The 99524-nt window shown below is 69.0% G+C and carries 87 protein-coding genes and 4 pseudogenes; 33 read left to right on the top strand and 58 right to left on the bottom strand.

Translation table 11 applies throughout. The features are described from left to right. Positions 1-89 precede the first annotated feature (89 nt). Both ACWEO7_RS16105 and ACWEO7_RS16100 read right to left on the bottom strand, forming a co-directional pair. Positions 90-6005: an aminotransferase class III-fold pyridoxal phosphate-dependent enzyme gene (locus tag ACWEO7_RS16105; RefSeq protein WP_452424043.1), complete on the bottom strand. Its 5916-nt coding sequence runs from the start codon at positions 6003-6005 to the stop codon at positions 90-92. Further along, positions 6002-6271, bottom strand: a complete 270-nt coding sequence (locus ACWEO7_RS16100; RefSeq protein WP_452424041.1) for an acyl carrier protein — start codon at positions 6269-6271, stop codon at positions 6002-6004. Before ACWEO7_RS16100 ends, ACWEO7_RS16105 begins: the two co-directional genes overlap by 4 nt. Before the next feature lie 795 nt (positions 6272-7066). Here ACWEO7_RS16100 and ACWEO7_RS16095 point away from each other — a divergent pair. From ACWEO7_RS16095 to ACWEO7_RS16080, 4 genes and pseudogenes are all read left to right on the top strand, one after another. Then, positions 7067-7750 carry a hypothetical protein gene (locus ACWEO7_RS16095; protein ID WP_452424039.1) on the top strand — a complete coding sequence of 228 codons (684 nt, stop codon included), beginning with the start codon at positions 7067-7069 and terminating at the stop codon, positions 7748-7750. Positions 7751-8010: 260 nt separating this feature from the next. Beyond that, positions 8011-8181: pseudogene (locus tag ACWEO7_RS16090) on the top strand (zinc-binding dehydrogenase); the annotation flags it as partial. A gap of 166 nt (positions 8182-8347) precedes the next feature. Beyond that, complete coding sequence (locus ACWEO7_RS16085) at positions 8348-8494, top strand: hypothetical protein (RefSeq protein WP_452424038.1); 147 nt, start codon at positions 8348-8350, stop codon at positions 8492-8494. Positions 8495-8533: 39 nt separating this feature from the next. Continuing rightward, complete coding sequence (locus ACWEO7_RS16080) at positions 8534-9511, top strand: NAD-dependent epimerase/dehydratase family protein (protein ID WP_452424036.1); 978 nt, start codon at positions 8534-8536, stop codon at positions 9509-9511. 130 nt (positions 9512-9641) lie between these two features. On the opposite strand, the gene ACWEO7_RS16075 is transcribed toward ACWEO7_RS16080, so the two are convergent. Further along, positions 9642-10046 (bottom strand): MerR family transcriptional regulator, encoded by a 405-nt coding sequence (locus tag ACWEO7_RS16075; protein ID WP_452424034.1) that lies wholly within the window; start codon positions 10044-10046, stop codon positions 9642-9644. 67 nt (positions 10047-10113) lie between these two features. On the opposite strand from ACWEO7_RS16075, the gene ACWEO7_RS16070 reads away from it, so the two are divergent. Further along, on the top strand, positions 10114-10935 hold the full coding sequence (locus ACWEO7_RS16070; protein WP_452424032.1) for an LLM class F420-dependent oxidoreductase: 822 nt from the start codon (positions 10114-10116) through the stop codon (positions 10933-10935). Positions 10936-11103: 168 nt separating this feature from the next. Next, positions 11104-11964, top strand: coding sequence for a TIGR03619 family F420-dependent LLM class oxidoreductase (locus ACWEO7_RS16065; protein ID WP_452424030.1), 861 nt, complete (start codon positions 11104-11106; stop codon positions 11962-11964). Positions 11965-11989: 25 nt separating this feature from the next. Here ACWEO7_RS16065 and ACWEO7_RS16060 read toward each other — a convergent pair whose 3' ends face one another. Further along, positions 11990-12379 carry an RICIN domain-containing protein gene (locus ACWEO7_RS16060; RefSeq protein WP_452424028.1) on the bottom strand — a complete coding sequence of 130 codons (390 nt, stop codon included), beginning with the start codon at positions 12377-12379 and terminating at the stop codon, positions 11990-11992. A 299-nt stretch (positions 12380-12678) separates the two neighbouring features. On the opposite strand from ACWEO7_RS16060, the gene ACWEO7_RS16055 reads away from it, so the two are divergent. From ACWEO7_RS16055 to ACWEO7_RS16045, 3 genes are all read left to right on the top strand, one after another. Beyond that, positions 12679-13035, top strand: a complete 357-nt coding sequence (locus tag ACWEO7_RS16055; RefSeq protein WP_452424026.1) for a hypothetical protein — start codon at positions 12679-12681, stop codon at positions 13033-13035. A gap of 209 nt (positions 13036-13244) precedes the next feature. Continuing rightward, complete coding sequence (locus ACWEO7_RS16050; RefSeq protein WP_452424024.1) at positions 13245-14702, top strand: flavin-containing monooxygenase; 1458 nt, start codon at positions 13245-13247, stop codon at positions 14700-14702. A gap of 47 nt (positions 14703-14749) precedes the next feature. Continuing rightward, the gene (locus tag ACWEO7_RS16045) at positions 14750-16492 is read left to right on the top strand and encodes an FAD-dependent oxidoreductase (protein ID WP_452424022.1); all 1743 of its coding nucleotides are present in this window, start codon (positions 14750-14752) and stop codon (positions 16490-16492) included. A 35-nt stretch (positions 16493-16527) separates the two neighbouring features. Here the strand turns inward: ACWEO7_RS16045 and ACWEO7_RS16040 are convergent, their stop codons facing one another. From ACWEO7_RS16040 to ACWEO7_RS16030, 3 genes are all read right to left on the bottom strand, one after another. Continuing rightward, complete coding sequence (locus ACWEO7_RS16040) at positions 16528-17304, bottom strand: DUF1206 domain-containing protein (RefSeq protein ID WP_452424020.1); 777 nt, start codon at positions 17302-17304, stop codon at positions 16528-16530. Positions 17305-17738: 434 nt separating this feature from the next. Beyond that, positions 17739-18680, bottom strand: coding sequence for an alpha/beta fold hydrolase (locus ACWEO7_RS16035; protein ID WP_452424018.1), 942 nt, complete (start codon positions 18678-18680; stop codon positions 17739-17741). Between the two features lie 183 nt (positions 18681-18863). Beyond that, positions 18864-19724: a TetR family transcriptional regulator gene (locus ACWEO7_RS16030; RefSeq protein WP_452424016.1), complete on the bottom strand. Its 861-nt coding sequence runs from the start codon at positions 19722-19724 to the stop codon at positions 18864-18866. A 157-nt stretch (positions 19725-19881) separates the two neighbouring features. Between ACWEO7_RS16030 and ACWEO7_RS16025 the strand changes: the two genes are divergently transcribed. Both ACWEO7_RS16025 and ACWEO7_RS16020 read left to right on the top strand, forming a co-directional pair. Next, positions 19882-21096, top strand: coding sequence for an acyl-CoA dehydrogenase family protein (locus ACWEO7_RS16025; RefSeq protein ID WP_452424051.1), 1215 nt, complete (start codon positions 19882-19884; stop codon positions 21094-21096). 245 nt (positions 21097-21341) lie between these two features. Further along, positions 21342-21569, top strand: a complete 228-nt coding sequence (locus ACWEO7_RS16020; protein ID WP_452424014.1) for a hypothetical protein — start codon at positions 21342-21344, stop codon at positions 21567-21569. Between the two features lie 240 nt (positions 21570-21809). Here the strand turns inward: ACWEO7_RS16020 and mbp1 are convergent, their stop codons facing one another. From mbp1 to ACWEO7_RS15990, 6 genes are all read right to left on the bottom strand, one after another. After that, positions 21810-22055: a microaggregate-binding protein 1 gene (gene mbp1 / locus ACWEO7_RS16015; RefSeq protein ID WP_450015688.1), complete on the bottom strand. Its 246-nt coding sequence runs from the start codon at positions 22053-22055 to the stop codon at positions 21810-21812. A gap of 580 nt (positions 22056-22635) precedes the next feature. Next, entirely contained in the window at positions 22636-23859 is a 1224-nt protein-coding gene (locus tag ACWEO7_RS16010; RefSeq protein ID WP_452424013.1) for an NADH:flavin oxidoreductase, read from the bottom strand. Then, complete coding sequence (locus tag ACWEO7_RS16005) at positions 23856-24434, bottom strand: TetR/AcrR family transcriptional regulator (protein ID WP_450015684.1); 579 nt, start codon at positions 24432-24434, stop codon at positions 23856-23858. Before ACWEO7_RS16005 ends, ACWEO7_RS16010 begins: the two co-directional genes overlap by 4 nt. A 371-nt stretch (positions 24435-24805) precedes the next feature. Further along, positions 24806-25813 (bottom strand): esterase/lipase family protein, encoded by a 1008-nt coding sequence (locus ACWEO7_RS16000; RefSeq protein WP_452424011.1) that lies wholly within the window; start codon positions 25811-25813, stop codon positions 24806-24808. 60 nt (positions 25814-25873) lie between these two features. After that, positions 25874-26527, bottom strand: coding sequence for a PadR family transcriptional regulator (locus ACWEO7_RS15995; protein ID WP_452424009.1), 654 nt, complete (start codon positions 26525-26527; stop codon positions 25874-25876). 103 nt (positions 26528-26630) lie between these two features. After that, a complete protein-coding gene (locus ACWEO7_RS15990; protein ID WP_452424007.1) occupies positions 26631-27209 on the bottom strand; it encodes a TetR/AcrR family transcriptional regulator in 579 nt (192 codons plus the stop codon). A 73-nt stretch (positions 27210-27282) separates the two neighbouring features. Between ACWEO7_RS15990 and ACWEO7_RS15985 the strand changes: the two are divergent. Then, positions 27283-27405, top strand: a pseudogene (locus ACWEO7_RS15985) (NAD-dependent epimerase/dehydratase family protein); the annotation flags it as partial. Further along, positions 27377-28126 carry an NAD(P)H-binding protein gene (locus tag ACWEO7_RS15980; RefSeq protein ID WP_452424006.1) on the top strand — a complete coding sequence of 250 codons (750 nt, stop codon included), beginning with the start codon at positions 27377-27379 and terminating at the stop codon, positions 28124-28126. The pseudogene ACWEO7_RS15985 and the gene ACWEO7_RS15980, both read left to right, overlap by 29 nt. 314 nt (positions 28127-28440) lie before the next feature. Here ACWEO7_RS15980 and ACWEO7_RS15975 read toward each other — a convergent pair whose 3' ends face one another. From ACWEO7_RS15975 to ACWEO7_RS15910, 14 genes are all read right to left on the bottom strand, one after another. Beyond that, the gene (locus ACWEO7_RS15975; RefSeq protein ID WP_452424049.1) at positions 28441-30804 is read right to left on the bottom strand and encodes a primosomal protein N' family DNA-binding protein; all 2364 of its coding nucleotides are present in this window, start codon (positions 30802-30804) and stop codon (positions 28441-28443) included. Positions 30805-30886: 82 nt separating this feature from the next. Next, positions 30887-32098 carry a methionine adenosyltransferase gene (metK, locus tag ACWEO7_RS15970; RefSeq protein WP_379250955.1) on the bottom strand — a complete coding sequence of 404 codons (1212 nt, stop codon included), beginning with the start codon at positions 32096-32098 and terminating at the stop codon, positions 30887-30889. A 229-nt stretch (positions 32099-32327) separates the two neighbouring features. Further along, positions 32328-33551 (bottom strand): bifunctional phosphopantothenoylcysteine decarboxylase/phosphopantothenate--cysteine ligase CoaBC, encoded by a 1224-nt coding sequence (gene coaBC, locus ACWEO7_RS15965; protein WP_355070638.1) that lies wholly within the window; start codon positions 33549-33551, stop codon positions 32328-32330. A gap of 44 nt (positions 33552-33595) precedes the next feature. Beyond that, positions 33596-33871 carry a DNA-directed RNA polymerase subunit omega gene (gene rpoZ, locus ACWEO7_RS15960; RefSeq protein ID WP_355070636.1) on the bottom strand — a complete coding sequence of 92 codons (276 nt, stop codon included), beginning with the start codon at positions 33869-33871 and terminating at the stop codon, positions 33596-33598. 172 nt (positions 33872-34043) lie between these two features. After that, positions 34044-34628 (bottom strand): guanylate kinase, encoded by a 585-nt coding sequence (gene gmk, locus ACWEO7_RS15955; protein ID WP_450015673.1) that lies wholly within the window; start codon positions 34626-34628, stop codon positions 34044-34046. 8 nt (positions 34629-34636) lie between these two features. Then, complete coding sequence (gene mihF / locus ACWEO7_RS15950; protein ID WP_028476708.1) at positions 34637-34957, bottom strand: integration host factor, actinobacterial type; 321 nt, start codon at positions 34955-34957, stop codon at positions 34637-34639. 569 nt (positions 34958-35526) lie between these two features. After that, positions 35527-36351: an orotidine-5'-phosphate decarboxylase gene (pyrF, locus tag ACWEO7_RS15945; protein WP_452424004.1), complete on the bottom strand. Its 825-nt coding sequence runs from the start codon at positions 36349-36351 to the stop codon at positions 35527-35529. A 25-nt stretch (positions 36352-36376) separates the two neighbouring features. Then, positions 36377-39685 (bottom strand): carbamoyl-phosphate synthase large subunit, encoded by a 3309-nt coding sequence (gene carB, locus ACWEO7_RS15940; protein ID WP_452424002.1) that lies wholly within the window; start codon positions 39683-39685, stop codon positions 36377-36379. Next, positions 39685-40797, bottom strand: coding sequence for a glutamine-hydrolyzing carbamoyl-phosphate synthase small subunit (gene carA / locus ACWEO7_RS15935; protein ID WP_452424000.1), 1113 nt, complete (start codon positions 40795-40797; stop codon positions 39685-39687). The genes carB and carA overlap by 1 nt, the downstream gene beginning before the upstream one ends. Further along, on the bottom strand, positions 40794-41315 hold the full coding sequence (locus ACWEO7_RS15930) for a PH-like domain-containing protein (RefSeq protein ID WP_452423998.1): 522 nt from the start codon (positions 41313-41315) through the stop codon (positions 40794-40796). Before ACWEO7_RS15930 ends, carA begins: the two co-directional genes overlap by 4 nt. Positions 41316-41353: 38 nt before the next feature. Then, a complete protein-coding gene (locus ACWEO7_RS15925) occupies positions 41354-42676 on the bottom strand; it encodes a dihydroorotase (protein ID WP_452423996.1) in 1323 nt (440 codons plus the stop codon). After that, positions 42673-43632: an aspartate carbamoyltransferase catalytic subunit gene (locus ACWEO7_RS15920; RefSeq protein ID WP_397076811.1), complete on the bottom strand. Its 960-nt coding sequence runs from the start codon at positions 43630-43632 to the stop codon at positions 42673-42675. Before ACWEO7_RS15920 ends, ACWEO7_RS15925 begins: the two co-directional genes overlap by 4 nt. A gap of 40 nt (positions 43633-43672) precedes the next feature. After that, positions 43673-44305 carry a bifunctional pyr operon transcriptional regulator/uracil phosphoribosyltransferase PyrR gene (pyrR, locus tag ACWEO7_RS15915; RefSeq protein ID WP_379250969.1) on the bottom strand — a complete coding sequence of 211 codons (633 nt, stop codon included), beginning with the start codon at positions 44303-44305 and terminating at the stop codon, positions 43673-43675. A 130-nt stretch (positions 44306-44435) separates the two neighbouring features. After that, on the bottom strand, positions 44436-44768 hold the full coding sequence (locus ACWEO7_RS15910; protein ID WP_452423995.1) for a class I SAM-dependent methyltransferase: 333 nt from the start codon (positions 44766-44768) through the stop codon (positions 44436-44438). Positions 44769-44911: 143 nt separating this feature from the next. Between ACWEO7_RS15910 and ACWEO7_RS15905 the strand changes: the two genes are divergently transcribed. After that, on the top strand, positions 44912-45538 hold the full coding sequence (locus tag ACWEO7_RS15905; protein WP_452423993.1) for an alpha-ketoglutarate-dependent dioxygenase AlkB: 627 nt from the start codon (positions 44912-44914) through the stop codon (positions 45536-45538). A gap of 95 nt (positions 45539-45633) precedes the next feature. Continuing rightward, positions 45634-46347, top strand: a complete 714-nt coding sequence (locus tag ACWEO7_RS15900) for an HD domain-containing protein (protein WP_452423991.1) — start codon at positions 45634-45636, stop codon at positions 46345-46347. A 96-nt stretch (positions 46348-46443) separates the two neighbouring features. On the opposite strand, the gene ACWEO7_RS15895 is transcribed toward ACWEO7_RS15900, so the two are convergent. After that, on the bottom strand, positions 46444-47019 hold the full coding sequence (locus tag ACWEO7_RS15895) for a TetR/AcrR family transcriptional regulator (RefSeq protein WP_452423988.1): 576 nt from the start codon (positions 47017-47019) through the stop codon (positions 46444-46446). An 83-nt stretch (positions 47020-47102) separates the two neighbouring features. On the opposite strand from ACWEO7_RS15895, the pseudogene ACWEO7_RS15890 reads away from it, so the two are divergent. Both ACWEO7_RS15890 and ACWEO7_RS15885 read left to right on the top strand, forming a co-directional pair. Further along, positions 47103-47423 (top strand): annotated as a pseudogene (locus tag ACWEO7_RS15890) (alcohol dehydrogenase catalytic domain-containing protein); the annotation flags it as partial. Positions 47424-47632: 209 nt separating this feature from the next. Continuing rightward, positions 47633-48799, top strand: a complete 1167-nt coding sequence (locus tag ACWEO7_RS15885; protein ID WP_452423987.1) for a serpin family protein — start codon at positions 47633-47635, stop codon at positions 48797-48799. 3 nt (positions 48800-48802) lie between these two features. On the opposite strand, the gene ACWEO7_RS15880 is transcribed toward ACWEO7_RS15885, so the two are convergent. The 4 genes from ACWEO7_RS15880 to ACWEO7_RS15865 form a co-directional block, all read right to left on the bottom strand. After that, a complete protein-coding gene (locus ACWEO7_RS15880) occupies positions 48803-50029 on the bottom strand; it encodes an FAD-dependent oxidoreductase (protein WP_452423985.1) in 1227 nt (408 codons plus the stop codon). 108 nt (positions 50030-50137) lie between these two features. Next, positions 50138-50671: a DUF4334 domain-containing protein gene (locus ACWEO7_RS15875; RefSeq protein WP_452423983.1), complete on the bottom strand. Its 534-nt coding sequence runs from the start codon at positions 50669-50671 to the stop codon at positions 50138-50140. An 89-nt stretch (positions 50672-50760) separates the two neighbouring features. Beyond that, on the bottom strand, positions 50761-51267 hold the full coding sequence (locus tag ACWEO7_RS15870; RefSeq protein ID WP_452423981.1) for a DMT family transporter: 507 nt from the start codon (positions 51265-51267) through the stop codon (positions 50761-50763). A gap of 65 nt (positions 51268-51332) precedes the next feature. Next, positions 51333-51965 carry a DMT family transporter gene (locus tag ACWEO7_RS15865; RefSeq protein ID WP_452423979.1) on the bottom strand — a complete coding sequence of 211 codons (633 nt, stop codon included), beginning with the start codon at positions 51963-51965 and terminating at the stop codon, positions 51333-51335. Positions 51966-52035: 70 nt separating this feature from the next. On the opposite strand from ACWEO7_RS15865, the gene ACWEO7_RS15860 reads away from it, so the two are divergent. Then, the gene (locus ACWEO7_RS15860; protein ID WP_452424047.1) at positions 52036-53286 is read left to right on the top strand and encodes an SLC13 family permease; all 1251 of its coding nucleotides are present in this window, start codon (positions 52036-52038) and stop codon (positions 53284-53286) included. A gap of 277 nt (positions 53287-53563) precedes the next feature. Here the strand turns inward: ACWEO7_RS15860 and ACWEO7_RS15855 are convergent, their stop codons facing one another. The 4 genes from ACWEO7_RS15855 to ACWEO7_RS15840 are packed head-to-tail and all read right to left on the bottom strand — an operon-like array spanning position 53564 to position 56107. Further along, a complete protein-coding gene (locus tag ACWEO7_RS15855; protein ID WP_452423977.1) occupies positions 53564-53827 on the bottom strand; it encodes a YciI family protein in 264 nt (87 codons plus the stop codon). Then, entirely contained in the window at positions 53824-54333 is a 510-nt protein-coding gene (nusB, locus tag ACWEO7_RS15850; protein ID WP_364425835.1) for a transcription antitermination factor NusB, read from the bottom strand. Before nusB ends, ACWEO7_RS15855 begins: the two co-directional genes overlap by 4 nt. A 34-nt stretch (positions 54334-54367) precedes the next feature. Then, positions 54368-54931 (bottom strand): elongation factor P, encoded by a 564-nt coding sequence (efp, locus tag ACWEO7_RS15845; RefSeq protein ID WP_355070592.1) that lies wholly within the window; start codon positions 54929-54931, stop codon positions 54368-54370. A 48-nt stretch (positions 54932-54979) separates the two neighbouring features. Then, positions 54980-56107 carry a M24 family metallopeptidase gene (locus ACWEO7_RS15840; RefSeq protein ID WP_452423975.1) on the bottom strand — a complete coding sequence of 376 codons (1128 nt, stop codon included), beginning with the start codon at positions 56105-56107 and terminating at the stop codon, positions 54980-54982. Between the two features lie 224 nt (positions 56108-56331). On the opposite strand from ACWEO7_RS15840, the gene ACWEO7_RS15835 reads away from it, so the two are divergent. The 5 genes and pseudogenes from ACWEO7_RS15835 (at position 56332) to aroB (ending at position 61205) form a co-directional block, all read left to right on the top strand. After that, positions 56332-56805, top strand: coding sequence for a prepilin peptidase (locus ACWEO7_RS15835; RefSeq protein ID WP_452423973.1), 474 nt, complete (start codon positions 56332-56334; stop codon positions 56803-56805). 211 nt (positions 56806-57016) lie between these two features. Then, positions 57017-57898, top strand: a complete 882-nt coding sequence (locus ACWEO7_RS15830) for a universal stress protein (protein WP_452423971.1) — start codon at positions 57017-57019, stop codon at positions 57896-57898. A 96-nt stretch (positions 57899-57994) separates the two neighbouring features. Then, entirely contained in the window at positions 57995-59203 is a 1209-nt protein-coding gene (gene aroC, locus ACWEO7_RS15825; protein ID WP_452424045.1) for a chorismate synthase, read from the top strand. Further along, positions 59200-59718, top strand: a pseudogene (locus ACWEO7_RS15820) (shikimate kinase); the annotation flags it as partial. The gene aroC and the pseudogene ACWEO7_RS15820, both read left to right, overlap by 4 nt. Positions 59719-60083: 365 nt before the next feature. Beyond that, on the top strand, positions 60084-61205 hold the full coding sequence (aroB, locus tag ACWEO7_RS15815) for a 3-dehydroquinate synthase (RefSeq protein WP_355070584.1): 1122 nt from the start codon (positions 60084-60086) through the stop codon (positions 61203-61205). Between the two features lie 64 nt (positions 61206-61269). On the opposite strand, the gene ACWEO7_RS15810 is transcribed toward aroB, so the two are convergent. The 7 genes from ACWEO7_RS15810 to ACWEO7_RS15780 form a co-directional block, all read right to left on the bottom strand. Beyond that, a complete protein-coding gene (locus ACWEO7_RS15810; protein WP_450015628.1) occupies positions 61270-61749 on the bottom strand; it encodes a B-4DMT family transporter in 480 nt (159 codons plus the stop codon). Positions 61750-61799: 50 nt separating this feature from the next. Beyond that, positions 61800-62054, bottom strand: a complete 255-nt coding sequence (locus ACWEO7_RS15805; protein ID WP_452423969.1) for a hypothetical protein — start codon at positions 62052-62054, stop codon at positions 61800-61802. Between the two features lie 92 nt (positions 62055-62146). After that, on the bottom strand, positions 62147-62965 hold the full coding sequence (locus ACWEO7_RS15800) for a shikimate dehydrogenase (protein WP_452423967.1): 819 nt from the start codon (positions 62963-62965) through the stop codon (positions 62147-62149). Then, the gene (gene mltG, locus ACWEO7_RS15795) at positions 62955-64457 is read right to left on the bottom strand and encodes an endolytic transglycosylase MltG (RefSeq protein ID WP_452423965.1); all 1503 of its coding nucleotides are present in this window, start codon (positions 64455-64457) and stop codon (positions 62955-62957) included. The genes ACWEO7_RS15800 and mltG overlap by 11 nt, the downstream gene beginning before the upstream one ends. Then, positions 64454-65017 carry a Holliday junction resolvase RuvX gene (ruvX, locus tag ACWEO7_RS15790; protein WP_452423963.1) on the bottom strand — a complete coding sequence of 188 codons (564 nt, stop codon included), beginning with the start codon at positions 65015-65017 and terminating at the stop codon, positions 64454-64456. The genes mltG and ruvX overlap by 4 nt, the downstream gene beginning before the upstream one ends. After that, the gene (gene alaS / locus ACWEO7_RS15785; RefSeq protein ID WP_452423961.1) at positions 65017-67686 is read right to left on the bottom strand and encodes an alanine--tRNA ligase; all 2670 of its coding nucleotides are present in this window, start codon (positions 67684-67686) and stop codon (positions 65017-65019) included. The genes ruvX and alaS overlap by 1 nt, the downstream gene beginning before the upstream one ends. Positions 67687-67865: 179 nt before the next feature. After that, entirely contained in the window at positions 67866-69248 is a 1383-nt protein-coding gene (locus ACWEO7_RS15780) for a replication-associated recombination protein A (protein WP_452423959.1), read from the bottom strand. Between the two features lie 83 nt (positions 69249-69331). Between ACWEO7_RS15780 and ACWEO7_RS15775 the strand changes: the two genes are divergently transcribed. Beyond that, positions 69332-71002, top strand: coding sequence for an alkaline phosphatase D family protein (locus ACWEO7_RS15775; RefSeq protein WP_452423957.1), 1671 nt, complete (start codon positions 69332-69334; stop codon positions 71000-71002). Positions 71003-71054: 52 nt separating this feature from the next. On the opposite strand, the gene ACWEO7_RS15770 is transcribed toward ACWEO7_RS15775, so the two are convergent. Then, on the bottom strand, positions 71055-72224 hold the full coding sequence (locus ACWEO7_RS15770) for a phosphotransferase family protein (protein WP_355070564.1): 1170 nt from the start codon (positions 72222-72224) through the stop codon (positions 71055-71057). Positions 72225-72414: 190 nt separating this feature from the next. Between ACWEO7_RS15770 and ACWEO7_RS15765 the strand changes: the two genes are divergently transcribed. Continuing rightward, positions 72415-73386, top strand: a complete 972-nt coding sequence (locus tag ACWEO7_RS15765) for a hypothetical protein (protein ID WP_452423956.1) — start codon at positions 72415-72417, stop codon at positions 73384-73386. Between the two features lie 7 nt (positions 73387-73393). Here the strand turns inward: ACWEO7_RS15765 and ACWEO7_RS15760 are convergent, their stop codons facing one another. Both ACWEO7_RS15760 and aspS read right to left on the bottom strand, forming a co-directional pair. Next, positions 73394-74362 carry a DUF389 domain-containing protein gene (locus ACWEO7_RS15760; RefSeq protein WP_452423954.1) on the bottom strand — a complete coding sequence of 323 codons (969 nt, stop codon included), beginning with the start codon at positions 74360-74362 and terminating at the stop codon, positions 73394-73396. A gap of 62 nt (positions 74363-74424) precedes the next feature. Continuing rightward, entirely contained in the window at positions 74425-76218 is a 1794-nt protein-coding gene (gene aspS / locus ACWEO7_RS15755; RefSeq protein ID WP_452423953.1) for an aspartate--tRNA ligase, read from the bottom strand. A 190-nt stretch (positions 76219-76408) separates the two neighbouring features. Between aspS and ypfJ the strand changes: the two genes are divergently transcribed. Continuing rightward, positions 76409-77332 (top strand): KPN_02809 family neutral zinc metallopeptidase, encoded by a 924-nt coding sequence (ypfJ, locus tag ACWEO7_RS15750; RefSeq protein WP_452423951.1) that lies wholly within the window; start codon positions 76409-76411, stop codon positions 77330-77332. Between the two features lie 117 nt (positions 77333-77449). Next, a complete protein-coding gene (locus ACWEO7_RS15745; RefSeq protein ID WP_450015602.1) occupies positions 77450-77986 on the top strand; it encodes a hypothetical protein in 537 nt (178 codons plus the stop codon). A 71-nt stretch (positions 77987-78057) separates the two neighbouring features. Here ACWEO7_RS15745 and ACWEO7_RS15740 read toward each other — a convergent pair whose 3' ends face one another. Then, complete coding sequence (locus ACWEO7_RS15740) at positions 78058-79677, bottom strand: hypothetical protein (RefSeq protein ID WP_452423949.1); 1620 nt, start codon at positions 79675-79677, stop codon at positions 78058-78060. Then, positions 79674-80003 carry a type VII secretion target gene (locus ACWEO7_RS15735; protein ID WP_040867626.1) on the bottom strand — a complete coding sequence of 110 codons (330 nt, stop codon included), beginning with the start codon at positions 80001-80003 and terminating at the stop codon, positions 79674-79676. Before ACWEO7_RS15735 ends, ACWEO7_RS15740 begins: the two co-directional genes overlap by 4 nt. Positions 80004-80215: 212 nt before the next feature. On the opposite strand from ACWEO7_RS15735, the gene ACWEO7_RS15730 reads away from it, so the two are divergent. From ACWEO7_RS15730 to ACWEO7_RS15715, 4 genes are all read left to right on the top strand, one after another. Continuing rightward, a complete protein-coding gene (locus tag ACWEO7_RS15730) occupies positions 80216-81220 on the top strand; it encodes an NAD-dependent epimerase/dehydratase family protein (RefSeq protein WP_452423948.1) in 1005 nt (334 codons plus the stop codon). A gap of 31 nt (positions 81221-81251) precedes the next feature. Next, positions 81252-82268 carry an Rv2578c family radical SAM protein gene (locus tag ACWEO7_RS15725; protein ID WP_452423946.1) on the top strand — a complete coding sequence of 339 codons (1017 nt, stop codon included), beginning with the start codon at positions 81252-81254 and terminating at the stop codon, positions 82266-82268. A gap of 110 nt (positions 82269-82378) precedes the next feature. Then, positions 82379-84367 (top strand): 2-oxoacid:acceptor oxidoreductase subunit alpha, encoded by a 1989-nt coding sequence (locus ACWEO7_RS15720; protein WP_452423944.1) that lies wholly within the window; start codon positions 82379-82381, stop codon positions 84365-84367. Beyond that, positions 84364-85443 carry a 2-oxoacid:ferredoxin oxidoreductase subunit beta gene (locus tag ACWEO7_RS15715; protein WP_452423942.1) on the top strand — a complete coding sequence of 360 codons (1080 nt, stop codon included), beginning with the start codon at positions 84364-84366 and terminating at the stop codon, positions 85441-85443. Before ACWEO7_RS15720 ends, ACWEO7_RS15715 begins: the two co-directional genes overlap by 4 nt. 47 nt (positions 85444-85490) lie before the next feature. On the opposite strand, the gene ACWEO7_RS15710 is transcribed toward ACWEO7_RS15715, so the two are convergent. The 3 genes from ACWEO7_RS15710 to hisS form a co-directional block, all read right to left on the bottom strand. Continuing rightward, positions 85491-86495 (bottom strand): malate dehydrogenase, encoded by a 1005-nt coding sequence (locus tag ACWEO7_RS15710; RefSeq protein ID WP_452423940.1) that lies wholly within the window; start codon positions 86493-86495, stop codon positions 85491-85493. A 133-nt stretch (positions 86496-86628) separates the two neighbouring features. Continuing rightward, positions 86629-87276, bottom strand: a complete 648-nt coding sequence (locus ACWEO7_RS15705; protein WP_452423939.1) for a hypothetical protein — start codon at positions 87274-87276, stop codon at positions 86629-86631. Positions 87277-87429: 153 nt separating this feature from the next. Next, complete coding sequence (gene hisS / locus ACWEO7_RS15700; RefSeq protein ID WP_452423937.1) at positions 87430-88701, bottom strand: histidine--tRNA ligase; 1272 nt, start codon at positions 88699-88701, stop codon at positions 87430-87432. A gap of 139 nt (positions 88702-88840) precedes the next feature. Here hisS and ACWEO7_RS15695 point away from each other — a divergent pair, with 139 nt between their 5' ends. Both ACWEO7_RS15695 and ACWEO7_RS15690 read left to right on the top strand, forming a co-directional pair. Beyond that, the gene (locus ACWEO7_RS15695) at positions 88841-89719 is read left to right on the top strand and encodes a peptidylprolyl isomerase (RefSeq protein ID WP_452423935.1); all 879 of its coding nucleotides are present in this window, start codon (positions 88841-88843) and stop codon (positions 89717-89719) included. Between the two features lie 407 nt (positions 89720-90126). Then, a complete protein-coding gene (locus ACWEO7_RS15690; RefSeq protein ID WP_452423933.1) occupies positions 90127-90675 on the top strand; it encodes a hypothetical protein in 549 nt (182 codons plus the stop codon). Between the two features lie 90 nt (positions 90676-90765). On the opposite strand, the gene ACWEO7_RS15685 is transcribed toward ACWEO7_RS15690, so the two are convergent. The 7 genes from ACWEO7_RS15685 to ACWEO7_RS15655 form a co-directional block, all read right to left on the bottom strand. Further along, entirely contained in the window at positions 90766-91149 is a 384-nt protein-coding gene (locus ACWEO7_RS15685) for a DUF4913 domain-containing protein (RefSeq protein ID WP_355070531.1), read from the bottom strand. Next, positions 91146-92981 carry a type IV secretory system conjugative DNA transfer family protein gene (locus ACWEO7_RS15680; protein WP_450015581.1) on the bottom strand — a complete coding sequence of 612 codons (1836 nt, stop codon included), beginning with the start codon at positions 92979-92981 and terminating at the stop codon, positions 91146-91148. The genes ACWEO7_RS15685 and ACWEO7_RS15680 overlap by 4 nt, the downstream gene beginning before the upstream one ends. A 42-nt stretch (positions 92982-93023) precedes the next feature. Then, a complete protein-coding gene (locus ACWEO7_RS15675; RefSeq protein ID WP_452423931.1) occupies positions 93024-93587 on the bottom strand; it encodes a hypothetical protein in 564 nt (187 codons plus the stop codon). A 65-nt stretch (positions 93588-93652) separates the two neighbouring features. Further along, positions 93653-95317 carry a peptidoglycan DD-metalloendopeptidase family protein gene (locus ACWEO7_RS15670; RefSeq protein ID WP_452423929.1) on the bottom strand — a complete coding sequence of 555 codons (1665 nt, stop codon included), beginning with the start codon at positions 95315-95317 and terminating at the stop codon, positions 93653-93655. A gap of 37 nt (positions 95318-95354) precedes the next feature. Next, complete coding sequence (locus tag ACWEO7_RS15665) at positions 95355-95663, bottom strand: transposase (RefSeq protein ID WP_039798972.1); 309 nt, start codon at positions 95661-95663, stop codon at positions 95355-95357. Beyond that, positions 95660-97804, bottom strand: a complete 2145-nt coding sequence (locus ACWEO7_RS15660; protein WP_452423927.1) for a hypothetical protein — start codon at positions 97802-97804, stop codon at positions 95660-95662. The genes ACWEO7_RS15665 and ACWEO7_RS15660 overlap by 4 nt, the downstream gene beginning before the upstream one ends. Positions 97805-97811: 7 nt before the next feature. After that, the gene (locus ACWEO7_RS15655) at positions 97812-99302 is read right to left on the bottom strand and encodes an SCO6880 family protein (protein WP_450015572.1); all 1491 of its coding nucleotides are present in this window, start codon (positions 99300-99302) and stop codon (positions 97812-97814) included. Between the last annotated feature and the right edge of the window lie 222 nt (positions 99303-99524).

Here is a 99524-nt window from a genome sequence, read left to right as displayed (position 1 = left end):
TGCCTGACCCGCGGCACCGCCTACAACGAAGAAACCCACGTCAGCAACCGCCAACGCGTACTCGCCGCCTGAGGTTGACAGAAGGTGTCTCATCGGTCGTCCTCGCGCAACTGGGTCAGCACCGCGCTGGTGATCTCGGCCTGCGCCGCCGTGCCGTCGAGCCGGATCCAGCCCAACTCGTCCGACAGCGCGTCGAGCGCCTCGTGGCTGCGCTGCTGGAAGGCCAGGAACGACTCCTCGTCGCCGTAGCCGCTCTCGTAGTCGCTGCGCAACCGTTTGCGGCTCAGCGCGTCCTGCGGCCGCACCGCGAGGTAGAAGGTGCGATCGGGTTCCGGGAACCCCGCCGCCAGGCTGCGCAGGACGGCCGGATCGCCGCCGTGGGCGACTTCGGTGGCGTAGTACTTGTACCAATACGCGTTCGCGAGCATGATGTCCGCGCCACGCTCGGCGGCCAGGTCCAGTGCCAGCTGCATGGCGTGGAACAGGAAGTGCGCGCGGCTGAGCGGAGTGAGCAACTGGAGGTAACCGTAGATCTCCGCGGGACTCCCCCAAGGGAGTTTCGAGGAGACCTTCGGGTCGAGGAAGGCGTCCCAGATCGTCACCGCTGCGACACTGTGGCCCTGCGCCTCGAATTCCGCGGCGATCCTCGCCACCTGGGTGGTCTTGCCCGAGCCGTCACCGCCCGCGAGACAGATCAGGCGTTTACGTGCGGTCAGTGTCGTGTCCTTTCCGGAGCCGCGCGTCACGCGAGGTGATGCGACAGGATCTGCCACCTCCGTGGAGGTTTCGGGGAGAGCGGGGGGCGGCGGTGCGTCCTCCTCCGGTCGCGCGCGAGCGGCGGCGTCCGCTCGCCGGTGATCCGCGGACGGTTCGCCGCCCACGGGGGCCGCGACGGAGTCCGCGTCCAGGATCCGCACCACTCCCGCGCTGCCGTCGATTCGGATCCGCTGACCCGATCGCACGACACTCGTGGCGCCCGCCACATTCAGTACGGCGGGGATGCCGTACTCGCGTCCGATCACGGCGGCGTGCGACAGCATGCCGCCCACCTCGGTCACCACACCCGCCACCAAGCCCAGCGCGGGAGTCCAACCCGGGTCGGTGAATCTCGTGACGAGGATGTCGCCGTCGCGCAATTGGTCGATGTCGGTGAGCGCGGTGATCACCCGCGCCGTTCCCTCTGCGACACCGGGACTGCATCCGAGGCCGGACAGGTCGCCGTCGGCGACGGCGCGCACCGCGGCCACGGTCACCCCGCCACCGAGTTCGTGCGGCGGCGTGAGATCGCGATAGGCCGCGTACATCGCGCGGCGGTAGGCGATCACGGGCGCGAGGTCCGCCGCGTCCGCGCGGCCCACGACCAAGTCGGTGAGCTCGTGGATGGTCAGCTGGAACGCGTCGTCGGCGTGCTCGAGCGCGCCGGCGGCGGTCAAGCGCGTGCCCGCCTCCACCACGTAGGCGCGCACGACGGCGTAGCACTGCGACGAGAATTCCCGCATCCGTTCCCTGGCCACGAGGTAGCGGCGCATCCGGTCGATCTGCTTGTCCAGCGCCTTGGCGTAGCGCACCCGTGTCGTCGGACGGGCCCGGACCCGGGCTCGGACCGCCGCCGACTCGGACTCGTAGCGCTTGCGCTGCTCCACCAGCGTGGCCGCCGGGTCGGCAGGCGCGGTGCCGTGTTCGAGCATCACCGCGATCATCGATCGCACCCGCTGCGGGTCCTCCGACCAGCGCGGGCAGGTGAGGTCGAGTTCGGCGTCGGCGTGGAAGCCCTGCTCGGCGAGGAAGGCCGCGAGCGCCATTTCCCACTCCGGGCGGTCCATGCCGAATTCTCGTGCGACACGGTGCAATTCGACGATCCCGCGTTGCAGCGCCATGTGGCTGATCTCGGCGAGACCACCCATCAGGTCGATGGCGGAGCTGGTCGCGCCGGTGGCCGCGTCGACCTTGTCCAGCAGCTGTTTGAAGTCGGTCTGCACGCTCGAGTTGTGATAGATCGTCGTGAAATAGGTGCGCTCGGTCGTCGCGTGCAGGGTGAGCAGGCAGTCGGCGAGGTCGGCGGCGAAGGTCGCCTGGTCGGTCCGGGGCAGCGCGCGCACCCGCTCGCGCCACGCTGCGTACTTGGCGGGCCAGCTCTCGGCGAACGCGTCGACGGCGGCGAGCTGTTCGCGATAGCTGCGCTGCACCGCCAGCGCGACGGGAAGCGCGCGGGCGATGGTCAGCGGCGTGTTCGGCGTGCGGATCGGCCCCTCGGGGCCGTACTCGTTGAGGACCCCCAGGTCGTCGTCGAAGTGCTGTTCGTCGAAGCCGGGTATGCGCTGGAAGCACTGCTTCACCGCGCTCACGTTCCAATAGGCCCGGCCGTAGTACATCGCCATCCAGTCCGGCTCTTCGCCCGCCGCGGCCAGGCCCAGACCCTCGAAGAATCGCTGCATCGAGTACTGGAAGGCGTTGTCGTACAGCGAGAACATCATGGGTGTGCACACACGGGCCGAGACGCCGCCGTCGCGCAGGTCCGCATCGGAGAACTGGTCGATGTCGGTGCGCCAGCTGATCGCGGTGACCGCACGCGACTGCAGCAGCCACAGTGCGCCGTCGCCATCGATCGCCCATTCGATGTCCTGCGGCCGATGCCTGCGGGCCTGCACCGCGAGCAATAGCGCCGCCAGTGCTTCGGTGTCGGCGCCGCCGAGCCGGACGTCCTCGTCGCCCGCCTCGCGCGCGACCACGCCGCCGTCGGACAGCCGCAGTGTGTAGCGAGTGGGGGTGACCTGCCCGGAGACCAATCGCTCGCCCACGCCGTGACAGGTCTCCAGCACCGCGTGCTCCTCGATGCCGGTGAGCACATCGATGCTGAAACCGACCCCGGCGCAACGTGCCTCGACCATGCGCTGCACCAGGACGGCCACCGTCGCCTCGGCGTCGGCCATGCCGCGGCGGGACAGATACGCCCGCACCCGCTCGTTGCGTACCGAGGCGCGGCACCGTTCGATGTGCGTCCGCAGCGCGTCCGCGTCCGCGATGTCCAGATAGGACTCGTACTGGCCCGCGAAACTGGCGTCGTCGAGATCCTTGAGGACGCCGCTGGAGCGCACGGCCACCGGGAACCCGCCGATGGCCCGTACCCAGCCGGACAGATCGTCGTCGCCGACGCCGTCGAGGTCCAGCTCAGCGGGCACGACGAAACCGGCTGGGACGGCGAATCCATCGGTCAGCAACTCGTGCAGAGTGGCGGCCTTGCCGCCCGCCCGAGCGGGGGCGAAATCGGCCGCGCCCAGGAACATCGGGGCGGACGCGGTAGTCGGAGTGATCACGGTGGTGGCTCCTGTCGGCAGCAGAACCGGGCGCAGGTCGTGACGAGCGGCCAGACTTCGTGCCGCGCGGACACCGGCCACGGTGAGCACGCCGTAGGACGGGCTCGCGGTGCGCGGCTCGAAGCCGAGCAGCAGCGTCTCGGCCATGCACGCGTAGACGATTCCGGCGGGCAACCCGGTTTCGGGTAGGGACGGGGTCTGGCCGAGCGGCAGCGCCATGCGGCCGCCGTCGACCAGGGTGAGATGCGGATGCTCGGCGACCGCCGGGTCCACGTCGCCCGGTACGGCCAGATCGCAGACGAGCACCGGGTGGTGCGCGGCGAGATGTCGCGCGGTGATCAGCGGCCGCGCCGAGTTGGTGGCGGTCACGACCACCCGGCAGTCACGCAGTGCGGCCAGGTCCTCGCTCACGACCACCTCGCCGGGCAGCCCGGCGGCCACCCGGCGCAAGCGCGTCCCCGCGCCCGGCCTGCCCACCAGGACCAGCGAATCGGCCAGCGGAGCGACTAGTTCGGCCATGACCGCGCCGATGTTGCCGAGTGCGCCGAGGATGCCGACCCGCCGCTGCCCCGGCGGCAGCGCGGCCAGTTCGGCGCTGAGCACCTCGTAGGCGCAGGCCGCGGTGAGCGAATTGCCGGAGGTGACCGTAACGGCGTCCTCCGTCACCTCGCGTGCGGCATCGGTGACGATCGAGGTGTAGCCGCCGAGCCCGATCACCGTGGCGCCGGCCGCGATCGCCTGTTCTACCGCGTGCCACACCAATTCGCGCACGTAGGTCCGCTCGCCGGCACGCTGATGCGCCACGATCTGTTCGGCGGTCAGCGGCAGCGCGAACACCATCATCTCGGCCTCGGCGCCGGTGGGCGAGGAGATCGTCCGCCTGGTCAGTTCGAAGGGATCGGCGACGGGGCGCAGACGTTCGAGCAAGGCGGCGAATTCCGAGTCGCTCCAGCCATCCAGCTCGGGGGCGAGCCTGCGCAGGTCAGCGGACTCGGGCAGGTTCGCCAGGAACGCCACCTTGGTCGGCGCGTGCGGGTCGCGCGCCGGTGGCATATCGGCGCGCCGTGGCAACGGAGCCCGCTCCGTCACCGTGGGCTTCGTGGTGACGGGAGCGGCCAAGTGCGCCAGCAGTACGTCGTATCGCCCACGGTGCAGCAGTGCCGCGACGTCGTCCAGCGCCGCCGCCAGCCGCGCCATGTCGCCTTGGGTGATGAACGCCGAGGGCTGGACGCGCAGGGTGGTCGGTGCCGAGAGGGTGGGCAGCACGCGGATCGCGTGCCGGTGCAGGAGGTATCCGGCGACCACGTAGCCGAACATGTCGGGCGCGCAGATCTCGCGCAGCAGCGCCGATTCCGGCTCCGGCGCCCGCAGCTGCACGCCCTGCAGGAGCCCGTGCCCACGCACCGCCACGATTTCTCGCGGCCAGCGGCGGGCCACCTCGTCCAGCTGCGACCGCAATCGCGCTCCCGCATCGCTGATCCGGAGTTGGTTGTCGCGCACCAGGTCCAGCGCCGCGTCGGCGACCGTCGCCGACAGCTCGTCGTCGGCGAAGGTGGAGGTGTGGTAGCGACCGAAGTCGGTCACGGCGTGCGCACGGTCCACCAGCAGCGCGGCGATCTTCACCAGTCCGCCGCCGAGCGATTTCGACATCAGGTAGTAGTCCGCGCGCACACCCGAGGGAGCCGACGCCAGGAACGTGCCGGTCCGGCCCATGCCGCACTGGATCTCGTCGAAGACCAGCGCCGCGGTGTGCCGATCCGCGAGTTCCCGCAGGGCGCGCAGGGTGTCGGCGGGAACCTCCCGCACACCGCCTTCACCTTGGACGGGCTCGGCGAACACCGCCGCGACGGGCGACAACCGCCGCCACGTGCGCACGGGCGCGCCGTCGGCGCCGAAGCTGATGACACCCACGGTGCACAGCTCGTCGGCGAACGCGCCGGCCACCTCGTCCGGCGCCCAGGTGCCGAGCCGCCACCGCGGCGGGCCGGGCACCACCAGGTCGGCCGGGGTATCGGCCTGTTCGGTCAGCGCGAAGGCGCCGGCACTCTTTCCATGGAATGCGCCCGCGAGCGAGACGAACACCGGCCCGCGCTCACGCAGCCGCGCGATCCGGCCCAGCGATTCGGTGAGCACGACCGCGGCGGTCCGCGATTCGGCGTCCCCGGCGGGCGCGGACGGGCGCACATCGTGCAAGCGGTCGCGGCGCAGCCGGCGCAGCGTCCGGCGTAGCTCGGCGTCCAGTTCGCTCAGGGCGCGCGCGTGCGCGACCGCCGCGTGCCGGATCGCCGCCTCGACCGCGTCGGCTCCGGTGGAACCCAATGTCACCACGTACTCCCGGCCGGTAGACGCACCGACCGACTCGGACAGCCGCCGCGCCAACCGTGCGGCGCCGGGCCGGACACTGCCCTGCGCCACGAATGGCACCTGCTGGTTCAGTGTCGCGGTCGCGGCACGTACCAGCGCCGGATGGTTGTGACCGAACAATGCCGCGCCGAAGCCGCCGACGAGATCCAGCACCCGGGTCCCGTCCGCGCGGACGAGATGGTCGCCCTCCGCGCCGGTGTACATCACGTCCAAGTGGCAGGCTCGCAGCAATCCGGCCAGGCCGGGTCGGTTGTAGTCGGCGAAATCGCCGAACGAGTCGGATTCGGTACGCGGCAACTGTTCTTGCCACCCCGCGCCCGTGGTCACGCGCGCGCCTCGGCCCGGGTGTGCCGCGTACGGGTCGTCTTCGCCGAAACGCACGCGATCACATCGCGCGCGGTGTGCAGCATGGCCGCCTCCTCGTCGGAGATCGCGATGCCGAACTCCCGCTCGAGCTCGATCACCAACTCCACCGACCGAACCGAATCCAAGCCATAATCCAGCAACGGTGTGTCCGGTGCTATTTCGACCACGTGCAGACCACGCGAGAACATCATGAGAACTCGTTCGGTCAGGGCATCGAATTCATTCATTCAGCGCCTCCTTCGTCGCGCGCCAGACCTTTCCACCGGCGCGGAACATCTGTGCCGATCGACGGCCAGCGGGCCGTTCGAGACCGGATATACACAGTTCATCGCAGGTTTTTGCACCCGCAGATTCCGCGCCCACTTGCCCTCCGATATCCGCGAACGGGACTGTCGATTCTCGCCGCTCGTCTTACCCGTGCGGCGTGCCACGACACCGTCCCGCGTTCTCACAATCTGTACACCCGCACTATGCGGGCTGCAATCCGAAACCCGTTGCAGAAAAGCATGTTTCGCCGGAAGGCAATTTTTCAGACAACTTCCTCGACTATGTTTCCGGAAACAAAGCCACGCACCACGGAAACCAGGCCGAGAAACGCACTGTCCCAGACGACTTGACAGCAGGGCGAGCGCAGTGGATTTACGTCACCTGTCACCGCTCGACACAATAAAGTGCCCGTTTTTGGAAACTGTGCAGTTCATGCGGCATTCATCCACTGGACAAGCGGGAATAAATACCAACCTATCGGTATTTAATACGCGAACTCCCCTTACCCCATCGCGGCCAGAACATGAAGTCACGTAACGACGTTTTTACGCTGCCCGCCAACGTGTTTCACCCATCGGAAGACCAGCTAACTCCTGGACCGCCACCGGCGTGTGACGCCTCTCATTAGCGGCGGACAGTATGCGTAAATGCTGTGACCGACCACAATCGGCTCACGCGCCCTCTAGGGCGGTTCATACCGAGTGCAGTCCCGGTGGGCTGCCGTCGTGTCGGATATCGCGATTAATCTGCCGGGCATGGTCAACCCCGATACGGCACTGCGCCGCCTGCTGCGCGAAACAGGAAAACTGCTACAGCCGTATGGGTTCCACGGCATCGAGCCCACCTGGACACGAGTCGAGGCGCGCGGCGTCGCGTCCGTCGGCCGTACCCGCGTGACCCGCACATGGACCGACGGACAACAGGTCCTCGGCTTCGGGCTGACCTGGAGGGCCACCCCCACCCCGTGGTGGGAGTACTGCAACTGGCGCAACACCCGACTGGGCCTGCCCCACCTACCGCTGGAATCGGCCACCGGCCCCGACCTGATCGACACTCGCTCGCTGTCCGATGAACTGACCACGCCGTGGATCCTGCGGCTCGACCCAGCCCAACCGGGCCAGCAAGCGTTGCAATCCGACATCGACGCCATCCGCGGCCAACTTCCCCGCCGCGTGCACGCCTACGCTCGCAGAGCGCTACGGCTGCTGGAAGCCGATCACTACCTCGACGAGTTGTCCTCCCAACCGGATCCGGGCATCCGGACCTGGGAAGCGATCGTCGTCCTCCTCGCCGACCGCGGACCAGGACCGCGCCTCGATGAGGCCATACGCCGCTTCCAACAGTGCACCACGGGACCGGACGCCTCGGCCTACGCGGACGAAGTCGTCACTTACGCACGCACCCGAACAGCGGTCGGCGAAATCGCCTGCGAGCGCTGAGTATGCGGATCGCGCCGGTGATCCGGCGATAATCGCGCCGATCAGGCTGGGGCCCATCTTCGGCTCCCGGCGGCGCGGGCGAGGTCGCCCCGGCCGGCGCGGCCACTTCGGAGCGGCGCAGTCCGGGGACACGACGGTTCGGCCCGGCGGGAGACCGGCCCGGTCCGGGGGTCGACCGGGCATTGCCACTTCGACAACGGCATCTGGTCGCCGAGGTGTGAGCCGAACCGTCAGCGGTATCCCGGCGCCGAGCCGTGCACGGCGGACCCGCACCCGTGCGCCGCTTCCTGCCCGAATTGATCGACCTCATCCTCCGCGGCGACATCCATCCCGGCGAGGTCTTCGACCGCACCCTGCCCCTCGAGGAAGCCGCCGAAGGCTACCGCGCGATGGACCAGCGCCGCGCCACAAAGGTCCTGCTCACCCTCTGACACCTCGGGCCGCGCGCGATGCTTGCTCGGGATCGACGGCACCGCGCTGGTGGTGTGCGGAGAGGATGCGCGTCCTCGGCGCCGGCCGCACGGCGACTCGAAGCTCTCGGGTGGATTCCGATACCGCACCGCGCGTGAAGACGACATCGGTGGGTAGGCCACGAACGTGACCGAACCCGGAAACAAGAAGGCACCCGAACTGGGCGACCAGACCGATACCTCCCACCCCGACGACTTGGACCTCGAAACCTACGAAACCCCGCGGGATGAAGACCGCAACGAGGAGGAGGGCGCGATGGAGCCGCCCGACTGAGCACCGTTTCGCCCATGGCGACAGGGGAATTCCGGCCCCATGGGTATTACCGTCGCCGTCACCGGACCGACCGGTGAGATCGGCATCTCCGCCGTCACCACACTCGAGCGCGACCCGGGAGTGGGCCGGATCCTCGGCATGGCCCGCCGCCCCTTCGACCCCGCCGCGCACGGCTGGACGAAGACCGAGTACCGGCGCGGCGACATCCTCGACCGCGCCGCCGTGGACGCCTTGGTCGCCGACGCCGACGTGGTGATCCACCTGGCATTCGTGATCATGGGCTCACGGCAGGACAGCGCACGCGTCAATCTCGAGGGCACCCGCAACGTCTTCGAGGCGACGGTGGCCGCCGAACGAGCCCGCCGCCTCGTCTATACCTCCTCGGTCGCCGCCTACGGCTACCACCCGGACAATCCTTCGCCCCTCACCGAGGACGTTCCGCCGGAGGGCTCGACCGAGCACTACTACTCCCAGCAGAAGGCCTCCTGCGAGGCCGCGCTCACCGAGATCACGGCGGGCTCCGACCTCGAGGTGTTCGTGCTGCGGCCGTGCATCGTGGCGGGTCCGAAGGCACCGGCCCTGCACGACCTGCCGTGGGCGAAACTTCCCGGCCCGGTGCGCGCTCTGGCCCGAGCCAATCCGCTGTTCAAGCCGATCGTTCCCGACCCTGGACACCCCCTGCAACTCGTCCACCACGACGACATGGCCACCGCCATCGCACTGGCCGCCACCGCGGACGCTCCGCCCGGCGCGTACAACATCGCGGGCGACGGCACCCTCAGCCTGTCCGACGTGGTGACCGCGCTGGGTGGCAGACCGGTGCGCGTCCCCGCCTTCGCCGCCACGGCGACCTCGACGGCCCTCACCTATCTCCCCTTCGTGCCCGCCACCCTCGAGTGGTTGCACATCGTGCGCACCCCCGTCGTCATGGACACCAACCGCGCGAAGCAGCATCTCGGCTGGAAACCGGCGTACACATCGGCCGAAACCCTCGCGGCGCTCGCCGCCACCCGCTGACCCCGGACGCGATTCGCCTGCTGTGCGCTCAGACGGAAGTTCCCAGCCGTCGTCGGAACTACGCAATTCGGCGTTGGCCGAGCAAGCCGTCGGCCTTCTGCTCGGGCTGGGCCGAAAGCGCCGCAGCGAGTCAGGATTCGGTCGCTTGCAGATCCCGACGCCGCTGTAGGCGACTCGTGTGTGTGCGCACCGCGTCGAGGTATTCGGCGATGGCCTCCCGGTTGCGGGTGAGGCAGTCGATGCGCCGGGACATACGGGTCAGTTCGTCCTCGAGCAGGGTGAGCATTTCCGGCGTCGCCTCGTCGAACATGATGGAGCAAGGCTGGTCGAGACAGGGCAGGATCTGCTTGATGATGCGGGTGGGCAGGCCGGCGTCGAGCAGTCCCCGGATCTGGCGAACGCGGTCAACCAGACGCTCGTCGTAGGTGCGATAGCCGTTGCCACAGCGCTGCGCGGCGATCAAGCCCTGCTCTTCGTAGTAGCGCAGCAGTCGCCGAGACGTGCCGGTTCGCTCGGACAGTTCTCCGATACGCATATGTGTTCCACCTCATACCGACCCGGGTTGACCATCACATAGATGTGAAGGTTCGAGCATAGGGCTCATGAAGATTGGCATCACCACCTTCGTCACCGACGAAGGGATCAGCGGTCCGAAACTCGGTGTGGCACTGGAGGAGCGGGGGTTCGAGTCGATATTCTTGGCCGAGCACTCCCATATCCCCGCGAGCCGCAAGTCGCCCGCCCCGGGCGGCGGCGAGCTGCCGCGGCCGTACTACCGCGCGGTGGATCCGTTCGTCGCCCTCGCCGCCGTCGCGGCCGTCACCGAGCGGCTGATCCTCGGAACCGGCGTGACCCTGCTGATCCAGCGCGACGTCATCCACACCGCCAAAGAGGTCGCGACGCTCGACCTGATCTCCGGCGGGCGCTTCGTCTTCGGCGTCGGCACGGGCTGGAATCGCGAGGAGATGGCCGATCACGGCACCGATCCACGCACCCGCGGCGCACTGCTGGACGAGCAACTCGCCGCCATCCGGGCGATCTGGACCGACGAACTCGCCGAATTCCACGGCAGATTCCTGGATTTCGAGCCGATGTACGCCTGGCCGAAACCCGTGCAGCAGCCGCATCCGCCGATCTTCCTCGGCGGCGCGGAGGCGGCGGCCGAACGCGCGATCCGCCACGGTGTCGGCTGGATCCCCGCCGCCGTGACCGATCCCGCCGAAATCCCCGCTCAGCTGTCCCGGCTCCACGGGCACGACCTGCCGGTCACGGTCGCATTCGTCGCGACGGATCCCGCCCTGATCGAGGGCTATGCCGAGGCCGGAGTACAGCGGTTGCTCTTCGGCCTGCCGACCCTTCCGGAATCGGAAACACTGCACGCCCTCGACGAGATCGCGAAGGTGGCCGACCGGTTCCTGGTTTGATCCCGCCACGCTCAGACTTGCCTTGACGTCGGCGGCAAGGTCTACCGTTGCGACGCCGGTGTGGTGCGGAGATCGCGAGTACGGCGATGCGGGATCACACCGGCTCCGCTCTCCATCCGAGATGCTCCTCCGCTGGATTCGCGCCGACGCGCATACGAAGGGATGTCTGTGAAATTCGCGATCAGTTACAGCACGCCGTTCAACGGGACCGACCCCGATCGGCTCATCAGGTTTGCCCAGCATGCCGAGGAATGTGGTTTCGAGGCCCTGTACGTGCAGGATCACATCGCGTTGTACCCCCGCGCGTCCTACGGCGCTGGAGAACTGCCCGCGACACTGCCCTACTTCGATCCACTCGACTGTCTGGGTTTCGTCGCCGCGGCCACGCGACGACTGCTGCTCGGCACCGGTGTCCTGTTGCTGCCGTATCGCCACCCCGTGGTGCTCGCCAAGCGCCTGGCCACCGTCGATGTCTTGTCCAAGGGCCGCATGCGGCTGCTCACCGTCGGAATCGGGGCCCTGCCCGGCGAGGCGCAGGCGGTGGGGGTGGACTTCCACACCCGCGGTCGCCGCGCCGACGAGGCGATCGACGTGCTGCGCCTGCTGTGGTCGGGCGGTCCCGACGGCGTCGGCTATCACGGCGAGTTCTTCGACTTCGACGCTCTCTGCAGTTATCCGAAGCCGCTCGAGGCGGCCGGACTTCCGATCCACGTCGGCGGATCGAGCCGGGCTGCCGCCCGCCGCGCCGGACTGCGCGGCAACGGCTACTTCGCCGGCGGAATGCTGGAGGAGGCCGAGCGCGATCTGCAGATCGAGGTGGCGCGCAAGGCGGCCGCGGAAGCGGGCCGTGACCCGGCCGCCTTGGAGTACACGCGCTGGGGCTCGTCCGATCTGTCGGCCGAGCAGGTCGGGCAACTCGAAGAACACGGTGTGACCCGGATCGTGGTCAACCTGACCACGGCGAGCGCCGAAGAGCAGCACGACAAGATGTCGGAATTCGCCGAACGGTTCGGTCTCGCAACGAAGTAGCGGGCGGCAGCCGATCCGCGAACGCTCACACCTTCCGGAAAATCCACCTCTCCCGGTCGCTTTCCCGGTTGATCAACAGCTGCGGTCGATTGTTCTGGATCACCCCGACGACGAATTCGTCGTCGCTGGTCGCGATCGGAGAAATCTCCGGGAAATCCGGCAGGTCCCAGCCGTAATGCTCCTCGCTGCACACCAGGTGCCCATTCGCACGGATGGCCGCGAGATGGCCGCCCGTTTTCTTGTTGACGATGTCGAAATCGCCCTCTTCGGGATTGGCCGGACAGGTCCACAGCTGCGCGTCGTCGTCGGCGGCACGCTGGCGCATGGTCACGCTGTCCGCGGTGCCGTCGACCGCGAGTGCTTGGCCGGTCTCGTAATTGATGATCTGGTAAGTCGTGGCAGTCTTTTCGGCCATGGTCTCGTCCTCACTGTGTGAGCGCACCGCTACCGGGCTCGACACCGCCCGTGACGCTGCGCTGATCTCGTAGTCGTCGTCCAAGGCGAATCGCCGACAGCAAGTACAGCAGAAACGGCTCCATATCGGAGCGGATTCCCGCAGCTGTATCCAGATCGCCGTCTCCGCTCCTCGATGCGGGAGTAATTCATCCGAAAGAGGTGAGGGAACGCACGGCCGCGAATTCATATGCTGCACCGGGCGAACGAGGTTCGCGCCATCGATTGCTGTCGAGCGCACGACCTGAAGGGAGACGACCGATGACCGATACCGGCATGGGAGCCAAGCGGAAGATCGTGTCTTTGTCCGCACCGACCGAGCAGCCGCCCGCGCAGAAGAGTTCGCCCGGCTGGTACAAGCTGTACAACGACACGGACATGTACGTTTCGGTCTACCGGCAGGAATGGGACCAGCCCAAATCGCTGTTCATTCTCGCCCCCGGACAGACCAGCTCCGAGTACGAGGCGGGGCACGAGATCTCCATCCTGTGGATCACCGATGTCGGCACCGAGTCGACCCCGATCACCTGGGACAGTTCCGGCGGTTTCAGCTGCGAGTACGTGCTGAGCGGGTACACGCAGGCGAACCAGGTGAACAACGTGAGCTCCTTCCAGTAGGCGGGGCGATGAAGGCGCTGCGGTATCGAACCATCCGGGCCGCCGCCCGCCTACCAGCAGCCGCACGAAGGGAAGATCAGCGGGCGCGCGGTGATCCTCCCCAACGGATGAGCCGCGGGCAGGGCTCGGACGCCGATTGGCCGAAAGTATGGATTTTCTGACCTCAGGTGTTTGGCATCGGTCTTTGTCCAGGTCATAGCGTTGTCGTCATGAGCACACCTTCGATCGTCATCATCGGCACCGGTTTCGGGGGGCTCGGCGTGGCGATGGAACTCCAGCGTGCGGGCCTGCACGATTTCCAGATCCTGGAGCGGGCCGAGGACGTCGGCGGCGTCTGGCGGGAGAACACCTACCCCGGCGCGGGCTGCGACATCCCCTCGCCGCTGTATTCCTACTCCTACGCGCCGCGCACCGACTGGCCGAAGCGGTTCTCCCGGCAGCCGGACATCCTCGCCTACCTGCGCGGGATCGCTCGCGAGCACGATCTGCTGCCCAAGATCCGCTTCCGCACCGAGGTCACCGAGGCCGAGTTCGACGACGCCACCGGACGGTGGACCGTGCGCACCGCCGACGGCGCCGAGCTGACCTGCGATGTGCTGATCTCCGCGGTCGGGCAGCTCTCGCGGCCCGCGCTGCCGGACATCCCCGGTGTGGAGACCTTCCGCGGCACGGCCTTCCACTCCGCCGAGTGGGATCACGAAGCCGACCTGACCGGCAAGCGGGTGGCGGTCATCGGCACCGGCGCGAGCGCGGTCCAGTTCGTGCCCGCGATCGCGCCCTCGGTGGCGCAGTTGACGCTGTTCCAGCGTTCGGCCGCGTGGATCATGCCGAAACCGGACGTCGAGTACAAAGCCTGGCATCATCGCGCCTTCCGGCTCCTGCCGATCACCCGCCTGACCGAGCGGTTCGCGTTCTGGCTGTTCTGCGAGTTCCTCGCGCTGGGCATCGTCGACGTGCCGGTCATCCGCAAGCTGGTGACGCGGATCGGCCTGCGGCATCTGAAGCGCCAGGTGGCGGATCCGGACCTGCGGGCCGAGCTGACCCCCGACTATCCGGCCGGCTGCAAGCGGGCGCTGTTCTCCAACGACTACCTGCCCGCGCTCACCCGCTCCAACGTAACGGTGGAGACCACCGCGATCGCCGAGATCACCCCGGAGGGCGTGCGCACCGCCGACGGCGCGCTGCACGAGGTGGACGCGGTGGTCTACGGCACGGGCTTCAAGGGCACCGAATTCCTTTGGCCGATGCGGATCTCCGGCCGAGGCGGCCGCAAGCTGGCCGACGAGTGGTCGCAGGGGGCCCGGGCCTACCAAGGCATCACGGTTCCCGGTTACCCGAACCTGTTCCTCGTCTACGGCCCCAATACCAACCTCGGCGTCGGTTCGATCGTCTACATGATCGAATGCCAGGCCCGCTATATCCGCCAGGCCGTCCAGCGTCTCGCCGAGCGGCCGGGCCACGTGCTCGAAGTGCGCCCCGATGTCGAGGCCCGGTTCGATCGCAGGCTGCAGCAGCGGCTCGACCGCACACCGTGGAACTTCTGCTCGAGCTGGTATCGCAACGCGGCCGGGCGGATCACCAACAACTGGCCGGGCACCGTCATCAGCTATCGGTGGCATACGCGCAAGGTCGACTTCGCGGACTACGACTCGAGGCGCGTCTCTTGACGCGACCTTCTCTGCGGCAACAACTTTCGACGAGTGGTGGAGATCAGATGACGTTCGACTACGACGTGGTGGTCGTCGGTTCCGGGTTCGGCGGCAGTGTGACGGCGCTGCGGCTCACCGAGAAGGGCTACCGGGTCGGCGTGCTCGAGGCGGGAGGGCGTTTCGCCGACGACGAGTTCGCCGCGACCTCCTGGGACGCGAAGAAGTACCTGTGGGCCCCGGCCCTCGGTTGCTTCGGCATCCAGCGGCTGACGCTGTTGAAGGACACCTTCATCATGGCGGGCGCGGGCGTCGGCGGCGGCTCGCTGGTGTACGCGAACACCCTCTACGAACCGCCGGACAAGTTCTACCGCGACCGCCAGTGGGCCCACATCACCGACTGGAAGGACGAGCTCGCTCCGCACTACGACCAGGCCAAGCGGATGCTGGGCGTGACGTCCAACCCCGCGACCACGCCGTCGGACCGCGTACTGGCCGAGATCGCCGAGGAGATGGGCGTCGGCTCGACCTACCGCAGCACCCCCGTCGGCGTCCTGTTCGGCGGCAACGGCGCGCGGCCCGGTCAGGATGTGCCCGACCCGTTCTTCGGCGGCGCGGGCCCCGCCCGCAACACCTGCACGCACTGCGGCGAGTGCATGACCGGCTGCCGCCACAACGCCAAGAACACCCTGGTCAAAAATTATCTCTACCTCGCGGAGCGGGCCGGTGCGACGGTTCATCCGCTCACCACGGTGACCGATGTGCGTCCGCTGCCCGGCGGCGGCTACGAGATCTCCACCGTCCGCACCGGACGCTGGGTCCGCAGGGCGCGCCGCGAGTTCACCGCCGAGCAGGTCGTCTTCGCCGCGGCCGCGCTGGGCACCCAGAGACTGCTGCACCGGCTCCGCGACCGCGGTTCTCTGCCGGACATCTCCCCGTGTCTGGGCGAACTCTCCCGCACCAACTCCGAAGAGCTGCTCTCGATACGCAGCCGCCGCAAGGACTCCGACTTCACCAAAGGGGTGGCGATCATCTCCTCGATCCACCCGGACGAAGACACCCACATCGAGCCGGTGCGCTACGGCAAGGGCAGCAACGCCATCGGCCTCATCGGCACCGCCATGATCGACCCCGACGGGCGGACATCGAAGCTGCGCCTGTGGGCGCGAACCATGCGCGAGCTCGGACGCGACGCCTTCCACATCCAGAATCCGCGCGGCTGGTCGGAACAGATGATCGGGCTGCTGGTGATGCAGTCGGTCGACAACTCCATCACCACCTACACCACACGCGGTCTGTTCGGTCGCAAGATGACCATCAGACAAGGTGTGGGCGAACCGAATCCGACCTGGCTTCCGGCCGGGCACGAGGTGGCCCACCGGGTCGCCGACAAGATCGACGGCATCCCGGGCGCCGGTTGGAGCGCTCTGTTCGACATCCCGATGACCGGGCATTTCATCGGCGGCTGCGTCATCGGTGACTCCTCGGACGACGGGGTGGTCGATCCGTACCACCGGATGCACGGGTACCGGGGACTGCATGTCATCGACGGTTCGACCATCTCGGCCAATCTCGGGGTGAACCCTTCGCTCACGATCACCGCGCAGGCCGAGCGCGCCACCGCCCTCTGGCCGAACAAGGGTGAGCCGGATCCGCGTCCCGAGCCGGGCGCGCCCTACCGGCGCATCGCCCCCGTGCCGCCGCGCAACCCCGTGGTCCCGGCCGACGCTCCGGCCGCGCTCCGGTTACCGATCATCGAGATCAAAGGGCCGTCCGACCGGTCCGAGCCGACGGCGGACACACGCGGCTGACCTCGGGGCATGGCGGGCTGTCCACTCGCATTAATTCAGACCGGAACGCCGCCATGGGTGCGCCGGTATCGCGCTTGGAGGAACGACAGTATCCCGAACGCCATCAGCCCGAGGGACACAGCGATGAGCAGCCAAGGGCCGAGGGCGCTGGCGGCGAAATCATGCAGAACAGCGTCGACCCCCTTGGCGTTCGCCGGTTCGTAGTTCGCGGCCGCCACCACCGCGGCGAGTCCGATGCCGATGACGATTACGCCCCGCGCCAGATAGCCGATCCGGCCCAGCCAAATCACGGTCTCCCGCGAAGCGCGGGTCATCCAGCCCATTCGCAGATCGTCGAGGAAGCCCAGCCGAATCCCGCGCAGGGTTATCAGGACTCCCCCGGCCAGGATGGCCAAACCGAGGAGCAAGACGACCACTTGGCCGCCGTTCCAGCCGAGTATCCGGGCGGTCACATCGCGTGCGAGCGCGTCACTCGGCTGCGGTGTCCGGCCGTCCACGACGAACCTGAGAACGACGAAGAATGCTATGGCATAGAGGATTCCGAGAGCCAAGGCGCGCAGCCGGGGCCCGTTCGAACTTGTCGCGGGCGCGGCGGCGGCCTGCGCCAGCCGCCAGGCGGCCAGAGCCGCGAATCCGAGGACCAGGATCCACAGCAGCAGATAGCCCAGCGGCTTACCGGCGAGCGCCGCCAGCGCACCGCCCGCGGTCGGCTCGTGCTGCGCGGTGCCGACGGCCAGCATGAAGGCGAGAATGCCGATGACGATGTAGGCGATCCCGCGTGCGATGAAGCCGAAGCGCGCGGCCCCTCGCAATCCGCCGGATCTCGCATACCTGCCCGGCCCCCGACGCTCGTGCCGCCGCCACCGGCCGCCATATCGGTTGCGCCATCCGCTTCCGTAACCGGTCCGCCACCGGCTGCGCCGCACTCCGCCGGTGCGGCGCCATCGGTATCTGTCAGCATTTCGGAACAAACTCATGGTTCTCACCTCTCCATGGACCGTATTGCCCACTTCGGGTGGAATAACCGCTGCGAGAACCAGAGAGAGGGCCCTCGACGGGCGCGTCTGTACAGCACTGCTCCGAATCACCCTGCTGCCCAGACGGTTACGGTCCTCGTAGGAGCCAGCCGGGTCATGGTGCAGGTCAGCTTCTGGTCCCGGCACCACGGCTGCACGACCCTGCTCGAATACCCGGGACGCAGGTCAAGGGCGAACTCCGCCAGCGATACCTGTGAGGTTTCCGGACGCTACGCGACGTAGGTGAGGTCGGCGGCCTCGCCCGCGCGCGTCATCAGGCGCGCGACGGCCTCCGCCACCAGGCCGGGCTGCTCCAGGATCACCGAGTGTCCAGCGCTCTCGACGATCACGAAGTCCGAGTACTCGACGGCGGCGGCCATCGCGACGGAATGCGACGGGGGCGTCATCAAGTCGGCGCCACCGCACAGCACCAGCGTCGGAATCCGGGACAGAAGCCCAAGAGCCTCGGTTCGGTCGTAGACCATGAGGTCGCTCAAGAAGCTCGCCATCGTGACGATCGGCGTCTCGTTGCGCATCGCGTTGGCGAGGGCGAGCACCCGCGGGCTCACCCTGCGATCACCGAATTCCGCGGTACGGACGAGCGGGGCGAACAGCTGACAGGCCAGCAGCTTCGCGTGGTGCATCGCCCCCGGCGCGAGTCGGACGGCCGCCTGGAACGCGGAGACGACCGGGCTGCGCAGCAGACGGCCGAACCCGGCGTCGGTGAGACCGCCCGAGGCGGTCGCGAGAAGGGCGACCCCGACGACGCGGGTGCCGATCTCGTGCGGATTCTGACCGGCGTAGGTCAGCGCGGTCATACCACCCATCGAGTGGCCGACGAGGACGACCGGCCCGGTCGGTGCGACGACATCGAGAACTTCGCGCAGGTCCCGGCCGAGCTGGTCGATGTTGTAGGTCCGCGGGGGCGCGGCGGCGGACTCGCCGTGGCCGCGGTGGTCGTAGCAGACGATCCGGGCGCCTGCGTAGCGGCGCAGCAGCTCGTCGCGGACGTAGGTCCAGGATTCGCTGCGCAGGCAATGTCCGTGCAGCAGGACGACGGTGAGGTCCGCGTCCCTCGGGCCGTATTCGCGAATCGCGAGCGCCGCGCCGTCCTCGGTCCACACCGTGGCACGCCGTTCCTCCGTGGCGGCGATTGTGCTGAGAGTCGACATGGGCTGCTCCGGTTCACTGGCGGTACTCGTCCTACTTTCCGCCGTATGCGCCGCCGCCATCAGGCCCCCGAGTGCTGGGCTCCGATCCCCAAGGGGTATGCCGATCACCACCAAGGTGGGGCTGTTCGCCGGGGTGTTGTTCGGCCACCGGCGAAGGACGGGGGCGAAGCCGCGAGTGTGCGGCTAACGCACCGGATCGACCCCGAGCACACCTAGGGCGAAATCCCCGTATTGCGCGGCCACTTCCTCCGGCGTCGCCGGGCCCGACTCGCGAAACCACTGGGGGATGGCGGTGCACATGGTGGCTATGGCACGACCTGCCGCCCGAATCTGGGGATTGGCGATGCGGCGCTCGGCATGAGCCTCGGCGATCGCGTCGTCCAGGATGGCTTGGATAGCGCGACGGGAGCTGGCGATGCGCGCGCGTTCCCCCGGAGAAAGGCTGCGCATCTCGCTGGCGCCGATGAAACCGAGGTCGCGGCGGTGGGTGTGGAACAGGGCCAGCGCTTCGACGATCAGGCGCAACCGGTGGATGCTGTCGCGGCCTTCGGCGCGGGCGGCGCGCACTCGCCAGTGCAGTTCGTCCATGGTCAGATCGAGGATGCGGACCAGCAGGTCGTGCTTGTCGCGATAATGGTGGTAGAGGCCGGGAACGCTGGTGCCCGCCCGCCGGGCGATGGCGCGGACGGTCGTGCCGTGGTAGCCGATCTCTACGAACGACGCGAGGGCGGCGGCCAGCACCGGGTCGACATCCAGCGGGGCGAACTCGCGCCAGTCACCCTGCGCATCCCGCTCGGAATCGGCCCGGCCGTAGCTCGGGCGCACCGCGGGAAAGGCGCCGCCGAGCAAATGAGCGACCGGCACACCCAGCACATCGGACAAGCGAGTGAGCCGGGCGATCGAGATTCCGGTCTTTCCCGTCTCCACGGCGCTGAGCGTCGCAGGACTCACCTCGAGACGGCGGGCCACTTCGCGCAGCGACAGGCCCGCGGCGCGGCGCGCATCCCGGATCGCCTCGTGCGGCGCCACAGTCTCGTTTCGCATGTTGTTCAGAATAACTGAACATCAAACATCCACCACCCGCGCCCGACACCCGCCCGAGCTTGCCCTTTGACACCGCAGGTGCCTAATGGAACAGTGTTCAGACAGAGCGATCGTTCGGTCCGTGGACGAGGCGCTGGATGTCGAGGAGGAATGCGCGATGCCGATCGATCTGACCTATTCCGACGAAGTTCGGGCGCTGATCGATCGCACCCGGGAGTTCGTGCGGGAGACGGTGCTGCCGATCGAAGACGCGCACCTCGGCGACATCACCGCCGCGGGCGGCGACGGACTGCGCGTCACGCTGAACAAGCTCGCGCGCGAAGCCGGGGTCTTCGCGCCGCACGCGCCCGTCGAGTACGGCGGCCACGGCCTGTCGATGTCGGATCGCGCGCCGGTGTTCGAGGAGGCGGGCTATTCGCTGTTCGGCCCGACGGCGCTCAACATCGCGGCACCGGACGAGGGCAACGTCCACATGCTCGCCCACATCGCCGACGCGGAGCAGAAGTCGCGCTACCTGGAACCGCTCGCTCGCGGCGAGGTGCGCTCGGCCTTCGCGATGACCGAGCCGGCGCCCGGAGCCGGTTCCGACCCGGCGGCGCTGGCCACCAGGGCCGTCCCCGTCGACGGCGGCTGGCGGATCAACGGCCACAAGCATTTCATCACCGGCGCCGACGGGGCCGGCTTCTTCATCGTGATGGCCCGCACGTCCGGCGAACCGGGACAGCGGGGCGGGGCCACGATGTTCCTGGCGCCCGCCGACACCCCGGGCCTGCGTGTGGGCAGGCATATCACCACGCTGGACCGTGCCATGATCGGCGGACACTGCGAAGTCTTCTTCGAGGACATGTTCGTCCCCGGCGAAGCGGTGCTCGGCGCTGTCGACCGCGGCTTCGAATACGCCCAAGTGCGACTGGGTCCGGCGCGCATGACGCACGTGATGCGCTGGCTGGGAGCGGCGCGCAGAGGCCACGACATCGCCGTCGAGCATGTCGCCCAGCGTGAAGGCTTCGGTTCCCGGATCGGCGATCTGGGCATGGCGCAGAAGATGATCGCCGACAACGAGATCGACATCGCCGCCACCCGCGCGCTGCTGGTACGCGCCTGCTGGGAACTCGACAACGGAGAGCACGCGGGCAACGCCACCTCGATCGCGAAGACCTTCGCCGCCGAGGCGATCTTCCGCATCGTCGACCGCAGCATTCAGTTGTGCGGCGGGCTCGGTGTTTCCGACGACCTCCCGCTGGCGCGCCTCTCCCGCGAAGTACGGCCCTTCCGCATCTACGACGGGCCTTCGGAAGTCCACCGCTGGGCCATCGCCAAGCGTGCGGTCAGCGCGGCTCGCCGGGCGGCGGCCGACGGGTCTTCGCGCTGATCTACTGCGCGGATCTGCGCGGACGGACCGTTCGTCCCCGACGAGCGGCACTTCCGGCTCGCCGGACGGAATTGGTTCCGAGCGCAGCCGGGTCGGTCGGCCGCGCGTGCGATCCAGCGAGCGAGTATCCGCGTAACATGCGGACTTCGTGACTCCGCCGAGGCATCCGAGGGCGGCAGTTCGCCGGTGAAAGGGGCCACCGCCCTGAACCGATCGAGTCCCCGGGATGATCGAAGGAGAGCCGCATGCCAGCGCAAGACCGCCGATACCTCGTCCTCCTGATTCCGGGTGACCTCGGCGACGACACCATTCTCACGGCAATCCGTTCGGAGTTCTTCGACTGGCTGCGGAGATCCGGTGCGGAAGTCGTCGAGGACGGCGGCGCCAACCGATTGGTCATCACGTCGTCGCCGGAGACAGCCGAGCGACTCACGAGGCTCGAGTACGTGCTCACCGTCGAGCCGTACGCCTAGGCGCCGGCTCGCCGGGCTGCCGCGCACCCCGATTATCTCCGTGCACTGGGGCTCACGCCGACCGTGATCGATTGCAGTCGGTTCGATGTCAGCGGATGGAGCGATGACCCCGCCATGCCGTCAAACGCCCGTGACGGTCCTCGTTCGCCGCGACTGAGGAGCGGGCCCATGACGCCCGTCCGCCGCCGCCAGCTCTGCTGACGGCGGCGGATACCTGCTGTGGGACGAACCAGCGCGTGATCAGCGCCCGTGCTGATGGGCGGACTGACGGGCCTCGTCGACGTCGGCTTCGGCTCGCGCCTTCTCGGCCGCGGCTTCCTTCCTGGCCGCCTCGCGCTGCGATTCCGCCTTGTCCTGCTGCGCGCGACCTTCGTTCTTCAGGTCCTCATGACCGGTGACGGTGCCAGCCGCTTCCTTCACCTTGCCCTTGGCGTCTTCGACGACGCCCTCGACGCCCTCGCGAGCACCGCTTCCATGTTCAGCCACAACAACCTCCTGGAATATCGGAACAAGCTGACATCTGGCGCATACCCGGAAGACCGGCCTCGAATCCGGAGCGACCAAGTTCGGTTCGCGCGTCATGCTCTCCCCCAGGTAGGACGGGTCAGCGCAGCGGGGTGCTCGCGCTCGGTCCTTGCCGATACCGCGTCATCGTGAGCCGCTGCTCCCGGTCGTTGTACTCCGGACTCTTCGGCGCCCTCGCGATCGCGTCCCCGCTGTGGCTGATCGGCGCCGCGACGCGCGACCGTCCCGCCGATCGCGCCGACCGGTTCGGCACCGCTTTGTACCACTGTGTCGCCGCGCTGGCGATGATTTACGCCACGCTCGGCACCCACGCATCCCCACCGGAGCACGTCCACGACGCCACCGCTCGGCCTGATCTGCCGTACCCGGTGATCGGCTGGTTCGCCGCAAGGAAGTGGGGTTCCGGCCTACTGCCACGTGCAATTCGCGTTTCGGACACGTACACGCTTCTTCGTCCCCTTCTGGCACGGCGATGCCATCCGGTCAACGTCCCGCGCTCGACTGCCCCTCGCCGACACGGTGCCGGTCGATCAGCGACCGCTTATCGCTGCGTGCCGGCGCCGCCGGTGCCCGACAGTGTCAGCTCGACGGGTTCGCGCGGCTGACCAGGACGGAATACGCACCGAGTACAGGTGTAGATCGTGGGCATGCACTCGTTGCAGTGCACGCACGCCGACCGCGTCGACGCGTCCGATTGGATGCGTCGCAACAGATTCGGTTCCCGCAGCAGCGCACGGCCCATGGCGACGAACTCGAAGCCTTCTGCCCGCGCGAGCCGCATGGTGTCCAGATTCGTGATGCCACCCAGCAGGATCAGCGGCATCGACAATTCCCTGCGGAAGTGCCGTGCGCGCTCGAGCAGATACGCCTCCTGGTACGGATACTCCTTCAGGAATGCCTTGCCGACCATACGGAATCCCCATCGCGCGGGCACCGGGAGAACGTCGCCGAATGATTTCCGCGGGGCGTCACCGTGGAACAGCAGCATCGGGTTGAGCAGTGAGCTGCCCGCCGTCAGTTCCAGCGCGTCCAGGCTGCCGTCGGCTTCCAGCCACGCGGCGACCTGGATCGACTCGGGCACCGTGAGCCCGCCCCGCACTCCGTCTTCCATGTTCAGCTTCGCGGTCACCGCGAGCCTGCCGCCCACGGCTTCCCTTACCGCGGCGGCGATCTCACGCGCCAGCCGCGCCCGGTTCGCCAAGCTGCCGCCGTACCGGTCCGCGCGGCGGTTCAGTTTGGGGCTCAGGAACGAGCTGACCAGATAGTTGTGCCCGAAATGGATCTCCACCGCGTCGAAACCCGCCTCCTCGGCCAGCTTCGCCGCGCCGACATGAGCGGCCACGAGCTCGCGGATCCCGTTCTCGTCCGGGCTTCGCATCATCCGCATCGACAGCGGGCTGAACATCCGGCTCGGCGCCAGCGCCGGAACTCGGTTGGAGGCCGCGTTCGCCACCGGTCCGGCATGGCCGATCTGCGCGCTCACCGCGGCGCCCGCACCGTGCACGGCCTCGGTGAGTCTCCGCAGCCCCGGCACCGCTTCCGGGCGCAGCCAAATCTGATGCCGGTCGGTCCGGCCGCCGGGAGCGACCGCGCAATAGGCCACGGTCGTCATCCCGACGCCACCGGCGGCGACCTCGCGATGGAACTCGATCAAGTCGTCGGTCACCAGCGCGTCCGGCGTACGGCCCTCGAAGGTCGCGGCCTTGATCACCCGATTGCGCAGGGTGATCGGCCCGAGTTGGGCGGGTGCGAATACGTCGTTCATTGTTTCTCTCCTGTCGGAGCGGTCAATCCGGCCACCACGAATTCCCGGAGGGTGGCCACCGCCTCCTGCGACATCTCTCGGTGCTCCGCACTACCGAATCGCATGATGAGGAGGTCGAACGCCAACATCCACCGGCGCCTGCTCTCGCGCTCGCTCACGCCCGGCAACAGGCTCACCCACGCATCGATCCGGAACCACGGCTGCCGCCACTCGGTCACCTGCCTGCCGAGGACGAATTGCGCCAGCAGTCTCAGATGCAACCGCCCCACCGGATCGGCGGCCAACTCGACGAACGGCTCGATCACCGCATCGACCACCTCGGCGATCGACCCGTGCCCGCCGGTGACAGCGGCCAGCCGGTCCGCCCACACCGGACCCAACCGCTCCTCGAGCAACGCGGCGACCAAGGCGTCCTTCGACCCGAAGTGGTAGTGCACCGCCGCCGGGTTCGCTCCTGCCTGCGCGCAGATACCCCGCACGGACACCTCGTCGTATCGGCCTTCCAGCAGCAGTCGCTCGGCGGCCGTCAGCAGACGATCGCGGGTGGTCGCGGCGTCGGAGACCGGTTTCGGCATGCGCCCAGTCAAGCATGTTTCCATCGTTGATTCAATCATTGATTGAAACTTGTTCACGCAGGAGCCGTCACCGCGCCGAGCTATGCCCTCGTTGCCCGAGGTGGTCGACGAAAGCCGAGAGACGGCGGGGTGCCGTGCGGCGGTCAGCGGACCGGATCCAGCCGCGTCGGCGTCAGCCGGTGCGCGTGCCGAACCCACACGAGAGAACACGCGACCACACGCATCGGCCGCTCGACGGTGGGCACGGCGCCCGCCTCCGGCAGACGTTCGGCTGCCTCGATAAGCCTGTACCCGAGCCAGCGGAACCGAGTCCGATCACCGTCCTACCGGGTCACAGCAGTCCGCCAACCAGGCGCCGCGGACTGCTCCGGTCAGGAATGACCCGCGATGATGACCTCCGGGATACCGGTGCCCAGTGGGACCGGCCTGCACACCGGGGCCGGACTGCCCGGATCCAGCAGGGTGAGCAGCAACTCCTGCACGAACGGGTCGTACACCATGTGGAAGTGCCCGGTGAGGTCGGCCGGACACAGGTCTTGCAGGGCGATGTTCCGCGCGCCGGGCCCGCGCAGCGCGATGTTCTCGAACGGCTGGATCATCTCGTCGACGTGGCTGCCGACGGTCACGTACCGCACCCCGGGCACCGTGTCGCCGCCCGCGTTGAGATCGAGCATGAGCGGCGACCCCTCGACCTGCTGCACGGCGGCGAGCGAAGTCACCTGAGCGAACGCCTGCAGAGCGCCCGGGATCGCCTCGGCGACCGGCACCAGCCCGTACATCACACCGCCGTAGCTGGGCGATGCGAGGCCGACCCATTGCTCGACCTTCGGCGCACCGCCCAGTTTGTTGACGTAGTAACGAGTCACGTTGGCGCCCTGCGAGAATCCGACCAGATCGATCTTGTCCGCGTGGGTCGCCGCGAGCACTCGATCGACGAACGCACCGACCTGGTAGGCACTGAGCACCAGATCCTCGGTGCCGTAGCTGTGCGCGCCGGGCTTGCCGCCGTAGTTCAGCGCGAATACGCAGAATCCGGCCGCGGTCAGCTGCGGCGCGATCCCCGCCCAGTCGGAATAGGCTGTGGAGTCGGTCCCGTGCGCGAGCACCACCGGACGGGGATGCCGGGCGCTGGGCACGCAGCCGAAATCGTTGGTACCGCTCGGGACCGCGTTCGGATGACTCTTCTGATACCACGCGGCGGCCAGGTGGTCCGATTGCGGTGGAGCGGCGTACGTCGGCACGTCGGGCGGGCGGAAGCCGAGCGGCTCGGCCGACGCCACGCCCGGGCCGAGCGTGGCCACACCGGCCACCACGAAGGCCAGCACGGCATCGCGCAAGTGTGAAACGCCCCAAGTTCTCGCTCGGCTCGACTGTCGCATCTCACAATGATCCCTCTGATCGGCTCGAAATGCGCGCGGTATAGGGGTGTTTCGCCTCCCCTACTTCTCGGGGGTCTCGTCCTCGGCGAGGATGCGGTAAAGGGACTTGCGGGTCTCGGTGAGCAGCTCCGCCGCCCGCGCCGCCTGCTGCGGGGTGCCTGCCGCCGCGACCTGGGCCACCGCCCCCATCAGCTGTCCCACGAGCGCGCGCAGGTCCATCGCCTGAGCGCCGACGTCCTGCTGCACGTCCGCCCACGGATCGCCCAGCTCGTCCCGGTGCGCGGCGACGTACTCGGTGCCGGACTCGGTGAGCTTCGCGGTCTTGCGCCCGGCGACTTTCTCGATGAGAACCAGGCCCTCGTCCTCCAGTTGCGCCAGCGCGGGGTAGATCGATCCGGGGCTCGGCCGCCAGATGTCGTTGCTGCGCTCACGGATCTGCTGGATCAGTTCGTAACCATGCATGGGCTGCTCGGCGAGCAGCAACAACACGGCCGCGCGTACGTCACCACGCCTACCCCGGCCGCCGCGTCCGCGCCCGCGTCCGAAATGCGGGCCGAAGCCAGGCCCGAAGCCGGGACCGAAGCCCGGCCCGAACTCCGGGCCGAAGCCGCGATGTCCGCCGCGGCGGAAGCGCCGCCCGTGCTCGAAGCCCTCGTGACCGGGCACCGGCCCGCGGCCACGCCGGCCGAATTCTCGATGTTCTCGGTGTTCCATGTCAGCCTCCCAAGGCTCTCGTGTTCGAATCATGTTATCGACGATATATCGGCAATACATCGAATGCAAGGCCCGGTTTCGGCATGCGCGCCCCGGCCGGAGGTCAGCTCACCAGCGAATCGATCCAGCGCGACAGCCGCGCCCCTTCGGCGACCATCAGTCCGGGATCACGAAAAGTGTTGGTGAGCAAGGAAATTCCTTGATAGGCCGCGACATAGGCGATCGCGAGCTCCTTCGCGTCCGCGCGTCCCATCGCGGCGAACTGCCGTTCAGCCCAATCCACCAGCACGCGCATCACCTCGGCGGCCGCGGTATCGAGCCCGTCCGCCCGCTTGTCCAATTCCGAGGACAAAGTGCCGAACGGGCAGCCGTAACGCACAGTCTGCTCACGATCGGCGACCCATCCCGCGATCAGGGCCTTCAGCCGCCCCGAAGGCGTCTCGTGCCGGTCGCTCGCGGCGATCACGGCATCGAGAATGCGCGCGTGCGAGCCGATCGCCGCCTCGATGAGCTGGTCTTTCGTCTTGAAGTAGTAGTAGACGTTGCCGACCGGAACGTCCGCGGCACGCGCGATGTCGGCGATCGTCGTCTTCTCCACGCCCTGCTGGTAGAACACCCGCACCGCAGCTTCGACCAGCCGCTCCCGCTTGCCCGATCCGGCCTTCGCCTGTGAGTCAGTCACACAACTAACTGTAGACAGCGCGGCGATGACCGGCTACCGTCTTTTTAGTCAGACAACTAACTAAGGAGTCTCAATGATCGTGGTCACCGGAGCTACCGGAAATATCGGCGCGCCCCTCGTGCGGGCGCTGGCGGACGCCGGCGAGGAGGTGACAGCCGTCGCGCGGCATGCGGACCTTTCGCTGCCCGACGGAGTCCGCTCGGTTCGGGCCGATCTGGGCGAGCCGGAAAGCCTCTCCCCCGCCCTCGCCGGGAGCCGACACCCTGTTTCTCCTGATCACCGGCGAGCAGTTGGTGGCGGGTCCGGAACCAGAGCGGGTGCTGAAAATCGCCGCCTCGGGAGGCGTGCGGCGCGTGGTCTTCGTGTCCTCGCAGGGCGTTGCCACTCGACCGGACGCGGCGGGCTACGCCCGGCTCATCGCCTACGAACAGGCGATCAGGGACTCCGGGTTGGCCTGGACCTTCCTTCGGCCCGCCGGATTCTTCTCCAACACCTATGCGTGGGCGGACGCGGTGCGCACGCAGCGCCTGGTCGCAGCGCCGTTCGGCGACGTCGGTCTTCCCTCGATCGATCCGGCCGACATCGCCGCGGTCGCAACGGCGGCATTGCGCGACGACCGGCACGACGGACAGGTCTACACCCTGACCGGGCCCGAGCTCGCTACCCCGCGTGCCCAGGCCGAAGCACTCGGCGCGGCAGTCGGCGAGCCGCTCCGATTCGTGGAATTGACTCGGGCACAGGCCCGTTCGGCAATGCTCGACTTCATGCCCGAGCCGGTGGCCGACCACACGCTGACCATCCTCGGCGAGCCGACACCCGCCGAGCAGCGGATCAGCCCCGATGTGCCGCGTGTGCTCGGACGCCCGGCCACGAAATACGCCGACTGGGCGGCTCGCAATCGAGCGGCCTTCGCCTGAAGCTCGGCCGAGCGCTGCGCTGTCGCGAAATGATCGCCGGCTTCGATGTTTCACCGGCGCGAAACGGCGAGGCGGTCATGCTCGCCCGGGCTGGGCGAGAACGAGTGCAGTCCACCATGGCGGCGCAGGTCCGTTACGGACTGTTCGCTGCGATAGCCCGAGACACGCGCGCACGAGATGGGGCGAAGCGAGCGGTACGGTCCGCGCCCGGTCCGGGTACCGCGACCTCCTCGCGGCACAGCCCCGGGTGTCCGGAGGCGCTACCGCAGCCCATGCCGACGGGGCAGCGGTGGAGCCACCGACTCCGGTAGCCGTCAGCCGATGTCGACCGGGTCGATCTGCACGCGCAGGGGGGCGTCCGAGCGGTGCGTGCTGCGAACCGCCTGAGCCGCGCGCAGGGCACGCGCGAGCGCCGCTCCGGAGCGGCGCTCGACCCGCAGCAGCAGGCGTTCGACTTCGGCGGGCGCATCGCCGGAGGAGAACGGTTTGCGGGCACCGTCCGGCAGCGGCACCGGTCCGAGGCGGTCGACCGTGTCGGGCAGGTCCGCCGCCGAGAGCAGTTCGGCGATGGTGTCGGCGGTGCCGTCGATCGCGGCGAGACGGGCGGCAGGCGGGAAGCCGACCTCGGCCCGTGCCGCGACCTCCGCGCGCGCGGCGCCCACCGGATCCCACCGGACCAACGCCTGCACGGTGGGGATGGACGGCTCGGCCACGACGATGACCTGGCCGTGCGCGCGGACCAGCGCCGCGGCGGCCATCCAGCGGCGCAGCGCGTCCTCGGCGGCCCGCAGGTCGGCTCGGCCGAGCAGCGCCCAGCCGTCGAGCAACAACGCGACGCCGTAGCCGCCAGGAACCACCGACTCCGCGCCGACCGTAGCGACGACCACTTGCGGGCCCGGCTCCACGGTGTCGAGCACGGTACCGCCGCCGGAAGCACGGATAGGTACGCCGGGAAACGCACGGCCGAGCTCCTCGGCCGTGCGTGCCGCCCCGATCACCACGGCGCGCAGTGCGCGCGACCCGCAGGTGGTGCAACGAAACGCGGTCTCGGTGATCCCGCACCAACGGCACGCGGGACTCTGCGCGGCTGCGCCGGCGTCGGCGGCCGATCCGCGGGGTCCGCGAACTTCCGGCAGTGCGAGCGGCCCGTTGCAGTGTCGGCATCGGGCAGGCGTACGGCATTTCCCGCAGGCCAGCGCGGGAATGTACCCACGGCGCGGCACCTGCACCAGCACCGGTGCGCCTTCCTTCAGCGCGGCGCGGGCAGCCGCGAAGGCGACGCCGGGAATTCGGACGGCACGGGCGACCGGATCGCGTTCCAGCGCGATATCGCTGTCGCCGGGGGCGCTGATGCGCGGCGCGGCCTTGCGCAGCACGGCACGATCGGCGACCAGATCGTGCGCCCAACCCGAATCGACCACCGCTTGGATCTCCGCGGTGCGCGCGAAACCCGCCGCGACGAAGGCCGCACCGGTTTCGTGCGCCCGCAACATCGCCACCTCACGCGCGTGCGGATACGGCGCACGGGGTTCGGCGTAGGTGTCGTCACCGTCGTCCCACAACGCGATCAGCCCGAGGTCCACCGCCGGTGCGAACACGGCGCTGCGTGTGCCCACGACCACTCGCGCCGAACCGCGCAGCACCGCGAGCCAACGCCGGTACCGAGCCGCTGGACCGAGACCGGCGGACAACCCGACTGCCGAGTCCCCCACCAGCTCAACGCATTCCGCCAGGACCCGTTCGAGGTCGCGTTGGTCGGGGACCATGAGGATCGCGCTGCGCCCCTGCCGGGCCACCACTGCGGCGAGTTCCGCCAGCCGCCGGGGCCAGTTCTCACCGGGCAGCGCCTGCCAGGCCGCGCGTGCCCCTTTCCGCTGGGCGAGGGCGCCGACGAACGCCGCCCCGTGGACGTACCGTTCCCAAGGCGCGAGATCTATGGCCGGAAACGCCGAATCGAGAACGGCGGTTCGGCCTTCGGCGTCGCCAATCGCCTCCCCAGCGCCGCCCGAGTCCCCCGCGCCGGTTGGCCCGAGCTTCAGATGCGCACGTGCGGACGGCTCGGCATCGAGCTTCTCATCGCTCTCCGGCGTGGGCACATATCGGCCGGTGCCAGGGCTATCGCGCTTCGAATCCGGTTCTGCCGCAGCACCACTCTTCGGAGCCGCGCTGCGCACATCAGCCGAATCGGCTTGCAGGCCAGAGGATTCCGGCGATGCAACGGACAACTCTCGGGCGACCACGGAACTTGCCACGTCCGACTGCACGGGACCGACTGCGGTGGCTGGGTTCTCGTTCGCGGAATCGGCTCGGGCCGCAGCGGACTTCTTCCCGCCACCGGTTTCGGTGCGGGCGTGCCGCGGTGGTATCGCCAGACGCAGGACATCGGCACGCGTCCCCGCGTATCGGGCCGCGACCTTGCCGGCCAGGTCCAGGATTTCGGGAGTCAACACGCGTTCGCCGGAGACGACGCGTTCCAGCTTGACCAGCTTTCCGCCGTGGTCACTGTGCCGCGATCGAGCCAGGAGATAGCCGTCGACCAGCCGACCGGCGAAACGGACCCGCACCCGGACCCCCGGCTGGGCGAGTTCGTCCAGCTCTGGAGGCACCAAGTAGTCGAAGTCGCGGTCCAGATGCGCGGGCGAGAGCAGCGGGAGCACCCGGGCGATCGGCAACTCCACGTCCGCGGGACCCGCGGCCGGACGGTCCGCCTCGGTGGCGGGGGTGTCCGCCGCGGGTTCGTTCACTCGGACCTGATCGAGGTCAGAGTCCGACGGCGGCGCGCAACTTGTCGGCGCGGTCGGTGTGCTCCCACGGCAGGTCCACGTCGGTGCGGCCGAAGTGGCCGTACGCGGCGGTCGGCGCGTAGATCGGGCGCAGCAGGTCCAGGTCGCGGATGATAGCGCCGGGACGCAGGTCGAAGACCTCCGTGATCGCGGTGCTGATGCGCGCCGGGTCGATCTTCTCGGTGCCGAAGGTCTCGACGAACAAGCCGACCGGAGCCGCCTTGCCGATCGCGTAGGCCACCTGGACCTCGACGCGGTCGGCGAGATCCGCCGCGACGACATTCTTCGCGACCCAGCGCATGGCGTAGGCGGCGGAGCGGTCCACCTTCGACGGGTCCTTGCCCGAGAAAGCGCCGCCGCCGTGGCGGGCCATGCCGCCGTAGGTGTCGACGATGATCTTGCGGCCGGTCAGGCCCGCGTCGCCCATCGGGCCGCCCAGCACGAACTTGCCGGTGGGGTTGACCAGCAGGCGAATGTCCGAAATGTCCAGGCTGGGCAGCTCGAGGTCGGCGAGCACCGCGTCGAGGACCTTCTCGCGGATGTCGGGCGCGAGCAGGTTGTCCAGGTCGATGTCGGCGGCGTGCTGGGTGGAGACGACCACCGTGTCCAAGCGGACCGGGCGATCGCCGTCGTACTCGATGGTGACCTGCGTCTTGCCGTCCGGACGCAGGTAGGGCAGCACGCCGGTCTTGCGCACCTCGGTCAAGCGGCGCGACAACCGGTGCGCGAGCGCGATCGGCAGCGGCATCAGCTCGGGGGTGTCCTTGGTGGCGTAACCGAACATCAGGCCCTGATCGCCCGCACCCTGCCGCTCGATCTCGTCGTCGGAGCCGCCGATGCGCGCCTCGTGCGAGGTGTCCACACCCTGCGCGATATCCGGCGACTGCGCGCCGATCGCGATATTCACACCGCAGGAATTTCCGTCGAATCCCTTTGCCGACGAGTCATATCCGATTTCCAGGACCTTTTCCCGGACAATTCGGGGAATATCGGCGTACGCCGACGTGGTGACCTCACCCGCGACGTGGACCTGGCCGGTCGTCACGAGGGTTTCCACCGCGACCCGGCTGCGCGGATCCTCCGCGAGCAACGCGTCGAGAATGGAATCGCTGATGGCATCACAGATTTTGTCCGGATGACCTTCGGTCACGGACTCACTGGTGAAAAGCCGGCTCCCGGACGTGCGCACAGTTCTTCCCTCTCCCTCAACGGGTTACTCGTATCGGCTTGCGACAGTAACGCGATGTCGCGACTGCGCAACCCTTATATCTCAGCCTATTCCAAATCACCGACAGGGCGGACCTCAACGCCGCGGCCATCCCGGACAGCTGAACTCCCGGTGTCGTGCCGGTGCCGAATTGATGACGGCGTCGCGAACGACGGATCGGATGGCAATCCTGGCAGGGACGCGGCCCGGCTCAGCGCAGCAACACGCTCAGCGCGTCGAGCACACGGCTGGCCAGCAACGCCTTGGAGCCGTGGTCGAGCGCCTGTTCGGTGCCGTCCGCGCCCAGCAGCCAGCCGTCGTTGGTGTCCACCTCGAACGCCTTGCCCTCGCCGACCGCGTTGACCACGAGCAGGTCGCACCCCTTGCGTGCGAGCTTGGCCCGCGCGTGGGTGAGGACGTCGCCGTGCTCGTCACCGGTCTCGGCGGCGAAACCGACGATCGCGGTGCCGGGCAACTGCCCGTCGCGGCGCGCCTGCACCAGGCCGGCGAGGATGTCGTCGGTCTTGGTCAGCGGAATGACGTCGGGCTCGCCGGCGCCCTTCTTGATCTTGGCGGCGGCGACGTTGGTCGGCCGGAAATCGGCGACCGCCGCGGCCATGATCACCGCGTCGGCGCCGACGGCGTGCTTGTCGACGGCGGTCTTCAGCTGTTCGGCGGTGGTGATGTGCACCAGGTCGACGGCGGCGGGCGCCGCCATCTCGATCGTGTTGCCCGCGATCAACGTCACGTGGGCGCCGCGCTGGGCCGCGACCCGCGCGAGCGCGTAGCCCTGCTTGCCGGAGCTGCGGTTGCCCAGAAAACGCACCGGATCCAGCGGCTCCCTGGTGCCGCCCGCCGTGATGACGACCCGACGGCCCGCCAGATCCCGCGGAATCGCGTCGGCACGCTCCATGAGCAGCGACGCGAGGCCGAAGATCTCCTCGGGCTCGGGCAGCCGTCCGGGGCCGGTATCGGCGCCGGTGAGCCGGCCCGCCGCGGGCTCCATGACGATCGCACCGCGGGCGCGCAAGGTCGCGACGTTGGCGACGGTCGCCGGATGCTCCCACATCTCGGTGTGCATCGCGGGCGCGAACAAGATCGGACATCGGGCCGTCAGCAGCGTGGCGGTGAGCAGGTCGTCGGCGCGGCCGGACGCGGCGCGGGCCATGAGGTCGGCGGTCGCCGGGGCGATGACCACGAGGTCCGCCTCCTGGCCCAGCCGAACATGCGGGACCTCGGGCACGTCGGAGAACACGCCGGTGTGCACCGGGTTCCCGGACAGTGCCTCGAAGGTCGCCTTGCCGACGAACTCCAGCGCCGAGGTGGTGGGGATCACCCGGACGTCATGTCCGGTCTCGGTGAATCGCCGGACCAGAGAGCACGCCTTGTAGGCGGCGATGCCTCCGGCTACACCGACGACGATCCTTGTGGTCACTACGCCTCCGGCCTAGTAGTGGTCACGGCGAACCGGGGTTCGCCTCACTCGCCTTCGGAGTGCTCGAGCAGGTCGGAGTGGATCTCGCGCAGGGCGACCGACAGCGGCTTCTCCTGCAGACCCGGCTCGACCAGCGGGCCGACGTACTCGAGGATGCCGTCACCGAGCTGGTTGTAGTAGTCGTTGATCTGCCTGGCCCGCTTGGCCGCGTAGATGACCAGGGCGTACTTGGACGACGTGCGCTCCAGCAACTCGTCGATCGGCGGGTTGGTGAGGCCGACCGGCGTGTCGTAAGCGGGCGCGGTCTTGGTGTCCGTCACTAGGAAGACTCCTGCTGTGGTCGGTCGGATGAACGAGGGGCCCTGCGAGTGCGGCGGCGTGCCGCCTCCGGGCCTGGTCACTCATGCCGGAGTGGATTGCGCATGCGCGAAGGCCCTACGTGAATACGCAGGCTACCTCCTCCGGGCCTGATCGCTCATGCGCAGGTGGGGGTCACGAACTCGAATTTGTGCTAACGAACAACGATACCAACTGCTCACAGGCGCTGGTCACCTCGTCGTTGACGATAACTATGTCGAACTCGTCACAGGCCGCCAGCTCGATCCTGGCCGTCTCCAAGCGCCGCTCGATCACCTCGGGCGACTCGGTGCCACGCGAGGTCAGTCGCGCCACCAACTCGTCCCAGCTCGGCGGGGCAAGGAAAACCAGGATCGCGTCGGGGATCGCCCGGCGCACCGATCGCGCGCCCTCGAGATCCACTTCGACCAATACCGGAAGGCCCTGCGCCAGCGCGGCGCGCACCGGCCCGGCGGGGGTGCCCGAACGCTGCAACCCGCCGTGGATGTCCGCCCACTCGAGCAGTTCATCCGCCTCGATCATCGCGTCGAACTCCGCACGGGAGACGAAGTGGTAGTCGAGGCCGTCGACCTCCCCGGGCCGCGGGGCCCGGGTCGTTGCCGACACGCTGAAGACCAGGTAGGGCAGTCGTTCGCGGACACAGCGGACCACGGTGGACTTGCCCACGGCCGAGGGGCCGACCAGTACGACCAGTCGACCCTTCCGCGTGTGTTCGATCACCCTCGTCGTCAGGCGTCGAAGTCGAACCGGGCCAGCAGCGCCTTACGCTGCCGGTCGCCGAGTCCGCGCAGCCGCCGGGTGGGGGCGATCTCCAGCTCGCTCATGATCTCCGCCGCCTTGACCTTGCCCACCTTCGGCAGGGCCTCCAGCAGCGCCGACACCTTCATCTTGCCGAGGATCTCGTCGGTCTCGGCGTCGGTGAGCACCTGCTTCAGGTTGGTGCCGCCACGCTTCAAGCGCTCCTTGAGCTCCGCCCGAGCGCGGCGAGCGGCAGCCGCCTTCTCCAAAGCAGCGGCGCGCTGCTCGTCAGTCAGCTGGGGAAGGGCCACGGTTCCTCCGTCTCATCGTTCATTGCATTCAACTCCTGCCGGTAACCCGGCAGTCTCAGCGACCGTACCCACGACGTCCGCCGATTGCGAACCCACCCCCCAGGTCAGCGCATGATTCCGGATACGGACCGCACCGCGGCGGCCCGGCGCCGGTGCCGCCCGCGCCATCGAGCGCATCGCGATACCGAATCAGCGAAATGTGCCGCAAGCTGGGCGTTTTCGACAAACCGAATGGTTTGCGGAAGGGTTGCGAGACGGCAGCGCATCTCTCCAGCAACCCCTCACGCGCCCTACCAGGAACTTTCTGGAAATTCTCCGCGTGTCGCGAGTTTTTTGCGCGTGTCGGGCGTCACATCGGAGCCGTTTCGGCCGCCACGACCGGCATCCGGTGCCGGATACCGGCCCTGTACGTCGGCCCAGGAGCGTTGCGCCCATCCGTGCACCGATCGGCCCCGAAATCAGCGCAGGAGCGCGCACAGGCCCCGCTAAGGGGCACGTGTGTGCGAACACCTGCACGCACAGGAGACGGAAACGACGAAGGCCGGCGCGGATGCGCCGGCCTTTCGCGGTCATTCTTGGAGGAACGCGAACGCGTCCTGGAAAGCGCGCACTCTGGCACGCAGTGCCGGAACGGTGGGCCCGTCCCTGAGCACCTCCCGCGAGACGTTCGGCACGACGGCCGGGAGCATCGCCTCCGGGACCAGCTCCCTGATGGTTTCCGGGCCGCCGCCCTGCGCGCCCACCCCGGGCATGAGGATCGGGCCGTTGAGCGCGGAGAGATCGGGCGCCTCGCTGAGCGTGGCGCCGACCACCACGCCGACCGAACCGAACTCCGCGCCCGCGTTGCGCGCCGCCGCCTCGTCGACCATGGTCTGCGCGACCGTGCGGCCGTCCGCCGCGACCGCACGCTGCACCTGCGCTCCCTCGGGGTTCGAGGTCGCCGCGAGCACGAAGACGCCGCGGTGGCCTGCCTCGGCGAGCGTCAGCGCCGGTGCCAGGGAACCGAAGCCCAGATACGGCGAGACCGTGACCGCGTCGGACCCGAGCGGGCCGTCGGCCAGCCAGGTCCGCGCGTAGGCGTCCATGGTGGACCCGATATCGCCGCGTTTGGCGTCGGCGAGCACCAAGGTTCCCGAGGCCCGCAGCACCTCGATGGTGCGCTCCAGGACCGCGAGGCCCCCGGAGCCGTGGGCTTCGAAGAACGCGACCTGCGGCTTGACCAGTGCGACGAGGCCGTCGAACGCCTCCACGCAGATCTCGGCGAACCGCTCGAGTCCCTCGACGTCTTCGGTCAGTCCCCAGGACCGCAGCAGTTCCGGGTGCGGGTCGATGCCGACGCACACCGGCCCCAATTGCCGCATCGCGTGCCGCAGGCGGTCGCCGAAGGTCTTCATCGCACCTGTTCCGTCCGGTCGCGGCTCACCCACGCAGCACCGAGTGCAGTTCCTGCAGCGACCGCACGCCGATGCCACCGTTGATGCTGGCCTCGATGCCCTGCACCGCGGCCGCCGCACCCTGCACGGTGGTGATGCACGGGATGTTCACCCCGACCGCCGCGCTGCGGATCTCATAGCCGTCCACGCGAGGACCGGAGTTGCCGTAAGGCGTGTTGAACACCATGTCGACCTCGCCGTCACGGATCTGCTCCACGATCGTCGGCTCGTCGTCCGGCCCCACCTCGGAGTGCTTGCGCACCTGCTCGCATGGAATCCCGTTGCGGCGCAGCATTTCCGCCGTGCCCTCGGTGGCGAGGATGCGGAAGCCGAGGTCGTGCAGGCGCTTCACCGGGAAGACCATCGCGCGCTTGTCCCGGTTGGCGATCGAGACGAACACGGTGCCCTCGGTCGGCAGCGAGCCGTAGGCGGCGGTCTGGCTCTTGGCGAAGGCGGTGCCGAAATCGGCGTCGATGCCCATCACCTCGCCGGTCGACTTCATCTCCGGCGAGAGCAGCGAATCCACGCCGCTGCCGTCGGCGCGCCGGAAGCGGTGGAACGGCAGCACGGCCTCCTTGACCGCGACCGGAGCGTCCAGCGCGACGTGCCCGCCGTCGCCCTCGCTCGGCAGCATGCCCTCCTTGCGGAGTTCGGCGATGGTGGCCCCCAGCATGATCCGCGCGGCGGCCTTGGCCAGCGGCACCGCGGTGGCCTTCGACACGAACGGAACCGTCCGGCTCGCGCGCGGATTGGCCTCCAGAACATAGAGCACGTCGTCCTTGAGCGCGTACTGCACGTTGAGCAGGCCGCGGACGCCGATGCCCTTGGCGAGCGCGATGGTCGAGCGGCGCACCGCCTCGATATCGCTGCGGCCCAGGGTGATCGGGGGCAGCGCGCAGGCGGAGTCACCGGAGTGGATGCCCGCCTCCTCGATGTGCTCCATCACGCCGCCGAGGTAGACCTCCTCGCCGTCGCACAGCGCGTCGACGTCGATCTCGATCGCGTCCTCCAGGAACCGGTCGACCAGCACCGGGTGCTCCGGGCTCAGCTCGGTAGCCCGGGAGATGTAGCCCTCCAAGGAGTTCTCGTCGTAGACGATCTCCATACCCCGGCCGCCGAGCACGTAGGAGGGGCGCACGAGCACCGGGTAGCCGATGTCGTTGGCGATCTTGCGCGCCTGCGCGAAGGTGGTCGCGGTGCCGTACTTCGGCGCGGGCAGACCGGCCGCGACCAGCACGTCACCGAATTCGCCTCGGTCTTCGGCCAGGTCGATGGCGGCCGCGCTGGTACCGACCACCGGCACGCCCGCGGCGGTGAGCCGCTGCGCGAGGCCCAGCGGGGTCTGGCCGCCCAGCTGCACGATGACACCGGCGACGGTGCCGGATTCGCACTCGGAGTGGTAGACCTCGAGCACGTCTTCGAAAGTCAGCGGCTCGAAGTAGAGGCGATCGGCGGTGTCGTAGTCGGTGGAGACGGTCTCGGGGTTGCAGTTGACCATCACCGTCTCGTATCCGGCCTTCGACAGCGTCTGCGCCGCGTGCACACACGAGTAGTCAAACTCGATGCCCTGGCCGATGCGGTTCGGCCCGGACCCGAGGATGATCACCTTCTCGCGGTCGGGCTGCGGCGCCACCTCGGACTCGGCCGCAGGATCGAGTTCGTAGGCCGAGTAGTGGTACGGGGTCTTGGCCTCGAACTCGGCGGCGCAGGTGTCGACCGTCTTGAAGACCGGGCGGACCCCAAGCCGGTGGCGCAGGGCGCGCACACCGCTCTCCCCCGCCAGTTCGGGTCGCAGCGCGGCCAGCTGACGATCGGACAGGCCGTAGTGCTTGGCCCGCCGCAACAGCGGTTCGTCCAGCACGGGCGCGTCGAGGATCTCCTGGCGCAGCTCGACCAGACCGGCCACCTCCGCGACGAACCACGGGTCGATGCCGGAGGCGGCGGCGACGTCCTCGATGCTCGCGCCCAGCCGCAGCGCCCGCTCGACCTGGTAGATGCGCCCTTCGGTGGGCGTGCGCAGGTCTTCGAGGATCGCTTCGACGTCGGTCCACGCGCCGTCGTCCTGGGTCCAGAAGCCCGCGGCTTTGGTCTCCAGCGAACGCAGCACCTTGCCGAGCGCCTCGGAGAAGTTGCGGCCGAGGGACATGGCCTCGCCGACGGACTTCATGGTGGTGGTCAGCGTGCCGTCGGCGCCGGGGAACTTCTCGAACGCGAACCGCGGGGCCTTGACGACCACGTAGTCGAGGGTCGGCTCGAAGCAGGCCGGGGTTTCCTTGGTGATGTCGTTGACGATCTCGTCGAGCGTGTAGCCGATGGCCAGCTTGGCGGCGATCTTCGCGATCGGGAAGCCGGTCGCCTTCGACGCCAGCGCGGACGAACGCGACACGCGCGGATTCATCTCGATGACGATCAGGCGGCCGTCGCGCGGGTCCACCGCGAACTGGATGTTGCAGCCGCCGGTGTCGACGCCGACCTCGCGCAGGATGGCGATGCCGAGATCGCGCAATTTCTGGTATTCGCGGTCGGTGAGCGTCATCGCCGGGGCGACGGTCATCGAGTCGCCGGTGTGCACGCCCATCGGGTCGACGTTCTCGATCGAGCAGACCACCACGACGTTGTCGCGGCCGTCCCGCATCAGCTCGAGCTCGTATTCCTTCCAGCCGAGGATGGACTCCTCGATCAGGACATTAGCGGTGGGCGAGGCGGCCAGGCCGCCGCCCGCGATGCGATCGAGGTCTTCCTCGTTGTAGGCCATGCCGGAACCGAGGCCGCCCATGGTGAACGACGGGCGCACCACCACGGGGTAGCCGAGTTCGGCGACCGTATCGCGGACCTCGTCCATGGTGAAGCAGACCCGGGAGCGGGCGCTCTCGCCGCCCACCTTGGCCACGATGTCCTTGAACTTCTGCCGGTCCTCACCGCGCTGGATGGCGTCGAAGTCGGCGCCGATGAGTTCCACGCCGTACTTCGCCAGTACTCCGCGCTCGTGCAGCGCGACCGCGGTGTTCAGCGCGGTCTGGCCACCGAGGGTGGCCAGGATCGCGTCCGGACGCTCCTTCTCGATGACCTTCTCCACGAACTCCGGCGTGATCGGCTCCACATAGGTGGAGTCGGCGAACTCCGGATCGGTCATTATCGTCGCCGGGTTCGAGTTGACCAGCGACACCCGCAGGCCCTCGGCCCGCAGCACCCGGCACGCCTGCGTGCCGGAGTAGTCGAATTCGCACGCCTGGCCGATGACGATCGGGCCAGAACCGATCACCAGGATGTGCTCGAGATCCTCGCGGCGAGGCATCAGGCTCCTTCCATGAGACCGGCGAAACGGTCGAACAGGTACGCGGCGTCGTGGGGTCCGGCGGCGGCTTCCGGGTGGTACTGCACGGAGAAGGCGCGGCCGTCGACCAGCCGGACGCCCTCGACCGTGCCATCGTTGGCGCAGACGTGACTCACCTCGGCGGTGCCGAAGGGGGTGTCGAACCGCTCGCCCCGCTCGCCCTCCAGGGCGAACCCGTGGTTCTGCGCGGTGATCGAGATCCGGCCGGTCTCGTGCTCCACCACCGGGACGTTGATGCCGCGGTGGCCGAACTTCATCTTGTAGGTGCCCCGGCCGAGCGCGCGGCCGAGGATCTGGTTGCCGAAGCAGATGCCGAACAGCGGCAGGCCCTCGCCCAGCACGCCACGGGTCAACTCGACCGCCGCGTCGGCGGTGGCCGGGTCGCCGGGACCGTTAGACAGGAAGACCCCGTCGGGCTTCAGTTCGAGGATCTGGTCCAGCGTGGTGTTCGAGGACACCACGTGCACCCGCATGCCGCGCTGCGCGAACATGCGCGGGGTGTTGGTCTTGATCCCGAGATCGACCGCGACGACCGTGCGGCGATGGTCGCCCTCCGGCTCGATCGTGTAGAGCGCGTCGGTGGTCACCTCGCCGGCGAGGTCGGCGCCCAGCATGGACGGCTGACCGTTCACTCGGTCCACCAACTCCTCCGCGGCGGCGAGCGCGTCGCCGGAGAAGATGCCCGCCTTCATCGAACCGCGGGTGCGCAGATGACGTACCAGCGCGCGGGTGTCGATGCCCGCGATGCCGACGATCCGCTGACGTTCCAGCTCGTCCGGCAGCGGCCTGGTGGCGCGCCAGTTGGAGGCGCGCCGCGCCGGGTCGCGCACCGCGTACCCGGCGACCCAGATCTTCGTGGACTCGTCGTCCTCGTCGTTCCAGCCGGTGTTGCCGATCTGCGGCGCGGCGGCCACCACGATCTGGCGGTGGTAGGACGGGTCGGTGAGGGTCTCCTGGTACCCGGTCATCGCGGTGCAGAACACCGCCTCACCGAGCGTCTGGCCCACGGCGCCGTAGGCCTGGCCGCGGAACACCCGGCCGTCCTCCAGCACGAGTGCTGCTTCTCCTGTCATCCCTCGTCATCTCCCGTCATCGTCCCGCTCTGATCCGCCGCGGGAAGCCTGCGCCAAGCCGGGTAGACCGACTTGTCGTCGCCGCGGAAACCCGTATCGATCTCGGTTCCCGTCGGCAGCTTCCAGCGAATGACCAGCACACCATCTTCTGTCATCACTTTGCCCGCGTGCCCGCGTTCGGTGCGCACCGCGGTGATGGATTCGTCCGGAATCCAGATCACCGTCGCGCCGTCGCGTTCGAGCAGAATCCCCTTTTCGAACCGCGTGAGTTCCGCGGTAGCCCGGAAACCCAGATCGCCGACGGTGATCCGGTCCTGCCAGCTCGGCGCGATGGTGCTGCCCAAGTACAGGCCGGTCGTCGGCTCCAATACCTGCGCACCCAGTTCCGCCGGCACGGTGGGCAGCGCGCCGATGCGCTCGGCCTGGCGCGCCGCGCGGTTGCGCCAGCCCCGGTACATCAGCCACAGGCAGGCCGCGAACAGGATCAGCAGCCCGACCACCCAGAGCGTTCTCTCCACTACGAACCTCCTCGAACGGCTGCGCCTCGGTTGCTCATCTACGCCTCCGCCCGGTCGACCAGCACCTTGCCGTCCCTGGCGGTGACCCGGCCGCGCAGCAACGTCGCCGTCACCCGGGCCGGGAAGGTCATCGCCTCGAACGGCGTGTTGTTCGAGATGCTGGCCAGGTCCTTTCCACGCACCGTCCAGCTCGCCTTCGGGTCGACCAGCGTCAAGTTGGCCGGCTCGCCGACCTCGAGCGGTCTGCCGTGCTCGTCCAAGCCGACGATCGCGGCCGGTCGCTCGCTCATCACGCGGGCGACGCCGCGCCAGTCCAGCAGCCCGGGCTCGACCATGGTCTGCACGATGATCGACAGCGCCGTCTCCAAGCCGAGCATGCCGGGCCGCGCCGCAGCGAACTCGCAGCACTTGTCCTGCTCGGCGTGCGGCGCGTGGTCGGTGGCGACGCAATCGATGATGCCCTCGGCCAGCGCCTCCCGCAGCGCGGCGGCGTCGGACGCCTCGCGCAGCGGCGGGTTGACCTTGTTGACGGCGTCGTAGGTCTCCAACCGGGAGTCGTCCAGCAGCAGGTGGTGCGGGGTGACTTCGGCGGTGATCGAAATACCCTGGGACTTGGCCCACCGCACCAGTTCCACGGTGCCCTCGGTGGAAGCGTGGCAGATGTGCACGCGGGCGCCCGCGTCGCGCGCCAGCAAGGCGTCGCGCGCCACGATCGACTCCTCGGCCGCGCGCGGCCAGCCGGCCAGCCCCAGCCGGGCCGCGGTCGGCCCCTCGTGCGCGATGGCGCCCTTGGTCAGCCTGGGCTCCTCCGCGTGCTGCGCGATCAGCACCCCGAGCGAGTTCGCGTACTCCAGGGCCCTGCGCATGATCAACGGGTCGTAGACACAGTGACCGTCGTCGGAGAACATGCGCACCGCCCCGATGCCCGCGGCCATGGTCCCCATCTCGGCGAGCTGCTTGCCCTCCAGGCCCACGGTGACCGCGCCGACCGGATACACGTCGACCAGGCCGACCTCACGGCCCCGCCGCCACACATGGTCGGTGACGACCACCGAGTCGGCGACCGGGTTGGTGTTGGCCATCGCGAACACCGCGGTGTAGCCGCCGAGCGCGGCGGCGGCGGAACCCGTCTCGATGGTCTCGGTGTCCTCGCGACCCGGCTCACGCAGGTGGGTGTGCAGGTCGACGAAGCCGGGCAGCAGGATCTGGCCCTGCGCGTCGATGATCTCGGCGTCGACCACGCCCAGATCGGTGCCGATCTGACGGATCTCCCCGTCGGCGACGAGCACGTCGACCGGCTCGCCTTCGCCGTACAGCAGCGCGCCCTTGATCAGAACGATGGTGTCGTTCCCTCCACTCATGCCACTGCCTCCTGGGTTCCGACGAGCAGGCGGAACAGCACCGCCATCCGCACGTGCACCCCGTTGGTGACCTGTTGCAGCACAGCGGCTTTCGGCGAGTCCGCGACGGAGGACGCGATTTCCATGCCGCGCAGCATCGGGCCGGGGTGCAGCACGACCGCGTGGTCTTCCAGCAGGGCCAGCCTGCGTTCGGAGAGTCCGTAGGTGATCGAGTACTCGCGGGCCGACGGGAAGAACCCGCCGTTCATCCGCTCGGCCTGCACCCGCAGCATCAGCACGGCGTCGGCGCCGATGAGCTCGGCGTCCAAGTGGTGTGAGACGCGGGCGGGCCAGCTCTCCACGCCGACCGGAAGCAGCGTGCGCGGAGCGACCAGCACGACCTCCGCGCCGAGTGTGGCCAGCAGGAAGACGTTCGATCGCGCGACCCGGCTGTGCAGAATGTCACCGACGATGACCACCCGCTTGCCCTCGATGTCGCCGAGCCGCTGCCGGAGGGTCAGCGCGTCCAGCAACGCCTGGGTCGGGTGCTCGTGCGTTCCGTCGCCCGCGTTGACGACCGCCGGGCCCGAGCCGCGCCCCGACGAGACCGCCCACTCGTCCATCCAGCGCGCGATCTGGTGCGCGGCACCGGAAGCCGGATGCCGGACGATCAGCGCGTCGGCTCCCGCGGCGTGCAGGGTCAGCGCGGTGTCGCGCAGCGACTCGCCCTTGGCGACCGAGGAGCTGCTCGCGCTCACGTTGATCACGTCCGCGCTCATCCACTTGCCCGCGACCTCGAACGAGACCCGGGTCCGGGTCGAGTTCTCGTAGAAGACCGTCATCACGGTGCGCCCGCGCAGCGTAGGCAATTTGTGCACCTCGCGGCCGAGCAGGGCCTGTTCGAACCGCTCGGCCTCGTCGAGCAGCTCGTTCGCGGCGGCGCGATCGAGCGCGGCGACCGACAGCAGATGCCTCACGCGCCTGCCTCCTGCCGCGAGCCGGCGTGTGGCAGCTTCATCACGCCTCCTCCTGGTGCAGGTACACGCCGTCCCGGCCGTCGTGTTCGGTCAGCAGTACCGAGATGTCCTCGGAACGGTTGGTCGGCACGTTCTTGCCGACATAATCGGCACGGATCGGCAGTTCCCGGTGACCGCGGTCGATGAGCACCGCCAGCTGCACCGCGCGCGGGCGGCCGAGGTCGCGCAGACCGTCGAGCGCGGAGCGGACGGTGCGGCCGGAGAACAGGACGTCGTCGACCAGGACCACGAGCGCGTCCTCGATACCGCCTTCCGGCACGGAGGTGCGCTCCAGCGGCCGGTGCGGGCGGCTGCGCAGATCGTCCCGGTAGAGGGTGATGTCGAGCGAGCCCAGAGCCGGGCGGACGCCGGAGAATTCCTCGATCTTGCCGGTGAGCCGCGCGGCCAGGGTGGTGCCCCGGGTGGGGATACCGATCAGCACCACGCGTGGCGCGCCCGGCTCACCCGCGTCCAGCGCGGTCTTCTCGATGATCTGGTGCGCGATGCGCGCGACGGTCCGCCCGACATCCGAAGCCGACAACAGCTCTCGTCCCGCCGCCACCCATTCCGGGGTATGTCGCTGCGATGTCTCGGCAGCGCCGGACTTGGCGGCCCGTTCTTCGGGCACGGCCATGCCGACCTCCTTCCCCGCCTCACCGGACGGTCCGTTAAAGGATGTCTTACGGCAAGCAGCGTAGCAGCGCCCCGGCCCCCGGTTTCCCCAGGCATATCGCGCTGTGAGCGGGGCCACTGAGCGCGTGGCCTCAGCCCCTGTCGGCGGACGGCGAGAAACACACCGAGAGGGTGACGAGCTGTCGGCAGCCCGCCGCGACGGCAGCCCGGACGTCGTCCACCAGTCGCACGGAAACGCTGCGGCCCTCGTAGAACTTCTCGGCCAGCGCCTCGAGCCGGGCCCAGCGCGCTTCGCCGTCCGGCTCGGCGGCGAATCCGCGTCGCGCGGCGTCGGCGAACAGCTGCGCCCACGGGTCGTCGTAGAGGCGGTCGGGCCGCCGCGATTCCCGGGCGCGGATCACCGCCACGCCGATCGCGGTCATCGCCACGCCGGCCGTGGGGGCTTGCGGCGGTCTTCCGGTCATGACGACTCCCGTCGTCCGATCAGCTCGCCGACTGGCGAGTCATCCCTCACGCTGAGGTTGCCCAGTCGATCGCGGGCGAGGATTCGACGAACATGACCGAAAACCGCTAGCACATATGTTCGATCCGCGGTACGCTCGGCCGCATGTCCACACCGCTACAGGGATCGCTGCTCGACGGGTTCGGTGAGACCGAGCTCGGGTCGCTGCGCGACGCGCGACGTACGGTGCTCGACCACGGCGCTTGGGTGGATCTGCTGCCCGGTTGGCTTTCGGGCGCGGACGCGCTGTTCGATCGGCTGGTCGACGGCGTGCCGTGGAAAGCCGAACGCAGGCCGATGTACGACCGCGTGGTCGACGTGCCCCGGCTGCTGCGGTTCTACGCGGAGCACGAACCGCTGCCGGATCCGGCTCTCGCGGACGCGCGCACAGCACTGAGCGAGCACTATCGGCGCGAACTCGGCGAACCGTTCCGCACCGCGGGCCTGTGCTACTACCGGGACGGGCACGACAGCGTCGCCTGGCACGGCGACACCATCGGCCGCGGCGCCACCCACGACACCATGGTCGCGATCGTGTCGGTCGGGGCGCCGAGGGCGCTGCTGCTCCGGCCGCGCGGCGGTGGGCCGAGCATCAAATACGTTGTCGGACACGGCGACCTGCTGGTCATGGGCGGCTCTTGCCAGCGCACCTGGGAGCACGCCGTGCCCAAGACGCGCAGGCCCAGCGGTCCGCGGATCAGCATCCAGTACCGTCCACGCGGCGTCCGCTGACCCAGCTCCCACGCACCGTTTCGAGCTGAACCATCGTCGAGGTCGGAAGTGATCGTCGTCCGTCACGTGTCCCCCGCTCCGGTTAGCCTGGCATCATGAGCAATCCAGGGGCGGGGGTCTTGGCCGTGATGCCGCTGCACACGATCAGCGAGGTCTACGGCGAGGCCGGGCTGCGCGAACGATTACTGCTGGAAATCGCCGAGTTGCCGGACACGCAACGCCTGGCAGCGGCGCTCGATCTCGCGGCCGATCTGCATCGCGACGATCGGTACGGCCGCGAGCCCTATCTCAGTCATCTTCTGCGCGTGGCGATTCGGATCATCAGCCACTACGAGGTCCGTGATCCGGACGTGGTCGCGGCGGGGCTGTTGCACGACGCGGTCGAGGACCACGCCGCCGAGCTGGCCGCCGATCGTCCCGGACCCACCGTCGACGCCGCACTGGGCGCGCTCACCGATCGGTTCGGTGGGCGAGTGGCCGATCTCGTGGCGGCGGTGACCAATCCCGAGCCGGATCCGGCTCGGGACCGGCAGGCGCAGTACCGCGAGCATGTCGCGACGAATCTGGATCGGGACCCGTGGGCCCGCGTCATCAAGCTCTCCGATTTCACCGACAACGGCGTCGGAATTCTCTACGCCACCGGCCCCGCGATGGCGAGACTCGCCGCCAAGTACCGCCCGCTCACCGACGTGTACCGCGATCTGGTGACCCGGCCGGACACGCCGCTGGCCGAGCACGTCCGGCAGCACATCCTCGATCAGCTCGACCGAGCCGACGAACGGTTCGAGGCCATTCTGTCGCGGGACTGATCGCCGCGCGAGGTGCGAGCGGATCAACCGCATGCCGCACACGAGCGGTCGAGCCGTGGACAGACCAATGCGCCGGTCGCGGTGCCGCACGAGTCGTCACGGCGCGCGTAGCACGGATTCGACCAGCTCGCGCACCGCGGCCAGCAACCGTTCCGTCTCGCCCGCACGGACCATGGCGGGCACCAATTCGGCGCTCAGCGCGCCGAGCAATAGCCGTCCGACCACTTCGGCGTCCAGGTCCGGACGCGCCTCCCGCAGCAATGTTGTGATGTGGTGGTCCCAGAACGCGTGGAATTCGGCGGTTCGCGGATGCGGCGGCTCGGTGCGATAGGCGACCATCAGCTCGGAATTGGTGATCACCAACCGTGCCATGGCGTCGAAGTAGGCGATCAGCCGGGCATCGGCGGGCGCACCGGGGCCGAGGGGTGGCGGCCCGCTGGTCACCGCGTCCATGAGCGCGACCGCGCTCTGCGCGACCATCTCGTGCAACAGCCCCGCCCGGCTGCCGAAGCGATGGAAGATCGTGCCCTTGCCCACTCCCGCGGCGGCCGCGACGCGATCCATGGTGATCGCTTCGGCGCCGTGCTCGGCCAACAGGGCGAAGGTGGCGTCCACTATCGCCCGCCGATTGCGCGCCGCGTCCGCCCGTTCCTTCGGCCGCCCGTCGCCCATCGCACCCACTTTCTAGACAAGTTGACCGGCGGTCCACATCATCGGTGAGTCAATTGGACCGCCAGTCAACTTATGGAGTTCATATGCAGGCAATCGTAATGACGGCGCCGGGCAGCCCGGACGTGCTGGTCACCGCGGAGGTCCCGGCGCCACGGGCAGGCGCGGACGAGGTGGTGATCCGCGCCGAGGCGATCCCGGTGCTGTTCCCCGAGACCAAGCTGCGCTCCGGCGAGTTCCCGCTCGGCGCGCCGCTACCGCTGGTTTTCGGTTTCCAAGCCGCAGGGGTCGTCACCGAGGTCGGCGTGCAAGTCGATCCGGCGCTGATCGGACGCCGGGTCGTCGTGTCGACCCAGGGTTCCGGCGCTTACGCCGAATTCGTCGCTGCCAACGCGGATTCCGTGGTTTCCATTCCGGACGGCCTGTCCTTCGTGGACGCCGCGGCGGTGCTGATGAACGGATCGGTGGCGATTCCAGGCCGTGCTGCCGCTGGAGCAGGCGAGCCGCGCGCATCGCCTGTTGGAGGAAAGGACGGTACTGGGCAAGATCGTGCTGCGCCCGGGCTCCGCCGTGTCCGGATAACGCCGCGCGGCCCCGGCGTAGCTAGGGTGGGCTCGTGCGGACTTCTGTGGATTCCCATGTCGGCGCCGCCAACGCGCTCACCGCGCGGTGGTGCGCGGCGGCGGGCGAACGAGACTTCGTGGTGTCCGGCGCCGGGGTGTGGCCGCTGCTCGCCCTGCTCGCTTCCGCGGCGGACGGTCCGGCTCGGGACGAACTGACGACCGCGACCGGCTTGCCCGCGGCGGAGGGGCAAGCCGCGGCGCTCCGGCTGCTGGACGACCTCGAGCGCGCGGAGGCGGTGTCGGCCGCACTCGGCGTGTGGGTGCGCCGCGATCTTCCGTTGCACGAGGCGTGGTCGCAGTCGCTTCCCGAGGGTGTGCTCGCGCGGCTGGCCGGGCAGTCCGAGCTCGACAGCTGGGCGGCCCGGCACACCGATGGGCTGATCGAACGCTTTCCCCTCACGGTCGATCCCGAGACGCTGCTGGTGCTCGCCACCGCGCTGGTCGCGAAGACGAAGTGGCAGGTGCCCTTCGATGCCGGAACGCTGGCACCCGAGGACGGGCCGTGGCGGGGACATTGCGGACCCGGGTTGTCCCGCACGAGCCGCGACCTGACGAACGCCGCGATCCTGGACGCATCGGAACCGGTCACCCGCGTGGTCGTCGAAGGCGTCGCCGACCTCGACGTCCAACTTCTGCTCGGCACCGGGGCACCCGGGGCCGTGCTCGAAACGGGCCTGGCCGCGCTGTCCGGCAGTGTGCCGATCCGCTCCGATCTGCCGGTCGGCACGACGGGACCGGGCCTGAACGTGCGTACCGAGCCGGTGGTGCCCAACACTGGCCGACTGCGCGTCCAGCTGCCGCCATTCGAGGTCCGCTCCACCCACGATCTGCTCACCACGCCGAGCTTGTTCGGCCTGACCGCCGCGACCGACTGCACCCACGGCCACTTCCCGGCGATCTCCCCGGACCCACTGTGCGTCGGCCAGGGAGCGCAGGAAGTGCTCGCCCGGTTCGGCCACGAAGGTTTCGAGGCAGCCGCCGTGACGGCCTTCGCGTTGCGCGCGGCAGCGGCCGTCCTGCGGCACGACTACGCGCCTGTCGTCTCGGTGGTCTTCGACCGGCCCTTCGGTTTCCTCGCCGTGCACCGCCCGACGGGTCTGGCGGTCGTCGCGGGTTGGATCGCCACCGCGCCTACGTCCTCCCCCGACGTGCCGGCCTGAGCCCTACCGCCGCGCGAAGTGCGGGGCGTGCTCGGGCAAGACACCGCGAGCGATCAAGAAGGTCGGCACGCTGCGAATCACGGGCAAGCGCCGCAGAATACGGACAGGCAGCGGTGCGCGTGGGGAACTCGCGATGTCGACTCGTCCGTCGAGGGCGGGCGCGATCGCGACGGTGTGCAGAAGTCGCTGCATTCCCTGTGTCACCACGGTCGGGAATCGGCGCCGTCGCTGCACCTTCGCCAACTCCCTGGTGCCGAGCGCCCCCGACAGCAGCGGCGGAGCAAGGATCCTGGCCGCGGCTACGGCGTCCTGCACGGCCAGGTTGATGCCGACGCCGCCGGCGGGGGACATGGCATGGGCGGCGTCGCCCAGACACAACAGGCCGTTCGTGTACCACTTGGTCAGCCGATCGAGTTTCACCTCCAGCAACTTGACCTCGTCCCAGCTGGTCAAGGCGTCGATCCGGTCGTAGAGCCAGGGAGCGGCCTCGGCCAGACTCCGCATGACGTCCCGCACCGGCCCGCGGCGGGCGGATTCGTCGGCGCCCTTGGCGATCAACGTCGCGCACTGCCAGTAGTCGCCGCGATCGAGCAGCACCGCCACCCGCCGGGCGCTGACGATCGGCAGCGCGCCCGCGGGATCGATCTCGGTGCGCGGCAGGCGGAACCACCAGACGTCCATGGGTGTCGACCACGTGCGGATCGGCAGTCCCGCGGCCGACCGCAGTAGTGAGCCGCGGCCATCGCAGGCCACCGTGAGGTCCGCTTCGATCGCGCCGGTGGCGCCGTCGACGGTTCGGTAGGCGACGCCACCTACCCGGCCGTCGATCCAGACCAGGTCGGTGGCCTCGGTGTTCAGCCGCAGCCGGAAAGTTGGCTCGTCGGCCGCGGCACGCGCGAGCAGATCCAGCAGATCCCACTGCGGCACCATGGCGATGTACTTGTGCCTGCCCGGCAGATGCGTCAGCGTGGCGAGCGTCTGCAGCCCGCCCGCGATCGGCAGTTGCACTCGATCCACCTTGCGCGCGGGCAGTTTCGCGAACTCCGCGCCGAGACCCAGTTCATCGAGCAGGTCGAGGGTGGTGGGATGCACGGTGTCGCCGCGGAAGTCACGGAGGAAGTCCTTGTGCTTCTCCAGCACCGTGACCTCGACCCCGGCCCTGGCGAGCAGCAGCCCGAGGATCATTCCGGCCGGTCCCCCACCAACCACCAGGCATGTCGTGCGCTCCATCGACTGTGTCTCCCTCGGTCACCACATCGCCGCAAGGTGTCGCCTGTTCGCGCAAATCCTAGTGTGGCGGGCGCGGCGCCGGACCCGGATCGGCGACGGCCGACCGGCTCAGCCGATATCCCGACGCAGCACGAAGAAATACGGTTCGGCCATACCACGCAAATCCATCACACCGAGCAGGGTGTGCTCGTCGGCGCGCCGGAAATGATCGATGATCGGCAGGTGGTCGTAGACCATCGCGGCACTTGTCACACCGCGGTATTCGACCTCACGCAGACGCGCGGTGTGCTTGCGCGTGCGCAGCGCGGGACGCAGGATCGGCAGCAACTTGCGCAGGGCGCGCACACCGGGCAGCGGTACCCGCCCGGCCAACGCGACCGGGACGCGGCGCGGATCGACGGCGAACACCGACCCGCCCGAGGTGAACAACAGCGGATGCACGCTGTCGGGGCCGTCGAACTGCTTGCCGTACCAGCCCGAAGCCACCAGCACACCGTCCATCGGATGACCGGTGTCCAGTTCCTCGCCTCGCCAGCGCCCGGTCGTGACGTCCTCGACCCGCGCCGCGGGGAGTCGGTCGAAGACCGCCCACGCCTCCTGCGCGGTACGGATGTCCGTCACGGTCAGCTCGTTCGCGGCCATGTCTCCTACTTCCCTGAGCGAGGCAACGTTGCGATAGATACTCTATCTGTCTCTCAGAACGCCGCTGTCGACCAGATCCGCGCGGATGTTCAGTAGGTCGCCATGAGATAGATCCCGGCGATGATCATGACGCAGGCGACGACGCGTTTGGAGCTCACCGTGCGCCGCGGGAATCCCATCAGCCCGAAGTGGTCGATCGTGAGAGCACCGAACATCTGCCCCGCGATGATGAGGGCGTTGAACGTACCCGCGCCCACATCGGAGGCCACGGAGATCATCGCCAGGATCGCGGCCCCGCCGAGCAGGCCACCGAAGGGCGCCCAGCGGGGCATACTCCGGATGTCGGCCTTCGTCGGCCACGGCCGACTCCTGGAAACCAGCAGCGCCACCGTGAGGAAGATCGCGAAGCCGGTGAATGCGACGGCGTAGGAGATCACGCCACACAGCCACACGTTCTTCAATGCGAGCTTCAGCGAGTTCTGGCAACCGGCTTCTACGGAGCGCAGCGCGCCGCCGACCAGGATGAACGCGAAGATGAGTGCCATCGTGACGCGGGGCAGCGCGGCACGGGGCTTTTCGGCGGTCTGAACCGTCATCGAGAATCCTCGGGAGGGTGCGAAGAGTGGGATGGCTGAAACCGGCAGCGGTGGGCGTACTGCTCTCAGGTGACGCTGACCCTGGGCTCCTCGCCCGCGGGCTCATCGGCCATCAGGTAGATCGCGAGCGTGATCAGCCCGCAGGCCACCAGACGCGGAACGCTGGCGGATCGTTCTTCGAATCCCATGAGTCCGAAGTGATCCATGATCACGGCGACCACCATCTCGCCGACGATCACCAGTGCGCTGAAGGTCGCCACGCCGACATGCCGGGCGACCGCGATCATCCCCATCACCGCCGCGCCGCCGAGCAGGCCACCGAACGGCGCCCACCACGGCATGTTCCGAACGTCGTCGAGCGTCGGCCACGGCGTCTTCGACGACAGGGCCAGGAAGATCGAAAAGCCGGTCAGCGCAACGGCATACGAGATCACGGCGCAGAGCCACATGTTCTTCATGTGGTTCATCAACGTGTTCTGACAGCCGGCTTCGGCCGACCGTAGGCTGCCTCCGACCAGGATGAACAGAAATACCAGTCCGATGACGAGGCTCATGGGCAATACATCCTTGGCTCGACGGCGGACGAACACCGAGATTGCGTCGGACACAACGTTTTCCACCCGAATAATGGGGCCGGTTGTGCCGGAACCGACGTCCGACCTGTGTGACCCGCATAACGTACCATCGAATAACGGCACGTTCAATGGGTAAGCGAGAACTGCCGTGACCATCCCGGCCGGGAAGGGACGCGAACGAAGGGCTGCGATGATGGCACTCGTGCCCGAACTGGTCGATTCCTCCGCACGGAACCCACCCGCGACCACCTCCGAGCGGCGGCTCAGCGTCCTGGACCGGGTCCGGCTCGCCCTGCTGGCGGTCGGTCTGCTGTGCGTGCTCACCGGGCTCCTGCCCCGCGACGAGGCCGCCGCGAACATGCGTCGCATCGGCCCGTTACTGCTGTTTCTCGCAAGCGTGATCGTGCTGGCCGAGCTCACCCGGCAGGCGAAGGTCTTCGACGCCATCGCCCATCGCCTCGCGATCCTCGGTCGCGGCCATTACCCGGCGCTGTTCGGCCTGTGCGTACTGTTCGCCTCCGCCACGACGATCCTGCTGAACCTCGACACCACAGCCGTGCTCATCGCCCCGGTCATGCTGGCACTCGCCGCGCCCGCTCGGATCCCACCACTACCGCTGGCCATGACCACCCTGTGGCTGGCGAACACCGCGAGCCTGCTGCTACCAGTCTCCAATCTCACGAATCTGCTCGCCGCCGACCGGGTGGCACTGACCGCGACCGGATTCGCTAGCAGAATGCTGGCGCCGCAGATGGTCTCGATCACCGCGACGACGGTGTGCCTGTGGGTGTGGTACTGGCGGCGCGGACGGCGGGGAACCGACCGCTACGTGCCGCCCGAGCCGATCCGGCCCGTGAACTTCCGGGAGCGCTCGCTGTTCTACACGACAGCCGGGGCCTGTCTGTTGTTCATCGTCGCGATCCCCCTCGTCGGCGACCGGATCGGCGTCGCGGCGACGGTCGCGGCGCTCATCGCGTTGGCGGCGTTCGCCGTATTCGATCGCGGCGCGTTGCGGCTGTCGCTCATCCCGTGGCAACTGCTCGTGTTCGTGGTCGGATTGTTCCTGGTGGTGCCCACCCTGAGCCGATTCGGCCTCGGTGACTCGATGCATGCTCTCATCGGCACCGACTCGGGTGCGTCCGGCGCGTTCCGAGCCGCCGCGGCGGGTGCGGGTCTGTCCAATGTCGCGAACAACTTGCCCGCCTACACCGCGGGCGAGGCGGTGATCCCCCCGCAAAACAGTGATCAGCTCCTCGCGTTGCTGATCGGCACCAATGTCGGCCCGATCGTCACGCCGTGGGGCTCGCTCGCCACACTGCTGTGTCTGGAGTTCTGCCGCATGCACGGCGTACGGGTACCCATGCGACGTTTCGTGCTGACCGGTGCCGCGCTCGCGACGGTCGCCACCGCAGGCGCGGTCACAGCGCTGCTGATGACGAGTTAGCCGCCGAGACCCCCGCAAGTCAGCGCCTCGCTTGACCTCGAGTGCGGTCGAGGTACGAGGATACTGTCGAGGCAGGATCGAGACGCACGTCCCGGTTCGGTCTCCGCGCGGAACCCCGGTTCCGGTGCTCCCGCTGGGCATCCGTACACCCACCAGCGGGAGCCATGCGCGGTCTTCGGAAGGAGTTGCAGGACGTCCCGTTGCCCGGCCTCCCGCTGCCGCGCGGGAACGCGAAGCGAGCCGGGAAGCCCGCGCGGGCTCCGACGCGCAGTCGAAGTCAGCTCGGCGCCGTGACTTCCCACTCGTAGATCGTGAGTTCCGAGGACCCGGTGGTGTGCACCGGATCGGTGAACACGATTTCCCTGGCGGCGTCGAGGCTTTCGGCGTAGATGATGTACGCGCCTCCGGTGCCGTCGGTGAAGCGGCCGCTCTCCTGCAATCGCCCCAGATCCTGCAGCGACTGCAGGAACTGCCGGTGCGGCTCGATCACGGAGGTATCGAAGCGCGCTGTGCGCATCGCCAGGACGAGGTACTTGTTCACGCCTCGGACTCCGGGCGGGGGGCCCTCGTCGCGGCAGCGGCGGCGCGCACCTGCGGCGCCACCAGGACGACCTGCCCCAGCACACCGTTGAGGAAGGACGGGGAGTCGTCGGTGGACAGTTCCTTGGCCAGCTCCACCGCCTCGTCCACGGCGACGACCGGAGGCACGTCGCTCGCGTGGAACAGCTCCCAGACCGCGATGCGCAGGATCGCGCGATCCACGGCCGGGAGCCGCGACAAGGTCCAGTCCTGCAAGTACGACTCGATCGTTCCGTCCACCCGGTCGAGATCGTCGGCCACACCCTCGACCAATGTCCGGGTGTAGGCGTGCACCGGCGCGACCGACTGGTCGCGGGCGGCGAGCTCGGCGCGCTCGTCGAGCAGGTCGGCGGCGTCGACGTCCCTGGCCTCCGCCTCGAACAGCAGGTCGACCGCACGGCGGCGGGCCTTGTGCCGCGCGCCGAGCTTCTTGTACGTGGACTTCTTGTCCACGGGCTGGTCAGCCACGGTCACATCATTCCAGAATCGGCCGGCCCGCGGCTCAGGCGTTGACCCGGCCGAGGTAGCTGCCGTCGCGCGAGTCGATGCGCAGCTTGTCGCCGGTGTTGATGAACAGCGGGACCTGCACCTCGGCGCCGGTCTCCAGAGTGGCGGGCTTCGTTCCGCCGGTGGAGCGGTCACCCTGCAGGCCGATGTCGGTGTGCTGGACCACGAGTTCGATCGAGACCGGGAGTTCGACGTACAGCGGCGCGCCCTCGTGCGTGGCGACCTGCACGGTCATGTTCTCCAGCAGGAAGCGGGCGCCGTCGCCGATGGTCTCCTCGGCGATGGAGATCTGGTCGAAGGTCTCGCCGTCCATGAAGACGTAGTCGGTGCCGTCGTGGTACAGGTAGGTCATGTCGCGGCGGTCGACGTTCGCGGTCTCCACCTTCACACCGGCGTTGAAGGTCTTGTCGACCACCTTGCCGGAGACGACGTTCTTCAGCTTGGTCCGCACGAACGCGGGGCCCTTGCCCGGCTTGACGTGCTGGAATTCGGTGATCTGCTGGAGCTGACCGTCGATCTTCAGCACAAGGCCGTTCTTGAAGTCGCTGGTGTCCGCCACTGTCTTCGGATCTCCTCGTTCTACCGCTTGGTCTCGGGCAGACCGGCGTCAGTCGACGACGGTCAGGTCTTTGGTGGTGTGGGTGAGCAGCTCCGGGCCCCCTTCGCGCACCACGAGCGTGTCCTCGATCCGGACCCCGCCGCGGCCGGGAAAGTACACACCTGGTTCGACGGTCACCGCCACGCCAGTCAGAAGTGTACCGGTTCCGGTTTTCGCGATTCCGGGCGCTTCGTGGATCTGCAGACCCACCCCGTGGCCGAGGCCGTGCACGAACAACTTGCCGTGTCCCGCCGCCTCGATCACCGCCCGCGACGCGGCGTCCACGTCGGATACCGGGACCCCCGGGCGCAGCGCCTCCCGCCCGGCCCGCTGTGCCTCGGCGACCAACGCGTACACCTCACGCTGCCAGTCGGTCGGCGCGCCGAGCACGAAGGTGCGGGTCATGTCGGAGTGGTAGCCGCCCACCACCGCGCCGAAGTCCAGTTTGACGAAATCACCCGCGGCCAGCACGGCGTCGGTCGGGCGGTGATGCGGGACAGCCGAGTTCACGCCGGTCGCCACGATGGTCTCGAACGAAACCGCTTCGGCGCCGTGTTCGAACATGGCCCATTCCAATTCCCTGGCCACCTGACGCTCGGTGCGGCCCGGACGCAGTCCGCCGTGCTCCAGCAGCGCGGCCAGACCGGCATCGCCCGCCGAGCAGGCCGCCCGCAACTGCTCCACTTCGTAGGCGTCCTTGACCATGCGCAACTGCTCCACCAGCCCGGGCGAGGCGACGAAGTCCAGGCCGGTGCGCTGTTCGAGGAAACCGCGATGCTGCTCAACGGTGACCACATGGCTTTCGAAACCCACCCGGCCGACCTGCCACTCCCCGGCCAGTTGCACGATCCGCCGGGCGGCGGCGCGCGCGATCTCGGCCCGCAGATCGGGAACCTGCTCGGCGACCTGGGTCCGATACCGGCCGTCGGTGCCGATCACGGTCCGGTCCTCGGCGGCGCGCGTGTCCCAGGAATGCACCAGCAACGCCGCGTTGGAGCCGGTGAACCCGGTCAGATATCTGATGTTCACCAGATCGGTGACCAGCAGGGCGTCCACCCCGTTCTCCACCAGCAGGCTGCGCAGCGCGCCACGCCGCGCCGCGTAGTCCGGCACATGACCCTGGTGATCAGCACGCATGTGTCAAAACTACCGCCGACACACCGCACACCGACAGCCAACACGTGATCGGCATGGCCGCCCACTGCTGTCGAATCATCCGATTTTCGCCCGAAAACATTGCGGCACAGTATTTCTCGACAATCCGAGGCCTACTGACCCATAGCCTGTTCACACTCGAACCGGTTGTGCACATTCCGGGCAGGCGCGGATGACCCGCGCCGGAACCGGGCGAAGGTGGAGCCATGACTCCACTCGCGTGCGCCGCGCTCACCGTCTGGTGCGCGGCACTGACGACGTTCGACCTGCGTGAAGGACGCCTCCCGAACCGGCTGACCGGCTCTGGAGCGTTGGCCGTCCTCGGATATGCCCTGCACACAAAGCATTTCACCGCCGCACTGCTGGGCGCGCTGTTGCTGTCGGCGCCGTACCTGCTGGTGCACCTCGCCGCACCCGCCGCGCTGGGCGCGGGCGACGTCAAGCTCGCGGTGATGCTGGGCGGGGCGACCGCCCTGGGCGGCGCCCGTCCGTGGGTTTGGGCGGCACTCGGAGCACCGGCGCTCACCGCATGCGTCGCGCTCGGAGCACTGGTCTGCCGACGCGCATTCGGCTCCCGCAGCGCCGACTCGGGCGACAACACGCTCACCGTGCCGCACGGCCCTGCGATGTGCCTGGCGACATTGCTGGCCCTACTGTCGTCGGCCTTCGACTCGACCTAGGTCCGCTCCGCCCGAGACCACCGGAATGCCGCCGGACCGCGCTGAGCGCCGCAGAAAGCCAGCAAATCAGTAGCAATTCATCGGTAGCATCAATCGCGGGCAACGACTTTCCGAGCCGCCGCCGCGTCAGCGCTCGAGCTGCGGCACCTCGGAGAAGTCGCCCCTCGAGTGCGCCAGTACAGCGGAAGCAGCGTCGAGAAGGAGCCGCCCAGTGAATCCGAGGCATCCGTCGCGGGGACCGATCGTCGTGGGAACCGACGGTTCGGAACAATCGATCGTCGCGGTCCGCTGGGCGGCGCAGACCGCCGCGCTGCACGACGCTCCCCTGCACATCTCGCTCGTCGTGGAGTCCTCGCTCGGCTCCGACGACGACGATCCCCCGCGCCCGGCGGCGCTGCTGCGGGTGCGCGAGGCGGACGAGGCGATCGAGCGCGCGGCGGACGCCGCCGTGGCGGCCGCGCACACCGTGCGCGACATCACCATCGGCACCGAGATCCGCACGGCGCACATCGCCACCGCACTCATCGAGCGCTCCCGTAGCGCGGCGATGCTCGTGGTCGGCACCCGCGGGATCGGCCGCGTCCAGCGCGTCCTCCTCGGCTCGGTCAGCACCACCGTCGCCAGGGACGCCGAATGCCCCGTGGCGGTGGTCCCCGCCGAGACGCCGCTGTGGGACCGGGCGACCACCGGCCCGGTGATCGTCGGCGTGGACGGCTCCACCGCCGAGCAGGCCGCCATCGGGGTCGCCGCGGCCGAGGCGTCGCTCCGCGGGGTCGAACTGGTGGCCGTGCACACCTGGGGTGAGGTCGAGCCGCTGGCCGCGATCGGCACCGACTGGGCCGCCCTGCGCCGGACCGAGGAGGCGTTGCTCGCGACCGGCTTGGCCGGCTGGCAGGAGCAGTACCCGGAGCTGACCATCCGGCGCGAGGTCGTCCGCGACCGTCCGGAGCGAGGGTTGCTCGAACGCTCCCGCGACGGACAGCTACTGGTAGTGGGCAACCGCGGCCGAGGCACTTTGCGGCGGCTGCTGTTCGGCTCGGTCGGTGACGCGCTGCTCCGCTCGGTGGACCGCCCCATCGTCATAGCCCGCTGAGCGCCTCGGCCCGCGGTACCCCGGCTCCCCGGCGTGCGGTTCGTCACGGCGGGCCACGTTCCGGAGCACGGGCGTCGACATGGGAAGATGAACAATGTGCTGCGTTGGATAACTGCCGGAGAATCCCATGGTCCCGCTCTCGTCGCCCTCCTGGAGGGGATGGTGGCAGGCGTCGAGGTCACGTCGGACGAGATCTCCGCGCAGCTGGCCCGTCGCAGGCTCGGTTACGGTCGCGGCGCGCGGATGAAGTTCGAGGCCGACAAGGTCACCGTCCTCGGCGGTGTGCGGCACGGGCGCACCATGGGCGGCCCGGTGGCCATCGAGGTGGCCAACTCCGAGTGGCCGAAGTGGACCACCGTGATGTCCGCCGATCCGGTCGATCCGGCCGAACTCGCCGACCTGGCCCGCAACGCACCCTTGACCAGGCCCCGGCCCGGGCACGCCGACTACTCCGGCATGCTCAAGTACAACTTCGACGACGCCCGCAACGTGCTCGAGCGCGCCAGCGCCAGGGAGACCGCCGCGCGCGTCGCGGCGGGCACCGTCGCGCGCAATTTCCTGCGCCAGGCGTTCGGCGCGGAGGTCGTCTCGCACGTCGTGTCGATCGGCACCGCGCAGAACACTTCCGGCCTCGTGCCGGGCGCCGCCGATCTCGCCACGGTGGACGAGAGCCCGGTGCGTGCCTTCGACAAGGACGCCGAAGCCGCGATGATCGCGGAGATCGAGGCCGCCAAGAAGGACGGCGACACCCTCGGTGGCGTTGTCGAGGTGGTCGTGGAGGGCCTTCCGGTCGGCCTCGGCTCGTTCACCAGCGGCGAGAACCGGCTGGACGCGCGGCTCGCCGCCGCACTGATGGGCATCCAGGCCATCAAGGGCGTCGAGGTCGGCGACGGTTTCGAGACCGCGCGCCGCCGCGGCAGCCAGGCGCACGACGAAATGCGCCCCGGCCCCGACGGCGTGCTGCGTTCCACCAACCGCGCCGGCGGCCTGGAAGGCGGCATGACCAACGGCGAGGCGCTGCGCGTGCGCGCGGCCATGAAGCCGATTTCCACGGTGCCGCGCGCGCTGTCCACCGTCGACATGACCACCGGCGACGTGGCCGTCGCCATCCATCAGCGGTCGGACGTGTGCGCCGTGCCCGCCGCGGGCGTGGTCGCCGAATCCATGGTGGCGCTGGTCGTCGCGCAGGCCGCGCTGGAGAAGTTCGGCGGCGACTCGCTCACCGAGACCGTCGAGAACATCACCAGCTACGTCAAGCGCATCAGCACTCGCCCGCACGTGCCCGCGGACAGTCGGTCGCAATGATCGTGCAGACCGATCCGCGCGCCCCGCGCGTGGTGCTGGTCGGACCGCCGGGGGCGGGGAAATCCACGATCGGCCGCAAGCTCGCCAGGGAACTCGGCGTCGAGCTGTACGACACCGATGCCGGCATCGAGCGGGAGACCGGTCGCACGATCCCGGAGATATTCGCCGAAGACGGCGAGCCCGAATTCCGCAAGATCGAGGAGCGGGTGGTGCGCCGAGCCGTCCTCGCCGAACGCGGCGTGGTCTCGCTCGGCGGCGGTGCCGTGCTGTCCGAGCACACCAGGGCGCTCCTGCGCGGCCGCACCGTCGTCTACCTGGAGATCAGTATCGCGGAGGGTCTTCGGCGCACCGGCGCGAGCACGCAGCGGCCGCTGCTCAACGGCGCCGACCCCGGCGCGAAGTATCGGGAACTGATGCGTACCCGGCGGCCGCTGTACCGGGAAGTGGCCACCGTCCGGGTTCGTACCGACGGCCGCAGTCCCGGCCGCGTGGTGCGGATGATCATGACCAAGCTCGGTATGGAGCCGGTCGAACCGGCCGAAACGGATCTCCGGCCGCCGCCGAGCGGAATCCCGCAGGGCAGCAGCCGATCCCGGGCCCGCCGACGTGCGAGGGCAAGAGCGGCGTCGCGGCGCAAGACTGCCGATCAGTCCGAGACCACCGACAACGCGACCGGCGCCGCGGCGGAAGCGGCGGTGACCGCCACCGTGCGCTCCCGGCGCAGCCGCAGGAGCGGCACGAGTGAACCCGGCGCCGAGGGCGGGGCGGGCAACGGGGAGACGGCGGCGGGCAGCCGATCCCGGCGCGCCCGCGCACGCCGCGCCCGCTCCCGGGCGCGGCAGCAGTCGACAACAGCACCAACAGAATCGGAGCAAGCCACGTGACAGAGCCGAGTCGTCTCGAAGTCCGGACCGCCGACCCGTACCAGGTGATCATCGGCCGCGGGTTGCTCGGTGAACTCGTCGAGTCCGTCCACAGCGCGACCAAAGGTGTGCGCACCGTGGCCGTCTTCCATCAGCCGCCGCTCACCGAGACCGCCGAAGTGGTGCGAAAGGCGCTGGCCGACACCGGTATCGACGCGCACCGGATCGAGATCCCGGACGCCGAGGCGGGGAAGGAACTGGCGGTCGCCGGCTTCTGCTGGGAGGTGCTGGGGCGCATCGGCCTGACCCGCAACGACGTCGTGGTCAGCCTCGGCGGCGGCGCGGCGACCGATCTGGCCGGTTTCGTCGCCGCCACCTGGATGCGCGGAGTGCGGATCGTGCATGTGCCGACCACGCTGCTGGCGATGGTCGATGCGGCGGTCGGCGGCAAGACCGGTATCAACACCGAGGCGGGCAAGAATCTCGTCGGCTGCTTCCATGAGCCGGCCGCCGTGCTGGTCGACCTGGCCACCCTGGAGACGGTGCCGCGCAATGAGATCGTCGCGGGCATGGCGGAGATCATCAAAGCCGGTTTCATCGCCGACCCGGTGATCCTGGAGCTGGTGGAGCGCGACCCGGAGGCCGCCCTCGACCCGTCCGGCGAGGTGCTGCCGGAGCTGATCCGTCGCGCGATCCAGGTGAAAGCCGACGTCGTCGCCGCCGATCTGAAGGAATCCAGCCTCCGCGAGATCCTGAACTACGGTCACACCCTGGGGCACGCGATCGAACGGCGGGAGCGTTACCGGTGGCGGCACGGCGCCGCGGTCTCCGTCGGACTGGTGTTCGCCGCCGAGCTCGGTCGTCTCGCGGGTCGTCTCGACGATGCCACCGCCGACCGTCATCGCGCGATCCTGTCCGCCGTCGGCCTGCCGACCAGCTACGACGCCGACGCGCTGCCTCAGCTGCTGGACGCCATGCAGACGGACAAGAAGACCCGCTCCGGCGTGCTGCGCTTCGTCGTGCTCGACGGCCTGGCCAAACCCGGACGCCTGGAAGGACCCGATCCCGCCCTGCTGGCCGCCGCTTACTCGGCGATCGCCCGGGAGGACAGTCCGAGCGGCGGCGCGGTGCTGCTCTAGCCCGCGTCGGCCACGAGAGACGAAAATGGCGCGCCCGCTGCGGGCGCGCCATTTTTTCGTGGAATCAGATCGCGCTGCCCGCAGCGGAGTACAGCGACGGCGGGGTGGAGCGCCCCTTGCCGTTCTGCCGCTCAGCCAGCATCCGGCCGACGCCGACACCGATCAGCGCGGGCACGAAGATCAGCAGAATGATGAACGCCGCGCCCGCCGTGAGTTCGAACAGCAGGCCGTTGTCACCGAGATCGAACCGGGGAGCCCAGTCCAGGATCCAGGACGCCAGGCCGCTGCCGACACCACCCACCACGGCGGCCTTCAGCCACATCATGGTCAGATCGGCGCCGCGTTCGGCGTCCCCGCTCTTGACGCGGTCCCTGCGACCGTCCAGCACACCCCAGGCCGCGATGGCCGCGACCAGCACGACCAGGCACAGGATGCGCATCAGTGCCCCGTGCGTCGGCCAGTACACCATCGCGAACCCGAGCCCGGCACGCAACGCCACCACCAGCGCGCCGAGCACGACGGCCCGCAACAACCAAGCATTCATGCGAAACACCATAGCCGTGTTTCTCGGCAGCGACTACGGCCCTGCGTGTCTCAGTTGGACGGAATCCAGAGGTCGTACCTACCGCTACCGTCGTTCCGCTGAATGCACTTCCCGTCTTTGTGCCACAGCGGCGCCTCTTTCATGCAGTTCGCCAGCGAGATGTTCGACGCCGCGGCCACGCACTGGAACCCCCAAGTCGGCTGCGCCGATGCGCAGCCATCGGCTTTCGCCGCCGACTGTCCGGCGAAGACGAACGCGGATGCCGCGATCCCCATCGCGACGGTGACTCCGAGTCGGATCAACACAACGCTACCCCTCCCGTTGAAACGCGTTGGACGACAGCATAACCGGCGATCACGGCAGCGGAAAGGGCAGAGACGCACCGCTGGTGAGAAGGCTATCGACGCCCTTCGTCCAGCGCCGCCGCCATCTCCGCGCGCGGCGCTGCCTGCCCGGTGAACAGTTCGACCTGCCCATACGCCTGGTTCAGCAGCATCTGCAGACCACTGACCACCGTGTGCCCGGACCGGGCCACCGCCTCGGCCAGCGGGGTGGGCCAGGGGTTGTAGATCGCGTCGAGCACCACCGGCGCCTCGGCTGCCGCGGGGGCGATCACCGCCGCCGCCGTGGCGGGAATGGTGCTCACCACGGCTCCCGCGGCCGCGCAGATCGTACGCAGCGCCCCGGCATCGAAACCGGCCAGCGACGCGATCATCCCCAGCCGCTCGGCGAGTTCCAGCGCGCCGCGCGCCCGTCCGGCGTCCCGGGCGACCACGGTCACCGACTTCGCGCCCAGCTCCGACAACGCCAGCAGGGCGGGCCGCGCGGTGCCGCCGGCCCCCAGCACCACGCCCTCGGTCAGGTCGGTGACACCACCGCCGCGGAGCGCTCCGAGGACACCGTCCACGTCGGTGCAGTCGGCCAGCCAGCCCGCGTCGCGCCGGACCAAGGTGTTGGCCGATCCGACCAGCACGGCCCGGTCGGTGCGCTCATCGGCATAGGCCAGTGCCGCCTCCTTGCCGGGCATGGTCACCGAAAGCCCGACCCATTCCGGCCCGAGCCCGTCGACCAGCCCGGGCAGCTGCTCCGCCGAGCATTCGATGCGCTCGTAGCTCCAGTCCAGTCCGAGCGCGCGGTACGCGGCCAAGTGCAGCTGCGGCGATCGCGAGTGCGCGATCGGCTTTCCGAGCACCGCCGCCTTGCGATTACCGGCCACCGCTGTCCTTGGAACTGTCGAGGATGCCGCTGCGCTGCGCCCGTGCGATCAGGCGCAGATGCTCCTGATAGTCGTCGGTGAACAGGGTGGTGCCCTGCTTGTCGACGGTGACGAAGTACAGCCACGGCCCCTGCTCCGGATTCTCCATGGCACGCAACGCGTTCAACGACGGCGCGGCGATCGGAGTCTTGGGCAGGCCACGCATCGCATAGGTGTTCCAGGCGGTTTCCTGGGCGCGGTCGGCGTCTGTGGTCGCCACCTCGGTGCGATCCAGGGTGTAGTTCACCGTCGAGTCGAACTGCAGCATCTGATCGACCCGCAGCCGGTTCACGATCACCCGTGCCACCTTGCCCATGTCCTGAGGCTTCGCCTCGCGTTCCACCAGCGAGGCGGCGACCAGCGTCTGGTACGGCGTCAGTTTCGTGTCGGCGCCGGACTGCAGCAGTCCGGTGGACTCATAGCTCTTCGCGCTCGCGGTCACCAATTGCCGCAGGATCTCCGCGGGCGTCCCGCTCGGATCGAAATCCCATGTGCCCGCGGCGATCAGGCCTTCCAGCTGCCGTGTCCGGTCCGGGCAGTCCTTGACACCCTGGATCGCCCACGCCGGCACTCCGAGCGCGGCCAGGTCCAGGCTCGCGCCCGCGGCATCGAGCTGTTCGTAGCTCACGCACTTCTGATTGGTGCCGGTGCCGATGCAGCTGGCCTCCGCGATCTTGCGGTAGATGCCGTCGTACCGCCCGCCGGTGCTCATGTCGTGTTGGTCGTGCAGCAGCCGTCCCTCGGAGACGACCAGATTGCCGACCCGCGAGGACTTGCTCACCAGCGCCGACACCGCCTCGGCGGCCGGGCTCTGGCTGGGGATCGCGTAGAAGCCGGGCTGCACCGCGTTCATGTTCGAATTGCGCACGGCCGCTTGGAAGAACGCGCCCGAGCTCGCCACGACGCCGCGCTCGACCATCGTCCCCGCGATCTGCTGGGAGGTGTCGCCCGGATGCACCTGCACCACCACGAGCGGCCCCCCTGGCCCCGCGAAGTCTTTCGGCGGAGCCATACTGGCGACCAGCTTCATCCCGGCGAAGATCACGGCGCCGGCGAAGAGAAGGATGAAGACACCCGCGACGAACCATAGGTTGCGGCGGCGCTTCTTGCGCTCGGCGGCTTTGCGAGAGGCGACCCGGGATCGCTTGCCGCGCTGCGAGCGGCCGGAGCGCTCGGGCCGGGCGCGTTTCGACTCCGCGCGCTTCGAGCGGCGCGGCTCCTCGACACGCGTCGTCCTGGGGCGCTGTCCGCCGCGCCGTGGGGCCGGTGGCGGCGGCGCGGGCTCCGGGTCTTCCTCGTCGTCGACATAGCGAGGGATGACGGTCGTGTCGTCGTCGTAATCGTCGTACTGGTCGCCGTCGTACTCGCCCCAGGCCCGGTCGTCTCTCCGGTAACGCCGATCAGCTTCGCGCTGTCGGAACAGTTCCTCGGCCCGCGCCCACCGATCCGTCATGCATCGTCCCCGGACGACGCAGGACGTCCCGCTTCCACCGACCTCAACACCGCACTCCGTTCGTCCAACCATCCTTGCAGGATCGACACGGCCGCCGCCTGATCGATCACCTGCCGCTGGCCACGCGCGCGAACTCCACTGTCCCGCAATGCACGTGCAGCTGACACCGTAGTCAAACGTTCGTCGGAAAGCCGGACCGGCACCGGCCCGACAGCAGCCCGCAATCGCTCAGCGAATGCGGTGGCCAGCGTAGCCGCAGTGCCTTTCTCCCCGCGTAATGTTCGCGGCAATCCGACGATTACCTCGACTGCCTCGTACTCCCGCACAATTTCGGCAATTCTTTCGATATCGGGTGCGGGAGCCGATCGCCGGGACGGTTTCGCGCGCGGCACGGTCTCCACCGGGGTGGCGAGGATGCCGTCGGGATCGCTCGCGGCGACCCCGATCCGGACACTGCCGACGTCGACGCCGATCCGCCTGCCCCGACCGGGGTCGGTGGCCGCATGCGGCCGGTCGGCGCCGCGCGGCGCCGACCGCTCCGGTTCCGATGGGTCGCCCATCACCCGGCGAGTTCGGCCACCCGCGCGCGGACCGCGGTCAGGCCGGCCGGAATGCCGGACGGGTCCGAGCCCGCGCCCTGCGCCATCTCCGGCTTGCCGCCGCCTCGTCCCGCGATACTCGGGCCGAAGCTGCCGACCAGATCGCCCGCCTTGATGCCGAGCTCCTGAGCGGGCTTGTTCACCGCGACCACGAACGGCACCTTGCCGTCGGCGTTGCCGAGCAATACCACCACGGCGGGCTCGCTGCCGAACCGGCCGCGGATGTCAGTGGCCAGCGTGCGCAGATCGCCCGCGGACACGCCCTCCGGCGCGGCCACGGCGACCAGCAGCAGCCGGCCGATCCGCTCGGCCTTCTCGACGAATTCGCCCGCCGAGGACAGCACGGCGGCCATCTTCGTGCGCTCGAGCTCCTTCTCGGCCACCTTGAGCCGCTCCACCAGCTGCTCGACGCGAGCGGGCACCTCCTCGGAGGGCACCTTGAGCGCGGAGGCAACACCGGCCAGCAGCGCGCGCTCCTTGGCCAGGTACGCGTAGGAATCCAAGCCGACGAACGCCTCCACGCGACGCACGCCGGAGCCGACCGACGACTCGCCGAGCACCGTGATCGGGCCGATCTGCGAGGAATGCTGCACGTGCGTGCCGCCGCACAGCTCCATCGAGAACGGGCCGCCGATCTCCACCACGCGCACTTCGTTGCCGTAGTTCTCGCCGAACAAGGCCAGCGCGCCCATCTGCTTGGCCTTCGGCAGATCGGTGACGAAGGTGTTCACCGGGAAGTCGGCGCCGACCGCGTCGTTGGAGACGACCTCGATGTCGGCTTTCTGCTGCTCGGACAGCTGGCCCTGCCAGTTGAAGTCGAACCGCAGGTAGCCCGGCTTGTTCAGCGAACCGGCCTGCACGGCGTTCGGGCCGAGCACCTGCCGGAGGGCGGCATGCACCATGTGCGTGCCGGAATGACCCTGCGTGGCACCCCGCCGCCAGGACGGGTCGGCCTGGGCCAGCACGACGTCGCCCTCGGTGATCTGGCCGTGCTCCACCGTGGTCTTGTGCACCCACAGCTTCTTGGCGATCTTCTGCACGTCGTTCACGCGCAGCTTCAATCCCGACGAGGCGGTGATGGAGCCGCGGTCGGCGATCTGGCCGCCCGCCTCGGCGTAGAGCGGGCTGCGGTCCAAGATGACCTCGACGTCCTGCCCCACGGTCGCCGTCGGCACCCGCACACCGTCGGCGATCAGGGCGAGCACGGTGGCCTCGGAGGTGAGCTCGTCGAAGCCGGTGAACTCGGTGGCGCCGCGGTCGACCAGTTCCTTGTAGATCGTGAGGTCGGCGTGGGCGTGCTTGCGCGCCTGCGCGTCCTCCTTGGCCCGCTGACGCTGCTCGGCCATGAGCGAGCGGAAGCCCTCTTCGTCGACCGACAGCCCGGCCTCCGCGGCCATCTCCAGCGTCAGATCGATCGGGAAGCCGTAGGTGTCGTGCAGGGTGAACGCGTCCGACCCGGCGATCGTGCTGCCGCCGTGGGCCTTCACCGCGGCGGCGGTGTTGTCGAACAGGGTGGAGCCCGTGTTCAGCGTCTTCAGGAACGCCGTCTCCTCGCCGACCGCGACGGTCTCGATGCGGCGGAAGTCGGTGGCCAGCTCCGGGTAGGACGGGGCCATCAGGTCGCTGACGACCTTCATGAACTCGCTCATCACCGGCTTCTCGGCGCCGAGCAGGCGGGCCGAGCGCACGATGCGGCGCAGCAGGCGGCGCAGCACGTACCCGCGGCCGTCGTTGCCCGGGTTCACGCCGTCGGCGATCAGCATGGCGGCGGTGCGAGCATGGTCGGCGATCACGCGGAAGCGGACGTCGTCCTCGTGCTGGACGCCGTAGGAGCGTCCGGTCAGTTCCTCGGCCTTGTCGATGATCGGGCGCAGCAGGTCGGTCTCGTAGACGTTGTCCACGCCCTGCAGCAGCAGCGCGATGCGCTCGACGCCCATGCCGGTATCGATGTTCTTCTTCGGCAGCGACCCGACCGGCGGGTGCCCGAGCTTGGGGCTCAGCTCACCACGGATGTCCTGCATGAACACGAGGTTCCAGATCTCGAGGTAGCGGTCCTCGTCGGCGACCGGTCCGCCGTCGCGGCCGTACTCGGGGCCGCGGTCGTAGTAGATCTCCGAGCAGGGTCCGCCGGGGCCGGGCACGCCCATGTCCCAGTAGTTGTCCTTGCCGTCGCGGAACTGGATGCGCTCCTCGGGGATGCCCGCGACCCGCTTCCAGATCTCGGCGGCCTCCGGGTCGTCCTGGTACACGGTCACCCAGATCCGCTCGGGATCGAACCCGTACCCGCCGTCGTCCTGCGGCTTGGAGATCAGCTCCCAAGCGAGGGTGATCGCCCCCTCCTTGAAGTAGTCACCGAAGGAGAAGTTGCCCGCCATCTGGAAGAAGGTGTTGTGCCGGGTGGTGACGCCGACCTCTTCGATATCGCCGGTTCGCACGCATTTCTGCACGCTGGTCGCCCGCGGGTAGGGCGGCGCCTCCTGACCCAGGAAGTACGGCTTGAACTGGACCATGCCCGCGTTGACGAACAGCAGGTTCGGGTCGGCCAGGATCAGCGAGGCACTCGGCACCTCGGTATGGCTGGCACGGAGGAAATGGTCCAGGAAACGCCGTCGAATCTCGTGGGTCTGCACGAATACCCAGCTTACCGGTGCGGCGCACGCGATTATTCATCGACCGGGCTCCCGTCGCGCCCCCGCCGTCCGGTCGGTGAACCCAGCCCCGCAGCGGCTCGCCGCCACGGAGACACCCAGTTCCTTCCGCCCCTTGTCGGATGCACCGATACCGACACAGTGCGCCGGCTATCGGGCGGTCAGCCTCGGACGATGCGGCGCAGCTTGTCGACCCTGGGGCCGATCTCGCGTTCGTGGCCGTGGTCGGTGGGGTGGTAGTAGTCGACGCCGACCAGCTCGTCGGGCGGGTACTGCTGGCCGAGCACGCCGTCCTTGTCGTCGTGCGGGTACTTGTAGCCCTGCGCGTTGCCGAGCGCCGCCGCGCCGGGGTAGTGGCCGTCGCGCAGATGGGGCGGAACCGGGCCCGCCTTGCCCGCCGCGACGTCGGCCATGGCGGCGCCGATCGCGGCCACGACGGCGCCGGACTTCGGGGCCGTGGCCAGGTGGATGGTGGCTTGGGCGAGCGCGAGGCGGCCTTCGGGCAGACCGACCAGCTGCACCACCTGCGCGGCGGCGGTCGCCGTCTGCAGTGCCATCGGGTCGGCCATGCCGATGTCCTCGCTCGCGTGGATCATCAGCCGCCGGGCGATGAAGCGCGGGTCCTCCCCCGCGCTCAGCATGCGCGCCAGGTAGTGCAGCGCGGCGTCGACGTCCGAACCGCGGATGGACTTGATGAACGCGCTGATCACGTCGTAGTGCTGGTCGCCGGCGCGGTCGTAGCGGACGGCGGCCTTGTCCACGCTGGCTTCGACCAGGTCCACGTCGACCGTGCCGTCGAGCGAGGACTCCGCCGACGCTTCCAGAGCGGTCAACGCGCGGCGGGCGTCACCGCCCGCGATCCGGACGATGTGGTCGAGCGCGGCCTCGGTCACCGTGTACGCGCCGTCGAGGCCGCGTGCATCGGTGATCGCGCGGGCGAGCACCTCGCGGATGTCGGTTTCCGTGAGCGACCGCAGTTGCAGCACCAGTGAGCGCGACAGCAGCGGCGACACCACCGAGAACGACGGGTTCTCGGTGGTCGCGCCGACCAGCAGGACGATGCGGTTCTCCACCGCGGCGAGCAGGGCGTCCTGCTGGGTCTTGGAGAAGCGGTGGACCTCGTCGATGAACAGCACGGTCTGCTCGCCCGTAGCCAGCCTGCGCCGCGCCACGTCGATGACCGCGCGCACCTCTTTGACCCCGGCCGAGAGCGCCGACAACGCTTCGAACCGGCGGCCGGTGGCCTGGGACAGGAGTGAGGCGAGGGTGGTCTTGCCGGTGCCGGGCGGGCCGTACAGCAATACCGACGCGGCGCCCGAACCCTCGATCAGCCTGCGCAGCGGCGAACCGGGACCGAGCAGATGTTGCTGTCCGACCACTTCCTCCAGTGTGGCCGGGCGCATGCGCACGGCCAGCGGCGCACCCGCGTCCCGGCGCACCACGGTGTCGATCGAATGCTCCGGAGACACCGCGGCTCCGGGCACGTCGAACAAACCATCGCTCACGACAAGAAACGTTACCGAGGCGCACCGACAGCACGACATGCCGTTCCCGGATGAGCCTCCGGCGCGGCCGCGCGGTCGACAGGCGCGGCGACCGACGGAGTTGCGTGTCGCCGGTACTTCGGATGGGATCGGTACCCGTGCCTGAAAACGTATCCGTTTCAGATCCCTCGTCCACCGCGCGCTTCGCTCGGCGCACTCTTTTCAAGGGCAGCGCGGCCGCCGCCACCGCCACCGCGGTGCTGGGCGCCGGTGACGCGGAAGCCGCGACACCGGTGTTCCGGCACGGCGTGGCCTCGGGGGACCCGCTTGCCGACGGCGTGATCGTCTGGACCCGCGTAACCGTCTCCGACGACGCGACGCCCGGCTCGGGCCTGGGCGACCCGGCGACCGTGCGGTGGGAGATCGCGGCGGACGAGCGGTTCGCCTCGGTCGCCGCGTCCGGCGCCGTGACGACCTCGGCGGACTCCGACCATACGGTCAAGGTCGACATTTCCGGCCTGGCTCCCGGCGTCGAGTACTTCTATCGCTTCACCGCCCTTGGCCAGACCTCTCCGGTGGGCCGCACCAAGACCGCGCCCGCCACGGCGGACGCACCGGATCGCCTTCGGTTCGGCGTGGTGTCGTGCTCGAACTGGGAGGCGGGCTACTTCGGCGCCTACCGTCACCTGACCGCCCGCACCGACCTGGACGCGATCGTGCACTTGGGCGACTACATCTACGAGTACGGCCGCGGCAAGTACGGGGGCCGCAACGGCGCCGTACGCCCGCACGATCCGGCCAACGAGATCGTCAGCCTGGCGGACTACCGCATCCGCCACGCCCAGTACAAGACCGACCCGGATCTGCTCGGCCTGCACGCCACCTTGCCGTTCATCTGCACCTGGGACGACCACGAATCCGCGGACAACTCCTGGTCCGGCGGCGCGAACAATCACGATCCCGCCACCGAGGGCAGCTGGGCCGACCGGCGCGCCGCCTCCGCGCAGGCCTATCTGGAGTGGATGCCGGTCCGGGCCTCCGGCTCCGGCGCCGACGTGCGGATCTACCGCAGGCTGCGCTTCGGCACCCTGGCCGAGCTCACCATGCTGGATCTGCGCAGCTACCGCGACCAGGAGGCGAAGCCGGGCGCGAACTGGCGCGAGGCCGACGACCCGGCGCGCACCATCACCGGCAAGGCGCAGATGGAATGGCTGACCGCGGGCTTGGCCTCCGCGCCGGTGCGGTGGAAACTGGTCGGCAACTCGGTCATGATCGCCCCGCTGGTCTTCCCGCCGCTCGAGCCCGCCACCACGGCGGCGATCACCAGCACCATGGGCGTCCCGCAGTCCGGTCCGTCGCTGAACGGCGACCAGTGGGACGGCTACACCGCCGACCGCACCAGGCTGTTTCGCGCCATCATCGATCAGCAGATTTCCGACGTACTGTTCCTGACCGGGGACATCCACTCCTCATGGGCCGCCGATCTCCCCGTGGACGCGGCGAGCTACCCGGGCGGCGTGACGGCGGGCGCCGAGTTCGTGGTGCCGTCGGTGACCTCGACCAGCATCGGCGACATGGTCCACACGAATTCCGCTCCGATCGCCGAAGCGATCAAGACGGTCAACCGCCATCTGCGTTATGTGGAGTTGGACTCGCACGGCTACGGCGTGCTGGAGATCACCCCCGACCACGCGCAGATGGACTGGTACTACCTGCTGGACGTGGCGGACCCGAATTCCGATGTGCGCTACGGTGCTTCGTTCGCGGTGCGCAGCGGGGGCCGGATCGAGCCGCGGCAGGTCCCGCTCGGCTAGAGCGCGGCGGCCGCGCGCCGTCTCCGGGGGCAGCAGCCCCCGGGTGCGCGGCCTACTCGCCCCAACGTTCTTCCAGCATCGCCGATACGTCCTCGGCGAAATCTCCCACGATGTCGTCCCCCGTGCACCGCGCGTCTTCGGCGAGCGCGGCCCAGCGGTTGATCAGCGCCGCCGAGCGCGGCACCGACAGCCCGTGCTCCCTGGCAGCCGCGATACGGGTGTGATCGGCGGGCAGGAACCAGTAGGTGGACAGCCAGACCCAGATCAGCCGAGCTTCCAGAATGCGTTCGGCCAGCTGGTCGTCATCGGCCAGCGCGGGCCACACGCCCACGACCTCGGCGCGCCAGGCCTCGACCATCTGCCGCGCGCGCTCCCGCGAGAGCTCGACATCGCACAGGCAGCCAGGGAAGGACACCAGCGCGTAGGCGATGTCCAAGGTGGCGTCGCGGAAGCCGCCCCACTCGTAGTCGAGGAAGCGAGCACCCTCCTCGTTCAAGATCACATTGTCCGGGCAGAGGTCCGACGGGCTGAACGCGCGGAAACGGCCCGCGGAGTACAGCCGGTTGCCGCGCACGATGCGCTCGGCGATCTCGCCCGGCACCTCGATGCCCAGTTCGCGCTGGAGCAGACCGGGCACCTCGGCGATCGCCGACTCGGCCTGCTGGGCGATGCCGTCCACCCGGTGCACCACGTCCACTCGGCGCAGCAGCGCGACGAAGTCCGCCTCGCGCCCGACGGTGGCGGCGTGCATCCGGCCCAGCGCCTGAGCGAACGCCATCAGGGCGTTGCGGCCCGCGGGCTCGGCCCCGGAGCGGAGCACGGCGGTGAGCAGGGAGTTCTCACCCAGGTCACTGAGGATCAGCAGACGGTCGGGAAGGCTGTGCGCGACCAGGTACGCGCCCGGCCGATGCTCCCGGCTCAACGCGGTGGTGAACTGATAGGACACCGTCTCGCGGAGGAACGCGGAATCGACGCTGGCCACCCCGGGCGCCAAGCCGCCGGTCCGGCGATCCTGTGCCGCGCCGCGGACCTGCTTGATGATCAGGGTTCGCGGCAATGAAAAGGCGTTCTCCGCTACACGCACGCGTAGGACCGTCGTCCTACCACTACCGCTGAGTTCGATCGGATCGCTCAGCTTTACCGGAGCACCCATTCGCTTTGTGAGCAACTGTTGCGCTGCGGACACGACTTCGGCGGCGCGTTCGGCCAATAGTGCGGTCATCGCCTCTCAAAGTACTCGCATGGGGTCACTTCTAGCGAGCGGTTACACAACCTTTCCGCGTCGCTCGGCGTGTCTCCGGCATGGCCGGACGGCGGCCGCAGGTCGCTTGACACCTCCACACCCGTCGGGTTTTCTCATCGTCAACTGCCCTGCGCCACACCGCAAACCAGTTGAGTGGAAAGGTCTACGCATGACCGAGATCCCGCCCTCCGCACCCAAACAATCAGGTGGCGGCGCTCCCTTGCCGAACGACGACGAACGCTTCGCGGCCCGGCCCGGGCAGCACGAGAGCCCGAATCCGCAGGCTCCCGGCCCCGGGACCGGCCACGCCCGCCACGAGATGGCGGGTCCGGCCGGATATCCGCAGTTCGAAGGCCCCGGTGCGGCGCACTACGGCAACGAACCGCTGGAGCCGCCACCGCCTGTGGGCGCGGGGCACCCCAGCTACGGACCGCAAGGCACCGGGCCGGGCTGGGCGCCGTCCGGCCCCGCGCCCGCGCAGGAGCCGATCTACGGCTACCAGCAGGTCTCGACCGGTCCCGGCAGACTCGACGTGGGCCGGGCAATCAGTTACGGCTGGGCGCGACTCTGGGCCAATCCGGGGCCGTGGTTCGGGGTGACCGCGGTGGGCCTTGTCATCTACTTGGCGTTCGTGGTCGTCGTCCAGCTCACCGACCCGACGTCGATGCTGCCGCTGCTGCTCATCTTCTTGGCGGTCATGGCAGGCGTGTGGCTGCTGCAGGCGGCGATGGTGCGCGGCGCGCTGTACGAAACCGACGGCACCCCACCGCCTTTCGGCGCATACTTCCGATTCGTGAACGCGGGCAACGTGTTGCTCACCGCGTTGCTGGCATTCACGCTGACCTTCCTCGGCTCGGCGCTCTGCTTGCTTCCCGGACTGATCGCCGGATGGCTGTGCATGTTCTCGTTGCACTTCGTCGTCGATCAGGACCAGGGTCCGTTCGAGGCGCTGAAGTCCAGTTTCACGCTGGTGGTCGCCAACGCCTGGCAGGTGCTGCTGCTCGCGCTGGCCGTGCTGGTGATCACGTTCCTGGGCACGCTGCTGTGCGGTCTCGGTCTGCTGATCGCGGGCCCGGTCTCCGTGATCGCGGTGACCTATGCCTACCGAGTGCTCACCGGAGGCACCGTCGCCGCCGCGTGAGGCCCGCTCACTTCTCGACCGGTGCGCGCATGCCGACCCAGCGCCGCAACCGTTCCACCGGACCGGCCTCGCTACCCGCGCGCGGCCGGAGCTGGAGCACGATGATCCCGGCCACGATGATGCCCGCCATGTTCACCGCCAGCTGGCCCGCGGACAGGAACGCCACCCGCCACTCCCCCAGGGTCGCCGCGACCACGGCGAATCCGGCCGCGGGCACGGTGGTCACCGAGATGAACACGCCGACCAGCGCGGCCGACTTCGCGGTCACGAGCGAGAGCATGCCGGCCGCGCCCGCCAATAGCGCGACGACCAGGGAGAACGGACCCACCTGATAGATGAAGTCGACCTGCTCGACGCCGCTCACCCCGTCCATGGTGATCCAGCCGACCTGTTCCCACACCACCGTGGCCACCAACGTGACCACCATCGCCACCGGAAACCCCACCGCGAGCGCGAGGGCCGAGCGGCGGGCGAGGCCGATGTCCCTGCGCACCAACGCGACCGCGAAAGCGGCGAGCGGACCGAACTCCGGGCCGACGACCATCGCGCCGACGATCGTCACCGGCGAATCGGTCGCGACGCCCACGGCCGCGAGCAGGCAGGCGATCGTGAGGAACGCGAGAAAAGTCGCGTTGAGGCTCGACTCCTCGTGCGTCTGCGCGAGCAGTTCCTCCCACACCACCGCGTCGCTCGGATCACCGGGCGCCTCATGAACCGCGCGCTCGCCCGCCTCCGACAGGACCGTCTCGACCGGCGTGAGCGTCATCCCGCCGGACCGGCAGACGCCCAGCGCGGTCAAGTCGTCGAGCACGTCGTTGGCGGCCTCACGAGCCACGTCCGCCTGGACGAGATCGCCCTTCGGCTCCAGCGCGGCACCGCGGGCCAGGGTCACGTGCGTGACCCCGGGATCGGCGGCGAGTACCGCGAGCACCTCGTCGGTGAGATCCGGCGGGCTGATCAGGCGCAAATGCAGCAACGGGTTTCCTCGCGGTCGGGCAGGTGTAGCTGACCAGAAGGTACCGTTCGCGCGAGCGCCCGCTACGAGGCGGTCTCGGCGTGCTCGCCCTTCTTCTGCTCCGGCTTGACGTCCAGACCCGCCTCTTTGCGCTGCAGCTCGCTGATCGGCGCGGGCGCGTCGGTCAGCGGGTCGACGCCGCCGCCGGTCTTCGGGAACGCGATGACCTCGCGGATCGAGTCCTCCCCCGCCAGCAGTGCGGTGACCCGGTCCCAGCCGAAGGCGATGCCGCCGTGCGGCGGCGCGCCGAAGGCGAAAGCGTCCAGCAGGAAGCCGAACTGCTCCTGCGCCTCCTCCGGGGTGATGCCCATCACCTCGAAGACGCGTTCCTGTACATCACGACGGTGGATACGAATCGAGCCGCCGCCGATCTCGTTGCCGTTGCAGACGATGTCGTAGGCGTAGGCCAGCGCCGAGCCCGGATCGGTGTCGAAGGTGTCCAGCGACTCCGGCTTCGGCGAGGTGAAGGCGTGGTGCACCGCGGTCCAGGCGGAATGGCCCACTGCCACGTCACCGCTTGCGGTCGCCTCGACGGTCGGCTCGAACAGCGGCGCGTCCACGATCCACACGAACGACCAGGCGTCCTCATCGATCAGACCGACCTTGCGGGCGATCTCGACCCGCGCCGCGCCGAGCAGCGCGCGCTGCGCCTTGGCGGCGCCCGCGGCGAAGAACACGCAGTCACCCGGAACCGCGCCGACGTGCTTGGCCAAGCCGTCGCGCTCGGCCTCGGTGAGGTTCTTCGCGACCGGGCCGCCCAGTGTGCCGTCCTCGTTCACCAGCACGTACGCCAGACCCTTGGCGCCGCGCTGCTTGGCCCATTCCTGCCAGGCGTCGAGCTGGCGCCGCGGCTGGCTCGCACCGCCCGGCATGACCACCGCACCGACATAAGGCGCCTGGAACACCCGGAACGGGGTGTCCTTGAAGTAGTCGGTGCACTCGGTGATCTCCACGCCGAAACGCAGGTCGGGCTTGTCGCTACCGAACCGGCGCATGGCCTCGGCGTAGGTCATGTGCGGGATCGGGGTCTGGATCTCGTAGCCGATCAGCTTCCACAGCGCGACCAGGATCTCCTCGGCCAGCAGGATCACGTCCTCCTGGCGCACGAAGCTCATCTCGATGTCGAGCTGGGTGAACTCCGGCTGGCGGTCGGCGCGGAAGTCCTCGTCCCGGTAGCACCGCGCGATCTGGAAGTAGCGTTCGATGCCGCCGACCATGAGCAGCTGCTTGAACAGCTGCGGGCTCTGCGGAAGGGCGTAGAAGTTGCCCGGCTGCAGGCGGGCGGGCACCACGAAGTCGCGCGCGCCCTCGGGCGTCGACCGGGTCAGCGTCGGCGTCTCCACCTCGACGAACTCATGGCGGCCGAGCACCTCGCGGGCGGCCGCGTTGACCTTGGACCGCAGCCGGATGGCGTGCGCCGGGCCCTCGCGGCGCAGATCCAGGTAGCGGTGCTTCAGGCGCGCTTCCTCACCGGGCTGCTCGTCCAGCTGGAAGGGCAGCGGGGCGCTCTCGTTCAGCACCTCGAGCTCGGTGACGTTCACCTCGATGGCGCCGGTCGGCAGTTCCGGGTTCTCGTTGCCGCTCGGCCGCGGTTCCACGGTGCCGGTGACGCGCACGCAGTACTCCGCGCGCAGTCGGTGTGCCTGCTCGGCGGGTTCGCCCTCGCGGAACACGGCCTGGGCCACACCGGAGGCGTCGCGCAGATCGATGAAGATCACCCCACCGTGGTCACGCCGCCGCGCCACCCAGCCGGTGAGAGTGACGGTCTGACCGGCATGCTCGCTTCGCAGCGAACCAGCCAAGTGGGTGCGCAGCACGGGGTTCCTTTCGACGACTCTGGCACCGGCGCGGTGTGACCAAGTGCGAGTCCATCGTAGTGAGACACATTCGGTGAGTGGAAACCGATATCGACGCGCCCGTGCCAAGCTGTATTCGAGGGAGTGTGAACCGGGGGTCGCCGACGACCGAGGGTTGGGTGACCCCGGGACGAGCGAGAAAGCGACGACGATGACCTTCAACGAGGGCATGCAGATCGACCCCGACCGGGTTTCGTCCGGCGGTCCCGGCATGGGCGGCAAGCTCGCGCTCGGCGGCGGCGCGGGCGGGCTCATCGTGCTGGTGCTGGCGCTGCTGCTGGGCGGCGACCCGGGATCCATCCTCGGCAACTTCACCGGCTCGCAGGACCAGAGCCAGACGCAGCCGGGCACGGCGGGCACCCCGAGCCACTGCAAGACCGGGGCGGATGCCAACAAATACGTCGACTGCCGGGTGGCGCTCACCGCGCAGAGCCTGGACGCGGTGTGGTCGGCCGAACTTCCTAATCAGGCCGGGAAGCGCTACCAGAAGCCGAAGGTCGTGCTCTTCTCCGGAGCCACCTCGACCGGATGCGGTAACGCCACCAGCGCGGTGGGACCGTTCTACTGCCCGGCCGACCGGACCGCGTACTTCGACACCAGTTTCTTCCAGGAACTGGTGGATCGATTCGGTTCCAGCGGTGGCCCGCTGGCGCAGGAATACGTCGTGGCGCACGAGATCGGCCATCACATCCAGAACCTGCTCGGTGACATCGGCCGCGCCCAGCGCGATCCACGCGGGGCGGACTCCGACGCGGTGCGCACCGAATTGCAGGCCGACTGCTACGCGGGCATCTGGGCGCATTTCGCGGACAAGCAGCCCGCGCCCGGCGGCAATCAGCCGTTCCTGAAACCGTTGTCGGACAAGGATGTCAACGACGCGCTGTCGGCGGCCGCCGCGGTAGGCGACGACCGCATCCAGCGCGCCGCCCAGGGCCGGGTGAATCCCGAAGCGTGGACGCACGGTTCGTCCGAGCAGCGGCAGAAATGGTTCCTCACGGGCTACAAGACCGGTCAGGTGAGGGCTTGCGACACATACTCGGCTCCGGATCTGAACAACCCGTCCGGCCTGCGGTAGCACCCGATCCGATCGATACAGCGCGCCGACTCCCGCCAGGGACCGGCGCGCTGTCATGATCTACGGCAGTTCGTCTGTGCCGCAGACGGACACGGACAGCACCGGAAGATGGGATCGATGCGAGTAACGAAAGCCGTTCTGCTGGTTGTGACGCTGATCGTCGCGGTGGGCTCGGGCGCCGCCACGGCCGACCCTGCACTGGATCGACCCAGTGCGCTACCGCCGATCGCCGCGCCGCTGGCGCTGTTCACGCTGACCACCATTCCGGACGGTTGGCAGGCCCGGACGGATCTGCGCCCGCAGCTGGAGATCTTCGCCGACGGCCGTGCGGTGAGCAGCCCCGATGCGGTGGCCGCCGAGCGCAGTCCCGAGACCCCGCCGAAGCGGATCGACGGCCATATCCCACCCGATGTGCTCAACGCGGCGCTGGCGGAGACCAAAGCGCTCGCCACGGTGGACCTCGGCGTGCCGAAGGCCACCGACCAGAGCAGCCGGATCATCGACTTCATGCCGCAGTCGCCGTCGGACGACGTGCATCTGGTGGTGTACTCGCCGGACACCACCGAGGGGCTCGGCGCCGAGCAACAGGCCGCGCGCAAACGCTTCGCCGACCTCTACCGGAAACTGATCGACTCGTTCACGCAGGACAACTGAGACTTGCCCGCCACCCGGCCCGGCGCTGATCCGCTCGGGCCGGGTGCGGCGCGTCGCCTATCCGGCGTCCGTCAGAACTGGTCCTGCGCGTAGTCCGAGCTGATGATCTCGTCCGAGTGCGTCGCACCGATGACGTCCGGCGTCGACTCGCCCAGCGGGCCGGTGAGGTCGTCGTTGCCCGTGGGGCTCGAGTAGGGCTGCACCGTACGCGAGTGTTCCTCGTCGTTGCCGCGCTGCCCCGCCGCGGCGCCGGGGCCGCCCATGAAGCTGCTCGATCCGGCCGCAGTGGTGCTCGCGGGCGCGCCGGTACCGAGCGAAGTGCCCGGGACGCCTGCGACCGGCCGGATCGGTGCGACCGTGGCGCCGGGCAGGCCGGTGGCTTTGGGGACCGAGGACGTGTTCGGGCTGCCGGGACGGCCGGGGCTGCTGCCGAGCAGGCTGCTCGGCGTGCCGTGGCTGGTGGTCGGGCTGTGCGAGGTGCTGTGCACCGACGACGGCGTGGTCGACGGCGTCGACGTCGACGGCGTGGCGGAGTCCAGGCCGGCCGCCTTGGTCGCGGTGTCCGACGCGGTCGACTGCGCCTGCTCCAGGATCGGCTGACCGACGTTCTCCGCCAGCGCCTGCGCGACCTCCTGCGGCGCGGGCCCGCCGCCCGGCGCGACCAACTGCTGGACCATGCCGCTGAGCTCGGCGGTCTTACCGGCCAAGTCGCCGCGGGTGGCGTTGACCACGCCGACGGCCTGACCGAGGTGTTCGGTGGCCGAGGCCATCAGCGTCGCCTGGGCGGGCGGAGTGAGGATCACCGGCGCGAGCGCGGTCGCCTGGGTGGCGAACGACGACGCGATGCCGAGCAGTTGCGCGTTGCCCTGCTGCACCACCGTGGCGGCGCGCTGCGTGAGCTCGGAGATGTCGATGCCCCGCTGACTGGTCTCCTGGCCCTGCACGTTCGCCTGCTGGCTCGTGGCCTGGGCGTTGCGCGCGGCCTGGCTCTGCCACAGCTGCTCGACCGTGCTCATGCTGCCCTTGCCGACCTGCATGGCCATCTCGATGACCTTGGAGGACTGGCTGAGGATCGCGGTCGGATCGAACGCGCCGATGACGCCGGTGCCGAAGCTGCTCAGCAGGTCCAGGATCGGCTTCATCAAGACGTCGACGCCGGGCAGCGCGGGCACCGCGACGCCCTGGAGCAGGGCTGCCACCGGATCGGCGGGCAAGGCAGGCAGCGATCCGGCCGCGGCCGCCGCCTGGTTCACCGCGCCGCTGATCGCGCTCGGCGCGGCGGCGAGCGCACCGTTCAGCACGCCGTTCGCCTGATCGAGCGCCGCTTCGACCGCGGGCGCACCGATCTGGCCGACCGCGGTGTTCGTGTCCCCGAGCAGCGCGGACGCGTCGTGTGCGATCCCGTGCCCGTCCTCGGCGCTCGGTGTACCGCCCAGTCCGGGCAGACCGGCGGGCACGGTGGCGGCCGACTGCTGATCCTCGGAGATCTTGCGGGACAGCACGAACGCGGGCGGCTCGATGGGCGGCAGATCTTCGGGCAACTGCGGCAGCGGCAGGTCGAGCACCGCCTGGGCCGGTGTCTGTTGCAACGCGTCCAGCACCGTCTGCTGGCCGATGGCGACGTTTTGTTCGGCCGCGTGCGCGACGGCGTGATCTTCCGGCGCGATGACGCCGCTGTCCAGCGGTCTCATACCGCGCCCCCGATCTGGCCCGCGATCGACCCGAGCGCGCCCGCGTTGGACCAATCGACCGCGTCGTAGGCCGCGGCCGCGCTGAACGCCGAGTCCGAGAGCTTGGCGTACTTGGCGGACAGATCGTTGATGTCCTTGGCCTGCAACACTTGCGCCGCGGCGAACATCGCCAGGTAATCGGCCCCGATCAAGCCGAACACCGGGACGAGCGCCGAAACGTTCTTCACCGCGTCGAAATTGCCCGCCCCCGCGAGATCACCGGCGATACCGGCGTTGGTGGCGGCGAACGCCCGGACCGCTTCGGTCTCTACCGAGAGATCACTCATCGAGTTGCCCCCCCAAATCGTCGTACAGATCAGCGTCATGCAGTTGTGGTGATCCGCCTGCTCCCTGCCGAATCGGCAAGGGCCGCTACGGTTGCGCTCAATATAGCGGACCGGACCGGCATGTTTCGAGCCCGAACGCGCCGCACGACCGGGCAAACCCGGCAGAACTGGAACGTGTTGCAAATTAGAACAAGTTCTATATTCTCTGTCCCATGAAGGTCGCAGTGACCGGCGCAGCCGGCTACCTTGGCACGAATCTGCTCCGCCTCCTCACCGAGCGCGGTCACCAGGTCACGGCCATCGATCGGGCCGTTCCCGCCGAGTCGGCGGCACCCGGGGTCACCTGGCTGCGCGGCGACGTGCTCGACCCGGCGTCGATGCGCGCCGCGCTTGACGGCGCCGAGGTGGTCTACCACCTGGTCGCGGTGATCACCCTGGCCGAGAAGAACGATCTCGCCTGGCGGGTGAACACCGAGGGCGTGCGCGTGGTCGCCGAGGCGGCACTGGCGGTCGGCGCGCGCCGGATGGTGCACGCCAGCTCGATCCACGCGTTCGACCAGTACAGCTGCGGCGGCCGGATCGATGAGAACGCGCCGCGGTCGACCGACCCGGCGCTGCCGGTCTACGACCGCTCGAAATGGGCGGGCGAGGTGGCGCTGCGCAAGGTGATCGACCAGGGACTCGACGCGGTGCTGTGCAATCCCACCGGCGTCTTCGGCCCACTGGACTACAGCAAGCCGCTCTCGCGCATCAACCGGACGCTCAAAGACGCGGCCCTCGGTCGCGTGCCCGCCATGATCGGCGGCGGATTCGACCTGGTGGACGTGCGCGACGTCGCCGCGGGCCTGGTACTGGCGGGCGAGCACGGCCGCGCGGGCGAGAACTACCTGCTCGGCGGATCGATGATCTCGATGCTCGAACTGTGCCGCGTCGCCGCGACCCATGGCGGCAAGCGCGGCCCGAGGTTCGCCATCTCCCCCAAGCTCGTGTCCGGCGTCATCCCGATGCTCGCGCCGATCGGCAAACTGTTCAACTCCGACATCGTCTCCAAGGCGGCGCTCGGCGCGCTGATCTCCGCGCCGGTGGTCGACCACGGCAAGGCCGAGCGCGAGCTCGGCTACCGGCCGCGCCCGCTCGACGACACGGTGCGCGACCTGGTCAACTTCTTCGCCGACCCGGCCGCGCTGACACCGCCGGGCACCAAGCAGATCGCTTGACAGCCGCTAGAACACATGTTCGACTGAGAGGGTGCGGTGGCAAAGCCAGACCCTGGACGCCGAGGACGGCGCCTTGCCCGGGCTGTCCCGGGCCGGTCTGGTGCGCACCATACAAACGCCGGACTTCGAGGGCATCACGTTCCACGAGGTGCTGTGCAAGAGCGCCCTGAACCGGGTGCCCGAGGGCGCGAACGTGCCGTTCCGATGGACCGTCAATCCCATGCGGGGTTGTTCGCACGCCTGCCGCTACTGTTTCGCGCGCGGCACGCACGAATATCTGGATCTGGACGCGGGCCGGGACTTCGATTCGCAGATCGTGGTCAAGACGAATGTCGCCGCGGTGCTGCGCAAGGAACTCGGCAGGCGGTCCTGGCGCCGCGAGCCGGTCGCGCTCGGCACCAACACCGATCCCTATCAGCGCGCCGAGGGCCGATACCGCTTGATGCCGGGCATCATTCGCGCGCTGACCGAATCCGGCACCCCGTTCTCCATCCTCACCAAAGGCACCCTGCTGCGACGGGACCTGCCGTTGCTCACCTCGGCGGCCCGCGTGGTGCCGGTGAGTCTCGCGATGTCCATCGCGATACTGGACGAGGATCTGCACCACAGCCTGGAGCCGGGCACCCCGTCACCACGAGCCCGCCTGGACCTGGTTCGCGCGCTCGCCGACGCGGGTTTCGCCGTCAACGTGCTGGTCGCACCGGTTATCCCCTGCCTCACCGACGGACGCGCCCACCTGGACGCGGTCTTCGGCGCGATCGCCGAGGCCGGGGCTCGATCGGCGGTCGCGTTCCCCATGCACCTGCGCGGCAGCACCAGGGGCTGGTTCCTGTCCTGGCTGGCCGAGCACCATCCGGCGTTGTTGCGCCGGTACCGCCAGCTGTACCGGGGCGGTGCCTACGTCACGCCGGAGTACTCCGCGTGGCTGCGCGCGCGGGTCGCTCCGCTGCTGGCGGAGCACGGTTTGACGGCGCGCGGACGACCCGAACCGGAGACACGAGCCGAAACCGCGCACGCGAGCGACGCGCAGCTGGCATTGTTCGCCTGACGCCCGCACCGCCGAATCTCGCCGGTCCGCGCGCTTCACGGGCGCGCACCGCGTTCGACGGAGTAGTTTGGCGATGGCACCTCTCAGCGACGAGGAAGTGAAGCAGGCATATGGTTTCACACCAAAACGATGTCGGCACAGCTAAATTGGAAAAGGTCGTCATTCGGTTCGCCGGGGACTCCGGCGACGGAATGCAGCTGACCGGCGATCGCTTCACCCACGAGGCCGCCGCCTTCGGCAACGACCTGGCCACCCAGCCCAACTTCCCCGCCGAGATCCGAGCGCCCCAGGGCACGCTGCCCGGCGTCTCGTCCTTCCAGATCCAGATCGCCGACTACGACATCCTCACCGCGGGTGACCAGCCCGACGTGCTGGTCGCGATGAACCCGGCCGCGCTCAAGGCGAATCTGGAGGATCTCCCACGCGGCGCCACCGTCATCGTCAACACCGACGAGTTCACCAAGCGGACCCTCGCCAAGGTGGGTTACGCCGCCGATCCGCTGGCCGACGAGACGCTGTCGGACTTCGTCGTCCACCGCGTCCCGATGACCTCGCTCACCCTCGGCGCCACCGAATCGACCGGAGTCGGCAAGAAGGACGCCCAGCGCGCGAAGAACATGTTCGCCCTCGGCCTGCTGTCCTGGATGTACGGGCGCCCGATCGGCGGCACCGAGCAGTTCATGCGGGAGAAGTTCGCGACCAAGCCCGACATCGCCGAGACCAACATCCTGGCGTTCCGGGCGGGCTGGAACTACGGCGAGACCACCGAGAGCTTCGCCACGACCTACGAGATCGCGCCGGCCAAGCTCCCGCCGGGCACCTATCGCCAGATCACCGGCAACACCGCACTCGCCTATGGCCTGATCACCGCCGGTCAGCTCGCCGGGCTGCCCGTCTTCCTCGGCACCTATCCCATCACGCCGGCCTCGGACATCCTGCACGAGCTGAGCAAGCACAAGAATTTCGGCGTCACCACCTTCCAGGCCGAGGACGAGATCGCCGGGATCGGCGCGGCGCTCGGCGCCGCGCTCGGCGGTGCGCTCGGCGTCACCAGTACATCCGGCCCCGGGCTCGCGCTCAAGAGCGAGACCATCGGCCTGGCGGTGATGACGGAGTTGCCGCTGGTTGTGATCGATGTGCAGCGCGGCGGACCGTCGACCGGACTGCCGACCAAGACCGAACAGGCCGATCTGTTGCAGGCGCTCTACGGCCGCAACGGCGAATCACCGGTAGCAGTGCTCGCGCCGCGCTCGCCCGCCGACTGCTTCGCCACCGCGGTGGAAGCCGCGCGAATCGCCCTCACCTACCGCACTCCGGTGCTGCTGCTGTCCGACGGCGCGATCGCGAACGGCTCCGAACCGTGGTCCATCCCGCAGGTGGCGGAGCTGGAACCGATCGACCCGGCGTTCGAACCGGAAGGTGACGACACCGACCCGTTCCAGCCGTACGCACGCGATCCCGACACGCTCGCCCGGCCGCTCGCCGTCCCTGGCACGAAGGGCCGCGCCCACCGCATCGGCGGCCTCGAGAAGGCGGACGGCAGCGGCAACATCTCCTACGACCCGGCCAATCACGAACTCATGGTTCGCCTGCGTCAAGCCAAGATCGACGGCATCGGGGTGCCCGATCTCGTGGTGGACGATCCGGACGGCACCGCCGAGCTGTTGCTGATCGGCTGGGGCAGTTCCTACGGCCCGATCGGCGAGGCGTGCCGTCGCGCGCGGCGGCGCGGTGCGCCGGTCGCCCAGGCGCATCTACGGCATCTGAATCCGTTGCCCGCCAACCTCGGTGACGTACTGCGCCGTTATCGCGTCGTGGTCGCGCCCGAGATGAACGGCGGCCAGCTCGCCACGCTGCTACGGGCGAAGTACCTGGTCGACGTGCGACCGTGGACGAAGATCGCGGGCACCGCGTTCTCCGCTCAGGAGCTGGTCGGGGTCATCGACGCGGCGCTGGACGGGTCGATCGAGGAGCTGGAACAGAACAAGGTCTTCGCCGCACGGGCGCGGGCCACCTATAGAACACTGCCGGACGAAGGCCGTCCACAGCCCAGCGCAGGCGAGGCAGCCACATATCGGATGTCTGGGGGTATCGCATGACCATCGTGGAAACCTCACTGGTCGGCACCGACCTGGGACTCACCGGTGTATCCGGGGTGCCGTCCGCGGACGGACCGCAGAAGGTGAAGGACTTCACCTCCGATCAGGAAGTGCGCTGGTGCCCCGGCTGCGGCGACTACGTGATCCTGGCGACGGTGCGCGGCTTCCTGGCGGAACTCGGATTGCGCCGGGAGAACCTGATGTTCGTGTCCGGGATCGGCTGCTCCAGCCGCTTCCCGTATTACTTGGAGGCCTACGGCATCCATTCCATTCACGGTCGCGCGCCCGCTATAGCGACCGGATTGGCGGTCAGCAGGCCCGATCTGTCGGTCTGGGTGGTCACCGGTGACGGCGACGCGCTGTCCATCGGCGGCAACCACCTCATCCACGCGCTGCGCCGCAACGTGAACATGACGATCCTGCTGTTCAACAACCGGATCTACGGCTTGACCAAGGGCCAGTACTCGCCCACCTCGGAACAGGGCAAGATCACCAAGTCGACCCCGATGGGCTCGGTGGACCACCCGTTCAACACCCTGTCGGTGGCGCTGGGCGCGGAAGCGACCTTCGCCGCCCGTGCGCTCGACTCCGATCGCGCGGGACTCACCGAGGTGCTGCGCGCCGCCGCCGAACACCGGGGCACGTCGTTCGTGGAGATCCTGCAGGACTGCCCGATCTTCAACGACGGCTCGTTCGACGTGCTGCGCCGGGACAACGCCGCCGACCATCTCGTCCCGCTGCGGCACGGCGAGCCGATCCGATTCGGGACAGAGGGCGAATTCGCGGTGATACGACGGGGATTCGGGCTCGCGGTGGCCCGGGCCGACAGCGTCGCGGAGTCCGATATCGTGGTGCACGACGCCTACGCCGACAACCCGGAGTACGCCTACGCGTTATCGCGGCTGTCCGATCAAGGGCTCGAACACGTGGTCACAGGTATCTTCCGCAGCGTCTCTCGACCGACCTACGACGACGCGGTGCGCTACCAGACCGAGACGGCGCGGGAACGGAAACCCGTCGGTCCCGAATCGCTGCAGTCGCTGCTCACCGGATCCGAAACCTGGACGGTCGGATAACCGGCCGCGCCTGACCGGCTCTGCGGGGCGGACGCTCGCGGCGCCGGTCAGGCGCGCTTGGCGAAACCGAGGTCGACGACGGCGTCGCGCTCTTGCACCAACTCCGCGACCGACGCATCGATCCGGGGACGGGCCAGAGCATCGATCGCCAGGTCGGGCACGATGGTGTACTCGCCGTTCGCGCAGGTGACCGGGAACGAGCTGATCAGCCCTTCCGGCACGCCGTAGGAGCCGTCCGAGGCAACGGCCATGGAAACCCAATCGCCGTGCCGCGTGCCGCGCACCCAGTCCTGGACGTGGTCGATCGCGGCGCTGGCCGCACTCGCCGCCGAGGACGCGCCGCGGGCCTGGATGATGGCGGTGCCGCGCTGCTGCACGGTGGGCACGAACTGCTCGGTCGGCCACGCCGGATCGCCGATCAGGTCGAGGGCAGGACGTCCCGCGATGGTGGCGTGCGCGATGTCGGGGTACTGCGTCGCCGAGTGATTGCCCCAGATCGCGACCCGCGCGATGTCGGCGGCGGGCGCACCGGTCTTCTTGGCCAGTTGCGCGATGGCGCGATTGTGGTCCAACCGCGTCATGGCGGTGAAACGCTCGGCGGGCACGTCCGGTGCGTTGCTCATGGCGATGAAGGCGTTGGTGTTGGCCGGGTTGCCGATCACGAGCACCTTCACGTCATCCGCGGCGCTGGCGTTGATCGCGGCGCCCTGCTCGGTGAAGATCGCGCCGTTGGCGGCGAGCAGATCCGAACGTTCCATCCCGGCGGTGCGCGGCCGCGCGCCGACCAGCAGGGCGATATCGGCGCCCGCGAAGCCGATCCACGGGTCGTCGCTGATATCGATGGACTCCAGCAACGGGAACGCGCCGTCTTCCAGTTCCATCGCGACGCCCTCCAGCGACGCCACCGCGGCGGGGACTTCCAGCAGCCGTAGACGCACGCGCGTGTGCGGGCCGAGCATCGCGCCGGAAGCGATCCGGAACAGCATGCCGTAGGCGATCTGGCCCGCGGCTCCGGTCACGGTGACGGTGACGGTCCCAGCGGCGGTGCTCACGACGAACTCCTTGCGGTAGGCGGACTTCTGTTGCCCACCCTAACCAGTCTCACCGCCGCCGAACGCCGACGGTGAGCTACGCGACAGTGACTCGTGCGCCGCCCGGCACCGGCCCCGGAGGAGAATCGCGGGGTCAGCTGAGCGTGGCGACCTCGCTGTCGGTCAGCACGATCGGCGAAACCACGTCCTTGGCGCGCGCCAGCCGCACGGCGCGATACAGCGGCCGTTCCTCCAGCCCGGCGTCGCGCGCCTCGGCCCGCAACTGCCGCACCAGCATCTCGGAAACCGCTACGGCCGCGGCCAATCGACTTGTGGCAAGCGCGTCCGCGAGCCTGCGCAAACCGACCAAGTGCAATTCGCGGCCGCTGCCCACGTCGGTGTACATGGCCAGCGGAACGACCTGGGAGACTTCGCCCGCGGTGACCCGCAGAGCGATCCGGCTCAACCGGGCCGGGAACACCAGGACCTCGACCCCGGTGGCCGCCGACATCTCCACCCGCCGTTCACCGAACAGCCTGCGGGCGTGGATCATCGTGCCGGTCAACCACATTCGCCGCCGGCGCAGCGCGACGGCGTACAGGACGGTCGGCGCGCCGACGACGACGCCGACCGCCGCGGCGATCGGCCAGCTCACCACGGTCGCGGCCAGCAGGGCCGCGCCGACTCCGATGCCCGACGCGGCCAGCGCGAGGCGGCGCAACATCGGCGCGTACAACTCGGGCGCGACCAGATCGAGGCCCACCGGCGCGAGCGCCCGCTGGTCATCAGAATTCGTGGACACTACTCCGCCCTCTCGCGACTCCGGCGGCGATGGTGTGCGCGCCGGTCACGCAACTGCTCCCGTCACCCGGCCGGCGACGGGTTCGACGCACAGTACCGTGCGCGCGGCGTGCGCGCCGCGAAACTCGACGGGCAGCGCGCACCCGCCGCCTAGCTACCCGGCCAGCGACTCCCGGATCACGCCGACCGCCTCGGGCAGCGGAATCTGCCGTTGATCACCGGTCGCCATGTTCTTGAGCCCGATGGTGTTCTCCGCGAGGTCACGATCGCCGAGCACGAGGGTGAACTTCGCCCCGGAACGGTCGGCCGCCTTCATCGCGCCCTTCACACCGCGCCCGCCGTAGGCCAGATCGACCCGGACGCCCGCCGCGCGCAACTGCGCGGCGACCACCACAAGCCGCTGCTTGGCGGCGTCGCCCAGCGGCACGCCGAACACCTCGCAGCGCGCCGGGTTGCCCGCCGACTTCCCCTCGGCCGCCAGCGCCAGCATGGTCCGGTCGACGCCGAGGCCGAACCCGATACCCGACAGCGGCTGCCCCCCGAGCTCGGCCATGAGACCGTCGTAGCGGCCACCTCCGCCGATGCCGGACTGCGCGCCCAGGCCGTCGTGCACGAACTCGAACGTGGTCTTGGTGTAGTAGTCGAGGCCGCGCACCATGCGCGGGTTCACCACGTACGGCACGCCCAGCGCCTCGAGGTGGCCGAGCACCTGCTCGAAGTGCGCCTTGGCCGACTCCGACAGGTGATCGATCATCAGCGGCGCGTTCGCGGTCATCTCCCGTACCTCGGGCCGCTTGTCGTCCAGCACGCGCAGCGGGTTGAGCTGGGCGCGCCGCTTCGTCTCCTCGTCCAGCGGCAGTCCGAACAGGAAATCCTGCAGTAGTTCGCGGTACTGCGGGCGGCACGTCTCGTCACCCAGCGAGGTGACCTCGAGGCGGAATCCGTCCAGGCCCAGGCCGCGGAACCCGGCATCGGCGATCGCGATGACCTCCGCGTCGAGCGCCGGATCGTCGACGCCGATGGCCTCGATGCCCACTTGCTGCAACTGGCGGTACCGGCCCGCTTGCGGCCGCTCGTAGCGGAAGAAGGGACCCGCGTAGCACAGCTTCACCGGGAGCTGACCGCGATCGAGGCCGTGCTCGATGACCGCGCGCATCACGCCCGCCGTGCCCTCGGGACGCAGCGTGACGCTGCGGTCGCCGCGGTCGGGGAAGGTGTACATCTCCTTGGTGACCACGTCGGTGGACTCGCCCACACCGCGGGCGAACAGGCCCGTGTCCTCGAAGACCGGCAGCTCGATATGCCCGTACCCGGCCAGTCGGGCGGCGCGGAGCAGGCCGTCGCGCACCGCGACGAACTCTGCCGAGCCAGGCGGCACGTAGTCCGGTACCCCCTTCGGGGCGGAGAAGCTGCTGGTCTTGGTCACGATGGTCCAGTTTCCACCACTACAGCACCGCAAGTCCAACCGGTTCCCCGAACCGACTCTCAGGAAGGTTGCGGAACAGTCTCAGGTAGAAATGGCACACTCTTATCCCGATGTAACCGGATACGGGAGGAACGTGGTAGTGCCGAGCAACGAACAGCGACGAGCAGCGGCGAAACGCAAGCTGGAACGTCAGCTCGCCAACCGGGCCGAGCGTGCGCGCAAGCGCAAGCAACTCACGATCGCCGGATCGGTACTCGGTGTCGTCGTCGTGGTCGCCGCCGTGACCGGGGTGTACTTCTTGACCCGCGGCGACGACAGCAACAGCTCCGATGTCGCCGACGCCTCGTTGTCCAGCACTCCGGCCGCGGCCGCCCCGCCCTCCGCGAAGGCCAAGCCCGCGACGGTCGACTGCACCTACCGCGACAGCGCCAAGCCCGCGGACAAGCCGGTGAACAAGCCGAAGGCCGGCGGCATCCCCACCACCGGCGTCGACGCCAAGGTCAGCGTCAGCATGGACACCAGCCAGGGGCCGATCGGGCTGACCCTGAACAACGCCGCTTCGCCGTGCACGGTGAACAGCTTCGTCAGTCTGGCTGCGCAGAACTACTTCGACGGCACCAGCTGTCACCGCATGACCGCGGGCGAGGGCCTGAAGGTCCTGCAGTGCGGCGACCCCACGGGTACCGGAATGGGTGGGCCCGGTTACGAGTTCGACAACGAATACCCGACCGACCAGTACGCCGCGAACGATCCGGCGGCGACTTCGGAACCGATCTCGTACAAGCGTGGCGTGCTTGCCATGGCCAACGCGGGGCCGGGAACCAACGGCAGCCAGTTCTTCATCGTGTACTCCGATTCCCTGCTCCCGCCGCAGTACACGATCTTCGGCACCGTGGACGACAACAGCCTCGGCACGTTGGACAAGATCGCCGCGCTGGGCCAGGACGACTCCAACGGCCCAGGGGACGGGAAGCCCAAGCAGCCGGTCACGATCCAGTCGGTGCGCATCGACCGCTGAGCGCGGATCCCGGGCCCGCGGCCGTCTCCGGTCGCGGGCCCGAGCCGTATCCACGTCCGTGCGGCCGAAGTGAAGATAGTGGACCTTTCTTCGGTTAGGGTGCCCTCAGTCCGAAGATCATCCGGCGCGCCCGAAGACACGCCGGAAATGTGCGATATATGCTGATAAAGCAGCACGCTCGTGCGATTGTGCCGACCTTTGTCAGGTAACCTCGAAACAAGGAGTTCTTGCAGCGTAGTGCGGCCTCGGCCGGGCTATCCCCGGGCAGGAAGTGCCACGCCACAAGTTCTTCGGGTGTCCACGTTTGCAGGCGGGACCCGCTGCACGGGACTACAGTTCGCGTGGCGGCGTCCGTAACGAAGCACCACCATCATCCATAGTGATCACCGCAGCATCGGGGAGCAGCCATGTCCGAGGAACTGGACGACATCGGCCGGGAAACCGCGGCCATGATGAGGACAATGTTGCAGCTTGCGACGCTCGTCGCCTTGCGTACCCGCGAGCGTGGTCAGAAGGAAGCCGAAGCGCGCGTCAAGCTCACCGAGGCCCGGATCAAAGAGGCCAAGGAACAGCAGTTGCGGGAGGCCAGGGACGCGAAGGCCAAGGACCCGCGCAACACCGAGCTGGCCCGGCTGATCGAGAAGCCGATCCCGGAAAAAGGTGTGTCCCTGGAGAAGGACCGCTTCTCCGCGCAGGCCGAGGCATCACGGATGGCGGCCAATGCCGCCGCCGCCAAGCCGGCCTTGCAGTACGACTCCCAGGAGCGCCGGATGGCGATCGCGGCACATCTCGCGAAAATGGGTGTGGCGCCGGAACTTGCCGCGGTGCGGATGCTGATCGAAGTAGGGCAGGCACAGCCGCCGGGTGAGGCCGTACGCACCCGCCCCGGCGAGGCGCCCGCGGTTACCAGGGCAGGACGGGAACAGGATCCCCGTGGCTTGGAGCGCACGCGATAGCAAGAGACGAACGAGTGCCCGCTGGATCATCCAGCGGGCACTCGTCTGTTCCGAACCCTTTCGGCGAGAATCGCCGTGACGCCATCGCCACTACGGAGGGAAGTTACCGATCGTAGGGTCACTGAACATGCCGTTCTGCGGCGCTTTCGTCGGCAGCGGGTTCAGCATGTCCTTATGACCGTTGCGCACACTGCAATACTTGAACGGTCCCTTGGGATCGAACAATTTCGCCATATGCGGATCGGCATGATCCAGGAACCAGACGCTCAGTCCGGTCGCCCCGTCCTGGCGGTAGTGCTCCCAGGCGCGCCATAACGCATCCAGCCGGGCAATTGCCTCCGCGTGCTGCCACCACTCCGGGCACCACACGGTGTCACTGAGATCGGTGACCTGCCGACGGTAGATCACGCTGAGATAGTTCTCGACGAACTCCACCACGTTCGCGTAGTGCATGTTCTGCTGCGGTTCGTTCACAGCGGCCGGACCTCCTCGACTTGGCCGTACTCCGGCGGTGGCGTCGACTTGCTCAGCGACGGCGAACCGATGACGTCCGCGATCTGCGTCTTGCGCTGCGGATCATGGTGCGAGATGGACTGTTTCACGTCGGAAGCGTACTCACCCTCCCACCACGGCACGGTACGGATGAGCACCGGTGGCGCACCGGACGGGAACAGGATGGCCCGCCCACGCGGCAGCGTCGCCAGACCGTTGACCGAGAACGTCTTGGACGAGCCCAGCGAGCGTGAGTAGCTCTTGCCGCCCTTGGATTCGGACACCGACTGCGAGATCGCGTCGTACTCACCGAGCACGTCCGAACGCTCCTGCAAGAACTTCGTGTCGTCCACGCCGCTGCCGAGCACTTTGATGTTCGCCGCCGACCACAACGCGTTCATGCCGCTCTCGCCCCAGCAGCGGGCGCCCTGCGCCCAAGACTGCAGCACGGTCATCACGACGATGCCCCGGGAGCCGAAGTGGCTGTACTGCTTGGGCAGATCCTTCCAGCGCACCACGTTCGCCGCCTCGTCCAGCACCGCCAGCAGCGGGATCGCCAGGCGACCACCGGCCGACTGCGACGCCTTGCGCATCGCCACGTCCACCACCGCCTCGGTGAGCGCGCTCACCAGCGGCGCGGCCGAGCCGCGGCCCTCCAGCGACAAGCTGTAGAGCGTTCCGTTGTTCTCCAAGAACTCCAGCTCGTCGAATTCCCTGCGGTCGCCACCCCGGGAGATCCACGGATGCACGTTCGACAGTTTCAGGCAGCGGATCATCTTCTTGGCCGTGCCGAAGATGCCGCTGCGCGTGCGCGGATCGGTGTTGTACTGCGAGGACAGGCCCGAGGCCGTGTAGTGATGGCGGGCGGCGCGCAGCAACTCGATGGGCTCGGTGTCCTGCGGATTGGTCACCCACTCCCAGACCTGCACGATCGGCCTGCTGCCGTTGCGGTCGCCGACGGCGGCGGCGAGGAACAACCCGGCCAGCAGGTCCTCCGCCTCGGGATCGAAGAACGCGTCGGTCTTCGTGTCGCGGCCGTCGTCACCGTCGGCGAAGTGCCCCGCAAGCCGAGCCGCGCGCATCTCACAACCTTCGCGCTTGGCGTCCACCCAGGACAGCGGATCCCAGAACCAGGTCGGCTCTTCACCCGCGACACCTTGCGGGTCGAAGACGAAGGTGGGGCTTCCCTTGGACTCCCGCACGTCTCGGGTGGCGTCCACCACGTCGCGCTTGTTCGAGGTGGCCAGCACCGGGCCGATCGCGCTGAGGATCGCCGGGATGACCCGGGAGGTCGACTTGCCCTGACGTGGACCCCAGATGTCCAGATGCAGATCCTCGTACGAACCGTAGAGCATCACCCCGTCGGCCACACCCACACCGATCGGCACGCCCGGAGCGTCGTCGTAGCCGAGTTTCACCCCCAGCTGCTCGGCCTTCTCCCGGACGCCCGCTTCGGTGAGCATCGAGATCGCGCCGCCGTTGCCCATCACGTCGGCCTTGTCGTCGACCGGCAATCTGCCTTTGGACCGGCGCTTCTGCAACTCCTTGCGGATCACCAGATACGCTACGACGCTCAGGATCACCAGCAGCACGATCGCCGTCGCCGCGCCCGGCCAGCGCAGCCTTCCCCGCGCCAGATCGGCCGCGATGGCGATCGGGTTGAACGGAACCTTCTGCGGGCTGCCCTCGAGCATGTTGCCCAGATGCAGCGCGAGCCAGAGGGTTCCGAAGATCGCGAAGCCGGCGTAGGTCAGTAGCAGGCTGACATCGGGTCCGGGGATGGCCGGATCCGTCACCTTTTTCTTCTTCGCCATGTATCCCTCCTGGGTCGGCCGTCCGGTACGGAAAGCGAGTGGTCAGCGGAATGCGTCGAGCCGCCAGCCGTCGGGTGTGCGCACGACGGTGGCGATCACCGTCGCGGGCGGCAGCGGCTCCTTGCGTCCGTTCGGATAGACGACGGTCTGCTCGATCCCGATCTTGAACTGCTGGACGTTCGGATCACTGAGGGCCGGAGCCTTCTCGCCGGACGCGAAGGTGAACGCCTCCACATGCGCCCCTTCCCTCGCCCAATCCGCCCACTGCAGTGTCGACTTCGGCGTCTCCACCGCGGTCGGCGTCGCATCCAGCATACGAATTAGGCTGGGGCCGAGAAACTTCCGCGCTCGTCCCAAAGATGCGCCCTGGGTCTCGGTGGCGGGCTGCCAACTGTAGATTTCCCGCAACGCCGCGACCGCGACACCGTCCGGCGTCACCGGGTCGGGGGCGGGCACGCCCTCCAGCAACCGGGGTGTGGACGTAGCGGAATGCGCCGCATCGGATCCCGAGTCCGCGCGGTCCGTCCGGCCACAGGCCGCACCCAGCACCGCGACGCTCACCACCAGCATCACCACCAGTTTCGCGCGTGCATTTGCTCTATCCATCCAGGCTAGCCGCACACCGGGGCGTCGCGGCAGTCCCGCCGCCGTATGTTCGCGCCCGTGAACGCTCACAGCACCCTCCTCGCCCGTCCGTCTCCCGGCACCGCGACTTCCGAAACGCCACCGCCGGATCGGACGTCAGCGCCGGGCACCGACTGGATCATCCGGCCGTTGCCCGCATAGACGCCGACCTGCGCGGGTCCACGCGCGCCGAACGAACTGAAGACCAGATCCCCCGGCTGCGCCTTGCTCATCGGCACCTCCGAGCCTGCCTCCCACTGCTGTTCGGCCGTGCGCGGCAACGTCACCGCGCCGGAGGACGCCGCGAACACCGCCGCCGCGGTCAGACCCGGTCCGTCCAACCCCCCGCCGCTCGGTCCTTGGGGCCCCCCGCCGCCCCAGACGTAGGGTGTGCCGAGCCACTCGTGCGCGGCTTGGACGATCTGTTCGCCGGCCGAACCCTGCCCAGGGGTGAACCGGCCGAGCGAACCCGGCGCGCGGTATTGCGCTTCCATGGTGAGAATGTTGCGCACGTATGGCTGGGTCTCGGCGTAGTGTGCCGCGAGCTGGTTCGGCATGCCGCCCGAGGCCAGCACCGCGCCTTCGCCCGCGTTGTACGCCGCCAGCGTCAGAGCGACGATGTCGCCCTGTACCCTGCCCTCGGCCTGCCACCGCTGGATCTGGTGCGCGATCGCGCACATGTAACGCCCCTGGCCGACGATCGCGTCCCCGTCATCCCACACGCTGGCCACGCCGTTGCCGTCGGCATCGATCACGTACGGCTGACCGTCGTCGGGATCGATGCTCACCGCGGTGGTCGGCAGGAACTGGGCCAGGCCCTGCGCACCGGCGGGCGAGGTCGCGCCGCGCCGGAAACCGGATTCCTGCCTGCCCTGCGCGGCCAGTAGCGACGGCGTGATCTGCGGACAGATCGAACCCGCACGGCGGTACCAGATCTCCAGTTCTTGTGGCACCTTGCCCGCGGCCAGCGCGCCACCGGCGGTGCCGAAACCGAGGCTGCAGCGTGGATCGCTGGAATACGCGCGTGCACCGCCGACATCCGGGGTCGGCGCACCGTCCAGCCAGGGCAGCGGGTCGATCTGCCGTCCGCCGGTGAACCGGCCGCCCGGGACGATCTCGAAATGCAGGTGGGGACCGCTGGATTCACCCGCCGACCCCACCGCGCCGATGTGCTGCCCCGCGGTCACCGTATCGCCCGGCCGGACCAGGACGCCGGAGTCCCACATGTGGCCGTAGACCGCCGAGTACGAACGGCCGTTGATGTCCACCGAGTCGACGACGATCCAATTGCCGAATCCGGAGGCCGGACCGGCGGCGACGACGCGGCCGTCGGAGACCGAGAAGATGGGCGTGCCGTCCGGCGCGGCCAGGTCGACGCCCTTGTGCGCGCCACCCCGCGCGCCGAACGTGTCCGACACCGTGAAGGTTCCGGTGGCCATCGGCAACGTGCGGCGCAGCGGGCCGACTCCCGCGGCGAGTGAGGGTGTGGCGGTCGCGGCCGGATTGGGTTGGCTCGCGCCGGAACCTGTTGTCGCTGCGGCGCGCCGATCGCCCGGCGGGTATCCGCCCAGCGGCGGAAGCACCGACTGCGAGCCGAGCACGGAGCCGCCCTCACAGGCGTCGTCGACGGCGGGCATGACGATGACCAGCACTATGGTCATCAGGCCGAGCACCGCGCCCAGCGCCGTCCACAACACGGATTTGCCGCTCACCGCCGCACTCCGGCATCGTGCCGCGCGCAGCCCGGTTTCACGTGCGGCGCCGAGTCTCGTTGAGGGTGTCGGCCAGCGTGCGGTTCATCTCGGCGGCGGCAGCCAACTGCTGTTGCAGCAGTGCGACCTTGCGCCGCAGCGCGGTGGCGTCCATCCGCTCCAGACCGGGGCCTTCGGCCGCGCGCACCCAATTGCGCACCGAGTTCGTGTGCACACCGATCTGCTCGGCGACCACGCGGCAGGCCTCCGATTCACTGCGCAGCTTGCCGGTCAGCGCGATGACCTGTTCGACCGCCGCTTGACGCACCTCCGGCGAGACGCGTCGGTAGGACCGGTGCGGCATCATGCGGCGCTCCCCGGCGAATCCGTTCCCCGCGAGATCGATTCGGTGAACTCGCTGAACCGCTGGTTGGTGTCGTGGATCCCGCTTTCCTTCTCCGACAGCGTGAATTCCATGTGGAAGGGGATACCGGGGCGGCGATCCTCACCGATTTTCAGCAGGAACTTACCGGTGCCGGGCGGGGAGGGCCGCTGCTGCCCCGGTTTGAGCGCCTCGCCGGTCAGCGCTTGCGGCGCGGACCATCCGGTCACCATCTCCTCCTCGGCCGAGGTGAACGGAACCGTGCTGTCGAGCCGTTTGATCTCCTCGGCCGGAAGCGCGCCGAAGATCTTGGCGCGCGCCCGCTCGAGGAAACCGAGCGCCTTCGCGATGGCGGCTTCCGATCCGAGCGCCTGCAGGTCCTTGATGGTGTGGCTGATCATGATCAGCGCGGTGGCGATGCCGCGCTGCAAGCGGGTGAGCTCGTCGACGCGGTCGACCATGAAGTCACCGAGGCCGAGCACCTGCCACAGCTCGTCCATCACCACTTGGAAATAGCGCTGCGGACCGAGTTTCGCGTCGGCGAGCACGTGCGCGGCCTCGACCGAGGCGAACCCGTCGGCCCAGCAGGCCAGCATGACCGCGGCTTTGAGCTTCTTGTCGCCGGTCGGGATGTGCGAGACGTCCATGCACACCGCGACCGCGCTGGTATCGATCGGCACGGTGGTCTGGCCGTTGAAGACCGCGCCGAACGGTCCCTGGGTGAGCGCGCGTAGGGAGCGGCGCAGCCCCTTGATCGCCTCCTGGTACTCCGCGGTGTCGTCGGCGCCCGCGTCCAGCATCAATTCCTCGCCGCCGCCGACGATCACCTCGAGCAGGTTCTCCATGATCGGCGGCTTGTCCGGCGTGTACCCGCTGCCCGGCCGATAGAGAATGCGCAGCGCGGTGGCGATCAGGGTCTCCTCGTAATCGCGGACACGGTCGCCGCGTACCAGTTCCACCAGGCCCGCGATCAACGTCACCTGCCTGGCCCGCAGGTCCTGCAACACCTGCAGCTGCAGCGCCGGGAACTCTTCCAGTCGCGGGACGATCGCGCCGAGCACGCCCGCCGCGAGCGGGTTGAGCTTGCCGTGCCCGTAGCCCAGATCGATCACCTGGCCGCCGACGAGCTCGACCATCTTCCGGTAGTCCGGTTTGACGTCGGCGAGGATCAACGGCGTGATCCCTTGCGCGATGCCACCGAGCACGATGCGGCGGACCAGCGAGGACTTGCCGAAACCGTTGAGGCCGAGCACGAACAGGCTGGGCGCGGTGATGAAGCTGCCGCGCATGAACCAGTTCATCGGGTCGAAGCAGACCGGCGCGCCGGTGTGCAGATGCGAACCGAGGGGCGTGCCGATCAGCGGCGCGCCCGCGCCGACCGACCAGGGCCACAGACCGGCGACCTGGGCCGTGGTGGCACGGTACTCGACCGGGCGGCCGACCACGTTCATCCGGCCGCCGCCCGCGCCCGCGTAGCCGCGGTCGGTGAGCTGCGCTGTGCTGCGGTCGAATCCGTCCTCGATCGTCTGCTCCGCGCGGGCCGCGTAGTTGCGGCGGCGGATGTCGTCGGTGCGGACCCGGAACTGCGCCCATGCCGCCCGCAGGCCATTGCCCTCCCGGGCGAGCATCTCCAGCTTGGCGCGGGTGGCGTCGTCGAGCAGCGGTGGCCCGGATTGCTTGCGCCGATCGGCTTTCGCTTTCGCGCGACGGGCCGCCTTGTCCGTGTACGGGCTGCCCATCGCGCGGTCGGCGGTGTAGTCGACCTTCGCGGGCCGTGCCACGCGACCGTTCCTGGCGCCGTTGCGCTCCGGACGCGCGGCGATGCGCTCGGTGACCGCGTCGCGGGACATGCGCGAGTTCCGCTCGGCGCGGGAGCGTTCGGTGTGCCCCCGATCGGCGCGCACGCCGTCGGACCGGCCCGCGCCCGATCGAGCGCGACGCTCGCCCGCTCGCCGGTCGGTCGTGTCCACGCCCTGGCGGTCCTCGCCGTTCACCCGCGCCGAGTCCCGCGTGGGGCGCCGCCGTTCCGGCCGCTGTCCCCACTCGTCCCGGCCGGATTGTTCGAGCCGCCTGCGGCGTGCGTCCTCGTCCCGTTCCCGCACGGGTGGCTCGTAGTCGCGTGCCATGAATCGCTCACCCCGCCAGTGCCTTCGGAATTGTCGCGTGTTCGGGCAGGATCACACCGCAACCGAGCGAGGCCGCGAAGGCCGCCGCCTGGTAGCGGTAGCACCGCCGAATCTTCAAGCGCGCCTGGGTCGACAGGTCGCGCGTGATGGCTTCGATGCGCGGCAGGTCACCGCGCAAGGGCTCGGTGATGGTCACCAGCGCCCCGAAGCGGGTCACACCGTGACCCCTGGCCTGCTCCTCGCGGGCCTGCTGAGTCGCGCCCACCCGCAGCGTCGCCGCCGCGGACACGACTCCACGTTCGCTCTGTTGGGCCACCAACGCGTTCTTGAAATCGTCGTCGACGATCTCGGCGGCGTCGGCGGCCGAGTGCGGACGGTACACGATCGCGATGCGTTTACGCGGCACTTCGGGATTCGGCGCGAGCAGCCGCTGCAGCACCCGCTCGTCGACCGCACCCTCGGGGGCGGCATCCATTTCCCAGGTGACCGACCGGCCACCGTCGTGCACCAAGTAATCCCACTTCTCGTCGTGGGACACCGGGCCCGCGTCCGCCCAGTCCAGGCCGTGCCCTTCGGGTTCGCCCGCGGCCACCTCCAGGTCGGCCTGCGAGGCGGGATCATAACTGCGGCGGATGAACGAGATCACCTCGTCCGCCGACATCGGCTGAGCGCGCACACCGGCTTCCGCCAGCGCGGCGCAGATGCCGGGCAGGCGCCGTCCGATCTCCACGGCTTCTTCGGCCGGGTTCTTGCGGCGCTCGGCGGTGGTGGCCTTGAACGTGATCGCCACCCGCGGCAGCAACTGCACGCGCTCCTGCGGCAGTTCGGTGGCCAACTCGTACATCACCTGCTGGGCCAGTTCGGGCGCCTCGGGCCTGGTGATCGTGGAAACCTCGGTGAGCAAACGATTTCCGGTCTCCGGCACGGTGTCGATCACCGGCACCACGGCGACGATGTCGCTGGTCTGTCCGACCGAGGCCAGGAAGGTCCCCCACGCCGACACCCACCGGTCGATCACGGGCTGGTCCACCGCCTCATGACCTTGCGGCCACGCGCGCAGCACCACGGTGTACTGGGCGAACTGCGGCAAGTGGATCATGCCGAAGCTGTAGCCGCCCGCGTCGATGCCCTCGTACAACTTGGAGGGCGCGAGCAGGCCCGGCAAACGGGTGACGCCGCCGGGAATCCGGGAGAAGCGGCCACCGCGGTACACGTGCTCGCCACGACTGCGCGAGCGCATCCAGTTGAACATCATCAATCCCGTCTCGTAGCCCGAACGACCTCCGGTCCGCCACACCAGCGGGACCATCACGACGACGCCGACGCCGCCGACGATCACACCCCACTGGAAGCCGCCGACCATCGCGGTGATCAGCGCCGTGATCACGACCGCGAAGCCGAGCACGGTTTCCTCCCAGCGCAAGCCGAAAAGGCCGGCGCTGCGCGGCTTCTGCCAAAGCCCGTACGAGCGGCGCTCGTAGGTGTCGGTGACTGTCATCGCGGAATGGTGCTCCTCCCGAGGTCGGGTGAACGGTTCGTCCAGCGATCGCCCGCGACGTCACCCATGGCTTGGTCGGCCCGGCTCAGCCCACCGCTCGCGGCGCGCGCCACGCCGATCCGGCCTGCCGTCCTGGCCGCTCCGGACGCTACCCCGGCCGCGCCCGCACTGTCCGCCGACTTCGCCGAACTCGGCGGGGACGGTTTGGGCAAGCTGGACAGC

It is taken from the genome of Nocardia sp. NPDC004260 (assembly GCF_053603155.1).
The sequence above is the reverse complement of the archived record's forward strand: the minus strand, read 5'-3'. Positions and strand labels throughout refer to the sequence as shown.

Excerpts from the sequence above, each read along its gene's own strand:
- ACWEO7_RS16100 (WP_452424041.1), bottom strand. The coding sequence starts at position 6,271 with ATGAATGAATTCGATGCCCTGACCGAACGAGTTCTCATGATGTTCTCG.
- ACWEO7_RS16095 (WP_452424039.1), top strand. The coding sequence starts at position 7,067 with ATGGTCAACCCCGATACGGCACTGCGCCGCCTGCTGCGCGAAACAGGA.
- ACWEO7_RS16080 (WP_452424036.1), top strand. The coding sequence starts at position 8,534 with ATGGGTATTACCGTCGCCGTCACCGGACCGACCGGTGAGATCGGCATC.
- ACWEO7_RS16075 (WP_452424034.1), bottom strand. The coding sequence starts at position 10,046 with ATGCGTATCGGAGAACTGTCCGAGCGAACCGGCACGTCTCGGCGACTG.
- ACWEO7_RS16070 (WP_452424032.1), top strand. The coding sequence starts at position 10,114 with ATGAAGATTGGCATCACCACCTTCGTCACCGACGAAGGGATCAGCGGT.
- ACWEO7_RS16060 (WP_452424028.1), bottom strand. The coding sequence starts at position 12,379 with ATGGCCGAAAAGACTGCCACGACTTACCAGATCATCAATTACGAGACC.
- ACWEO7_RS16055 (WP_452424026.1), top strand. The coding sequence starts at position 12,679 with ATGACCGATACCGGCATGGGAGCCAAGCGGAAGATCGTGTCTTTGTCC.
- ACWEO7_RS16050 (WP_452424024.1), top strand. The coding sequence starts at position 13,245 with ATGAGCACACCTTCGATCGTCATCATCGGCACCGGTTTCGGGGGGCTC.
- ACWEO7_RS16045 (WP_452424022.1), top strand. The coding sequence starts at position 14,750 with ATGACGTTCGACTACGACGTGGTGGTCGTCGGTTCCGGGTTCGGCGGC.
- ACWEO7_RS16035 (WP_452424018.1), bottom strand. The coding sequence starts at position 18,680 with ATGTCGACTCTCAGCACAATCGCCGCCACGGAGGAACGGCGTGCCACG.
- ACWEO7_RS16030 (WP_452424016.1), bottom strand. The coding sequence starts at position 19,724 with ATGCGAAACGAGACTGTGGCGCCGCACGAGGCGATCCGGGATGCGCGC.
- ACWEO7_RS16025 (WP_452424051.1), top strand. The coding sequence starts at position 19,882 with ATGCCGATCGATCTGACCTATTCCGACGAAGTTCGGGCGCTGATCGAT.
- ACWEO7_RS16020 (WP_452424014.1), top strand. The coding sequence starts at position 21,342 with ATGCCAGCGCAAGACCGCCGATACCTCGTCCTCCTGATTCCGGGTGAC.
- ACWEO7_RS16010 (WP_452424013.1), bottom strand. The coding sequence starts at position 23,859 with ATGAACGACGTATTCGCACCCGCCCAACTCGGGCCGATCACCCTGCGC.
- ACWEO7_RS16005 (WP_450015684.1), bottom strand. The coding sequence starts at position 24,434 with ATGCCGAAACCGGTCTCCGACGCCGCGACCACCCGCGATCGTCTGCTG.
- ACWEO7_RS16000 (WP_452424011.1), bottom strand. The coding sequence starts at position 25,813 with ATGCGACAGTCGAGCCGAGCGAGAACTTGGGGCGTTTCACACTTGCGC.
- ACWEO7_RS15995 (WP_452424009.1), bottom strand. The coding sequence starts at position 26,527 with ATGGAACACCGAGAACATCGAGAATTCGGCCGGCGTGGCCGCGGGCCG.
- ACWEO7_RS15980 (WP_452424006.1), top strand. The coding sequence starts at position 27,377 with ATGCGGACCTTTCGCTGCCCGACGGAGTCCGCTCGGTTCGGGCCGATC.
- pyrF (WP_452424004.1), bottom strand. The coding sequence starts at position 36,351 with ATGAAGACCTTCGGCGACCGCCTGCGGCACGCGATGCGGCAATTGGGG.
- carB (WP_452424002.1), bottom strand. The coding sequence starts at position 39,685 with ATGCCTCGCCGCGAGGATCTCGAGCACATCCTGGTGATCGGTTCTGGC.
- carA (WP_452424000.1), bottom strand. The coding sequence starts at position 40,797 with ATGACAGGAGAAGCAGCACTCGTGCTGGAGGACGGCCGGGTGTTCCGC.
- ACWEO7_RS15925 (WP_452423996.1), bottom strand. The coding sequence starts at position 42,676 with ATGAGTGGAGGGAACGACACCATCGTTCTGATCAAGGGCGCGCTGCTG.
- pyrR (WP_379250969.1), bottom strand. The coding sequence starts at position 44,305 with ATGGCCGTGCCCGAAGAACGGGCCGCCAAGTCCGGCGCTGCCGAGACA.
- ACWEO7_RS15910 (WP_452423995.1), bottom strand. The coding sequence starts at position 44,768 with ATGACCGGAAGACCGCCGCAAGCCCCCACGGCCGGCGTGGCGATGACC.
- ACWEO7_RS15905 (WP_452423993.1), top strand. The coding sequence starts at position 44,912 with ATGTCCACACCGCTACAGGGATCGCTGCTCGACGGGTTCGGTGAGACC.
- ACWEO7_RS15900 (WP_452423991.1), top strand. The coding sequence starts at position 45,634 with ATGAGCAATCCAGGGGCGGGGGTCTTGGCCGTGATGCCGCTGCACACG.
- ACWEO7_RS15895 (WP_452423988.1), bottom strand. The coding sequence starts at position 47,019 with ATGGGCGACGGGCGGCCGAAGGAACGGGCGGACGCGGCGCGCAATCGG.
- ACWEO7_RS15880 (WP_452423985.1), bottom strand. The coding sequence starts at position 50,029 with ATGGAGCGCACGACATGCCTGGTGGTTGGTGGGGGACCGGCCGGAATG.
- ACWEO7_RS15875 (WP_452423983.1), bottom strand. The coding sequence starts at position 50,671 with ATGGCCGCGAACGAGCTGACCGTGACGGACATCCGTACCGCGCAGGAG.
- ACWEO7_RS15870 (WP_452423981.1), bottom strand. The coding sequence starts at position 51,267 with ATGACGGTTCAGACCGCCGAAAAGCCCCGTGCCGCGCTGCCCCGCGTC.
- ACWEO7_RS15860 (WP_452424047.1), top strand. The coding sequence starts at position 52,036 with ATGGCACTCGTGCCCGAACTGGTCGATTCCTCCGCACGGAACCCACCC.
- ACWEO7_RS15840 (WP_452423975.1), bottom strand. The coding sequence starts at position 56,107 with ATGCGTGCTGATCACCAGGGTCATGTGCCGGACTACGCGGCGCGGCGT.
- ACWEO7_RS15835 (WP_452423973.1), top strand. The coding sequence starts at position 56,332 with ATGACTCCACTCGCGTGCGCCGCGCTCACCGTCTGGTGCGCGGCACTG.
- ACWEO7_RS15810 (WP_450015628.1), bottom strand. The coding sequence starts at position 61,749 with ATGAATGCTTGGTTGTTGCGGGCCGTCGTGCTCGGCGCGCTGGTGGTG.
- mltG (WP_452423965.1), bottom strand. The coding sequence starts at position 64,457 with ATGACGGATCGGTGGGCGCGGGCCGAGGAACTGTTCCGACAGCGCGAA.
- ruvX (WP_452423963.1), bottom strand. The coding sequence starts at position 65,017 with ATGGGCGACCCATCGGAACCGGAGCGGTCGGCGCCGCGCGGCGCCGAC.
- ACWEO7_RS15780 (WP_452423959.1), bottom strand. The coding sequence starts at position 69,248 with ATGTCGTGCTGTCGGTGCGCCTCGGTAACGTTTCTTGTCGTGAGCGAT.
- ACWEO7_RS15775 (WP_452423957.1), top strand. The coding sequence starts at position 69,332 with ATGGGATCGGTACCCGTGCCTGAAAACGTATCCGTTTCAGATCCCTCG.
- ACWEO7_RS15770 (WP_355070564.1), bottom strand. The coding sequence starts at position 72,224 with ATGACCGCACTATTGGCCGAACGCGCCGCCGAAGTCGTGTCCGCAGCG.
- ACWEO7_RS15765 (WP_452423956.1), top strand. The coding sequence starts at position 72,415 with ATGACCGAGATCCCGCCCTCCGCACCCAAACAATCAGGTGGCGGCGCT.
- ypfJ (WP_452423951.1), top strand. The coding sequence starts at position 76,409 with ATGACCTTCAACGAGGGCATGCAGATCGACCCCGACCGGGTTTCGTCC.
- ACWEO7_RS15745 (WP_450015602.1), top strand. The coding sequence starts at position 77,450 with ATGCGAGTAACGAAAGCCGTTCTGCTGGTTGTGACGCTGATCGTCGCG.
- ACWEO7_RS15740 (WP_452423949.1), bottom strand. The coding sequence starts at position 79,677 with ATGAGACCGCTGGACAGCGGCGTCATCGCGCCGGAAGATCACGCCGTC.
- ACWEO7_RS15735 (WP_040867626.1), bottom strand. The coding sequence starts at position 80,003 with ATGAGTGATCTCTCGGTAGAGACCGAAGCGGTCCGGGCGTTCGCCGCC.
- ACWEO7_RS15730 (WP_452423948.1), top strand. The coding sequence starts at position 80,216 with ATGAAGGTCGCAGTGACCGGCGCAGCCGGCTACCTTGGCACGAATCTG.
- ACWEO7_RS15720 (WP_452423944.1), top strand. The coding sequence starts at position 82,379 with ATGGTTTCACACCAAAACGATGTCGGCACAGCTAAATTGGAAAAGGTC.
- ACWEO7_RS15715 (WP_452423942.1), top strand. The coding sequence starts at position 84,364 with ATGACCATCGTGGAAACCTCACTGGTCGGCACCGACCTGGGACTCACC.
- ACWEO7_RS15690 (WP_452423933.1), top strand. The coding sequence starts at position 90,127 with ATGTCCGAGGAACTGGACGACATCGGCCGGGAAACCGCGGCCATGATG.
- ACWEO7_RS15680 (WP_450015581.1), bottom strand. The coding sequence starts at position 92,981 with ATGGCGAAGAAGAAAAAGGTGACGGATCCGGCCATCCCCGGACCCGAT.
- ACWEO7_RS15675 (WP_452423931.1), bottom strand. The coding sequence starts at position 93,587 with ATGGATAGAGCAAATGCACGCGCGAAACTGGTGGTGATGCTGGTGGTG.
- ACWEO7_RS15665 (WP_039798972.1), bottom strand. The coding sequence starts at position 95,663 with ATGATGCCGCACCGGTCCTACCGACGCGTCTCGCCGGAGGTGCGTCAA.
- ACWEO7_RS15660 (WP_452423927.1), bottom strand. The coding sequence starts at position 97,804 with ATGGCACGCGACTACGAGCCACCCGTGCGGGAACGGGACGAGGACGCA.
- ACWEO7_RS15655 (WP_450015572.1), bottom strand. The coding sequence starts at position 99,302 with ATGACAGTCACCGACACCTACGAGCGCCGCTCGTACGGGCTTTGGCAG.